Below are 83,249 nucleotides of genomic sequence, written 5' to 3'. Positions count from 1 at the left end.
CCCGGCACGCCCATGCCAAGGTGGACGTGGTATCGATCGTCCTTATCGCATATCATATGCGGATCGAGCCGTGAGGGCCGGGGACGATGGGGCGGTGGATCGGGGGTGGGGTCTTGATGGGGGCGCTGGCGGCGGTCATGGCGTCGGCCACGGCGGGCGGCCCGACCGGGGTGGCATGCTGCGACGATGCCAACGGCCGGCGCGTGTGCGGCAACCCGTTGCCCGCCGAGTGTTATGGGCGCAAATACTGGCTGGTCGACGACAGCGGCATGATCCGCAAGGTGATCGATCCGGCGGCCGAGCGGGCGCAGCGTCAGGAGGCAAGCGGGGCCGGGGCGCTCTCGCCGCAGGAACAGGGCCTGCGCCGCAAGCAGGAGCGTCTGCTGCAGGCTTTTCCGACGTTGCAGGCGTTCGATGCCTGGCGCGACGCGCAGTTGGCCGACTACGACCGGCAGATCGCCCAGATCCGCGCCCTGCTCGCCGAGGGGACGGACCCCGATGCGCTCGTGCCGACCCTGCAGCGCCTCTTGGACGAGCGGCGCACGGCGGCGGAGCGCCTCGCTGCCGAGCGCCGTGAGCTCGAAGAAGCCTTGCGCGCACAGCAGCAGGGGCGATGATCCCGGCGCGGCCCGTCCCACAGACGGGCCGCGCCAAGCTCACAGGAGCACGCGCTCGATCCCGCCGCGGTTGGCGGCCTCGACGTAGCGCTCGAGCCACTCAGGGCCGAGCAGGTGCTTCGCCAGTTCCACCACCACGTAATCGGCATCCAGCCCTCCCGCGTCGTGCTCGAAGCGGCTCAGCCCCTGCAGGCAGCTGGGGCAGGAGGTGAGCACCTTCACCGGCGTGCCCGGCGCGGCGTCGGCGCGAAGCCGCGCGGCGTCCTTCTCCAGTTCTTCCTGCTTGCGGAAACGCACCTGCGTCGACACGTCCGGCCGCGTGACGGCGAGCGTTCCCGATTCGCCGCAGCAGCGGTCGTTGAGCACGACCTCGGTGCCCAGCAGTTTCTTCGTCACCTCGATGCCGGCGTACTGCTTCATCGGCGTGTGGCAGGGCTCGTGGTACATGTAGCGCACGCCGGGAATGCCATCGAGCGCGATGCCTTTCTCCATCAGGTATTCGTGGATGTCGAGCAGGCGGCAGCCAGGGAAGATCTGCTCGAAGTGGTAGTCGAGCAGCTGGTCCATGCAGGTGCCGCAGGAGACGACCACGGTCTTGATGTCGAGATAGTTGAGCGTGTTGGCCACGCGATGGAAGAGCACGCGGTTCTCGGTGGTGATGCGCTGCCCCTTGTCGTCGTTACCGGCGGCCGTTTGCGGATAGCCGCAGCAGAGGTAGCCCGGCGGTAGCACCGTGGTGGCGCCCACGTGGTAGAGCATGGCCTGGGTGGCCAGACCCACCTGGCTGAAGAGGCGCTCGGAGCCGCAGCCGGGGAAGTAGAACACGGCTTCCGACTCGCCCGCCGGCACCTGCGGGTTGCGGATCACCGGGATCACCGTCTGGTCCTCGATGTCGAGGAGTTGCCGTGCCGTGCGCTTGGGCAGATTGCCCGGCATGGGCTTGTTCACGAAGTGGATCACCTGCTCGCGGATCGGCGGCTTGCCCACGGTGAGCGGCGGGCGGCGCGTCTGCTCCTGGATGAGCCCGAGGCGCTTGGCCCAATGATGCGCCAGGCGCTGCGCCTTGTAGCCCCACTCGACCATGGTCTTGCGCACGAGCTTGACCGTGGTCGGGTCCTTGATCGTGAGCAGCAGCATCGCCGCCTTCGTGCCCGGGTTGAAGGAATTCTTCCCCTGCTTGCGCAGCAGGTTCCTCATCTTGATCGAGACGTCGCCGAAGTCGATGTCCACCGGGCAGGGTTTCTCGCACTTGTGGCAGACGGTGCAGTGATCGCCGATGTCTTCGAACTCGGCCCAGTGCGCCAGCGACACGCCGCGGCGCGTCTGCTCCTCGTAGAGCAGCGCCTCGATGAGCTGCGAGGTGGAGAGGATCTTGTCGCGCGGGCTGTAGAGGAGATTGGCGCGCGGCACGTGCGTCGAGCACACGGGTTTGCATTTGCCGCAGCGCAGGCAGGATTTGATGTCGTCGGCGATCGCCCCGATCTCGGTCTGCTCCATGATGAGCGACTCGTGCCCGAGCAGGTTGAACGAGGGCGTGTAGGCGCGGGAGAGGTTGCCGCCAGGCATGAGCTTGCCGCGGTTGAACGCCCCCTTGGGGTCGATGCGGCGTTTGTAGTCCCAGAAGGGGCGAAGCTGCTCCTCGTCGAGATAGTCGATCTTGGTGATGCCGATGCCGTGCTCGCCGGAGATGACCCCGCCCAGCGACTTCGCCACCGCCATGATGCGGTCGACCACGCGGTTGGCGGTCTGCAGCATTTCATAGTCGTCGGAATTGACCGGGATGTTGGTATGCACGTTGCCGTCGCCGGCGTGCATGTGCAGCGCCACGAAGAGCCGACCGCGCTTGACCTGCTCGTGGAGCTCGAGGATGCGCTCGCGCGTGGGGCGGAAGACGTCGCCGTCGAAAATGCGCATGAGCCCCGGGCGCAGTTCGCGTTTCCAGGAGACGCGGATGGAGTAGTCCTGCAGGCGGTGGAAGAGCGTGAGCGCCTCGGCCTGGTTGGTGAGTTCGCCCGCTTCGATGCCGTATGCGGCGAAGTGCGGCTCGGCTTCGGCGAGCGGCAGGTCGAGGTGGTCGCGCAGCCAGCGCCAGCGCCGGCGCACCGCGTCGACGAGCTCGAGCGCGTGCTCGCGCTTCTCGCCGATGAGCGTCTCCGGCGGCAGGTCGGCGTCGCCCGGATCGAGCGGCAGCTTGGGTTCGCGCAGGAAGGCTTCGAGCCGGTCGCACAGGGCGAGCTTGTTGTCGAGCGACAGCTCGATGTTGATGCGCTCGACGGCGTCGCAGTACTCGCCCATCTTGGGCAGGGGAATGACGACGTCTTCGTTGATCTTGAAGGCGTTGGTATGCCGGGAAATGGCCGCGGTGCGGGAGCGTTCGAGCCAGAAGCGCTTGCGCTGCTCGGGGGTGACGGCGATGAAACCTTCGGCGTCGCGCCTGTTGCACATCCGCACCACGTCGGAGGCGGCGCGCATCACCGCCTCTTCGTCGTGGCCGACGATGTCGCCCACCAGCACCATCTTGGGCCGACCGCGGCGCTTGGCCTTGGTGGTATAGCCCACGGCCTTGACGTAGCGCTCGTCGAGGTGCTCGAGGCCGGCCAGTTGCACTCCGGCTGCGTGCCCTTCGCCGCCGGGCTTGAAGTAGTCGGTGATCTCGACGATGGCCGGCACCGCGTCGCGCACCTGGCCGAAGAATTCGAGGCAGACGGTGCGCGTGACCGGCGGCATCTTGTGCAGCACCCAGCGCGCGGCCACGATGAGGCCGTCGGTGCCTTCCTTCTGGATGCCGGGGATGCCGTGCAGGTATTTGTCGGTGACGTCCTTGCCCAGGCCCGGTTTGCGCATCGTCGCGCCCGGCGCGCTGATGATCTCCTCGCCCAAAGGCGCGTAGGTGAGCCCGTCGAAGCGGCGCAGGCGGAAGTAGACCGTCTCCTGCTCGTGGATCTTGCCGAGGTTGTGCTCGAGCCGCTCGACTTCGAGCCAGTTGCCGTCGGGCGTGACCATTTTCCACCACAGCAGGTTGTCGAGCGCCGTGCCCCACAGCACCGCCTTCTTGCCGCCGGCGTTCATGGCGATGTTGCCGCCGATGCAGCAGGCTTCGGCCGAGGTGGGGTCGACGGCGAAGACGCGCCCCGCGGCGGTCGCGGCATCGGCCACGCGCTGGGTGACGACGCCCGCGCCGGTGCGGATGGTGGGGTAGCGCTGCGGCAATGGCCCTTCGCGCCCGGGCAGATCCACCTCCTCGACCGGGCCGAGCGAGGTGAGCTTCTCCGTGTTGATGACGGCCGAGCGCGAATCGAGTGGCACGGCGCCGCCGGTGTAGCCGGTGCCGCCGCCGCGCGGGATGATGGTCAGCCCTAGCTCGATGCAGCCGCGCACCAGCGGAGCGATTTCCTCTTCGGTGTCCGGCGTGAGCACGACGAAGGGCAGCTCCACGCGCCAGTCGGTGGCGTCGGTGACGTGCGAGACGCGCGCGTGCCCGTCGAAGCGGATGTTGTCGCGGCGCGTGTGGCGCGACAGCACGCGCAGCACGTCCTTGCGCAGCCGTTCGGTTTCGCCGAAGGAGCGCTCGAAGGCGTCGATCGCGGCCGCCGTGAGCTCGACCAGACGCGCCACGCGCGCGGCGCGCTCGGGATCGGCGGCGGCGCTTGCCACGCGCCGTTTCTCCACCTCGTCGAGCCGGTGGCGTAGGGCTTCGACGAGTGCCTGGCGCCGCTTGCGGTTGGCGAGCAGATCGTCTTCGAGAAAGGGGTTGCGCCGCACCACCCAGATGTCGCCGAGAATCTCGAAGAGCATGCGGGCCGAGCGGCCGGTGACGCGCTCGGCGCGCAGGGCCTCCAGGATCGCCCAGGCTTCCTCGCCCAGCAGCCGGATCACGATCTCACGGTCGGACAAGGAGGTGTAGTTGTAGGGGATTTCGCGCAGACGCGGGTCCATCATCCTCTCCGGGCACGGTTCGAGGGGCAATTCTAGCGCATGTCCCGAAAGGCGTCGCCCACGACGGAAGTGTGGATCATTGAGAACGCTTTAAATCATGTGTTTTTTTGATAGTTTTTAACTATCATGACGTTTGCCAGGAACGATTGGATTTTGCCCGGAGCCTGACCTAGAATGGTTCGCGTGGTGACCGGCAGCAGCGCCGGGCCTCCGCCGGTCGACCGACCGGCGCCATGTGCAAACCCAGACAGGAGGAACCGTTATGAGCTTGATCAACACCCAAGTCGTTCCGTTCAAAGTGCAGGCTTATCACAACGGCAAGTTCGTCGAAGTGACCGACGCCGATCTGCGCGGCCATTGGTCGGTGTTCGTGTTCTATCCGGCCGACTTTACCTTCGTGTGCCCGACCGAACTCGAAGATCTCGCCGATCTGTACGACGAGTTCAAGAAGATCAACTGCGAGATCTATTCCGTGTCGACCGACACCCACTTCACGCACAAGGCCTGGGCCGAGGCTTCTCCCGCCATCAAGAAAGTGCGTTATCCCATGCTCGGCGACCCGGCGCAGAAACTCGCCCGCGCCTTCGACGTGCTGATCGAGGAAGAAGGCCTGGCGCTGCGCGGCACCTTCATCATCGACCCCAACGGCGTCATCAAGGGGATGGAGGTCAACGACAACAGCATCGGCCGCAATGCCGCCGAGCTGCTGCGCAAAGTGAAAGCTGCCAAGTACGTGGCCGAGCATCCGGGTGAAGTCTGCCCGGCCAAGTGGAACGAAGGCGCCGAGACGCTCAAGCCTTCCATCGATCTGGTCGGCAAGATCTGATCGCCTGGATTCCAACCGCGGTCACTCCCGGTTGGAGCCAGATTCCGGGCGCCGACCGTCCGCACGAGGCGGCGGCGCCTTTTCCTTGCATCACGGAGACGTCGGCCGAAAGAGGCCGAGGGGCTTTTTTCATCCGAAGTTTCGACGAAGGGGGGATTTACCATGGCATTGCTCGATCAAGAAACGAAGAACGCCTTGACGCAATATCTGACCCGGCTCGCCGGGCCGATCGAGCTCGTCACGGCGCTCGACGACAGCGAGCGCGGTCGGCAGCTGGCCGAGCTGGTGCAGGAGATCGTCGCTGCCGGCGGCGGCAAGGTGACGGTGCGCGAAGCGGTGGGTGAGGAAGTCGCCGGCGGTCGGCGCCCGGCGTTCGCGGTGACGCGCCCCGGCGAAGCCCCGCGGGTGCATTTCGCCGGCTTGCCGCTGGGGCACGAGTTCGCCTCGCTCATTCTCGCGCTGCTGCAGGTGAGCGGCTACCCGCCCAAGCTCGAGCCGGAGGTGATCGAGCAGGTCAAGAGCCTGGAGTCGCCGCTCTCTTTCGAAGTGTACGTGTCGCTGTCGTGCCACAACTGCCCGGAGGTGGTGCAGTCGGTCAACACCATGGCCGCCTTGAATCCGAAGGTGCAGGCGGTGATGATCGACGGGGCGAGCTTCCCCGCCGAGGTCGAGGCCAAGCAGATCATGGCCGTGCCCACCGTCTATCTCAACGGCGAGCTCTTCGGCCAAGGACGCATGGAGCTGCCGGAGATCCTCGCCAAGGTCGACACGCAGGCCGAAGCGCGCGAGCGGGCGCGGCTCTCCCAGAAAGGCGAGTTCGACATCCTCATCGTCGGCGGTGGACCGGCCGGGGCGGCGGCGGCGATCTATGCCGCGCGCAAGGGCCTGCGCACCGGCATCGTGGCCGAGCGCTTCGGCGGTCAGGTGATGGATACGCTCGCCATCGAGAACTTCATCTCGGTGAAGGAGACCGAGGGGCCCAAGCTCGTCGCGGGGCTCGAAGAGCACGTCAAGGCCTATGATGTAGATATCATGAATCATCAGCGCGCGGTACGCCTCGACGTTCCCGCCGAGCCGGGCAAGACGGCGAAGGTGGCGCTCGCCAACGGCGCCGAGCTCGGGGCCAAGGCGGTGATCCTCGCCACCGGCGCGCGCTGGCGCGAGCTGGGCGTGCCCGGCGAGAAGGAATACCGCGGCCGGGGCGTGGCCTACTGCCCGCACTGCGACGGACCGCTCTTCAAGGGCAAGAAAGTGGCGGTGATCGGCGGCGGCAATTCCGGCGTGGAGGCGGCGATCGATCTGGCCGGCATCGTCGCGCACGTCACGCTCATCGAATTCGCCGATGCCCTGCGCGCCGACGCCGTGCTGCAGCGCAAACTCAAGAGCCTGCCCAACGTGACCATCGTCACCAATGCCCAGACCATGGAAATCCTCGGCGATGGGGCGAAGGTCAATGCCCTGCGCTACCGCGATCGTGCCACGGGCGAAGAACACACGGTGGAATTGGCCGGCGTGTTCGTGCAGATCGGCCTGGTGCCCAACACCGACTGGCTCGAAGGGGCGGTGGCGCGTAACCGCTTCGGCGAGATCGAGATCGACGCGCGCTGCAGCACGTCTGCCCCCGGAGTGTTCGCCGCCGGCGACTGCACCACCGTGCCCTACAAGCAGATCATCATCGCCATGGGCGAGGGGGCGAAGGCGGCGCTGTCGGCCTTCGACTATCTCATCCGGCTCGCGCCGGCGCAGTAAGGCAACCCAGGCGGTACGACGTACCTCCCGTCCTTCCCGGCGGGAGGTTTTTTTGTCTACAGTAGCACCTGGGTGCCGAGCTCGACGACGCGGTTGGGCGGAATCTTGAAGAAGGCGGTGACGCTGCCGGCGTTGCGATGCAGGGCGACGAAGATCCGCTTGCGCCACTGCCGCATCTCGGGACTGGGGCGGGGAATGACCGTTTCGCGACCCAGAAACCACGAAGTGGCGAGCGGCTCGCACTCCAACCCTCTGGGGGCGGCGCCGACGAGCGCGGCTGGCAGATCGGGCTCGTCCATGAAACCATAGCGCACGATCACCTGCCAGAAGTTCTCCGGCAGCTCCCGGATTTCCAGCCGTTCCTCAGGTGGCACGTAGGGAACGTCCTCGAAGTGCACGCTGGCCACCACTACGCGCTCGTGCAGGATCTTGTTGTGCATGAGGTTGTGCAGCAAGGCGTGCGGCACGCGGTCGGGGTGGGCGTTGAGAAAGACCGCCGTGCCCGGCACGCGCAGCGGCATGCCGCCGCGCAGCGACTCGATGAAGCCGACAAGGCTCATGCGTCCGCCCTCGAGCCGCTCGATGAGCAGTTCCCGCCCCTGCTTCCAGGTGAGCATCACCACGAAGACCACCAGCCCCACGCACAGCGGGAACCAGCCGCCATCGGGAATCTTCAGCACGTTGGCGGTGAGGAAGGTCAATTCCACCGCGAGGAAGCAGGCGAAGAGCGCCACGGCGCGGGCCCAGCCCCAGCCCCAGACGCGGGCGGCCACCACGGTGGCCAAAAGCGAGGTGATCACCATGTCACCGGTCACCGCCAGGCCGTAGGCCGCCGCGAGGTTGTTCGAGGAGCGGAACCCGAGCACCAGCAGCATCACCGCGGCCATCAGCGCCCAGTTGAGCACGGGTATGTAGATTTGCCCCTGCTCGCGCTCCGAGGTGTGGCGTACTTCCATGCGCGGCAGGAACCCCAGCTGGATCGCTTGCCGGGTGATGGAGAAGGCGCCCGAGATGACGGACTGGGAGGCGATGACGGTCGCCAGCGTCGCCAGGCCCAGCATGGGGTAGAGCGCCCATTCGGGGGCCATGAAATAGAAGGGGTTCTGCATTGCGGAAGGGTCGCGCAGCAGCAGCGCACCTTGGCCGAAGTAGTTGAGCACCAGCGCGGGCAAGACCAGCAGGAACCAGCTGCGCCGGATGGGCTTGCGTCCGAAGTGCCCCATGTCGGCGTAGAGCGCCTCCGCCCCGGTGATCGCCAGCACGACGTTGCCCATCGCCACCAGGGCCATCGCGTGATGGTGCACGAGAAAGGAGATTGCGTACGCCGGGCTGAGGGCGGCGAGCACTTCCGGCGCATCGAGGATCTGGTTGAGGCCAAGGAGCGCCAGCACCACGAACCAGACCAACATCACCGGCCCGAAGGCATGCCCGACGAGCGTCGTGCCGTGGTGCTGCAGGTAGAACAGGATGAGGAGCACCGTCAGCGACACCGGCAGCACCACGTGATGCAGCGCCGGTGCGGCGATCTGCAGCCCTTCCACGGCCGAGAGCACCGAGATGGCCGGCGTGACCATGCCGTCGCCGTAGAACATGGCCGCGCCCAGGATGCCGACGCCGAGTACGACCGCCTGCGAGCGGCTGCCGGGGCGCGTGTCGCGCAGCGCGAGCGCGATGAGCGCCATGATGCCGCCCTCGCCGCGGTTGTCGGCGCGCATGATGAAAATAACGTATTTTACGGCGACGATGATGATGAGCGCCCAGAAGAAGAGCGAGAGGCTGCCGAGCACGTTGGCCCGCTCCAGGGCGATGGGATGGTTGCCGGCGAAGACTTCCTTCATCGCATAGAGCGGGCTCGTGCCGATGTCGCCGTAGACGACCCCCAGCGCTCCCAGGCACAAGAGCGCCAGTTCCTTGCCGCGGGCTTCACTCGACGGTCGATGTTCCATGGCTTTTCCTCGTTTTTTTGCGGCGCAGCCCCTGGCGCGCCGGGAGATCTTTGCCAATCTTAGGTCATCGGCGGGGGTTTGGGAACGACATAGGGCGATTCTGGAATTTTCCCTGATTCCGTCGATAGGCAGGAACGATTGGCCGCGGGGCAGTCCTCTTCTATGATGAAGTCGATGGCGCGGCGCGAAGGCGCTGCACCTTCATGAGTTCCGCAGCCCGTGGTGTGCCTGTTTTCAAACCGTCAGACCGCGCGGTTCGGCCATTCGACCCTGCAAGGAGAACGCGCCATGAGCGAGCAGAAGTGCCCCTATCATCTCACCACCACGGCCGGTGCGCCGGTGGCCGACAACCAGAATTCGCTCACCGTCGGGCCACGCGGCCCCACGCTGCTGCAAGACTACGTCCTGCTCGAAAAGCTCGCGCACCAGAACCGTGAGCGCATCCCCGAGCGCGTGGTGCACGCCAAGGGCTGGGGCGCGTTCGGCACGCTCACCATCACCGGTGACATCCGCAAGTATTCCCGTGCCAAGGTATTTTCCCAGATCGGGGCGAAAATCCCCATGCTGGCGCGCTTCTCCACGGTGGCCGGCGAGATGGGCGCGGCCGATGCCGAGCGCGACGTGCGCGGCTTCGCGCTCAAGTTCTACACCGAAGAAGGCAACTGGGATCTCGTGGGCAACAACACGCCGGTCTTCTTCATCCGCGACGCCTACAAGTTCCCCGATTTCATCCACACGCAGAAGCGCCATCCGCGCACCAACCTGCGCTCGCCCACGGCGATGTGGGACTTCTGGTCGCTCTCGCCCGAGAGCCTGCACCAGCTCACCATCCTCTTCTCCGATCGGGGCATCCCGCGCTCGCCCATGCACATGAACGGCTATGGCAGCCACACCTACAGCTTCTGGAACGAGGCCGGTGAGCGCTTCTGGGTGAAGTTCCATTTCAAGACGCGGCAGGGGCACGAGACGCTCACCGACGAAGAGGCCGAAGCGATCATCGGCAAGACGCGGGAGAGCTACCAGGAGGCGCTCTTCGGCGCGATCGAGCGCGGCGAATACCCTCGCTGGACGATGTACGTGCAGGTGATGAGCGAGAAAGAGGCCGACGCCTGGAGCGAGCGCACCGGCTGGAATCCGTTCGATCTCACCAAGGTTTGGCCGCATCGCGACGCCCCGCTCATCGAAGTGGGCGTGATGGAACTCGATCGCAACCCGGACAACTACTTTGCCGAGATCGAGCAGGCGGCCTTCTCGCCCTCGAACGTGGTGCCGGGCATCGGGTTCTCGCCCGACAAGATGCTGCAGGCGCGCATCTTCTCCTACGCCGACGCCCACCGCTACCGCCTGGGGACGCACTACGAGGCGCTGCCGGTCAACCGCCCGCGCTGTCCGGTGCACCATTACCACAAGGACGGGTCGATGCGCTTCTTCGACAACTTCCACGAAAACCCGGACGCCTACTATGAGCCCAACTCCTTCGGTGGTCCGGTCGAGCGGCCCGAGGTCAAGGAGCCGCCCCTGTCGGCCATCGGCATGATCGACCGCTACAGCCATCGCGACGGCAACGACGACTTCTCGCAGCCGCGCGCGCTGTGGGCGCTCTTCGACGAGGCGCACAAGGAGCGGCTCTATGGCAACCTCGCGCGTTCGATGAAAGGAGTGCCGGATTTCATCGTCGAGCGCCAGCTCGCCCTCTTTGCCCAGATCGATCCAGCCTACGCCGAAGGTGTGCGTCGCGCGCTCGATCGTCTATGATGAAACGAGGCGGGGCCGAAGGGCTCCGCCTTCCGTTCCATCCTGGAGGGGTATATGCCGACACTACAACAGCAAGGCTTGGTCGAAGAACGGCCGAGGCCGGCGAGGAGACCGGCGCACGGCGCCGACCGGCTGCGGGCCCTGGTGCAGTCCTGGCTCGACGAGGCCGACGTGAAACTGGACGGCGATCGGCCGTGGGATTTCCAGATCAAACACCCCAAGGTGCTCGAACGCGTGCTTGCCGAGGGCAGTCTCGGCTTGGGCGAGGCCTACATGGACGGCTGGTGGGAGTGCGAGCGGCTCGACGAGTTCTTCGCCCGGGTGCTGCGCGCGCGGCTCGACGAGCGGGTGAAAAATCCTTCGCTCGTGTGGCGGGCGCTGAAAGCGCGGCTCATCAACCTGCAATCCGTGCGCCGCGCCTGGCACGTGGGCGAGGTGCACTACGACCTGGGCAGCGACTTCTTCGAAACGATGCTCGATCCTTACATGGCCTATTCCTGCGGCTACTGGGCGAACGCCAAGACGCTGGAAGAGGCGCAGGTGGCCAAGCTCGACCTCATCTGCCGCAAGCTGGGGCTGGAACCGGGGATGCGGCTGCTCGACATCGGCTGCGGCTGGGGCAGCCTCATGCGCTACGCCGCCGAGCACTACGGCGTCGAGTGCGTGGGGCTGACGATCTCCAAGGACCAGGCCGCCTGGGGGCAGAAGCGCTGCACGGGGCTGCCGGTGCGTTTCATCCTGGCCGACTACCGCACCTTCAACGTCGATGGCAAGGAGCGGTTCGACCGCATCGCCTCGGTGGGGATGTTCGAACACGTAGGGGTGCGCAACTACAAGGCGTATTTTGCCATGGCGCGCCGCAGCCTGCGCGACGACGGGCTCTTCCTGCTGCACACCATCGGCAAGAACCGCCGCGGTGGGGGCACCGATCCGTGGATCGAGAAATACATCTTCCCCAACGGGGAGCTGCCCTCGATCGGCGAAGTGGCGGATGCGAGCGAGCACTGGTTCGTGATGGAAGACCTGCACAACTTCGGCGCCGACTACGACAAGACCCTGATGGCCTGGTACGAGCGCTTCGAAGCCGCCTGGCCGCGCTTTCGCGAGCGCTACGGCGAGCGCTTCTACCGCATGTGGCGCTACTACCTGCTTGCCTGCGCCGGCACGTTCCGTGCGCGTACCAACCAGCTGTGGCAGTTCGTATTTTCGCCGGATGGCGTGCCCGGAGGCTACCGGCGTCTCAGCTGAGGCCGCCGGCTTCCATCGCCTTGAGCGTGCGCGACACGGTCTCGATGCGCAGCCCCGTGATCGCGGCGATGTCGCGCAGGCGCAGGCGCAGCGGCTCGGCTCCGACCGACTGGGCAAGCTCGAAGAGGCGGGCGATGCGCTCGGGCGCCTTGCCCGCGCGCAGGCGCAGCACCTCGCCCATGCGGTGCTCGAAGCGGGCATAGAGCAGGGCCGCCGGTTCCTTGGCGGCCACTTGGCTCCAGCCTTCGAGCACCACCGGCGTGACGGCGGTGGCGGTGTAGCCATAGCGGCCGAACATCAGCGCTTCCGCCCCGATCAGGTCGCCGCCCCAGGCGATGCCGACGAAATGCTCCTCGCCGAAGGGGACCGGCAGGTCGAGCCGCACGATCCCCTCCACGACCCGCCAGGCCGGGCCGCTCTCTCCTGCCACGACCAGCGCCTGGCCGCGTTTGCCCAGACGCCGCTCGGTGAGAGGCGTTTCACATGCCATGGCTGGATTTCTGGCCGTGATCGCGTTTGAGCGGACGCGCCGGCGCTTCCACGGCAACCTCGAATTCCTTGCCCTGCGCGTCGGTGAAGATGAGGGTGAGCGGCACTTTCTGGCCGACTTCCACGGGCTTGGGTAGGTCAATGAGCATCACGTGGTAGCCGCCGGGCTTGAGCTCCATCGTCTTGCCGGCTTCGAGCGGCAGACCGCCGGGGATGGCGCGCATCTTCATGACGTCGCCGTCCATCACCATTTCATGGATCTCCACCACGGGAGCGACCGGCGTCTTGCCGCCGGTGAGCTTGACCGGCGCGTCGGCGGTGAGCTTCATGAAGGCGGCCGTGGCTTTCTGCCCCGCTACCGTGGCCTGGACCCAGGGGTCTTCGACCTTGACCGTCTGCGCCCAGGCGGGCAGCGCGAAGGCGCCGAACATCAGCGCGAGACCGAGAGAACGGCGGGTTTGGGTGGTCGGCATCATCGACTCCTTGCGTGGGAAAAGCGGGCGATCAACGTCCTGGAGCAGCGGGCGCTTCGGCGAGCAGCCGCCGAACGTCGGCGGCGAATGCTTCGGCCGGAAGCGCATGGGGTACGGCCAGTCGAAGCTTGCCGTCGGCATTATAGACGAAAGTGGTGGCGGTGTGATCCATCGTGTAGGAGCTGCCGGTGGGTACCTTGCGGTAATAGACGCGGAATTCCTTGGCCGTGCGGGCCACCTCTTCCGGGCTTCCTACCAGGCCAACGAACGAAGGATCGAAGGCGTCGAGATAGGCTCGAACGACCTCGGGCGTATCCCGCTCGGGGTCCACCGTGACGAAGACGATGCGAAAGCGTTTCCCCTCTTCGCCCAGCAGCCGCTTCACCTCCACCGCGCGCGACAGGGCCGTGGGGCACACGTCGGGGCATTGCAGGAAACCGAAGTAGACGCCCACCACTTCGCCGCGGAAGTCGGCGAGCGTGCGCACGCGCCCTTCCGTGTCGGGCAGGCGCAGCTCGCGGCCGAAGCTGGCTTCGCGGATCTCGGTGGCGTGAAAGGCGGGCGGCGATGAGACCTTCTCGCAGGCCGACAGCAGCAGCGCGGCGGGAAGCAGCATGAGCGCAAAGGTACGGTGCAAATCCGGGCATGTCATCGTGTCTCGACCTTTGTGCGGCACATCTGCCGATGAGGCAATCTTAGGCGTGCGCAACCGAGTTGACAATGCGTGCGCGCAGGGAGTTTGCGCGACGTCAAAACCGCCCCCGGGAAAATTGACAATCCTCAATTGAGCCGCAGGAAACGAAACGTTACGATGACGCCGCCCGTCGTCGCCTGCGTCGGCGACCCCTTTTCGTCTCTCCCGAAAGGAGCCGCGTACCATGACCGTCTCTCCCGTTTCTTCGTCTCCGCCGCGGCGCAGCCCCTTGCCGCTCGCCCTGGCGCTCGCGTTTGCCGGTATGCCTGCCGCCTGGGCACAAAGCGAAGCGGTGCCGCCAGGCGGCGCGGTGCTCGCGCCGGTGATCGTCTTGGATACGAAGGAACAGGCCGCCCCGCCGGCTACGACGCTCGGCCCGCAGGAACTCGCCCCGCTGCGCGCCGCCACTGCCGACACGGCAAGCCTCTTGCGCAAGGTGCCGGGCGTGACCCTCTACGGCGCGGGCGGCGCTTCCAGCCTTCCGGCCATCCATGGCCTGGCCGACGACCGGCTGCGCCTGCAGGTCGACGGCATGGATCTGCTCTCGGCCTGCCCCAATCACATGAACCCGGCCTTCTCCTATCTCGACCCGAGCCAGGTCGAGACCGTCCAGGTGTGGACCGGCGTCACGCCGGTGAGCGTGGGGGGCGACGCGATTGGCGGGGCGATCGTGGTCGAGACGCCCAAACCGCGCTTCGCCGCGCCCGGTCAGGGCACGCTCGTCACCGGCGAGGCTGGCACCTATTACCGCAGCAATGGCGATGGCTTCGGAGTGCACGGCTCCGCCACGCTTGCCGGCGAGCAGGTGAGCGTGCGCTATCTCGGGGCGTACGCCAAGGCGAACGACTACACCGCCGGCGGAGACTTCAAAGATTTCACCGCCACCGGGCGCGCTGGCCATACGCTGGATCGCGACGAAGTCGGCTCCACCAGCTATGAGCTGAGCAACCACCTCGTCGGCTTCGCGCTCAAGAGCGGCGCGCATCTCCTCGATGCCTCGGTCGCCGTGCAAAACGTGGCCGACCAGCTCTATCCCAACCAGCGCATGGACATGCTGGACAACGATTCCACCCTCTTCAATCTGCGCTATCTCGGCCAGTTCGACTGGGGCTCGCTCGATGCCCGGGCCTATCACCAGAGCGTCGATCACTTCATGGATTTCGGCGAAGACAAGCGCTACTGGTACGGAACGGCCTCGGGTGGCCCGACGGCGCCAAACGGCAAGCCCTGCTCGCCGATCGGATCGAGCTGCGCCGCCGGCATGCCGATGAACACCGAGAGCAGGACCACGGGGGCGAAACTCACCGCCAACATCGCCCTGAGCGAGCGCGACGTGCTGCGCCTGGGCGGCGAGTACCAGCACTACACGCTGGACGACTGGTGGCCGCCTTCTGGCGCCAACATGTGGCCCGGCACCTTCTGGAACATCAAGAACGGCGAGCGCGACCGCGCCGGTCTCTTCGGCGAGTGGGAGACGAAATTGAGCGACCGCTGGATGGCGCTCGCCGGCGTGCGCTACGAGCACGTCACCACCGATGCCGATCCGGTGCAGGGCTATGCCGACACGAACGGCATGGGAACGATGCTGAACTATCAGAAAAGGGACGCGGCCGCCTTCAACGCGCGCGAGCGCAAGCGCACCGACGACAACCTCGACTTCACCGCGCTCACGCGCTACACCCTGGACGAGATGCGCGAATTCGAGCTCGGCTTTGCGCGCAAGGTTCGCTCGCCCAGCCTCTACGAGCGCTATCCGTGGTCGACCTGGACGATGGCGGCGGTGATGAACAACTTCGTCGGCGACGGCAACGGCTACATCGGCAACCCCGACCTCGAACCGGAGAAAGCCTATACGCTGTCGGCCACGATCGACTGGCACGCCGCCGACCGCCAATGGGGCCTGCGCTTCACGCCCTATCTCACCTACGTCGATGACTACATCGACGCGCTGCAGTGGGATGCGGCGAAGAACGCCCCGGCGGCCAGGCTCACGCGCAACCAGTTCGTCGTCTTACGTTACGAGAACCAGTCGGCGCGCCTCTACGGGTTCGACCTCTCGGGCAAGGCGCCGCTTGCGCGCACCGGCCTGGGCGCCTTCGGCTTCGAGGGGGTGCTGAGCTACACCAAAGGCGAGAACCGCGACACCGACGACGACCTCTACAACATCGTGCCTTGGCGCGCCACGCTCACCCTCACGCACCAGCTCGCCGGCTGGAACAATGCCGTGGACTGGGAACTGAGTGCGCGCAAGGACGACGTGTCGGATGCGCGCAACGAGATCGAGACGCCGGGCTACGGCCTCGTGCACCTGCGTGCGAGTCACGATTGGAAAGACGTGCGGCTCGACCTTGGCGTGGAGAACCTCTTCGACAAGCTCTACTACCTGCCCACCGGCGGAGCCTACGTCGGCCAGGGCACGACGATGAGCATCAACGCCGTACCCTGGGGCATCGCCGTGCCGGGCATGGGGCGATCGGTCTACGCCGCGATCAACGTCAAGTTCTGAGCGGCGAGGGAGCAAAGAAATGCACGGGGGCGGCACCGACGGCCTCGTCGAGCGCCGCTTCCGCTCCCCCGGCTCCCGCGGCGAGCGAGGCGAAATCGAAGAGCGCGCGGTCGAGCAGGTGCGAGGGCACGGCGTGGCCGAGCGCGGTGAAGATGGAGGCGATGCGGCGCGGATCCTCCCGTTCCCAGGCACGCAGCATGGCTTTCACCTGCTGGCGCTGGGCGTTTTCCTGTGAGCCGCACAGCGAGCAGGGGATGATGGGGAAATTCATGCCGCGGGCGTAGCGCGCCAGATCCTCTTCCGCACAGTAGGCGAGCGGCCGGATCACCACCAGGTCGCCCTCGTCGTTGCGCAGTTTGGGCGGCATCGCCTTCAGACGCCCGCCGAAGAAGAGGTTGAGGAAGAACGTCTCGAGGATGTCGTCGCGGTGGTGCCCCAACGCCACCTTGTTCGCCCCCAGCTCGCGCGCCGTGCGGTAGATGATGCCGCGGCGCAGGCGCGAGCACAGCGAGCAGGTGGTCTTCCCTTCGGGGATCTTCTCCTTGACGATGGAGTAGGTGTCCTCGCGTACGATGCGGTACTCCACCCCCACCTGAGCGAAATGGCGCGGCAGCACGTCCTCGGGAAAACCCGGCTGGCGCTGGTCGAGGTTCATCGCGATCAGCCGGAAGCGTACCGGTGCGCGCGCCTGGAGCTTTTGCAGCAGCGCGAGCAGCCCGAGCGAATCCTTGCCGCCGGAGACGCACACCAGCACCGTGTCGCCTTCCTCGATCATGCCGAAGTCGCCGATCGCCTGGCCCACCTGGCGCAGCAGGCGCTTTTCCAGCTTGAGCAGTTTTTGCGAGGGAGAATCGGAGGGTTCGGGGATCATCGGCAAGGGGGGCGAAAAACGACAGGGCTTGCGAGGATAGCACGAGCCGGGGCCCGCTTCAGCGCCCGACTTCCCACCCGGCCACCGGCCCGGGCACCACGCGCATCAGCGGATGCGGCGAGCAGCGCCTGCGCGAGGTTCAGGCCGGGATTTCGACGAATTCGCCGTAGGAGCGAGGAGCGGGAATTTCTTTCCCTTCTTCCTTGAGCCCTTCGAGGTGGAATTCGATGGCTTCTTGGATGAGGCGGCGCACTTCTTCTTCTGTGTCAGCAACGGCAATGCAGCCTGGCAGATCGGGAACGTAGGCGCCGTATCCCTGGGGGCTGCGTTCGATGATGACCATGTAGCGCATCTCATTCTCCTAGGGTGAGGCCGGCTTGTTTGAGCGCACTGGCAAGCGTCCCGGGAGGGATGTCGGCGCTTGGCTTGCCGGCGACGGTAACCGTACCCGGCTTGGTCGGGTGGCGAAACTGGCGGTGACTACCTTTTTGCCGTACCTGAATCCAGCCGTCGCGTTCGAGCAGCGAGATGAATTCTTTGACTTTCATGTCGGGCATTGTATCCCAGCGATACGGGCAGGTGTCTTCGTGGGGCAGCCGCATCCCATCTCCGTAAGGCCGAGAGGCGCCTGGCAATCGGTGTCGACGGAGACGGCAAGGGCACGGTCGACCCTTGCCTTGTTTCGAGTATTCCACTCGAAACCGCGCGGACGCACCTGTGCCTTCTTGCGAGCGCATGGCGAGAGGTTCAGCGCCCGACTTCCCACTCGGCCACCGGCCCGGGCACCACGCGCATCAGCGGATGCGGCAGCGGTGCCGTGCCGGAGAGCCGCGCCGCCCGCGCTGGGTCGCGTTGCTCCAGCTTGCGCAGTAGATGGGCGAATTCGTGGGCGAGTTGTCCCTCGCTGACTTCGATGGGCGTGACGTCCTCGCGGGGCGGAAGTTTCGCGCGATCGAAGCGGTAGCTGCGCGCTTCGGCTTCGTCGGCCACCGCGTGCAGATAGGCGGCGATCGCCGTGAGCGGCATCGGATGCGCGCGGAAGCGCACGAGCTGCGGATGGTGGCGGTAGCCGCGCGTGGCCCCGGCGAGCACCGCCTGGGCGAGCAGCCCCTCGCGCCACAGGGCGACGAGCCCTTTGGCATCGAGCAGCGCGGGGTGGAGTGACCAGAGTCGCACCGAAAGACCCCGGCTCGATTCATCGAGCAGGCGAATGGAAAAGAAAGGCAGGCATGTATTGGCTCCCCGAGCAGGGCTCGAACCTGCGACCCACGGATTAACAGTCCGTTGCTCTACCGACTGAGCTATCGGGGAAGAGAGGCTCGAATTATAGCGGACGGCCCATCCGTGTCAAGACGATCGGGCGTAGTCGGCTTATGTCCGAATCGTCATGAGCTTCGAGCGGCGGGTTGTAGGGCGACAGTGCGGCGCAGGGTATCATGCGACCATCGCTTGATCGAGGAGAGAGACGATGGCCAACTGGTTTGCCGATAACCCTGCCTCCATCGGGCGCACGCCGCTCGTGCGCTTGAATCGCCTCACTGCCGGGGCCAAGGCGACGGTACTCGCCAAGATCGAGGCGCGCAATCCTGCTTTTTCGGTGAAGTGCCGCATCGGGGCGTCCATGGTGGCCGATGCCGAGCGCCGCGGCCTGCTCGGTCCGGGCAAGGAGCTCATCGAGCCGACGAGCGGCAACACGGGGATCGCGCTCGCATTCGTGGCTGCGGCCAAGGGGATTCCCCTCACGCTCACCATGCCCGAGACGATGAGCCTGGAGCGCCGGAAGCTTTTGGCCGTCTTCGGGGCGAAGCTCGTGCTCACCGAAGGGGCCAAGGGGATGAAGGGCGCGATCGAGCGGGCCGAGGCGATCGCCGCTTCCGACCCTCGGCGCTACGTGATGCTGCAGCAGTTCCGCAATCCGGCCAATCCGGCCATCCACGAGCAGACCACGGGGCCGGAGATCTGGCACGATACCGACGGACAGGTGGATGTCTTCGTCGCTGGCGTGGGCACTGGCGGGACCATCACCGGCGTGAGCCGTTACCTCAAAAAAACCCGCGGCAAGCCCGTCGTGTCGGTGGCGGTGGAGCCGGCGGGTAGCCCTGTGCTCACGCAGACGCGCGAAGGGCTACCGGTCAAGCCCGGGCCGCACAAGATCCAGGGCATCGGCGCGGGGTTCGTGCCGGAGGTGCTCGATCTGTCGCTCATCGACTTGATCGAGCAGGTGGGCGACGAGGAGGCGATGGAGACCGCCCGGCGGCTCGCCCGTGAGGAGGGAATCCTTGCCGGGATTTCGAGCGGCGCGGCGGTGGCGGCGGCGCTGCGCCTTGCCAAACGCGAGGAATACGCCGGAAAGACGATCGTCGTCATTCTGCCCGATTCGGGCGAACGCTACCTGAGCACGGCGCTTTTCGAAGGCATGTTCGACGCCTCCGGCCTGCCGGTTCGATGAAGCGCGAAAGGAAAGGGCAGTGCTGAGCTATCGTCATGGTTTCCACGCCGGCAACCATGCCGACGTGCTCAAGCACTGGGTGCTGGCCGAGGTGCTGGCCTACTTCAACGAAAAGCCTGCGCCCTGGACCTACGTCGACACCCATGCCGGTGCCGGCCTCTATCGACTGGGGGCTGGGGTAGGTGGTGCCCAGGCGAGCCACGAATTCCGTGAAGGGATCGCGCGCCTGTGGGCGGCGCGCGCCAAGGCGCCGGCGGTGTTTTCCGCGTATCTGGAGGCCGTGGCGGCGTTCAATCCCGCTGGGCGCCTGGAGCTCTATCCCGGGTCGCCGGCGATCGCACGGCAGTTTGCCCGCAGTGGCGCCCGCGGCAAGGGGGGCGATCGGCTGGTGTGTTTCGAGCGCCATCCGCGCGATTTCGCCGCGCTCGAGCGGCTCTTTGCCGGAGACGCACAGGTGCGCTGCCTGTCGAGCGACGGTTTTGCCGGCGCACTGCAGGTGCTGCCGCCGCCCTCGCGCCGCGGCGTGATCCTCATCGATCCGCCCTATGAAGTGCGCGGCGACTACGTGCGGCTCATCCCGGCCGTGCGGGCGATGCTGGAAAAGTTTCCGCAGGCGACGGTGCTCGTGTGGTACCCGCGCCTGCGTCGGGTGGAGGCGGAGGAGCTGCGCCGGCGTCTGGTGAACCTCGCGCCGGAGGATCATCTGCGGGTGGAGCTGCAGGTGGCGCCGCCCCCCGTGGGCGGCCGCGGCATGACGGCGAGCGGCCTGGTGGTGCTGCATCCGCCCTATGTGTTGGCACGGCGGCTGCAGGAAGGCTTGCCCTGGCTCGCCGGACAGCTGGAGGAAGCGCCGGGGCAGGGCGGGTGGGTGCTGGAGGCGAAGATCGCCTGAGCCTCAGTCCTTGCCGGGACGGATGGGGTCGGAGAAGACCAGCGTGCCGTCCTTGCGCATCATGAGGTTGTCGCGGCTAAGCAGATCTGGAATCACGCGATAGGTTTCGGCGAAGCGCGCCAGCGTCTCGACGGCCTGTTTCATGCCGGCATCGAACGGCGGCGGCTTGAGCTCGGTGAGCTGCTGCAGCGCGATGCGGCCCATCATCTGGCCCAGCTGCTGCCACTGCTGGCACAGATCCCACCAGGCGTGGATCAGCCGACGGGCGGCGTCGGCGGCGGGGCTGGTTTCGGGGATGGGATAGAGCTTTTCCACCTCGAAAAGGTGCATGGGAAAACCGTTGCTGGCGCGTCCGATGATGCCGTGGTAGGCGTAGACGGTGGGGAAATGCGGTCCCTGGGGGCGGTCGTCGGCAGCGTAGAGCAGGTATTCGTCCGGATGGGTGATGATCTTATAGACGCGCTCGCCGTCTCCCTTCTCGAGCACGATGCTGTAGCGTCCCCGTGCGATCTCGGGTTTTCCCTCGAGCAGCGGGTGTTGGGGCACCGGGTCGGGGATTTTGTCGGTCATGGTCTCGCTCCCTCTGGGGTATGTTCAATGATAGCGTAAATCCGGCGCGGCGAAGGGAAGCGCGCTCCGGCGAGGTGCCAGTGCGATAATCCCTCTTTGCCTTTCATTGAAATGCTTCGATGCAAGAAGATTCGTTCGGGGGGACGGCGCGGCGTGGGGGCCGGCAATGGCGGCCGGCGCTGGCGGCGTGGGCCTTGGCGCTCGCGGTCCATGCGCTCGCCTTCGGCCTGCTGGCGGCGGGACTCTCGTCCGCCTGGCCGCCGCGCGAGCCGCCGCCTTTTGCCGTGACCTTGATCGGGCCGGTGGAGGAGACGCCGGATTCGGCCGCTGCGGGCGAGGCGGGAGGGGGGGATGGTGGGTTCGCGGCACCTGTGTCCGAGCCGCCGACCGAGGTTTCGCCGCACGCGCCCCCCTCTCGGCCCTCGATGCCTGCTCCTATCCGGACGACGGCTGCGCCGCGAGCCGTGGCGGTGAAGCCGGTGCACATGCCCTTGCCCGAGAAGCGGATTCCCCCTGCGGAAGCGCTACCCGAGGTCAAAGCGGCCGTGCCGGCCAGCGAGGAGGGAAATGCTCCATCGCAGGGGGCTTCGCAGGAAGCGGGCGAGGGGCGCGGCGGCGCCGAGCCTGCCGTTGCGACGGGCGAAGGGGCGGGCGCGGGCGGACGCGGGAACGGGGCGTCCGGGCCGTCTTCCGGAAAGGAGGGAGAAGGGGGCGGGGGTGCTGGTTCCAAGGGCGGGGCGCCCTGGTCCGAGCGGCTGCGCGCCTGGCTCGAGGCGCACAAGGTCTATCCGCCGAAGGCGCGGCGCCTCGGTGTGGAGGGGACCGTGTGGGTGCGGCTCCATTGCTCGGGAGGGAAGGCGGTCGTGCAGCTCGAGCGATCCTCCGGTGCCCCCTGGCTCGACGAGGCGGCGCTCGCGCTCGTGCGCGAGGCAGTGGCGGCGCTCGAGGGGGACGCGGCCGTGTGCGCCCTAGGGGGTTTCACGGTGCCGATTGGCTACCGGCTGGTCGGCTGAGCGTTTTCTTCGGCGCTGACGCGCGCCGCTTCTTCGTGCGCAGCGATCATGGCGGCGCGCGAGGCGGGCGTCTCCAGGGTGAGGGGGCCGAGCTTGCCCTCGCGAAAATCCTGCAGGAGGATATTGGCCGCCTTTTCCCGGTCGAGCTCGCCGCCCTTGCGCCGGCAGCCGCGCCGCTCGCCGACGGCCTCGACGATCTCTTCGCCGTTCATGCCTGTGGGATCGAAGCGGTAGCGTGCGGTGAGCCGATCGGCGTATCCTTGGGCGAGCAGGGTCTCGGCAAGGAAGGCCGCCACTTCCTCTTCGGCCACGGCGTTGCGCCCGATGGCGTGGCAGGCAGCGAGCAGATAGCCGTCGGCCTCGAATTCGATCTTGGGCCACATCAGGCCGGGGGTGTCGGTGATGCTGCGCAGCCCCGGAAGATCGTAGCGCTGCACGCTCTTCGTCACGGCCGGCTCGTCCCCGACCTTGGCGGCCTTGCGGCCGATGAGGGCGTTGAGGAGCGTGGATTTGCCGACGTTGGGGATGCCGGCGATCATCAGCCGCAGCGGTTTGGTCGGCTCGCTGCGGTGTGGCGCGAGTCGCTCGCAGGCGGGCAGGATACGGCGCACGTCGGCCGGATTCTTGGCGCAGACGGCGAGCGCGCGCACGCCCTCTTCGCGCTCGAAGGCGGCGATCCATTCGGTGGTACGGGCCGGATCGGCGAGGTCGGCCTTGTTGAGCAGCTTCAGGCAGGGACGCTGCCGGCTGCGGCGCAGCGTCTCGAGCAGAGGATTTCGGCTCGCTGCGGGAATGCGCGCGTCGAGCACTTCGATGAGCACGTCGACGTCGGCAAGCGTCTCTTCGAGCTTGCGCCGCGCCGCGTGCATGTGGCCGGGAAACCATTGTATGGGCATGGGGCGATCATACTATGGAGCGTCGCGAATGACCTACGGTGCGGCCGTATGGCGGCGTTGCGCGGTGCTCGGATGCCCGCCTATCTTGGTGCGATGGTTCTGCGAGCTACCCTACGCATGAGGGCGTTGACGAATGAAAGCATTGTCACTAGCATTTATTTTATTCAAACGTTTGTTGGAGTTTTGTATGAATACCTTGCGCCGCTGGATGCTCATCTTGTGCGGTTTGTCGTGCTTTGGGTCGTTGGCTTGGGGCGGAGAGGGGCAGGGGGAATTCGCACCAACCCTCGAACGTGAAGGACAGGTGCTCGTGCGCAACGGTTCGGGGGTGCGTACGAGACTCGTCTTCGACGTCTATGCCATCGCTTTGTATCTGCCGCAGCGGGCGGAAACGGCCGAGGCGGCATTGTCGTCTCCACCGCCGCGGGTGATTGCGATTCGCTTGCTGCGACGCTTGGACGGACGCACCTTTGTCGAAGCGCTGTGGGAGGGACTCGAGAAGAATCATGCGCCGGATGCGCTCGCCCCGTTTCGTGATCCTTTGGCCAGACTCAGGGCGGCGATGGCAGCGGCAGGCGAGATGAAAGCAGGGACCGCCGTGGAAATCACCGAGAACCTTCATGGAGAAACTTCCATTCTCGTCGATGGACAGGCGTTGATGGAGCCGGTGCGTGAGCCGGGTTTCTTCCCGGTGCTGCTGGCGATCTGGCTGGGTCCTTCGCCTGCGCAGGAGTCCCTGAAGGGGGCTTTGGTCGGTCGGTGATTTCGTTCGTGACGCTCAGGCGGACGCGCTCGGCCGTGCCCGTACCGTTTCGTACCAGCGTCGAGCGTTGATGTGCGTTTCTGGCAGCGTGAGCTTGATCCAGCCGGCGAAGTCCACCGTGACGAAGGCGGTGATGTCGGCCACTGAAAAGAAATCGCCCGCCAGAAAAGTCGAGTGCGCGAGCCGTTCTTCCAGGACGTCGAAAAAGCGTTTCGTGCGGCGCTGTCCGCGTTCGACGAGGGCGGGGATCTGCTCGTAGTCATCGTGCCCGGGCAGTGCGCGGTTCTTGAAAGCCGGTGCGGAATTGCGCAATGCGTCGGCGACGGCGAGCAGTCCCTCGAACTCGGCGCGCCGACTCCACATTTCGACCAGGGCCTGCTCGAGCGGGGTCTTGCCGAAGAGCGGCGGGTCGGGTTGCAGCGCCTCGAAATAGCGGCAGATGGCGATCGATTCGCTGATGCCGGTGCCGTCGTCGAGCACGAGGTAGGGGACCACGCACTGCGGGTTGATTCGGCGGAACGCTTCGCTGAGTTGCGCACCCTGGCGTAGATCTACGGCTTCGGTCGGCACTTCGATGCCTTTCTCCGCGAGAAAGATGCGAACGCGTCGGGGGTTCGGCGCGGGCGGATAGTCATAGAGTTTCATCGTCGTCTCCTCATGCTTTCGAGCAGAAGATGATCGCACACTCCCGGGTCTCGTGAAAAACCACTACGAGCGGGGTCGGTTGCGAAGCCCTCCGATCGGGGGGCGTTCGAGCACCGCACGACGCCGTCCTGTAGCCGTGTCGGCGATCGCTCGGGCGCCCATAGGCTGCTTCGCCGGTCTTATAATGCTCTTTTCGGTAAAGTCTGAGGCGCGCGATGGGCGAAGTGTGGCGGCCGCACGTGACGGTGGCGGCGGTGATCGAGCGCGAGGGGCGCTTTTTGTTCGTCGAGGAAGAGACGGAGTTCGGTGTGCGCCTGAACCAGCCGGCGGGGCATTGGGAGCCGGGGGAATCGCTCGTCGACGCGGTGGTGCGCGAGACGCTGGAAGAGTCGCGTCTGCGCTTCGCACCCAATGCCGTGGTGGGGGTCTATCACTGGACCCGGCCCGATGGGGCGCTCACTTACCTGCGCTTTGCCTTTTCCGGCAAGGTGACGGGCGAGGAGCCCGATCGTGCGCTCGATGAGGGGATTCTGCGCACGCTGTGGCTTGCGCCCGAGGAGGTGGAGGCGGCGGGGCGCGAAGGGCGCCTGCGCAGCCCCATGGTGCTTGCCTGTGTGCGCGACTGGCGCGAGGGGCGGCGTTACAGTCTGGATTTGATCCGCTATCTGGCGGGCTGAGGAGCCGTGAGGGTGGAATTCGATTGGGATGCGATCGGCGTCGAGCCGGGCGAGGGGCGCCACGTGGTGGTAGGGCTCTCGGGCGGGGTGGATTCGTCGGTGGCGGCCTGGCTTCTGAAGGAGCGGGGCTGGCGCGTGACGGGCGTGTTCATGAAGAACTGGGAGGACGATGACGACGAGGAGTATTGCTCCACGCGCCAGGACCTGATCGACGTGGTGAGTGTGTGCGATCTGCTGGGCATCGAGCTGGAAGTCGTCAATTTCGCCAAGGAGTACAAGGAGCGGGTCTTCTCCGAATTCCTCGCCGAATACGCCGCCGGCCGCACGCCGAACCCGGACGTGCTGTGCAACGCCGAGATCAAGTTCGCCTGTTTCCTCGATCATGCCATGGCGCTGGGGGCCGAGCGCATCGCCACCGGCCATTACGCTCAGGTGCGACGCTGGGAGGACGAGGAGGGGGCGACGTATCAGCTTTTGAAGGCCGAGGACGGCACGAAGGATCAGAGCTATTTCCTCTACCGGCTCGACCAGGCGCAGCTTTCGCGCTCGATGTTTCCGCTGGGGCGGCTCTACAAGCGCGAGGTGCGCAGAATCGCGCGCGCCCTGGAGCTGCCGGTGGCGGAGAAGAAGGATTCGACCGGGATCTGTTTCATCGGCGAGCGGCCGTTTCGCGAATTCCTGCAGCGCTATCTGCCGGCGCGCCCCGGCGAGATCCGCTCGCTCGACGACGGGCGCGTGCTGGGCACGCACCAGGGAGTGATGTATTACACCTTGGGGCAGCGCAAGGGACTGGGCATCGGCGGGGTGAAGGGCGGCGAGGATCCTGCCGAGCACGAGGCGTGGTACGTGGCGGCCAAGGACGTGGCGGCCAACGTGCTCTACGTGGTGCAGGGGCGCGAGCATCCGGCGCTGTGGCACGACCGGCTCACGGCGGTGCGCTGCCACTGGATCTCGGGCCGGGCGCCACACACGCATTGGGTGTATACGGCCAAACCTCGCTATCGTTCCCCCGATGCGCCCTGCGAGATCGAGCGGGTGGAAGGGGAGCGCGCCGAGCTCGTGTTCGCGCAGCCGCAGTGGGCACTCACGCCGGGCCAGAGCGTGGTGGTGTATGAGTCCCGAGTGTGCCTGGGCGGGGGGATCATCGAAATGGTGGGGCAGCCGAACGGTCTCGGAGGGCCGCTATCTGCCGGCGGTGCAGCGAGTCGCTGAGCGGCAGGATCGACACGGCGACGAAGAGCGCGTTCGCGCGTTTCAGGCAACCAGCCGGTGCCGGGTGATGGCGAGCGCCCCCGTGGCGAAGTGTTCGCAGCGGGCGATGTAGTTCTGCGTGCTCTTGGGCATGGGGGTGCGGGCGCGGGTGATGTGTCCGATGAGTTCCTTGCCGTCGAGGATGAGGCGCTCGCCATCGGTGATGAGCAGCAGCTCGTCGCGCGATGGGGGGGTGGAGAGCCTGGGTTTGTAGTTGGCGAGATTTTCTCCGGCCACGACGAAGTCGGCCCAGACGTCGAAGATTTCCTTGTCGGTGCGCAGCGTCTCGGTCTTGACCTTGGCGGCGCGGGCGTAGGCTTCGACGTAGGGGTTGATGCCCTGGAAGAAGGGGTGGGCGCCGATGGTGCGGCACATGACCTGAGCGATCCGGTCGATGTCGCGCATGGTCCAGGCGATCTTGAGGTAGCGGCTCTCGTAGAAGTCTTCGATGGGGATGGAGAAGGCGCGGAAGGGCTCGCCCCAGAGCTCGTCGATGCCTTCTTCGCCGCTGCGATGCAGCACGAGCCGCCCCAGGGAGAGAGCTTCCTGCAGGCAGCGGCCGCATTCGCGCATCAGTTCGTTGTCCGGCGTGATTTTGACGCCGAGCTCTTCGAGCTCGGTGAGCTTGGTGAAGATGTCGGTGGCGCGGTTGAAGAGCGCGCCGGCGAGCATCGCGCCCTTGACGCGCTTCTTCTGCGGGTCGGTTTCCGCCTGATAGGCCGCGCGGGCTTCATCGAGCCGTTTGCCAGGGATGTTGAGGCCGTGCTCGACGTGGTTGAAGAGGCGCCGGGTGAGGGCGGCGATGAGGGTGCGCTTGGCCTGGATCGTATCTTTGGGGATAGGGTACGTCTTGATCCAGTAGCCGTCGTAATAGACCCGTTCGACGCCGTCGATGACGCGCCGCGTGCCGTTGGGCGGAGAAGTGGTGCTGTCGTGGGCCATCGTTGCAAATTGTTTCTGGAAAAGAAGAAGTGTAATGCTGCGATTGATGCGTCGCAATAGGGGCGGATGGAAGGAGGGCATTCGCACCGGCTGGGGTGCGGTGCGGAGAAGGGGAAGAGCCGGTCGATGAGCGATTGGATGGCGCTTCAGTCGAGCAGTTCCGGATCGAGCACGACGCGCAGCACCGTCTCGACGTGGCCGTGGCGCTGGCGGCGTTTGAACCACCACAGGGCGCTGCGCCGGATGGACCAGGTGCTGTGCTGGCCGGCGAGTACGAGCGCGGCGATGCCGCCGAGGGTGGGTTGGTGGCCGACGATGAGGGTGGGGCGTTCGAGCTCGGGCCAGCCGATGGCGGCGAGCACGGCAAGGGGCGCGGCGCCGGGGGCGGCCTCGGGCAGGAGCTCGTAGTCCTGGGTCCAGGCTTCGAGCGTCTCACGGGCGCGGCGCGCGGGGCTGCAGCAGCGGCGCAGGTCTTCGGGGGCGTGCCGTTCCAGCCAGCGGGCGATGCGCTTGGCCTGACGGTGTCCGTGTTCGGTGAGGGGGCGGGCGAGGTCGTCTTGCCCGTCCTGGGCTTCGGCGTGGCGCCAGAGAAGAAGATCCATGTGCGTCATCCGGTGAGGTCGTCTTCGAGCCAGTCTTCGAGGCTGCCGAGGATCTCGGCGGTGTCGCGGGCGATGCGTTCGTGGTGCCAGGCAAGCAGCACGGCGGCGGCGAGCTGTTCTTCAGGATAGCGCTTTTGCCGCTGGACGAGTGCCTCTTGCGCCGCCTGCCAGTCCTGGGCGCGGCCGAGTACGTCGAGGGCCCGCTTGAGCCGGGCGAGCGCGCGGGCGGTGGCCTTGCCCTGCCACAGGGAACGGAAGAATTCCAGCCCATAGCGCAGTTTCTTGAGGGCGATGCGCAGCCGATGGCGCACGGCGGGGGAAGGGTCGCCGAGGTGGGCGGCCAGCCGTCGGCGGGCTTTCTTGCGCAGCGCTTCGAGCCGGTCACGGGCGAAGTGGCGCAGGTCGCTCGCGCGGATGAGGGCGTTGCCGGGCAGGGCTTCGAGCGCGGCGAGGAAGTCGAGCAGCACCCGGCCGTGGCGGCCGGGGTCGAGGCGGCCGCTGCGGCGGCGCAGGCGCTCGCGTTCGCTGGAGAGCCGAGCGGCGAGCTCGCCGAGGGCCTCGCGCTCGACGGGGCAACGTTCGAGGGCGGGGGTGAGCAGCTCGTCGAGGAGCACGTCGAGGTCGCGCAGCTGGCCGAGTTCGGCAGCGAGCTCGCCGAGGCGTTCGCGCCAGTGGCTGGCGAATTCGGGGCCGGTGACCGGTTCGAAGATCTGCAGCAGCGCCCGCAGCCGGCGCAGGGCGACGCGGATCTGGTGCAGGTATTCGGGGTCGTGGCGGTAAGGCAGCAGCGCCAGGTTGCCGCTCCAGTGGGCGAGCACTTCGTCGGCAAGGGCGCGCAGCGCCGCGAGGGGGTCGCCCTTGGCGTCGAGTTCGACTGCGACGGCCTTGACCGGCGCGGCCCAGGTGCCGGCGGCGAGCTGCATGGCGCGCTCGGCCTTGCTGCGGTTTTCGGGCCACAGGGAGAGATCTTGCGCCAGCGCCCGGGCGAGCGTCAGGAGTTCGGCGGCGGGGACTGCGTAGGCCTCGAGTTCGAGCTCATGGATCGGCAATTTCGCTGCGCCGGCTTCCAGTCGGCCGAGGTCGAGCGCGATCTCGATGTGCCCCTCGCCGCAGGGGAGTTCCCAGATCTCGCGGCGAAACCGGGTGCGAAAGCGCGGTTCGAGGCGCTCGCGGACTTTTTCCAGGCGCTCGCGCACAGCGTCGTCTTCGACGAAGGTGAAGTCGAACGTACCGGGCCAGGGAGCTTCCCATTCCTGGCGCGAGGAGAGCCCGCTGCGGCTGGGAGCGGCAGTTTTGACGGTGAGGAGTTTGCGTCCCGCCATCTGGCGCAGGCGCAGGGCGATGCCGTGGCGTGCGAGCGCTTCGTCTTCGGTGTCGTAGTAGGTGTTGTCCACACGCACCGGGGGATGGTGACGCGCCGTGGCGAGCAGAGGGTGCGCCCGCAGACGGGGGAGGTCGCCGCGGCGGATGCCGAGCTTGAGTTCGGTTTCGATGGTCATGACCGTTCTTGGTACCTCAGGTGAAGATTTGCCGCCACAGGGCGAGGACGGGTTCGCGCAGCGCCGCGGCTTCCCCTTCGGGGACGACGGCCGGAAGTTCGTCGAGGCGCTGGCGGTGCTGCAGACGGCGCAGTTCGCGGTAGGCGTCGGCGACCTGCCGGGCGAGCGCGGCGTCGATGAGGCCCATCTGCGCCGCACAGCGTAGCAGGGCGATGTTACCGGTGTTCGCGGTGAGTTCGGGGTGTTGGTGGGCGTGCGCGAGCACGAGGTATTGCACCAGGAATTCGACGTCGACGAGGCCGCCCGGGTCGTGTTTGAGGTGGAAGAGCCCCGGGCGGGAGGGGTGGGCGTCGCGCATCTTCTGCCGCATGGCGAGCACTTCTTCCCTGAGCTTGGCGGGCTCGCGCGGCAGGCAGAGGATCTCGCGGCGGATGGCTTCGAAGCGCGCGCCGAGCTCCGGGTCGCCGGCGCAGAAGCGGGCGCGGGTGAGCGCCTGGTGTTCCCAGGTCCAGGCTTTCTCGCGCTGATAGCGGTGGAAGCCTTCGAGAGGAGTGACCGGCAGCCCCGCTTCGCCGTCGGGGCGCAGGCGCAGGTCGACTTCGTAGAGGATGCCGGCGGCGGTGCGCGTGGAGAGCCAGGTGTTGAGGCGCTGGGCGGTGCGGGTGTAGGTTTCGAGTGCGTCGGGGTGGGGGTCGTCGAAGAGGTAGACGAGGTCGAGATCGGAGACGTAGCCCAGTTCCTTGCTGCCGAGCTTGCCATAGGCGATCACGGCGAAGCGCGGGGTGTCGGTGTGGCGGCGGCGCAGCTTGCGCCAGACGTAGCGCAGGCTGAGCTCGAGCAGGGTGTCGGCGAGCGCCGAGAGGTGATCCGAGAGGCGCTCCACCGTCAGCCGGCCGGCGAGGTCGCGCATGAGCAGGCGAAAGGCTTGGGCGTGGTGATGCTCGCGCATCAGGTCCATCTGGCGCTCGGCGTCGGGTTCGAGGGCGTCGAGCAGACGCTCGAGCTCGCGCGCGAAAGCGGGCCAGTCGGGTTCTTCGTCGAGGTGGCGCTCGTCGAGGAGTTCGTCGAGCAGAATGGGGTGGCGCGAGAGGTAGGTGGCGGCCTGACGCGCCGCGCCGACGAGTTCGGCCACGCGGCGCAGCGCCTGCGGGTATTCCTGCAGCAGCGAGAGGTAGGCGCTGCGCCGGCCGATGGCTTCGAAGAGATCGAGGAGGCGTTCGAGCACGTCGTCGTGTTTGGGATGTGCGGCGGCGATGTCGATGGCGCGCGGCAGCAGGGCTTCGAGCCGGTTGCGGTCGGCTGCGGTGAGCGCGCGGGTGCGCGGCGAGGCGCGGAAGGCGTCGAGGCGTCGGGCGAGTTCGGCGGACCGCGTGAAACCGCGTTCTTGCAGGCAGTGTTCGAGTTCGTCGACGGCGGCACTGAGTACCGGTACGGCCACGGTGGTGCTTTGCTCTTCGTGCCCGAAGACGTGGGTGAATTCGGCGGCGACGCGCTCGCGGTGGCGCTCGAGTTCGCGCGCGAAGGCGCTCCAGTCGGGGTAGCCCATCGCCTGGGCGAGCAGCGTGCGTTGGTTTTCGTCGCGCGGCAGGCGGTGGGTCTGGGCGTCTTCCCAGTATTGCAGGCGGTGTTCGACACGGCGCAGGAAAACGTAGGCTTCGTCGAGCGCCGCGGCGGTTTCTGCGGGCAGGATGCCGCGCTCGGCGAGCCGGCGCAGTACCTGGCGCGTGGGGCGAATCTGCAGTTCGGGGTCGCGGCCACCGCGGATGAGCTGATGCACCTGGGCGATGAACTCGATCTCGCGGATGCCGCCGGGGCCGAGCTTGACGTCGTCGAGCCGATCCTGGCGCATCACTTCGTGACGGATCTGGGCATGCAGCGCCCGCATGGCTTCGATCGCGCCGTAGTCGAGGTATTTGCGAAAGACGAAAGGGCGCACCAGGGCTTCGAGTTCCTGCCAGCGCTCGCCGCGCAGCACGCGCCCCTTGATCCAGGCATAGCGCTCCCATTCCCGCCCCTGAGTGAGGAGGTAGTCTTCGAGCATGTCGAAGGAACATACGAGCGGCCCCGAGTCGCCGTGCGGACGCAGGCGCATGTCGACGCGGAAGACGAAGCCGTCGGCGGTGGGGGCGCTGAGGAGGTGGATGAGGCGCCGGCCGAGCCGCTCGAAGAATTCGAAGTTGCTGAGGATCTTGGGACCGGCGGTGTCGCCGTCTTCGGGGTAGAGGAAGACGAGGTCGATGTCGGAGGAGACGTTGAGCTCGCGCCCGCCGAGCTTGCCCATGCCGACGACGAGCAGTTCCTGTTCCCAGCCGGAGGAGGAGAGCGGGCGGCCGTGGCGCTCGATGAGATGCTCGAAGGCGTGGTCGTGGGCCGCTTCCAGGGCGACTTCGGCCAGCGTGGTCATGGTGCCGGTGACTTCGTCGAGGTTGGCTCGCCCGGCGAGGTCGCGCAGCGCCACGTGCGCGAGCACCCGGGCGCGCAGTCGGCGCAGGGAGGCTTCCAGCCGTTCGTCGGGGTCGAACGGCAGCGGACCGGGCGGGTCGGTAAGGAACGCCTGCATCGCCTCGCGGTCGATGGGGGAGTCGAGCGTGGCGGCCAGATGCTCCGCGAGCCAGGGACGGGAATCGAGCAGCCGCGCGAGAAAGGGGCTGTAACGGAGGGTTTCGGCGTAGGGGGCGGGCAGGGTCTGCATGACAGGCTCGGGTGGGCGTCCGTTACAATGCGGGCTGTATCCATTGTAGTGTATTGCGATAGCGGAGGGTTCGGGGTTTGAGGATCGCAACGGGAGTGCGCAGGCTAGGGATCGCGGCGGCGATGCTCGTAGGCGTCGCGGCGGTGCTGATGGTGATGCTGCTTGCGGCGTTGCGGTTCTGGCTGTGGCCGGAGCTCGACCGCTGGCGCGAGGCGCTGGTGCGCGAGCTTTCGGCGCGTAGCGGGATGCAGGTCTCGGTCGGCCGTCTGGAAGGGCAATGGAACGGCTGGTGGCCGGTAGCGGTGGCGAACGACGTGCAGGTTCATACCGACGGGGCCGAGGCCTCGCTGCCGCTCGTGCAGGTGACCCTGGGCGGAGGGTGGGAGGCGTGGCGCAGCGGCAAGGGGGTGGTGCAGATCCTCGTGCCGGCGGCGCAGGTGCGGGTGGACGATGCGGCGGCGCTGAAGCAGCGGCTGCAGGCTGGGGGCGCTGCGCCAGCGTCGGGTTTGCCGACGGGGGTGAGCGTCGAAGTGGGCGAAGCGCGGCTCGCGTGGCGGCGCGACGGCCAGGAGGCGCACGCCCGTGGGTCGCTGGCGCTGGCGCTAGGGGTGTGGGGCTGGCAGGCGGGGTTCGAGGGCGAGGCGCCTGGGGCGGTGCGGCATGCGTCGGTGCTGCTTTCCGGTTCACGCCTGGGGCGGGTGGAGGCGCATTTCGACCTGAAGGAGATCGGCGGCGAGTCGCTTGCGCTGTGGTGGCCGCAGGCGGCGGGCCTGCGCCCCGAAGGATCGGCCTCCGGCGTCGTGGTCTTGGGTGGCCAGAACCTGCAGTCGTTCGACCTCACCCTGGAAAAAGTGGGCTGGGCGGCGGTGGGAGATTCCTTTGGCGTGCGCGGCGTGAGCGGGCGCATCGCAGGGGATCGCGCGGGGGGCGAATTCGCGCTGTCGGTCGCGCAAGGGGCGATGAGCTGGCCGGCGGTGTGGCCGCGGCTCGAGACGGTGGCGGTACCCGAGGGCGTGATCCAGGGGCGTTGGGCGTACGACGGCAACGGCTACGACCTGACGCTGGAGGAAGGGCGGCTGCGCACCGAGGATTTCACCGCGCGGGTATCGGGGCGTTACCGCCTGGCGCGTGCGGGCGACGTGGCCGATCTGCAAGGTTCGCTCGACGAGGTGGCGCTCGATCGCTTGGTGCGCTATCTGCCGGGCGGCGCGGTGGGACCGCGGCTGCAGGGATGGCTGCGCGATGCCTTGGTGGCCGGCAAGCTCTCGGCGGTGGAGTTTCGCCTGCGCGGGCCGCTCGCCGAGTTTCCCTTCCGCGGCAACGGCGGGGAGTTCTGGCTGCGCCTGCCGCTCGAAGGGGTGACGCTGCGCTTTGCGCCGCAGTGGCCGGAATTCGAGCAGGTGAAGGGGGTGGTGACCTTCGATCGGGGAGCGGTGGCGATCGAGGTGGCCCAGGCGCACGCCCAAGGGGTGCGGTTCGGGCCGATCCACGCCTTCATTCCTGCGTTCGACGCCGAGATTCCGGTGCTGACGCTGACGGGCGAAGCCGAGGGGCCGTGGTCGGCGTTTCTGCGCTATGCCGCCGCCAGTCCTTTGCGCCAAGATTTGCCGCTCTCGGCTCTGCAGGCGGTGCAGCTGGAGGCGAAGACGGCGCTGCGCCTGGGGCTGACGATGCCATTCGCTGGCGATCTCGCTTCGGGGGTGAGCGGGTCGCTGACGTTCTCCGAGGGACGGATCCCGGCGCAGGTGACGGGCTGGCCGATCGAGCAGATTCGCGGCGAGGTAGTGTTCGACGGGCAGGGCGTGCGCTCGGCGCAGGCCGCGGGCAAATGGTGGGATGCGCCGGTGACGGCGAAATGGCTGGGGGGCGATCCGCCGAAGCTCGCCTTGCAGGGATCGTTCTCGGCAGCGCAGCTCTCGGCCGTATTCGGGAAACTGCCCCTGTCCGGTTCGACGGCGGTGAGCGGGACGATGAGCTTCGCCAGGGATGGGCCGGCGCTGGTGCTCACCTCCGATCTCACGGGCATGGGCTCGGACCTGCCGCCGCCCCTGGACAAACCTGCCGGGGTGCGCTGGCCGAGCCGGGCGGAGTTCAAGTTTTTGCCTGTAGGCATGGAAGTAAAAGCGCAGCTCGACGATCGCCTGCGTTTCGTGCGCGCGCGCGACGGCGCCTGGGCGGCGGCGGTGGGAGCGGTGGATGCGCCGCCGGCACCGCGCAAGGGCGGCATGCTGCAACTTGCCGCCTCCGAGCTCGACCTGGATCGTTGGCTGGCCGTGACCGATGACATCGGCGATGGGGGAGGGGGAACGGCGTTTGCCGCACTGCAGGTGGATGCGGCGGCGGCCCGTTTCCTTGGGCGGCATTGGCATCGCGTGCACGTGCAGGGCGAGAGCAAGGGGCCCGTCTGGTCGCTGGCACTGACCGCCGACGAAGCCCAGGGGAACGTGCGCGTGACCTTGGGCAGGGAGGGGGCCGAGCGCGTCGAAGGGCGGTTCGCGAAGCTGATGATGCCGGAGGCGGAAGAGGGGGGGCAAGCCCCGCAGGAAGGGCGCCTGCCGGCCTTCGATCTCACGGTCGATCGCTTCGGCTTGGGCGAACGCTGGCTGGGGGCATTGGCGCTGCGCGCGAGCCTCGCGCCGGGGCAATGGTCGCTCGATGCGCTCACGCTGGAGGTGCCGGCGGTGTTTCGCATCGATGCGAACGGCGTGTGGCGCGATGGCGAGCGGCCGCAGACCGAGTTTGCCACGAAGATGACGATCGAGGATGCGGGCAAGACGGTGCGGCATTGGTTCGATACCGCCGGGCTCAAGGGAGGAAAGGGGCAGGTGACGGCCCAGTGGCGCTGGCCGGGTTCGCCGCTCGGTTTCGATCTCTACAAGGTGGCCGGACGAGGGGAGATCGAGATCGTCAACGGGCGGTTCGAGGAGATCGAGCCTGGGGTGGGGCGCTTGTTGGGGATCTTGAGCCTGCAGAGCCTGCCGCGGCGTTTGTTGCTCGATTTTGGTGACGTGTTTGCCAAGGGGATGGCCTTCGATCGCCTGTACGGGGGCTTTGCCCTCAACGATGGCTACCTGACGACGGGAAACCTGCGCATCTCGGCGCCGAGCGCGACGGTGGAGATGGTCGGCATGGTGGATTTGCGCAAGCAGACGCAAGAGCTGGACGTGACGGTGGTGCCCCAGTTGTCGGACAGCACGGCGGTGGCCGTGGGCATCGCCAATCCGCTCGCCGGGGCGGTGGCGTTCATCGGGCAGAAGCTTCTGGGCGATCCTTTCGGGCGGATCTTGGGGCGGCGGTTTCATGTGACGGGCCCATGGTCGGAGCCCGAGGTCAAACCCCTGGAACCCGTTCCGGTGGAAGGAGAGGGAGGGAAGTGATGGACAAGGAGAAGGAACGCCCGTCCTTGCGCGCCGCGGCGCTGCAGATGGTGTCGACGCCGCGCGTGGCGGACAATCTGGCCACTGCCGAACGGCTGCTGGAGCTGGCCGTAGACAGCGGTGCGAGGCTCGCGGTGCTGCCAGAGTATTTCGCCATCATTTCAGCCGATGCGCGTGAGAAAGTACGCCTGCGCGAGCGCTTCGGCGCCGGGCCGATCCAGGATTGGCTGGCGCGGCAGGCGGCGCGCCTGGGGCTATGGATCGTGGGCGGAACGGTGCCGCTGGAAGCGGACGTGCCCGACAGGGTGCGCAATGCCTGCCTCGTCCATGCTCCGGACGGGCGCTGCGTGGCGCGCTACGACAAGATCCATCTCTTCGGCCTGCGCCACGGTGAGGAAGTCTACGACGAGGGAGAGACGATCGAGCCGGGCGAGGCGGTGGTCACCGTCGACATCGAAGGCTGGACGGTGGGGCTGTCCATCTGCTACGACCTGCGTTTTCCGGAACTCTATCGCGCCATGGGGCTCGTGGACCTCATCGTGCTGCCGGCGGCCTTCACCTGGACCACGGGCCGGGCGCACTGGGAGGTGCTGCTGCGCGCCCGGGCGATCGAGAATCAATGCTATGTGCTCGCCGCGGCGCAAGGGGGACGGCACGAGGCGGGACGGCGCACCTGGGGGGATTCGCTCTTCGTCGATCCATGGGGCGAGGTGCTCGCCAGTCTGCCCGAAGGGGAAGGCGTGGTGCAGGGAACGCTGCGGCGCGAGCGACTCGACGAGGTCCGCGCGAGGCTGCCGGCGTGGCAGCACCGGCGTGAAGGATCATTCATCAGGAGAGTGTACGCATGAAGGAAATGGCGGAGGTGAAGGAAGCAAAGGTCGACGCGCTGGCGCTGGCCGAAGAGCGGCTGCTCGAGGCCAATGGATTGAGGCTGGAGGACGTGTCTTCGACCTTGTCACAGGTGCAGACCCACGCCGTGGATGAGGCGGACGTGTATTTCCAGCTGCGCCACGTGGAGAGTTGGTCCCTCGAAGAGGGGATCGTGAAGTCCGGCGCCTTCTCCATCGAGCAGGGCGTGGGGGTGCGGGCGATCGCCGGGGAGAAACAGGCGCTCGCTTATACCGACGACCTGCGACCGGCCTCGCTCCTGGAGGCGGCGCGCACGGTGCGCGCGGTCGCCGCACTCGGACAGGCGCGGCGGGTGGACCTGCGCCGCGACGCGTTGCCGCCGGCGCGCTACCCGGCCGTCGATCCGGTGGGAACCCTGCCCGCGCCAGAGAAGGTGCGGCTGTTGGAGCGGCTGGAAGCGAAGGCGCGCGCCTTGGATGCCCGCGTCGAGCAGGTGATGGCGGGGCTCGCCGCTTCGTGGGAGACGGTGCTTGTTGCCCGCAGCGACGGAACGCTTGCCGCCGACTTGCGCCCGCTCGTGCGTCTGTCGCTCACCGTCATCATGTCGCAGGACGGGCGGCGCGAGAGCGGCTCGAGCGGCATGGGCGGGCGCTATGGCCTTACCGCCTTCGACGAGGCGGCGCTCGAGCGCCTTGCCCGCGAGGCGGTGCATCAGGCACGGGTGAACCTGGAGGCGCGGCCGGCTCCGGCTGGCGTCTTCACGGTGGTGCTCGGACCCGGCTGGCCGGGCGTGCTGCTGCACGAGGCGGTGGGGCACGGCCTGGAAGGGGATTTCAACCGCAAGGGGACTTCGGCCTATAGCGGGCGGATCGGCGAGCGGGTGGCCGCCCCGGGTGTGACGGTGGTCGACGATGGGACCTTGCCGCTGCGCCGCGGCTCGCTCACCCTCGACGACGAGGGCACGCCCACCCAGCCGACCGTGCTCATCGAGGATGGCATCCTCGTGGGCTACATGCAGGATCGCCTCAACGCCCGGTTGATGGGCATGAAGCCCACCGGCAACGGGCGGCGTGAGTCCTACGCCTACGGGCCGATGCCTAGAATGACGAACACCTACATGCTCGCGGGGGCGCACGACCCCGAGGAGATCCTCGCCTCGGTCGAGCGCGGCATCTACGCGGTCAATTTCGGCGGCGGACAGGTCGACATCACTTCCGGTAAGTTCGTCTTTTCCATGTCGGAAGCCTACTGGGTGGAAGACGGGAAAGTGTGCTACCCCATCAAGGGCGCGACCTTGATCGGCAGCGGCCCCGAGGTGATGCAGCGCGTCTCGATGATCGGCACCGATCTCGCGCTGGATCCGGGCATCGGCACCTGCGGCAAGGACGGGCAGAGCGTGCCGGTGGGGGTGGGTCAGCCGACGCTGCGCGTGGAGGGCATCACCGTCGGAGGGACGCAGGGCTGAGCTCGGGCTGGCGGTACTTGCGCCAGGTCGCCAGCACCGCGTTGGGGTACTCGGGCCGCCCCAGACTGCCGTTGTAGCGCCCCAGCGCGCGGTAGAGGTCGCCTTTTTCGAGGTCGAGATAGTGGCGCAGGATGGTGCAGCCATAGCGCAGGTTGGTGCGCAGGTGAAAGAGGTTGTGCTGCGGGGTGCCGATGAGCCCGACCCAGAAGGGCATCACCTGCATGTAGCCGCGCGCCCCGGCCGTGGAGACGGCGTATTTGCGAAAACCGCTCTCCACCTCGATGAGGCCGAGCACCAGTTCCGGGTCGAGCCCGGCGCGGGCGGATTCGTAGTAGACGGTGGCGAGCAGCTCCTCGCGCTCGGCCGGGTCGGGAACGCGGCGGGCGAGCCGCTCGCTTTGCGCATCGATCCAGCGCGCGGCAAGCGGATCGCGGCGGATGCGCTCGGGGGCGACGGGAGCGTCGGCGACGATGGCCGAGAGCGCCTCGCGCACGCTGTCGGCGAGCGGTTCGTAGATCTGGGCGCCTGCCTGCGTCGTGACGGGGGCGAGCGCGGCGAGCAGGAGCGCCGCCGCGAGCAGGAATCTGGCCGCGGACCGGGAGAAAAAGCGCGGGTGAGACGGCGGCTGCATCATGGGCACCGGATTCTTGCCAAATACTTTCACCCAATGGCTCGGGCCTTGGCGCGACCCATTCGGCGTAACCGAACTCGTCCCGAAATCACCCCAGCGGTCTTTTCTCGGCGCTGATCGCGGCGGCGAGTTCGGCCACGACGTCGCCGATGGGGAGCGTGCGTGCCTCGCGTTCGCGGCGGTGCTGTACTTCGTAGCGACCCGCGGCGAGCCCTCGCTCGCTCACCACCACCCGCCAGGGCACGCCGACGAGTTCCCAGTCGGCGAACATGGCGCCGGGACGTTCGTTGCGATCGTCGAGCACGACGTCGAGGCCGGCAGCGAGACAGTCGCGGTAGATCGCTTCGGCCGCTTCCGCCACCATGGGGGATTTGGCCGCGCCGATGGGGCAGATGACGACTTCGAAGGGGGCGATGGCCGCAGGCCAGAGGATGCCGCGCTCGTCGTGGTTCTGTTCGATCGCCGCGCCCAGGATGCGGGAGACGCCGATGCCGTAGCAGCCCATCTCCATCGGGCGCTCACGCCCTTCGGCGTCGAGGAAGGTACAGTGCATCGCCTCGGAGTACTTCGTGCGCAGCTGGAAGATGTGCCCCACTTCGATGCCGCGGCAGATCTCGAGCGTGCCTTTGCCGTCGGGCGAGGGGTCACCGGCGACGACGTTGCGCAGATCGGCCACTTCCGGTTGGGGGAAGTCGCGGCCGAGGTTGGCGCCGGTGTAGTGGTGCTCGTCCTCGTTGGCTCCGATCACGAAGTCGGCCATCTTGGCCACGGTGCGGTCGGCGATGATTCGGCCGGTGAAGCCGACGGGCCCGAGAGATCCCGGCCCGGCGCCGAACGCGGCGCGGATGGCCGCCTCGTCGGCGAAAGTGAGCGGGTTCTTGATGCCCGGAAGTTTCTGCGCCTTGATCTCGTTGAGTTCGTGGTCGCCGCGCAGGAGCAAGAGCACCGGGGCGCCGTCTTCCCCTTCGACGACGATCGCCTTGACGGTGCGCTCGATGGGGATTTTGAGGAAATCGACCAGATCGGCGATGGTCTTCACCCCCGGGGTATGCACCTTGACGAGCGGCTCGCCCGGTGCGGGGCGCGGCCCGGCCGGAGGCAACGCTTCGGCTAGTTCGACGTTGGCCGCATAGTCGGAGGCGGGGCAATAGGCGATGTCGTCCTCGCCGGTGTCGGCGATGACGTGGAATTCGTGCGACCCGGTGCCGCCGATGGAACCCGTGTCGGCCGCCACGGCGCGAAACTTCAGCCCCAGCCGGGTGAAGATCCGCGTATAGGTGTCGTACATGTTGCGGTATTCGCGCTCGAGATCGGCGAAATCGGCATGAAACGAGTAACCGTCTTTCATGATGAATTCGCGCGCGCGCATCACGCCGAAGCGCGGGCGGATCTCGTCGCGGAATTTGGTCTGGATCTGGTAGAAGTGCCGTGGCAGCTGGCGGTAGCTCTTGACGTCGCGGCGCACGAGGTCGGTGATCACCTCTTCGTGCGTGGGGCCGAGCACGAAGTCGCGCTGGTGCCGATCCTTGAAGCGCAGCAGCTCCGGGCCGTAATGTTCCCAGCGCCCCGACTCCTGCCATAGCTCCGCCGGTTGGACCACCGGCAGGAGCACTTCGACGGCGCCGGCGCGGTTCATTTCTTCGCGCACGATGGCTTCGACCTTGCGCAGGCTGCGCAAGCCCAAGGGGAGCCAGGCATAGATGCCGGCGGCGATGCGCCGGATCATGCCGGCGCGGATCATGAGTTTCTGGCTGACGATCTCGGCATCGGCCGGGGCTTCCTTGAGCGTGACGAGGTGGGCGTGGCTGGCTTTCATCGGTTCGCATCGGCGGCTGGAGGATTGGCGGCGATTGTAGCAGAGCCTTCCCGCCGCAGGACTTCCAGGGTATAGCGCGCGATCATCGCTTCTTCGTTGGTGGGTACCACGGCAAGGGCCACGCGGCTATCCGGCGCGTCGATGCGCCCGGCGATGCCGGCGATACGCTCGTTCGCCTGGGGATCGAGCACGGCGCCGAGCCAGTCGAGCCGTTCGATCACGCGCGCGCGCACCGGCGCGGCATGCTCGCCGATGCCGGCAGTGAAGACGAGCGCGTCGAGCCCGCCGAGGGCGGCCGCGAGCGACCCGATCTCGCGTACCAGGCGGTAGCAGAAGAGCTCGACCGCTTCCCTGGCGTGCGGATCGTCGCTCGCGAGCAGCTCCCGCATGTCCTGGCTGATGCCGGATACGCCCAGCAGCCCCGATTCCTTGTAGAGCATGTGATCGACCTGGGTGACGCTCATGCCGCCGTATTCGATGAGGTGCAGCACGAGGCCGGGATCGATGCTGCCGCTGCGCGTGCCCATCATCAGCCCGTCGATGGTGGTGAATCCCATGGTGGTGGCCACGCTCTTGCCTTCGCGCAGGGCGCACAGCGAGGCGCCGTTGCCCAGGTGGGCAATGATCACCCGTCCCTTGGCACGCTCGGGGCCCAGGACTTCGGGCAGGCGACGGCTGACGTAATCGTAGGACAGGCCGTGAAAGCCGTAGCGCCGTATGCCCTCGTCGAAGAGCTTTCGCGGTAGAGGAAACATCTGGGCGAGTTTTGGCTGGGTGGTGTGGAAGGCCGTGTCGAAGCAGCCGACCTGGACCCAATCGGCGCGTCGTTCGAGCATGCGTTTGATCGGGCGCAGGTTGTGCGGCTGGTGCAGCGGGGCGAGCGGTACGAGTTGCTCCAGCTCCGTGACCATTTCGGGCGTGAGCCGCACGGGTTCGTGGAAGCGCGCTCCGCCGTGGACGATGCGATGCCCCGTGGCGAGGATCTTCACGTCGTCGACGTGGGTGCTTAGCCAGTCGACGAGGTGGGTGAACGCGTCTTCATGTTGCTGGTCGAGCGAGCCTGTCAGAGAAAGCGCGACCGTTTCGCTGGGGTTTTTGCCGCGGCGCACCCGCCAGCGGGGATGGGCCGTGCCGATGCCGTCGATCTGACCCCATACGTGGGGCGTTTCGACGATGGTGTCATCCTCGACGAGAAAGAGAGAGAATTTGACGCTGCTCGATCCGGCGTTGAGTGTGAGAAGGGCAGGACGTCGCATGGAATACCTCGGAGTCGGTCAGGAGGGAAGGCCGGTGGTGCGCTTGGCATGGGCGAGCACCTGGGCCACGGCGCAGGAAGCGGCGCGCGTCTCGGGCGTGTCGGCGCGGCTGGTGAGCACGATGGGGACCTTGGCTCCCAGCACGATGCCAGCCATCAGGGCATTGGCGAGGTATTCGAGCTGCTTGGCCACCATGTTGCCGGCTTCCAGGTCGGGCACGACGAGGATGTCTGCATTGCCCGCTACCGCCGAGCGGATGCCCTTGATGCGGGCGGCGACCTGCGAGACGGCGTTGTCGAAGGCGAGCGGCCCGTCGAGCAGCCCCCCCTTGATCTGCCCACGGTCGGCCATCTTGCACAGGGCGGCGGCGTCGATCGTCGAGCGGATCTTCGAGGTGACGGTCTCCACCGCCGAGAGGATGGCGACTTTCGGCTCGGCGATACCCAGCGCATGGGCGAGGTCGATGGCGTTCTGCACGATGTCGACTTTTTCTTCCAGCGTGGGCTCGATGTTGACTGCGGCGTCGGTGATCATCAGCGGCCGGGGATAGGTGGGCACGTCGGCGAGGAAGACGTGGCTGATGCGCCGCGCGGTGCGTAGCCCCTTCTCCTTGTCCACGACGGCCGACATGAGCTCGTCGGTGTGCAGCGATCCTTTCATGAGGGCTTCGGCCTTGCCCTCGCGGCACAGCTGCACGGCGACTTCGGCCGAGGCGTGCGAGTGCGGCGTGTCGACGATCTGCAACCCGGAGAGATCGGCGCCCAGCGCCTGCGCCGCGGCGAGGATCTTCGCCTTGGGCCCGACGAGGATGGGGCGGATGATGCCGGCCTGCATCGCCTCGAGCGCGCCGCCCAGCGAGGGTTCGTCGCAGGGGTGCGCCACGGCCACGGTAATCGGTTCGAGACCTTTCACCCGAGACATGATCTGGCGGTAGCGCAATTCCTTGTCGGTGACCGAAATCTCGGGCAGATGCAGCTTGGCGCAGCGGATCTTCTCCGTGGGGGCGATGACCTCGGCGATGCCATCGATTACCTTGAGACCGTCTTGATTGACGGCCAGACATTCGAAGACGACGTGGTGGTTCTGCGGATTCTTTTCCTTGACGGTGACGCTGGCGGTGAGCGTATCCCCCACGGTGATGGGGCGATGGAAACGCAGATCCTGGCGCACGTAGACGGTGCCCGGGCCCGGGAGTTGGTTACCGAGGAGCGCAGAGAAGAGCGCTCCGCCCCACATGGAATGGCCGACCACCTCGTGCATGGGCCCCTTTTTGGCAAACTCGGGATCGAGGTGGGTCGGGTTGACGTCGCCGGAGATGGCCGCGAAAAGCGGGATGTCCTGGGGGCGCAGCGTGCGCGTCATCTGCGCCGTCTGGCCGATCTGGATTTCGTCGAACGGATGATTCTCGATGGTTTCCGTGGCAAGCGAGGTCATTTACGTGGCTCCGTTTTTTGCTCTGCACCATTATAGGTGGTATAGGCAGAATGAACAGGCTGGTGCGTAACGTTCGTAAACGTTCATCCCGTCCGCTCGCAGCGGGGTCTACGCGATAATTCCTTTTTTCGGTGCGGAAGGAAGACGATGGACGTGGTGATCCTGGCCGCCGGCAAGGGCACGCGCATGCGCTCGCGCCTGCCCAAGGTGCTGCAACCGCTCGCCGGCCGTCCCTTGCTCGCCCACGTGCTCGACACGGCCCGAAGCCTCGATCCGCGGCGTCTGCTCGTCGTCGTCGGGCACGAGGCGGGACAGGTTCGCGAGGCGTTTGCGGCGCAGGGCGATCTCGTGTGGGTGGAACAGCACCCCCAATTGGGCACGGGGCACGCGCTGCGCATGGCGCTGCCTTGCCTTAGCCAAGAAGACGTGGTGCTCGTGCTCTACGGCGACGTGCCGCTGTTGCGGCCGCAGACGCTCGCGCGGCTGCTGGAGGCGGCCGAAGGGGGCAAGGCGCTGGCGATCCTCACCGCGCGGCTACCCGATCCTCGCGGCTACGGGCGCATCGTGCGCGACGCGGGCGGGCGCATCCGCGCCATCGTCGAGGAAAAGGATGCCGATGCGAACGTGCGCGCGATCACCGAGATCAATACCGGCGTGATGGCGCTGCCGGCCGCGCGTCTTCCCGCCTGGCTCGAGGCGCTCACCAACGCCAACGCCCAGGGCGAATACTATCTCACCGACGTCGTCGCCGCCGCGGTGCGCGAGGCCGTGTCGGTGATCGGCGTAGAAGCGGAGGATGCGACGGAAGTGGCCGGCGTAAACGACAAGGCGCAGCTGGCCGAGCTCGAACGCCTCTATCAGCGGCGCGAGGCCGAGCGGCTCCTGCGCGCCGGGGTGACGCTGCTCGATCCGGCGCGACTCGAGGTGCGCGGCACGCTCGAGTGCGGCCTGGACGTGACGATCGACGTCGGCTGCGTCTTCTCCGGCCGCGTGGTGCTCGCCGACGGGGTGCGGGTGGGGCCGTACTGCGTGCTTTCCGACTGCACGGTGCTCGAGGGGGCCGAGATCCGGGCCTTCTCCCATCTTGAAGGCGCCGAAATCGGGCCGCAGGCGGTGGTCGGCCCCTACGCCCGTCTGCGTCCCGGCACGAGGCTGGCGCACGGCGTGCATATAGGCAACTTCGTCGAAGTGAAGAATTCCTCCCTCGGACCGGAGACGAAGGCGAACCACCTCGCCTATCTGGGGGACGCCGAAATCGGCGCGCGCGTCAATATCGGCGCGGGCACCATCACCTGCAACTACGACGGGGCGAACAAGCACCGCACGGTGATCGAAGACGAGGCCTTCATCGGCAGCGACACCCAGCTCGTCGCTCCCGTGCGGGTGGGGCGCGGGGCGACGCTCGGCGCGGGCACGACGCTCACGCGCGATGCGCCGCCCGAGGCGCTCACCGTCTCCCGGGCGCCGCAGCGTACCCTTTCCGGCTGGCAACGGCCGACCAAGAAAAAGGAGTAGCACGATGTGTGGAATCGTCGCGGCCATCGGCCGCGCTTCGGTGGTGGATGTACTGCTCGAGGGCTTGGCGCACCTGGAATATCGCGGCTACGACTCGGCGGGTCTGGCGGTAATCGATGGAGAAGGGCGCATCGCCCGTGCCCGGGTGCAGGGGCGGGTGGCGCAGCTGCGGCACTTGGTGGCCGAGGAAGGGTTGGACGGGCTAGTGGGCATCGCCCATACGCGCTGGGCCACGCACGGGGCGCCGTCCGAGCGCAATGCGCATCCGCACGTCTCGGGAACGGTGGCGGTGGTGCACAACGGCATCATCGAGAATTTCGCCGCCCTGCGCGCGCGGCTCGAGGCCGAAGGCTACGTTTTCACCTCCGAGACCGATACCGAGGTGATCGCGCACCTCGTGGCGAGCAAGCGTCGGGCTGGTGCCCCGCTCTTTCCCGCCGTTCAGGCAGCGATGCGCGAACTCGAAGGAGCGTTTGCTATCGCGGTGATCGACGCCACTGCGCCGGGCGAGGTGGTCGTAGCGCGACGCGGCGCCCCGCTGGTGCTGGGGCTGGCCGAGGACGGTGTCTATGCCGCCTCCGACGTTTCGGCGCTGGTGGCGCAGACGCGCCGCGTGGTCTATCTGGAAGAGGGCGACTGCGCCCGGCTCACGCTCGAGGGGGTGCAGATCGTCGACGAATCGGGCGAAACGGTGGAGCGGCCGGTGCGGCTCACCCACGTCACGGCCGACGCGGTGCAGCTCGCAGGCTACCGGCACTACATGCAAAAAGAGATCTTCGAGCAGCCCGAGGCGATCTGGGACACGCTCGAATCCGTGGCTGGTGGCGCGCACCTCACCCCGGCGCTCTTCGGCCCCGACGCCGAGGAGACGTTCGCCGCCATCGACCGGGTGCTGATCCTCGGCTGCGGCACGAGTTTCCACGCCGGCATGGTCGGGCGCTACTGGCTGGAAGAATATGCGGGCCTGCCCACCACGGTGGAGATCGCCAGCGAATACCGCTACCGCGTCTCGGTGCCGGATGCGAAGACGCTAGTGGTGGCGATCTCCCAATCCGGCGAGACCGCCGACACGCTCGCCGCCCTGCGCCACGCCCAAGGCCAGGGAATGACGCAGACGCTGGCGATCTGCAACGTCCCCGAATCGGCCATCGTGCGCACGGCCAGGCTCGCCTTTCTCACCCGCGCCGGCCCCGAGATCGGCGTGGCCTCGACCAAGGCATTCACCACCCAGCTCACGGCGCTCGCGCTCCTTGCGCTCACCCTCGCCAAGCAACGCGGACGGCTGCCCGATGCGGTGGAAGCGAACCGGTTGGATGCGCTGCGGCGCCTGCCGGCGGCGCTCGGGCGCGTGCTGCAACTCGAACCCCAGATCGAGCAATGGGCGCAGCGCTTCGCCGACCGCCAACACGCGCTCTTTCTCGGGCGCGGCACGCACTGGCCCATCGCCCTCGAAGGCGCCCTCAAGCTCAAGGAGATCAGCTACATCCATGCCGAGGGCTACCCGGCCGGCGAGCTCAAGCACGGGCCGCTCGCGCTCGTAGACCGCGAGATGCCCGTGGTGGCGGTGGCTCCGCGCGACGACCTGCTGGAGAAGCTCAAGTCCAACCTGCAGGAAGTGCGCGCCCGCGGCGCCGAACTCTTCGTCTTTGCCGAAGATGGCAGCGGCGTGGGCGGAGAAGAGGGCGTACACGCCATCGTCGTGCCCTCGCACGACGCCATGCTCGCCCCCATCCTCCACGTGGTGCCGCTGCAGCTTCTGGCCTACCACGTGGCGCTCGTCAAAGGGACCGACGTGGACAAGCCGCGCAATCTCGCCAAGAGCGTGACGGTGGAGTGAGGGTCGATCTCACGTCCTGCCGTAGCGCTCCAGCCAATGGGCGTAGGGCGCCGGCAGGACCCAGGACGGCCGCTCCTCGCCCAGTTCCAGCGCCGCCTTGTAGGGCCAGTGCGGATTGGCGAGATGGGCGCGCGCCACCATGACGAGGTCGAGCCGTTGGCTCGCCTCCGCCTCGTTGGCCGTGGCCGGCACGTCGATGCCCCAGGAAGAAGCCACCGGTAGGCCCGTGGCCTCGCGCACCCGCGCCGCGATCGGCACCATGAAGGCCGGCGCCCAGGGAATCTTCGCCGTCGGCGTCGAAAAGCCGATGCTCACGTCGAGCAGGTCGAGCCCGAGCCGACGGAAGGCACGCGCCAGTTCGATGGATTCGGCGAGCGTTTCCTCGTCGCGGCCGTCGAACTCGATCACGCCGAAACGCGCCGTGAGCGGCAGCCGCTCGGGCCAGACCTCGCGCACCGCCGCCAGCGTCTCGCGCAGAAAACGGCCGCGCCGCTCCGCGTCTCCACCGTAGGCATCGGTGCGCCGGTTGGCATGCACCGAAAAGAAACTCTGCGCCAGATACCCGTGGGCGAAGTGCAGCTCCAGCCATTCGAACCCGGCTTCCAGCGCACGCCGGGCCGCTGCCACGAAGTCGCCCTGTACCCGGGTGATGTCTTCCAGCGTCATCTCGCGGGGCACGCGCGGCAGGTTCGCGCCGAAGGGAATGGCCGAAGGCGAGATCGGCGTCCAGGCGCGGGGATCGTCCTCCGGAAGATGGTCGTCCCCCTCCCAGGGGCGATTGGCGCTCGCCTTGCGGCCGGCGTGGCCGATCTGGATGCCAGACACCGCGCCGGCTTTCTTGATGCCGGCGGCCACCTGCGCGAGCGCTTCGGCCTGGGCGTCGTTCCACAGCCCCAGGCAATGGGGCGTGATGCGCCCCTCGGGCGAGACGGCCGTCGCCTCGACCACCACCAAACCGGCCCCGCCCCGGGCGAGGCTCGCATAATGCACCGTGTGCCAATCGTTGGCCACGCCCTCCTCGGCGCTGTACTGGCACATCGGCGAGACGGCGATGCGGTTGCGCAGCCGCACTTCCTTGAGCGTGAACGGTGAAAACAGAGCGGACATGGCGGAAGACTCCTCTTGGGAAAGAATATGGCGAAGGAACTGGGTGGGATCAGTGTAGGCAAGGGAGGGGGATTTGGCAAAAGAGATGGGCGAACCATGGAGCGATGCGTTTCGAGAAAATCAGGCCTTACTGCAATTTTGGTCAAAAAACTAATGGAATAAATGGCATTTTTATTTCTGCCTGGGCAGACGAGGTTCCGGGGGAAGGGCGGTCAAGGGAATGCGCGCCAGTCGATCGCACAGCCAGCCAAAGCCCACGCGTTCCTGTTCCAGCCGCAACCGGGGCTGGTGGCGATCGAAGCGGAGGTCGTCATACACGGCCGCCTCGTCGGGCGTGAGACGCGGCAAGTCGTGGCGTGCCGGGTCGGCTTCCTCGCCCCAGTGCATACGGTGGGCGAGCAGCGTCTGTCGGTCCATGAGGAAGGACGCCGCGCTCGGGAAGTGGGCGCGCAACTGGTCGAGGATGGCGAAGCCGTGGGTGTCGAGGTCGCCCCAATAGAACAACTGGCATCGGTGCAGCCAATCGGTGCGCGCCAGTGCGTCCCAGCCGTAGCCGGCGCCGAAGATCACGATGGCTCCGGTCACCGGCGGAAAGGCCAGGAAGTTGGTCTCGTTCTCGGTGATGAAGACGCGAGCGACGGGCAGGTGAAGCGCCGAAAAACTAGCGGCGTCGAGCGTGAGGTCGGGTAGCTGCTGCGGCACGTCCTGACAGCCTGGCAGGCTGGGCAGCGCCGGGTCGAGCAGACGAAACCGGATTCGCACCGGCTTGTCGAGGAAGCCGAATCGACGGGCGAACCGGGCGGTGCCGGTCGCGGCGGCGTCGATGGCCTCGGGTGGCAGGGCCAGGTCCAACAACTCGGCGAGCACGCCGCGGTGGGTCTCGATGAACTTGCTGTCCACCCTAGGTGCGTCCACCTGGCGCAAATACACGCCCGGGCGCGGATGGGCCTGCAGCCAGGCCACCACCGCCAGCAGGCGTTCCCAACGGTCGGCGAGCTCCAGTGCCTGGATCGGCCGCCGGGACAGCCATGCCATAAGCATGGGCTGCGCGGCAGCCGTCTGCTGCCAGAGCGCCTCGAACCGCTGCGCCTGACGCGCCTTGCCAATCAAGGCCAAAGCATTCTGCACGGTATCGAGCCAGACGGCGGCAGGGAGACGCTGCATTCCTTGCACACGGTGGTTCCACTCGCGCCATTCGATTCGAACCTGCGGGATCTCGGCAATGGCGCGCACCCAGTCGCGCACGGCATCGAAGCGATCGGAGAGGTCCGAAGCGCTGGGCGTCTTCAAACTCAGACGCAAGGGCCACGCCATGGCGTCCGTGACCGTCGCACGCAGCAACTCGCCCCGTTCCCACAGGCGTTGCACCTGGGCGCGTAGGTCTGCCGGCGTGGTCCAGCTCATGGGATAGCGCGGGTATTGTTCCAAATCCTTGCCAATTTATTGAAAATTCAGAGTCTTTCGTAGTAAGCCCGGATTTTCGCTGCCATCGACTGTCGACGCTGCTTGAGAAATTCCTCATACTGAGCGACATCCATGTCCATGATGGATTCCGGCACGCAATTGGTCGCAAGATTGGCTTTGAGTGTTGCCTCGTCGTCGATCGCGCCGTATTTGAGTGCACCGCCCCGACACTGCTGCAGTATTTCAGCGAAATAGTCACGCGGCGGCTTGTTGCCGATTTTGATATTGATCTCTTGCTGGGTGTAAGCGAAGTTGGCGATCTGATTGTACTGGCTTGGGCCTAGCCCGGCTTTTTTCAGTAAATCGCGCGGGAAGATGTGATGGATGTCGCCCATGTGGCTGACCAGTTCGCGTACCGTGATGTCCTTGGATAATAAGCCGGTGTCGTTCGCACGAACCTGCGCAGCAATGAACACCCAGAAATAGGGGCTGCTGGTGCCGGAAGTTTCCAGCTGCTGCACTAGACCCACATCCCAAAATGCCGGCGACAGGTCGGCTTGTTCCACCTTGGCTAGGATGTCGCCGAAATCGCCCGCCGCGATCCGACGAATGTCTTGGTCGAACTGTGTCTCGGAGGAACCAGTGTAGCGGTTTGTCAGTATCGACATGACGAACCAGCGTCGCACGAAGGATTCTATCTTTCCGTCATGGATGCCCTGTGCGCGCAGCCGCAGGTAAACGATGTAGGCAAAGTTCAGGGCGCCTCGGGTGCGAATCATCTCGCGGGTGATGAAGCCCGCCGACTTGATGATCATCACGAAGCGCTTGAAGTGGGACTCATTGATGAAGTTGAGCACCCCCTCGTTTAGCTTGGCGAAAGACGCTTCGGCGATGGTCTCTTCGTAGTTTTTGGTTTCGAAATTGCGGCCCGAGAGCAGGCTGACCAGATCAGCGAGCTTGCCGCGCCCAAACTGGCTGGTGAATGCCACCCTCAGCAGATCATTGTAGTTGGGGTCGTAGAGATCATCGTTCTCGTGGCGCAGCCAAGCCATTTTCTGTAAGTAAGACGACGCCGAGAATTCGGCATCGTTGTTCTTGATGTGGTCGTAAAAGTCGGGCGCTACCGCTAAATGACAGAAGTAGTCGATGCACTTTCTGAGCATCTGGCCGCCATAGCGCGTGTCGGCGGCGATTTTGGACATGGCGAAGTCCGCTTGGGACAGCACCGCGCCTTTTGAATTGATGCGGATGAAGATTTCCGTAACGGTCTCGATGTCCAGGTCGTGGGATAACTCGATGAGGCCGATCTGCTTCTTGGCGATGTCGGTGAGGTTGGCGAGCGCCTCCTCCACCTTGTCCTCGTCGGCCTGCGGGTTGGCCTTGAGATAACTGCGAACCGCTTTGGTCAGCTTGATTTCGCCGCATACCATGGGCGCAATGTCAACGATCCACGCCGTGTTTCTGGCGATGGCGGCGTTGCTAACCTCGAAGCGCTCCTCGATGGGGTGGAAGGCAATCGAGATGCGTACCTTTCGATAATCTTTGTTGATGACCGCCTGCCCGAGCATTGCGGCCGTGAGCGCCGTGACGCGCTGCTGGCCGTCGATCAGGATCATCCTGCCCGCAGCCGTGCTGCCATCTTTGAGTTTCACGTCCGGATTGCGCCAGGCGATCAGATAACCCACCGGGAATCCCTGATAGAGCGAATCCATGAGGTCACGCACTTGGGAGGCATCCCAGACGAAAGGCCGCTGGATTTCCGGGATGGCGATCTCGCCCTCACGCACATTGGCGAGCAGGCTTTCGATCATGTATTGGTTGACAGCGTATTTCTGGGTTTTCTTCATAGGCCACCTCCGTGTGGGCTTGATTCGGTTGGCATGGTATATGCATTTCCGCTCTTTTACGTCATGTTTCGGATTTTTTACTTCTTTCTGCGCTGCCTTTATCGGCCTTCTGCGCCCGGTACTCTTCGATCGTCAGGCAACGCAGCCGTGAGTCGCGCCCGCCCTCGTTGTGCACGAAGCCGACGCTGGCCACGAAGGGCTCGATGATGTGGATTTTCTGCAGCGGTGTGACGATCAGCAGTTGCAGGTTGAGCTGCTGGAAGAGGCGCAGCCCGTACTGCGCAGATTCGTCCGAGCCGCGCCCGAAGGCCTCGTCGATCACCACGAAGCGGAAACTGCGCGAACGCACCGCCCCCCATTCCAACCCGAACTGGTAGGCCAGGCTTGCCGCGAGCACGGTGTAGGCGAGCTTTTCTTTCTGTCCGCCCGATTTTCCGCCCGAGTCGGTGTAGTGCTCGTACTCGGCACCGTCGGCGCGCCAGCGCTCGCTGGCCGAAAACAAAAACCAGTTGCGCACGTCGGTGACCTTGGCGGTCCAGCGCCGGTCGGCGTCGGTCAGGCCCTCGCGGCCCCGGAAGCGGTCGATGATGGCCTTGACCTGCAGGAATTTGGCCTCCGAATACTGCTCGTCGGCCGAGCCGGTGAGCGCGCCGGAGGTGGCCGCGCGCAAGTCCTGCTGAAAGTCGCGCACTTCGGCGTCCGGACTGGGCTGCGCGATGAGCTTGATGAAGCGGCCGGGGTTGTAGTCGATGGCGGCGAGCGACTGGTTGATGAAGTCCACCCGCTCCTTGATCGTCTCTCGTTCGCGGGCGAGCTGGGCGTTGAAGTTGGCGATCTCGTTGATGGTGTTGACGTTCAAGAGCTCCTTGAAGCGCGCCTCGAAGCGCGGCAGGTCGTCGCTCTGCAAGCTGGCGAGCAGGCGTTCATACTCCGGCAATGCCGCGAGTGCAACGTCCATTTCGGCCGTCTCGGCCTTGAACTCCTCCTTGAAACCGCGCATGGCATTGACGATGCGCTCGGTAAGGCGCGCCAGGCGCTTGTCCTCCATGTCGATGCGAGCCTGCAGCCAGTCGCGCAGCTCCTGCTCGCGGTTGTCGCATGATTCGACCGTGAGTTGATGCTCGCCCAGCGCCTGCGCACGCCAGGCGTCCAGACGCGCGATCTGCGTTTCGGTCAGCGGTGCGTCAGCCCAAATGGTGCGGGCCTGATCACACAGTGTTTGCGCCGCCTCTTTCCTGGTGGCGACCGCCGAGCGCTTGTCGCGGGCCGCGTCGCGCTGGCGCTCTACCTCCGTAAGCCGCCCTTGCACCGCCTCGAGCTGGCGCGCCAATTCTTGCAGCGCGTCGGAGGCGGCTTCCAGCCTCGCCCGTTCCTCGGTGAGATCGCCGATTCTCCGAACCAGGCTCATCCAGTCGATGTCGGCAAAGCGCGTGAATTCTTCCAGTTTGCTGAGGGCATCCAGCCGGCCCCGCAGTTCGTTGCGCGCCGCTTGGATTTCGCCGATGCGCTGCCCGAGCATGGCGAGCTTCTCCTCCAGACGCTGCCGCCGGTCGTGCAAGGCGCGCAGCTTGTCGGCATTGCTCCAGCCGAGCACGTAGCGGCTGCGATCGGAGATGGCGCTGCGGTCGTCCTTCTCGTGGCGCCCGCTCGGGTCCTTGATTTGTCCTGCACGCGTGATGGCGCGTGCCTCGCGGCGAAACTGCTCGCCGGTGTCGCAGCAGGCCACGTCGAAGCGCTGGCGCAGTTCCTGTCCCAGCCACTCGGAGTGCGGCGAATCCGGCTTGATGGCGAGCTTCTTCACCAGTGACTGCGGATGCAGCGCCACGCCCGGCGCCGCCTTTCGCGGACGCACATGGAAGTACACCAGCCGGGCACCCAGATGCTGGCGGTCCACCCAGTCCACAACGGCCTTGTAGTGCGCCTCCGGCACCAAGAGCGAAAGGCCGAAGCCATGGAGCAGCCGTTCGGCGGCACCTTCCCAGTCGCGTTCGTCCTCGCGCACCTGGATGAGCTCGCCCGCGAAAGGCAGTTCGTCTTCGGTGATGCCCAGCGTCGCGCACAGCGCATCGCGGATGCGAATCTGGGCGGCGCTGATGTTGCTCTTGCGCCGCTGCAGACTGTCGATCTCATCGGACAAGACGGCGTGCTCTTCACGACCCTTGCGGAAAGCAAAGTCCTCCTCGCGCTCGCGGTTGTCCAGGTCGGCAATGCGCTCGCGCAAGCCTTCGGCGCGCTGGGCGATGTTCTGCTGCTGGGCGAGAAAGCCGGCTTCATCGGCCGGCGCTGCCTCGTCGATGCGCGCCAGCAGCGTCTGAAAGCGATCCGATTTCTGCTGGCGCTGGATCTTTTCCTGCTCCAGACGGCGCATCTCCGCCGCCAGCTCCTCCAGGCGGTCGCCGCCGTTGTCGCGCAGGGCCCGCTCCAGGCGGCCAAGCTCGATGCGCTCGGTTTCGCGCTGAATGTCCAGGCGCTCGATCTGCGCGTCGAGCCGGGCTGCATCCTGCGCCAGCAGACCGAGGCGGCGTTCCAGCAGCTCGCCCTTCTGCCGGGCGAAGTACGGCCGAAGCTGGTCGCGCGCCTCCCGCCAGCCCTGGATCTCGGCCGAAAGCCGCTGGTGACGCTTGCCGTCCTCGGCCAGGGGTGTGAGCAAATCCACCTGCCGCTTGGCCTTGAGCACCGCCTGATGCGCCCGGTCCAGGTCATCGAAGTGGCGGATCAACGCCTCGATGCGGCTGCCCACATCGAAGGGCTCCAGCATGTGGCTGCGTACGAAGTCGGTGAGGTTGCCCACCGACTTCATCGAGACGGTCTGGTGGAAGAGCTCCAGCGCCTGCTCGTGCTCGATGCCGAATCGACGGCGGAACCAGGCGCCGTAGGGCGGAAAGCTGTCGAACAGTTCGCAGCCCGCACCGCGCAGCTTCTTGCGCAGCGCCGTGATGTCACTGCCAAAGCCGCTGAAGTCGTCGGCGAGGGTAAGTTCGCGCTCCGCGGCTACGAACAGGCGCGCAGGCTGGCCCTGCGGATCCTTCAGCCAGAACACCTGCGCGAGCGTCACTGCCTGGTCGTAGCCCTCGTTGCGGAACATGCCGAGGATGACCGAGTAGCTCGACGCATCGCGCAGCGCCACAGGGCGGGCAGTGCCGGTGACCTCGTTGCGCTCGCTCTTGTAGTGGCCCAGCACGTAGGAGCGCAGCGAGCGCTCGCGTGCGTCCGCCCCGGCCGCCTTGTTGTAGGCCACGCGCTGCGCCGGCACCAGCAAGGTGGTGATGGCATCGACCAGCGTGGACTTGCCCGAGCCGATGTCGCCGGTGAGCAGGCCGTTGCGCCCGTCGAGCTCCAGGCGCCACACCCGCTTGTCGAAGGTGCCCCAGTTCAGCACCTCCAGCCGCTGCAGCCGAAAACCCACGCGGCTGTCGTCGCCCACGAAGTCGAGGTCGAGCGTTGACACTTCAAGCATCGCCTGCCTCCTTGGCGGCACCGGACGACAGCGCCGTGCGGTAACCCTCCATGCGCGCGTCGAACTCGGCCAGCCATTGCGCATCCACGAAGGCTTTCAGGATGCGCCGCACCTCGTAGTGCCCCCGGTCCTGCACACTGCCGGCAGCAGGCTTGAGTCGGCGCAGAAAGCCCAGATCGACCACCTTGGCGAGAGTCGCGTCCACCTGGTCGATCAGCCGGGCCTCGTTGGTGCCATCGGGCAGGAACACTCGCATCAGCTCGGCAATCTCGTCGCGCGAGAGCACCAGCCGCGTGTCGCCGCCACCAGCGTCGAACTCGGCCAGGCGCTTTCTGAGCAGCGCCAGCATCAGGCTTACCGGGTAGGACAGAGGCCGGCGCGCAATGAGCCGAGGCAGGCGCGGTGCGCCGTCGGCTTCGTCCGGGTCTGGGCGGCTTTTGAGGAACGCGAAGCCCTCGGCTTCGTCCAGCACCAGCTCGAGCAGCAGCACGGCGGCCTGTTCCCTGACGCGCGCCTGCAGGCGCAAGAGGCTCTCCCACAGCCGCTCGTCGTCGTCGCGGTAAAGGACGCCCTTGAGGAGGTGCACCATTAGCCGCGACAGCTCGGGCACGGCCGGCGGTGCGCTGGACGGCACGTCCATCGTGCTGTCGTCGTTCAGGGCATCGCTCATCATATCCATTTTTCCCCCAGCGGATTTCAGCGCGTGAAAATCACCCGCGGCAGGTGTGCCGTGCGCATCACGGTCTCGCCCGCGGCATCGCTGCCCTGCCAACGAATCGTCTCGGGGTGAGCATCATCCACCACGACCCGCCAGCCGTTCGGCGCATCACCGGCATCAGCGGCGTGGGCTAGCTCCAGATAAGCCACCAGCTCGGCCAGACCCTGGCGCAAGGGCTCGGCCTCCAGCAACTCGCGCAGTGTGATCTGCGGTTGGCAGCGCAGCGCTCGCTGCACGGCTGACCGCAGGCGTGCTTTGTCTACCACGATCTGGTCGAACAGACGCGCGGTATCGATATCATCCTTGCCGGCGACGAGTGCCAGATCGGCCAGACGTTGCTTCTCGCTCGGCGTATACAGGGGACGCTCGAACGGTAGTTCTACGTCCGCGCCCATGGCGTCGATGTGCATGACCGTGCCGGCGGGCATGGCCTTGCGCAGTGCCAGCGCCTTGCTCTCGATGCCGTGCAGCAGGTCGAGGATGCGGCGGTGCTCAAGGAATGCTCGGTCGTCCAGAAAACGGCGCAGCTGCTGCGAGAGCATCGCCACGGTGCGCTGGGTGTGTTCGCCGGCCTCCATCCAGTCGTAGTGCACTCGGCGCGTGCGCGGATCCGGTGCAAGCTGCGCGACCGCGGGCAGTGCCAGCACCCGATCGAGCCGTTCGGAAAGCTCCTCCTGCCGCCGGCTGGACATGAGGAAGTCCCAGAACGCGCGAAAGCTGCGCCCCTGGTCGGAGTTGCCGATGGCGTCGCGCTCGCCCATGATCTCGTCGAGCAGCTCGCCCTTGGCGCCTTCCCACAGCGCGATCTTCTCGCGCACCTTGCGGTCGAGCTGGCGGAAGTTGTGCTCCACTTCGCGAAAATCGGCGAGCAGCTCGCGTGCCAGATGCTGGAACTGCAAGAAGCGATCCTTGACCGCCGTGTCGTCCAAGAGCGGTACCTCGCCTGCCAGCACGCGGGCGATCTCGGCGTCGAGCGCATCGCGCTTTTTGCGCAGTTCCTTCACGCGCTTGGCCGGGTCGGCTTCGGTTCCGGCGCTGATCTGCTCCAGCAACGCGAAGAGCGTCAGCAAGCGCGATTCGGTGCCGACGAACGGCCGCTCGGTGAGCGTCTGCAGCCATGCGATCGCTTTCTCGGCGGCCGGCGTCAGGTCGAACTGCGCCTCGTCCGTGCCGGGCTTGTAGAACTTGCGCAGCCACCCCTTGTCGGGTGCAGCCCAGTCGTTGAGGTAGTCCAGGGCGCTCTTGGGGTAGGCGTCAGGCCCGAGCTGTTCGCGCAGCGCATAGAGATCATCCTCCAGCGCTTCGACGAGGTCGACCTCCGGCATTACCCGCACGTTAGGTGCTACGAACACCCGGTGCAGAAAACTCGCCACGAGCGGCGCGTACGGCGAAGCCAGCAGCCGCCAGGCGGGATGGCGCTCGCGCAGGAGGGAGAGGGTGGCGTGGTCCATGGTGACGTCACGGACTCAGCGCTGCGGAACCGGCAAACGGTTCAGCTGCGCCTCAATCCAATCCCATCGCCTATCCGTGACCATCACGAATCGGCAGCGCCCTTCAGAAAGATTCGCCCACAGGCCGCCGATCAGGCGGTCATTCTCGGCCCCGTTCCAACGATCCGCACCCTTGTATTCAACCGCGAGAATCGGCCCGGGCTGACCTGCCACATCTGGTAACTGGCACAGGAAATCCGGGTAGAAGCGGCCGTCGGCTTTCTGCAGGAAGAAGGAGCAGCCTTCGCGGCGCACGAGATTGCGCACCCAGAACTTGATGCGGCCCTGCTGTGCCCATATGTCCAATTGGCAGGCACATTCGAACTCCTCTTTGCTGTCGAAGTCGCCGATGCGGCCGTAGAAGTGCTTGCGGAAGTCGAAATGCCCGAATCGTCCGTCGTAGTCGCGACTGGGCGCATAAGCCAGGGCGTGAAACTCGAAGACGTATTGGTCGCTCACTGCCACGCGCGAGGCCGCATCGTCACCGAATAAGGTCTGCTGGTACGCCTTGCCGACAGCCTGTTTGCGCAGTTCCCGAATACGCGCTTCGATCAGATTGCGGATCAGGAACTTCTGCAGGTTGACGCGCGCCAGCGTGAAGCCGTCCCGGCGCAGCAAGGCCGTGAGCCACGCGGCGACGAACGCCTGCTTGTTCTCATGGGTCAGCGACGGTTCGGGCAGGTTGCGGCACAACCAGGTGGCGAGGCGTACTTCGTCCCAGTGTTCGGGTGGATACACGAGACCCAAGTCGCGCTGCAATTCGGGCAGGAAACGCGACACCACGTGACCACCCGCGTCGACGTCGATTTCGCCGCCCTCGGCCACCTTGAGCGCCGCACCCAAGGCTGCGAGTTCGCCGGCCGTCGGTTCGGCGTCGTAGAGCGAGAGGTTCCACGGATATTCGAGCACTTCCGGATCGTCGAAGAGCTGCAACTTGCCCTGCACGCGCAAGGCCAGCTGCGGCACGCGAAAGCGCTCACCCTGTTCGGCCGGTGTCTGAAAAAACTCGATCGCCGTCGTGCGGCTCTTTTCGGCAGCTTCCTCAATGGCCGCGGCTGCCGTTGCGGAAGTGACCGATGCCTTGAGCGCTTCGGTTTCATCTTCCGAGAGCGGCGCGTGCAGGGTCAGGGTGTTGAGCGCACTGTCCCAGCTCAGTTTGTCGCGCACCGGTTTCGGCACGCTTTTGAGGTCGGGCTTTTCCGGCAGCGTCACCGCCACCGGCCGCACCACCACACGCCCGGCGTGAGCTTCCAGGTCGAGACGCGCCTGCTCCGGCAAAGCCGCAGCCACGAATTCGGCCACCTCGCGCCGCTCGAAGCCGGCCCCGGCCACCAGCCGGTCGCGCAGCGCGGCCGCTGTTTCGGCAAAGTTGCGCGACACCACGAATGCGTAGGATTGATTGAGGCGCTGGTCGGCAAAGTGGCGCGCGTTCGGCTGGCGCAGGATGCGCCCCAGCAGCTGTTCCACCGCCGTGGCCGATTTCAGCTCGGCCATGCTCACCAGAATGTAGGCAAACGGGCAATCCCAACCCTCGGCGAGCGCCTTCTGGGTGATGACGAATTTCACCGGACAGGCGGGGTCGGCAATCCCTTTGGGGTACGAGGCGTCGATGCTTTCCAACCCCTTTTCCTCACCCGTGGCCACGACGATCTCCTCGGACGGAATGCCGTGGTTGGTGATCAGCTCGTTTTTTACGCGCGCCACATCGAGCGTTTCCACCCCGGCGCGGCGAGCTTCGGCCTGAATCAGCACCACCGGGCGCAGGTAGGGCGCGCCAGCGCGGCGGGCTTCCTCCGCCAGCCGGTGCAGCGTCTCGCGCCGGGTGAGCGCATCGGCGAGGCACTGCTGCCAGTTCGGCTCGGTTTCGAGCAACACCGGCAACTTGATCATTTCCTCCGCTTTCAATTCCGCCGCCGAGACGCTGTGCAACACGTTGCTCGGCGTGCGCGTGAGATCGGGCGTGGCGGTGAGCTCCAGCACGCCGCTCGGGCGAAAGCGCGCCAGCATGTCGAAGGCGAGCTCCGTGCGGCTGTTGTGCGCTTCGTCCACGATCACGAAGGGCCGGCGCAGGCGCAGCACGTTGGCGAGCGAATAGGGCACGGTGCGCTCGCTGCCCTCGCCTTCGGTCAGCAAGGCATCGCGCTGGTGGGGCGAGAGGTTGTCGAAGTGGTGCATCAGCGCGCCGCTCGACTGATACACCTTGCGGCATTCCTCATCCTCCACCTGAAACGCCTGGCGCGTGGCGACGATCACGGTGGTGGACGTGTCCAGCGTGGCGCGCGTCACGCTCTTGGCTTCTTCCAGATCGAGCACCGTCACCGGCCCTGCCTCGCGCAGCGCGGCGTGATAGGGGTGGCTGCGATCCTTCAGCGCCTTGATCGTCTGCTCGCGGATCGACTTGCTGGGCACCAGCCACAAAATTACGCTGTACTCGCAACGCAGCAGGTGCGTGTTCACCAGCGCCACGCTTTTCGCTGCGAGCCAGGTCTTGCCGCCTCCGGTCGGCACGCGCAGGCAGAAGTACGGCATGTCGGCCGGAAAGCCCGTGAGCGGGTGGTACGGATTGCCGCGGCCCCACAGGCGTTCGGTCGTGGCGGTGAAGGCAAGCGCGGGCGAGGGGAGTTCGTGGCAAGCCTTGAAATAGGCCTCCACGCTGTCCAGCACCTGCTGCTGGTAGGTTTTGGGGGTGAAGGGGGTCATGGCTTTCCTGCGTCGGGCGCGTGCGGTGCCTGCTGGCGCTGCAGCGGATCGAGCTCCGCCGGCCGTACCGCCTCGATCACGCCAGCACGGCGGATGATGATGGCCGTACCGGTGCGGGCCGCGATTTCCCAGGCACGCGCGGCAGCGCGTTGCATGGCCTGACGTGATAGGCGCAAGTCCTCATCCTGCGCGGTTTCGATCGGTCGTGGATTCATGGCTTCTCGCTCCAGTCCAGCAATACCGGCGTGGCGCCGGCGTTGTCATACAGCGCCCAAGCGTCCACCAGCGGGGCATACAGGCGTTGGAAATTTTCCAGGCCGGCCGCAAAGCGGCGGCGGATCGTCGCTTCAGGAATGGCGTGTCCGCCCTGACGGACGCGCTGCGCGACACGGGCAATGGCTTCCTCGGGGCTGTCGAGTTGCAGAAAAATCAGCTTGACCCGGTAGCCGGCTGCCTGCCAGGCACGGATGTGGTGTACATAGCCACGCCCGGCTAGCGTGGTCTCGAACGCGAAATTCTCGCGGGCCGCGAAGTGCCGCGAGAGTTCTTGCAACATCAGGCGACCAGCCTGTACGGCCGCCTTCTCCGGCGCAAATGGTGCTAGCCCCGCGGCGATCAGGTCGGCGTTCACAAACACCGGGCAACCGGCCTCGTTGGGCAAAAATTCGCGCGCAAACGTGGTTTTGCCCGCGCCGTTTGGCCCGGCAATGATGATGACCTTGCGCGCCTGCATGGCTCACATCTCCAGCGCGTAGGGCGTTTGCTTGAAGATGATGCCCTCGCGCGCGAGGCGGGCGCTGCCCAGGCGGCAGGCGGCGGCGTAGATCACTTTTGGGCCGGCGAAGGGCGGCAGCGCCTCGAACACGGCGCTGGTGAGCACGTTGCCGCCGTCCGCCGATTTGTCCTTGAGAATGCCGTTGTAGAGGAGATAAATGGCCCGGCCCTCAAAGATGCCCAGGAGCGGCGAGTCGGCTGTGCCGCTAAAGCCCGTGCCGGTTTCCACGAACCAGACGAATTCGGCGAGCTGGGCAAAGGTCACGTCGCCGCGGATTTGGCCGTCGGCGTCGAACAAGGGCTCGGGGCAGAGGCGGCAGAACTGGAATCCGCCGCCCAACCCTGCCACCGCCTGCCCCTTGGCATTGGTGTAGCCCTGCGCCACCCGGCGCACGCGCTCGGCGGTGACGTTTTGCGCGATGCCCGGGTCCATCTCGACAAGGATGAAACGGCGCTTGCCGCCGTCCTCGGCGTTTTGTTTCAGGACCGCGTGGGCGGTGGTGCCGGAGCCGGCGAAACTGTCGAGGACGAGTGAACCCTTGTCGGTGGCGATTTGCAGGATGCGCTGAATTAGGCGGGTGGGTTTGGGGGTAATGAACACGTCGTCGCTGGAGGCGAAATCGACCAGTTCGAGCAATTCTTTCTTGGCTTCCTGTGTGTGGCCTACGTCTTTGTAATACCAAATACTCATGGGAACAACGCCTTGAGTGACCTCTGAAAGAAAAATTTTAGGCGCTGGTATATTGTTCCCATCTATCCCCCACCAAATTCGCCCATCGGCATCTAATTCTTTGAACTTTTCTTCAGAAATACGCCAGTACGATCCTTTTGGAGGGCCAGAAATGACTCTTCCTGATGGACAAGTAATGGAATATGTTCCTTTGCTATAAAAATTTCGAGCAGCAAGATTATTTGGGCGCCATGGACCACGAGGATCATTATCAGGATTTTTGTACATTTTATTCTGTTTTTCAGAGCGAGGAATCAGGTTTCGAGTCCAACGATCTGAATTCATAGCATATACGACTATGTAGTCATGTGATTCTGAAAAATGACGAGATGAGGCTTTGGGGGCATAGTTTTTTTCCCAAATTATTGTTTCGATGAAGTTTCTTTTCCCGAACACCTCATCCATCAACAACCGCAGCGTCGCCACCTCGTTGTCGTCGATCGACACGAAAATCGCCCCATCCTCGCGCAGGAACTGCCTCAAGAGCACGAGGCGCGGGTACATCATGCACAGCCAGCGGTCGTGGCGGTCGAGGGTCTCGCCTTCCTTGCCGACCACCTCGCCCAGCCACTTGCGAATCTCCGGGCTGTTGACGTTGTCGTTGTACACCCAGCCCTCGTTGCCGGTGTTGTAGGGCGGGTCGATGTAGATGCATTTCACCTGGCCGGCGTAGCGCGGCAGCAGCGCCTTCAAGGCGTGCAGGTTGTCGCCCTGCACGATCAGGTTGCCCGAATCGGCCGGGCCGCAGGAGAGATCGGCGACCGGCTCGAGCAGGCGAAAAGGAACTTCCCGGTGGTGTTTGACGACGGCTTCTTTGCCGATCCAGTTCAATGTTGGCATGGGCGCTCATTTCGTGGAGGGGGGAAACCCGGCAGGCGTCGCGTTTCCGTTGAAATTTTTTTCGGCGAACTGCGCGTCGACGTCCATGGCCCCGTGCAGCACCCGCACGATCCGCACGAGACCAGGCTCTTCAAAAAACAGCACGAGGTAGTTGCCATAGGGGCATGAGCGCAGGCCCGGGCCGAGCTCTGGCCGGGGACGATAGGCTTTTGGCGCCTTCGCGATCTTGCGGCACTGCGCGCGCAATTCGCGCACGAAGCTCAGCGCCCGTCGGGGATTGTCCCGGGCGATGTAGTCACCGATGGCTTCGAGATCCGTCTCGGCCTGCGGCAGGAAGATAAGCCGCATCAGGTTCTTTCGGTCGCTTCAGCCATGGCGAGATACTTCGCCTCCAGTCGATCGAACACCTCGTCCGCCGGGATATCCGCTCCGCTGGCCAGCCCCACCGCAACGGCTTCGCGCAGGGCCTGCAGCTTGGCCGCTCGTTCGGCTTCGTACTCTTCGAGTAGGCGCAGTCCGGCGCGCACCACTTCGCTGGCGTTGTTGAAACGGCCCGACTCCACCAGCTGGCGGATGAAGGCTTCGAAATGGGGGCTGAGTGCCACACTGGTCGGCATTGCGGTGTCTCCTGATGGCTAATAACAGTTATTAAAGTCGGGCTCCTGCCCCTTGTCAAGGGCCGGCCCAGCCTTGGCACAGCGCTCACTTCTGAACAGACAGGCTTCTGATGGTTGGGCCGCCTTTGTCTCGTCGTTTGCCGCAAGAGCTTAGGACGCAAGGAAATCTTCCGGTCCGTGCCGCTCGGGCAGGCGCAGCGATTCCGGTCCGCGGATGCGGTTGACGCGGCGGCCGCGCTGGACGGCGGGGCGCTCGGCGAGTTCGTTGGCCCAGCGCACCACGTTCTTGTAGCTGTGGACCTGCAGGAACTCGGCGGCGTCGTAGAGGTTTTCCAGGATCAGGCCGCCGTACCAGGGCCAGATGGCCATGTCGGCGATGGTGTATTCGTCGCCGATCATGAAGCGGCGTTGGGCGAGGTTGCGGTCGAGCACGTCGAGCTGGCGCTTGACTTCCATGGCGAAGCGGTCGATGGGGTATTGCAGCTTGATGGGCGCGTAGGCGTAGAAGTGCCCGAAGCCTCCGCCCAGGTAGGGGGCGGAACCCACTTGCCAGAAGAGCCAGGAGAGGCACTCGGCCCGCGGAGCACCCGAGGCGGGGAGGAATTGGCCGAATTTTTCCGCCAGATAGACCAGGATGGCGCCGGATTCGAACACCCGCGTCGGAGGATTGGTGCTGCGGTCGAGCAGGGCCGGAATCTTGGAGTTGGGGTTGATGGCGACGAACCCGGTCGAGAATTGCTCGCCTTTCATGATGTCGATGGGCCAGGCGTCGTATTCGGCATCGGCGTGGCCGGCTTCGAGCAGCTCTTCGAAGAGGATGGTGACTTTTTGGCCGTTGGGCGTGCCGAGCGAGTAGAGCTGGTGGGGGTGCTTGCCCACGGGCAGCTCGGCTTCGTGCGTGGGCCCGGCCACGGGGCGGTTGATGCTGGCGAAGCGCCCGCCGCTGGGTTGTTCCCATTGCCAGACGCGCGGCGGAGTGTAGGGTTGGTCGGTCATCGAAGTCTCCAAGGGGTACGCCGATCGGGTCGGTGGGCGATTCCGCAGTTTTTTTGTCATCTGAGCCTGGTGAAAAAATTCTTCAGTTGACTCCATGAATCACCACCACATGCACCCGTCTCGGTCCATGCGCGCCGAGCTGGATCGTCTGTTCGACGTCGCCCGTGCGGGAGGGACCGGCGACGAAGTTGATGGTGCGCGGCAGCCGCTCGCGCCAGTCGCCGCCGGCGGGGGCGAGGTGGTGGCGCAGGCGCTGCCACAGGTCTTCGAAGTGGCGCACGATGGTGGCAGCGTCGAGCAGGATGAAGTGGTTGTCGGGCACGAAGAGGTGGGTGACGGGGCTCTCGGGGCCGGAGAGGAAGGCGAGGGTTCCGACTTCGGCGATGCCGGCGAAGGCGAGGCTCACGGCGCTCTGGGTGTCGATGCCGGCGGGGCCGGGGTCGAGGTGCCAGTCGGCGGGCCAGGGGAGTTCGAGCAGGGGCCGGGCGGCGTGGGTGGGGGCGGGAAGGCCGTGTTCGCGGCACCAGGCGACGAGGTGCTCGACCGCGGCGGCTTTCGTGGGGACGAGGGCGCTGGTGCCGCCGCGGGCTTCCCAGCGCTTGCGCCAGCGTTCGACCAGGTCTTCTTCGGGCACGGCAAGGCGCGGGTGCGCCGGCGTCATGGGGAATTCGGGGGCGGGCGGGGCGGCGTCGCGGCCGAGGTTGCGGCGAATGGCGCCGAGCACGGTGTCGCGGCGTCGGGCGGCGAGGGCGGGGTCGAGGGGGTCGGATTCGCTCATTCGTCGTGGCCTTTGGCGTGCCAGAGTTCGAGGAAGGTGCGCCCGGCGGGGGCGGGGAGGTCGCGCGCGTCCGTCCAGCCGGAGAGCCCCGGCAGGCGGCGGATGTGTCCTTTGTGGCCGAGGGTGGCGAGGAGCCGTACGGCGAGGCGCTCGAGCCCGTGGTAGAGGGCGGGGCGTTCGGCGACGCGCCGCCACAGGGCCTTGACGCGCTGCTCGGCCGGGGGGTGCAGGCCGTCGCGCTGCTGGGCGTGGCGCACTTCGCGGATGAGATCGGGCAGGGGGATCTTGACCGGGCAGACTTCGCCGCAGCGGCCGTTGAGGGTGCAGGCGTTGGGAAGGTCGTAGGCGGTGTCGAGTCCCACGAAGAGGGGGGTGAGGACCGAGCCCATGGGGCCGGGGTAGACCCAGCCGTAGGCATGCCCGCCGATGGCGCCGTATACAGGGCAGTGGTTCATGCAGGCGCCGCAGCGGATGCAGCGCAGCATCTCGCGCCAAGGGCCGCCAAGCATGCGGCTGCGGCCGTTGTCGACGAGCACGACGTGGTATTCCTGCGGACCGTCGGGATCGCCGGCGCGGCGCGGGCCCATGGAATAGGTGGTGTAGGTTTCGCTGTCCTGGCCGGTGGCGCTGCGCGCGAGCAGGCGCAGGAAGAGGGTGGCGTCTTCGAGCGCGGGGACGACTTTCTCGATGCCGGCGGTGACGATGTGCACGCGGGCGAGCGTCTGGGTGAGGTCGCCATTGCCTTCGTTGGTGACGATGACCGAGGCGCCGGTTTCGGCGATGAGGAAATTCGCGCCGGTGATGCCCACGTCGGCACGGAAGAAGGCGCGCCGCAGCTGCTGGCGCGCTTCGGTGACGAGGCCCGAGACCGTGGGCTCGGGGGTGGTGCCGTGGTGCTCGGCGAAGAGTTCGGCGACTTGCTCCTTGGTCTTGTGTACGGCCGGGGCGATGATGTGCGAGGGCGGTTCCTTGGCCAGCTGCACGATGTATTCGCCCAGATCGGTTTCGATCACTTCGAGCCCGTCGGCGGCGAGCGCCTCGTTGAGCCCGATTTCTTCCGAGACCATGGATTTGCCCTTGGCCACGGTCTTGGCGCCGGCGCGGGCGCACAGGGCGCGGATGATGGCGCGGGCGTCTTCGGCGTCGCGTGCCCAGTGGACCTGGCCGCCCACGGCGCGTACCTGCGCTTCGTAGCGTTCGAGCCAGAGGTCGAGCTCGGCGAGGATCTCGTCCTTGCGCTGTCGGGCGGCTTCGCGCAGGGCCTCGAACTCGGGCACTTCGGCGACGGCCTTGGCGCGTTTGCCGATGAATCCGCCGGCGGCGTTGGCGAGGGCGCGCTGCAGCAGTGGGTCGTGCAGGGCGAAGGTGGCGCGGGGGACGAACTCGCGGGTGCGGATCTGCATGGGGTCGCTCCGTTCAGGCCTGGCCGATGCCGGGGCCGTCGGCCAGGCCGGCGAGCACTTCGACCGTGTGATAGACGCGCACCGGGGCGCAGATGCGGGAAAGCCGCCCGGCGAGGTGCAGCAGACAGCCGAGGTCGCCCCCGAGCACGACCTCGGCGCGGGTGGCGAGCAGCCGCTGCACCTTGTTTTCAGCGAGGCGCTCGGAGAGGGCGGGATACTTGACGCTGAAAGTGCCGCCGAAGCCGCAGCAGACTTCGCGTTCTTCGGCTTCGACGAGTCTTAGCCCTTCGACGCGGGCAAGCAATGCCCGGGGCGCCTCGTGGATGCCGAGCTGGCGCAGCCCCGAGCAGCTGTCGTGGTAGGTGACACGATGGGGGAATCGGCTGCGGATGTGCTCGGGGCCGACTCGTTCGTGGAGAAACGTGAGGAGTTCCCAGGATTTGTCGGCGAGCGCCTGGGCACGGCCAGCCCAGAGGGGGTCGTCGCGCAGCAGGCGGGGGTAGTCGTGCTTGAGGGTGGCCAGGCATGAGCCGGAGGGGGCCACGAGGGCATCGAAGGCTTCGAACTGGGCGATGGTGCGGCGGGCGAGCGCGCGGGCGGCGTCTTCGTCGCCGCCGTTGTAGGCGGGCTGGCCGCAGCAGGTCTGCTCGCGCGGAACTTCGACGCGCCAGCCGGCGTCTTCGAGGAGCCGCGCCGCGGCAAAGCCGATGTTGGGCCGCATCGCGTTCATGAGGCAGGTGGCGAACAGGCCGACGGTGCCGGTGCGATCGGGGGGCATGGGATTCGCTCCAGAAGCGTTCTTTGCGTAGGATAATGAGAATCGATGAGCCCGGCAAGGCGGGCGAAGGGCGAGAGACGATGCAGCAGACGGAAGACAGGGGGGAGGATACGATCATCGCGCCGGCGAGCGGCCGGGCGCCGGTGCCGTTCTTCCCGATGACGCGCGCGGAAATGGCACGGCTGGGGTGGGAGGCGTGCGACGTGATCCTGGTGACGGGGGACGCGTACATCGACCATCCGAGTTTCGGCATGGCGCTGCTCGCGCGTTTCCTGGAAGCGCACGGCTATCGCGTGGGCATCCTCAGCCAACCGGATTGGCACAGCGCCGAGCCGTTCAAGGCCTTGGGGCGCCCGCGGCTGTATTTCGGCATCACCGCCGGCAACATGGATTCCATGGTCAACCGCTATACCTCCGAGCGGCGCATCCGTTCGGACGACGCTTATACGCCGGGCGGAGTGGCGGGCAAGCGCCCGGACCGGGCGGTGATCGTCTATGCGCAGCGGGTGCGCGAGGCCTTTCCTGGCGTGCCGGTGGTGCTGGGGGGAATCGAGGCGAGCCTGCGGCGGCTGGCGCACTACGATTACTGGTCGGAGAAAGTGCGCCGCTCGGTGCTGCTCGACGCGAAGGCCGATATTTTGCTCTACGGCAACGCGGAGCGGGCTCTGCTCGCGCTCACGCGCCGGCTGGATGAGGGCGAGCCCATCGGTTCGATCCGCGATCTGCGCGGCACGGTGTTCGCGGTGCCGCCGGGCTGGAAACCGCAGGCGGACTGGCGTGAGATCGACGCAAGCGAGATCGAGGCGCCCGGACGTCCCATGCCTCCGCCCGATCCCTACGCCGTGCGTCCCATGCCCTCCGCGCCGCAGCCCGCCGAGGGTCGAGAGCCCGTGGGCGCCAAGCGCGACCGCAGCCGCGAGGTGGTGCGCCTGCCTTCGTTCGAGGCGGTGCGCGACGATCCCCTGCACTATGCGCATGCCTCGCGCGTGATGCATCTGGAATCGAACCCGGGCAACGCCCGTGCCCTGGTGCAGCGCCACGGCGAAGGGCCGGGGGCGCGCGAGGTGTGGGTCAATCCCCCGCCGCTGCCGCTGTCTACCGCCGAGATGGATTTCATCTACGGCTTGCCCTACGCGCGTCGTCCCCATCCGAGCTATGGGCAGGCGCACATTCCGGCCTGGGAGATGATCAAGTTCTCGGTGAGCATCATGCGCGGCTGTTTCGGCGGCTGCACGTTCTGCTCCATCACCGAGCACGAGGGGCGCATCATCCAGAGCCGTTCGGAAGACTCCATCCTGCGCGAGATCGAGGCGATCCGCGACCGCACGCCGGGCTTTGCCGGGCACGTGACCGACCTGGGCGGACCGACGGCGAACATGTACCGGATGCGCTGCAAGGATCCGGCGATCGAGCGCCATTGCCGGCGCCTGTCCTGCGTCTATCCCGGCATTTGCCCGAACCTGGATACCGACCATGCGCCGCTCATCCGGCTCTATCGCCGTGCGCGGCAGGTGCCGGGGGTGAAGCGCATCACCATCGGTTCGGGCGTGCGCTACGATCTGGCGGTGCGCTCGCCCGAGTATGTGCGCGAGCTCGTCACCCATCACGTGAGCGGGCGGCTGAAGATCGCGCCGGAGCACACCGAGCCGGGGCCACTCTCCAAGATGATGAAACCGGGGGTGGAGACCTTCGAGCAGTTCCGCGCCCTCTTCGAACGCTTCTCGCGCGAGGCGGGCAAGAACCAGCAGCTGATCCCGTACTTCATCGCCGCGCATCCGGGCACCTCCGACGAAGACATGGTGGCGCTGGCGCTGTGGCTGAAGAAGAACGGCTTTCGCCCCGACCAGGTGCAGACCTTTCTGCCCACGCCGATGGCGCTCGCCACGGCGATGTATCACAGCAGGCGCAATCCGCTGCGACCGCTCGCGCGCGGCGAGGCGGTCGAGGTGGTGCGCGAGGGGCGGCGCCGGCGGCTGCACAAAGCGCTGCTGCGCTGGCACGATCCGGCCAACTGGCCGCTCATCCGAGAGGCGCTGCTGAAGATGGGGCGGCGCGATCTCATCGGCAACCGGCCGGATCAGCTGGTGCCGTGGCAGGATGCGCCCGTTGGGAAGGTGAAGGAGGAGAGGCCGCGGCGTCGGTTTCGCGGAGGAAAGGATGCCTGAACTGCCCGAAGTGGAGGCGGTGCGCCGCGGCTTGGAGGATCGCCTCGTCGGGAAAAGTCTGACGGAAGTGCGGGTGCGCGAGCCGCGCCTGCGCCGGCCGGTGCCGCCCCTTTCGCCTTGGGTGGGGCGGCGGTTGCTGCGGGTGGAGCGGCGGGGGAAGTATCTGCTGTGGCGCTTCGACGAAGGCGCCTTGCTCGTGCATCTGGGGATGAGCGGCCATTTCGCGTTCGCAGCGCCGGAGGTGCCGCCGGGGCGGCACGATCACGTGGATTTCCTCTTCGAAGAGAATCTGCTGCGTTATACCGACCCGCGGCGTTTCGGCCTCATCCTGCCGCTGGATGCGGCCGCCGAGCGGGCGCTGGAGGCGCGTCTGGGGCTGGAGCCGTGGGATGCGCGGCTCACGCCGGCCTTGGCGCGCGAACGGGTGCAGGAGCGGCGGCGGGCGATCAAGGAGGTGCTGCTCGCGGGCGACGTGGTGGTGGGCGCCGGCAACATCTATGCCTGCGAGGCGCTCTTTCATGCCGGTATCCATCCGGACCGGCCAGCGGGTACGCTCGGCGAAGAGGATTGGGCGCGGCTGCTCGCAGCGCTGCGGGCGGTGTTCGAGGCGGCGATCGCCGCCGGCGGCACGACCCTGCGCGATCACCGCACGGTGGAAGGAAAGGGGGGTGAATACCGCGACCGGCTCGCGGTGTATGGACGCGAAGGCGAACCCTGTCCGCGTTGCGCTGCGCCGGTGCGGCGGGTGCTCCAAGGGGGGCGAAGCACGTTCTTTTGCCCGGTTTGCCAATCTCCGGGGCGAGCGGCATGGTAAGCTTATGCGATGTTCCCATGCGCGGGGATTGGCGGTGAGTCTCGAACGGTATTTCACGGCTTATGACGAATGGCGCCACGGGGCGCTCGATGCGCTGGAGTCGCTCGCCCGCACGCTGGAATCCCTGGGCGTGGCGAACGAGGTGTTCAGGAGCCGGCTCGATGCCGCCCGCGAGCGGCTGCGCGAGGAGTGCCTGCGTCTGGCCTTCGTGGCGGAGTTTTCGCGCGGCAAGTCGGAGCTCATCAACGCGCTCGTCTTCTCTTCGCTCGGTGCGCGGGCGCTGCCTTCGCGCAGCGGACGCACCACCATGTGCCCTACCGAGATCGAATGGTTCGAGGGGGCGCGCCCGGAGGTGCTGTTGCTGCCGATCGACACGCGCCGCGAGATCGTCTCGTTGCACGAGGCGCGGCGTCGGCGCGAGTGCTGGAGCGTGCAGTCCTACAACCCGGAGAATCTGGCCTCGGTGCAGCAGGCGCTTGAGCGCGTGGGCGAAACCCGGCGTATTCCCGTCGACGAGGCCGAGTCCCTGGGCTTTCACATCGACCCGAGCGGGGAAGAGGGGCTGGTGCCCGGTGAGGACGGCCTCGTGGAAGTGCCTGCCTGGCGCCATGCCATCGTGCGCTATCCGCATCCGCTGCTCGCCCGCGGGCTGGTGATCCTCGACACGCCGGGGCTCAACGCCATCGGCGCCGAGACGGAGCTCACCCTCTCGCTGCTGCCGCAGGCCCACGCCGTGGTCTTCGTGCTGGCTGCCGACACGGGCGTCACCCAGAGCGACATGAAGATCTGGCGCCATTACGTGCTCGAGTCGCGCGTCGATCCCGACGAGGGTTGCCTCGTCGCGCTCAACAAGATCGACTCGCTGTGGGACGGCATCCGCACCGAAGCCGAGATCGAGCGCGAGATCGCCGCCCAGGTCCAGTCCGTGGCCCGCATGCTGGAGGTGCGCCCGGAGCACGTCTTCCCGCTGTCGGCGCAGAAGGCGCTGGCTGCGCGCATCCATGGGGACGAGGCGCTCTTGCGCCGCAGCCGCATCGAGCCTTTCGAACAGGCCTTGTCGCAGGATCTGCTCGGCAAGCGACAGGCGCTCACGCGCGAGGCGGTGGCGGCTGCCTTTCGCGAGATCGGCGCGCTGGCGGCGGGGATGGTGCGTGAGCGTCTGTCGGCGGTGGCGGCGCAAGAATCCGAGCTGGCCGCCCTGCGGGGCCAGAACCGCAGCCGCGTGGCCTATCTGCTGCGCAAGGCCCAGGCGGAGAAGGAAGAGTTCGACGCAGCCCTGCGCCGCTATCAGGCTACCCGGGCCGTCTACGCCAAACAGTGCCGGGAGCTGCTCGACGCGGTGGCGGTGTCGCGGTTCCGCTTCGAGCTCACCGACGTGCGCCATCAGATGGAAATGGCGGCCTTTTCCTCGGATCTCAAGGAACGCATCGAGCAGTTCTTCGAGCGGGTGTTTGCGCTCGTCGACCGGGCGCAGGCCAAGGCAAAGGAAATCCACGAAATGCTCACGGCCATGATGCGCCAGCTCGAGGTGGAGCATGGCATCGACTGCCGACCGCCGGCTCCGCTCGATTTCGCCGCCGCGCGCGCTTCGCTCGAGACGGCGCGAACCCTGGCCCTGCGCCAGCTCGCCAGCTGGGGTACCATGCTCGTGCATACCAAGTCGGGTGTCATCGAGCGATTCCTTTCCCTGGTCGCGAGCGAAGTCCAGCATCGCTGGGAGGCGATGCACCGCGAGGCGGCCACCTGGGTGCGGCAGGCGCTGCTGCCGCTCGAGGCGGCCCTGAAAGAGAAGAAGACCGAACTCGAGCTGCGCATGAACGGCATCGTGCGGGTGCATCAGGCAGCCGAGTCGCTGGAATCCCAGCTGGCCGAACTGCGCGCCGAGCGCGAGCGGCTCGAGCAGCAGCTGCAGCGGCTCGAAACCGCGCTGCAGCAGGGCCTGGAGACCATCGCCCGCCCCTTGCTCGAACGCGCCGCTTGATCCTTGCCCGGCTTGCGTGTAAATTCCTCGTGAGCTCATTCACGCAGCCAAGGCCATGGACACACGAAAAAAAGCGACGCGGGAATGTGAGCGGGTGGTCCAATCGCTGGTGGCAGCCATCCTTGCCGGCCATCATCCCCGGGGCGCCCGCTTGCCCTCGGAGCATGCTTTGTGTGCGAAGTTCGGGGTGAGCCGGACGGTAGTGCGCGAGGCCATTGCCCATCTGAAGGCCGAGGGGGTGGTGGCGGCGCGTCAGGGCTCGGGCACGTACGTCATCGATCGTCCAGGCCGCAAGGGGTTCCATCTCAAGAACGTCGAGGAAGTCGACGTGCTCGAAGAGCTGCGCCATATTCTCGAATTGCGCAAGGTGTTCGAGACCGGCGTGGCCGAACTGGCGGCGCTGCGGCGCAGCGAGGCCGATCTGCACCATCTCGAAGCGGTGGTGGCTGCCATGGACCGCTGGGCCCGTCAGGCGGCGCACTCGCCTGCCAAGGGGACGACCGGGGCGCAGTGGGACGACGAATTCCACCTGGCGCTCGCCCGCGCCACGCACAACCCCGAGATCGAGCGTTTCCAGGAATACCTGGGCACGAAGAATGCCGCCGTGCACCGCGTCCTCTGGGGCGAGGAGGGGCAGGTGCGGGATTGGCCGCTCGTAGCCAACGCCGAGCACCGCGAGATCCTCGAAGCGGTGCGTGCGGGCGATCCGGCGGCGGCACGGCGCGCGGCCGAACGTCATTTGGAAGGAACGGCCGATCGTGTGGCCGAAGTGCTGTGCCCGGCGGAGAATCCCGTCGAAGAATCCTCTACCCCGCTGGAGCGCGTCGATGGCTGAGACCCCGTCCGATTCCCTCTCCCCGACCGTTTCTCGCGAGGCGTTCGTCGCCGAGCTGCGCCGGCTGCTGCCCGAAGACGCCCTGATCCACGACGAGGCCGAACTTCGCGCCTACGAGTGCGACGGCCTTTCGGCCTTTCGCGAGCTGCCCTGGGCCGTGGCGCTGCCGCGCAGCGAGGAAGAGGTGGTGGCACTGCTCCAGACCTGTCACCGTCTGCGGGTGCCGGTCGTGCCGCGCGGAGCCGGCACGGGGCTCTCTGGCGGGGCGCTGCCGCACCCGCAGGGGCTGGTGCTGTCGCTCGCGCGCTTGAACCGCATCCTCGCCCTCGACCCCTTCGCACGTACCGCCACGGTGCAGCCGGGAGTGCGTAACCTCGCCATTTCGGAAGCAGCCGCGCCGTACGGGCTCTATTACGCGCCCGATCCGTCCTCGCAGATCGCCTGTACCCTGGGGGGCAACGTGGCCGAGAATTCCGGGGGCGTGCATTGCCTGAAGTACGGCCTCACGGTGCACAACGTGCTGCGCGTGCGCGGCTACACCGCCGCAGGGGAGCCCGTCGTTTTTGGCAGCCTCGCCCCCGATGCGCCGGGCTACGACCTGCTCGCGCTGGCGATCGGCTCGGAGGGAATGCTGGCGGTGGTCACCGAGATCACGGTGAAACTGCTGCCCCGGCCGCAGACGGCGCGTTGCATCCTCGCTGCCTTCGACTCGGTGCGCGCCGCCGGCGAGGCGGTGGCCGCGATCATCGCCGAAGGCATCATCCCCGCGGGGCTGGAGATGATGGACCAGGGGGCGACGATCGCCGCGGAGGATTTCGTCCACGCCGGCTATCCGCTTCAGGCCGCGGCGGTGCTGCTGTGCGAGTCCGACGGCACGCCCGAGGAGGTGGAAGAAGAGATCGCGCGCATGGGAGCGGTGCTCGAGCGCTGCGGCGCCACCGAGTGGCGCGTCTCGCGCGACGAGGAGGAGCGGCTGCGCTTCTGGGCTGGACGCAAGGCGGCGTTTCCGGCCGCCGGGCGCGTCTCGCCCGACTACTACTGCATGGACGGAACGATTCCGCGCAAGGCCCTGGGCGAGATGCTGGAGGCGATCGCCGAGATGGAGCGCGAATACGGCCTGCGCTGCCTCAACGTCTTTCACGCCGGCGACGGCAACCTGCATCCCCTGATCCTGTTCGACGCGAACCAGCCTGGAGAATGGGAGCGGGCCGAGGCGTTCGGCGCCGACATCCTCGAGCTCTCGGTGCGGCTCGGCGGCACGGTCACCGGCGAGCACGGCGTGGGGATGGAGAAGATCAACCAGATGTGCGTGCAGTTCTCGCCCGTGGAGCTCGAAGCCTTCTTCCAGGTGAAGGCGGCTTTCGACCCGGCGGGGATTCTGAACCCCGGCAAGGCGATTCCCACGCTGCACCGCTGCGCCGAATACGGCCGCATGCGCGTGTCGCGCGGCAAGCTGCCTTTTGCCGAGTTGCCGCGCTTTTGAACGGCGTGAGCGAGCGGGCCTGGGTGCAGCTGTTATTGGTCGGCATTCCCGTGCTGGGGCTGATCGGTTCCTTGCTGTGGCTGCGCGACGAGGCGCGGCTTGCCGAGCGACACCGAAAAAAACGACAGGAGGGGCAATGAACGCGATCGTCGATCGCCTGCGCGATCAGGTGTTGGAGGCGCGCGGGCGCAGGCGGCTGGAGATCCGCGGCGGGGGCAGCAAATCCTGGTACGGCGCGCCGGATCCGGATGCCGAGCCGCTGGAAGTGGGGGCGCTCTCCGGCATCATCCGCTACGAGCCCTCGGAATTGGTGCTCACCGCCTATGGCGGCACGCCGTTGGCGGAAGTGGAGGCGCTGCTCGCGCAGCACCGGCAATGGTTGCCCTTCTCGCCGCCGCACTTCGCCGACTCGGCCACGATCGGGGGGGCGGTGGCCTCCGGCCTCTCCGGCCCGACCCGCTGGGGGCACGGGGCGCTGCGTGACTACGTGCTGGGGGTTCGGGTGCTCGATGGTCAGGGACGGGTGCTGCGCTTCGGCGGCGAGGTGATGAAGAACGTCGCCGGCTATGACGTCTCCCGGCTCTTTGCCGGCTCGCTCGGCACGCTAGGGGTGATCCTGGAAGTGTCGCTGAAAGTGCTGCCGCTGCCCCCGGCCACCCGTACTCTGCGCTTTGCCTGCAGCCAGGACGAGGCGATCGAGCGGTTCAACCGTTTGGCGGGGCAGCCGCTGCCGCTGTCGGCGAGCGTGTGGTGGCAGGGGGAATCGACCCTGCGCCTTGCCGGCGCCCGGGCGGCGGTGGAAGCGGCCGCGACGCGCCTGGGCGGCGAGGTGCTGCCCGAGGAGGCGGCTCGCGTTTTCTGGGAGGACGTGCGCGAGCAGCGGCTGCCCGCCTGGAAGCTGCAGGAGGGCGAGGTGCTGTGGCGCCTGGCGCTGCCGCCGACCACGCCCGCCTGGGCGGATGCGGAGGATGCGCTCGTCGAATGGGGAGGCGGGTTGCGCTGGCTACGCCGGCCGGCGGCCGACGATTCCTGGTTCGAGCGCGCCCGCGCCGTGGGCGGACATGCCATGCGCTGGCGCGGTGCCCGGACCGGTGAGCGCGTGTTCGCGCCGCGTGGCGCCGCCGAGCGCGCCATCGAAGCGCGGCTCAAGGTTGCATTCGACCCCGACGGCGTGTTCGCGCGCCGCTTGCCCTTGGAGTGAGCGATGCAGACGAATCTGGCCGATTTCATCCGTGACACCCCCGCCGGCCGGGTGGCCGACGCCATCCTGCGCAAGTGCGTGCACTGCGGCTTCTGCACCGCCACCTGCCCTACCTACCAGCTGCTCGGCGACGAACTCGACGGGCCGCGCGGGCGTATCTACCAGATCAAGGAGGTGCTCGAAGGGGTGCCGCCTACGCGCGCCATCCAGCAGCACCTCGACCGCTGCCTCACCTGCCGCGCCTGCGAGACGACCTGTCCCTCGGGCGTGGAGTACGCCCATCTGCTCGACATCGGCCGGCACGAAGTCGATGCGCGCGTGCCACGGCCGCTCGCCGAGCGGGCCAAGCGCTGGGCGCTCGCGCGCGTGCTGCCCGAGCGAAAACGCTTCGCCGCGGCGCTGCGGCTCGCCCGTATGGGCAAGGGGGTGCTGCCAGATTCCCTGGCCGGGAAGATTCCGGCCCCTCAGGAAGCCGGGCCCCGGCCGGCGGCACAGCACGCGCGCCGCTGGTGGCGGCTGGAAGGCTGCGTTCAGCCCGAGCTCAAGCCGGCGATCGACGCGGCGGCCGAGCGCGTGTTCGACCGCCTGGGCATCTCGCTCGAGGCGGCGCCGGGGGCGGGCTGCTGCGGGGCGATCGAATGGCACCTCGACGAGCAGGAGCGGGCGCGCGCGCGGGCGCGGCGCAACATCGATGCCTGGTGGCCGGCGATCGAGTCGGGCGACATCGAGGGCATCCTCATCACCGCCTCCGGCTGTGCGGCGCAGGTGCGCGATTACGGCTTCTGGCTCGCCGAGGATCCGGTCTATGCCGACAGGGCGGCGCAGGTGGCGCAACGGGCGCGCGACGTGAGCGAGGTGCTCGCCGCCGAATTCGCCGCGCTCGAAGCGCAGCTGCCGGCGCAGCCGATTCCGCGCGGAGCCGTGGCCTTTCACGCCCCCTGTTCGCTGCAGCACGGCCTGAAAGTGCGCGGGGTGGTGGAACGGCTGCTCGCGCGCGCGGGCTACACGCTCGTTCCGGTGCGCGATGCGCACCTGTGCTGCGGCTCGGCCGGAACCTACTCCCTGCTGCAGGCGGAATTGGCCGAGGCGCTCAAGCGCAACAAGCTCGCCGCGCTCACCGAGCACGCCCCGGCCCGGATCGCCTCGGCCAACATCGGCTGCATCACCCACCTGGAACAGGGCGCGAACGTGCCGGTGCAGCACTGGATCGAACTCCTCGACGAGGCGCTGAGGACATGAACCTCCTCCATTTCACCAAGATGCACGGTCTGGGCAACGATTTCGTCGTCATCGACGCGATCCGCCAGCGCTTCACCCCTTCGCCTGAACTGGTGCGCTGGCTCGCCGACCGGCATTTCGGCATCGGCTGCGACCAGCTCCTGCTGGTGGAGCCGCCTACCCGTCCCGACGCCGATTTCCGCTACCGCATCTTCAACGCCGACGGCGGCGAGGTGGCGCAGTGCGGCAACGGCGCGCGCTGCTTTGCCCGTTTCGTGGTGGAGAAAGGGCTCACCAGCAAGCGGCGCCTGCGCGTGGAGACGGCGAGCGGCGTGATCGAACCCGAGCTGCGCGAAGCAGATGAGGTGGCCGTCGACATGGGGGTGCCGGTACTCGAGCCCGCACGCATCCCCTTCGTGAGCGACACGGACGCGGTGGTGCAGACGCTCGAAGTCGATGGCGCGCGGGTGGAACTCACGGCGGTCTCCATGGGCAATCCCCACGCGGTGCTGGTGGTGGAGGACGTCGATCGGGCGCCGGTGGCCGAGCTCGGCGCGCAGATCGAGCGCCATCCCCGTTTTCCCGAGCGCGTCAACGTCGGCTTCATGCAGGTGCTCGCGCCCGATGCGATCCGGCTGCGGGTGTTCGAGCGCGGGGCGGGCGAGACGCTTGCCTGCGGCACGGGCGCCTGCGCCGCGGTGGTGGCCGGCACCCTGCGCGGGGTGCTGCGCCCGCCGGTGACGGTGCACACGCGCGGCGGGCGGCTGCGCATCGAGTGGGCCGGTCCCGGCCAGCCCGTGATCATGATCGGGCCGGCGCGCACGGTGTTCGAGGGGGTGATCGACCTCGACCAACCTTGGGAACTGCCGCGATGAGCTGCTCGCACGACGACGTTCGCCATTATCTGCAGGAACATCCGGACTTCTTCCTGCGCGAGCCGGCGCTGGCGGCCTCCTTGGCCCTGCCGTCCGAAGGGCCGGGGGGGACGGTGTCTCTCGCCCAGCATCAGGCGAGCCTGCTGCGCGGCCAACTCCAGGCGCTGGAAGAGAAATTCGCCCAGCTCTTGCAGATCGGGCGGCAGAACGACCAGCTCGCCGAGCGGATGCATCGCCTCGCGCTCGCCCTGATGGAGGCGGAGACGCGCCCTCAGGTGCGCCACATCCTCACGCGCGCGCTCAGCGAAGAATTCGCCGTGCCGACGGTGCGCCTGGGGCTGCCCGGTTGGCTCGCGGCGGAATTGCCCGAGGCGCTGGCCGAATTCGCCCGCACGCTCGCCGAGGTGCACGTGGGCTCGCCGCCGCATCCGGCGCTGGCCGCCTGGCTCGGTGCCGACGTCGCCTCCTGCGCCGTGTTGCCGCTGCCGGTGCCCGAGGAGGGCGTGGGGTTGCTGGCGCTCGGCAGTCCCGAGCCGCAGCGCTTCTACCCGGCGATGGGAACCGTCTTTCTGCGGCGTATCGGCGAGCTCGCGGCAGCGGCGCTTGCCCGCTGCCGCGAGGCGGCGTGAGCCTCATGGACGAAGCCAAGCTGCCCGACGCGATCGAGCGCTACCTCGCCGCGCTCGAGGCCGAGCGCCGCAGCGCCACGGCGACCGTGCGTGCCTACCGGCTGGAACTCGCAGCCCTGGCCGAGGCCACGGGCGGCGAGCCGCTGCGCGCCGATGCGGCTGCCTTACGCGCGGCGCTCGCCCGGGCGCACGGGCAGGGTCTGGCGCCGCGTTCGCTCGCGCGCCGCCTGTCGTCCTGGCGCGGGTTCTACCGCTGGGCGCTGCGCCAGGGTTGGGTGGCGGCCAACCCCGCCGACGGGCTGCGCGCGCCGCGTGCGCCGCGCCTCTTGCCCAAGGCGCTGGGGGTGGACGAGACGCAGCGCGTGCTCGACGCCGCGCCCGAGGCGGGGCTGGAGGTGCGCGACCGCGCCATGGCCGAACTCCTCTACGCCACGGGGCTGCGGGTGGCCGAGCTCGTCTCGCTCGACCTCGATCCCGCCTGCCTCGATCTCGACCAGGGTTGGGTGAGCGTGACCGGCAAACGCGGCAAACGCCGCACCGTGCCGCTGGGGCGCACGGCCATCGCGGCGCTGCACCAGTGGCTCGCGCTGCGCGCCGAGCTCGTGGCGCCGGGCGAGAAGGCGCTCTTCGTGAGCCGCGAGGGCACGCGCCTCTCCCCTCAGGGGGTGGGAAGCCGCCTGGTGCGCTGGGGACGCAAGCATGGCGTGGAAGGGAGCCTCCATCCGCACCGGCTGCGCCACAGCTTCGCCAGTCACCTACTGCAATCCTCGGGCGACCTGCGGGCGGTACAGGAACTCCTGGGACACGCCTCGATCGCCAGCACCCAAGTCTATACCCGGCTCGATTTCCAGCATCTGGCGCGCATCTACGACGCGGCCCATCCGCGGGCCAAACGCAAATAAGGACCGGAATCTTTCCATGGCGACCTTGATCCTCAAACCGGGGCGGGAGCGCTCGCTCATGCGGCGTCACCCCTGGATTTTCGACACCAGCGTCGAGCGCATCGACGGACCGGTGAGAAACGGCGACACCGTGCTCGTGGCGCGCCACGACGGCACGCCGCTCGCGCGCGCCGGGGTGTCGCTCGCTTCGCGCATCCGCGCGCGGGTGTGGCACTTCACGCCGGATTCGCCCGTCGATCACGCCTTCTTCCGGCGGCGCATCGCCCAGGCGATCGCCCGGCGTCTGGCGCATCCCCTCTTGCGCGGGCAGCAGGGTCTGAGGCTGGTGCACGGCGAGGCCGACGGCCTGCCCGGCGTGATCCTCGATCGCTTCGGCGCGGTGGCGGTGTTGCAGATGACCTTTGCCGGGGCCGAGCGCTGGCGCGAGGCCATCGTCGATGCCATCCGGCGCGCCTTGCCGGAGCTGGAGGCGCTCTACGAGCGGTCGGATTCCGGCGCGCGCCGGCTCGAAGGGCTGGAACCGCGCAGCGGGCTTCTTTTCGGAACCTTGCCCGAGACGGTGGTGATCGAGGAGTACGGCGTGCGTCTGCTCGTCGACGTGGTGCAGGGGCACAAGACCGGCTTTTATCTCGATCAGCGCGAGAACCGGCGGCTCGCCGGGCAGCTCGCCGAGGGGGCGCGGGTGCTCAATGCGTTTTGCTACAGCGGCGGGTTTTCGCTGCACGCGCTCGCGGGCGGCGCGCGCGAGGTCTGCTCGATCGATTCGAGCGGTCCGGCGCTGGAACTCGCGCGGCGCAACCTCGCCCTCGATGCCGAATTGCCGGCGGATCGGGCGCGCTGGTTCGAGGCCGACGTCTTCACTCTGCTGCGCGAGTGGGAGCGCGACGGCGAGCGCTTCGACCTCGTCATCCTCGATCCGCCCAAGTTCGCTCCCTCGGCGGCCCACGTGCCCCAGGCGCGGCGGGCGTATCGCGACGTCAACCTGCACGGCATGCGCCTGGTCGCCCCCGGCGGGCTTTTGATGACGTTTTCCTGCTCCGGCGGCATCGGCGCGGAGGAATTCCGCGAGATCGTCGCCGAGTGCGCCGCCAAGAACGGGCGCGACGCGCAGGTGCTCGCCCGCCTGCAGGCCGGACCGGATCATCCGGTGGGTCTGGCGGTGCCCGAGAGCGAATATCTCAAAGGGCTGCTCGTGCGGCTGGAATGAATCCGATCGGGGCGAGGCGGAAGATTTTTCGCTCGATCAACCCCTTGCATTCGTTTCGTGGTACCATCCCGCGCTCTTTCGGCGACCTCGGCGTCGAGGTCGGGTCCTTTCGTCCATGGAGGGTTCGATCATGTCGGAGATGGGTTCTGGGGTCCGTCTGCAGCCGGCGGCGTTGCAATTTCCGGTGTCGTGGTATTTCGACGAGGCGCTGTTTCGCCGCGAGCTGGAGGTTTTTTTCCGTCAGGGGCCGGGCTATGTCGGGCACGAGGCCATGGTGCCCGAGCCGGGTTCCTACCGCTCGCTCGAGTGGCTCGACCACGCCAAGGCGCTGGTGCGCGATGCCCAGGGGCCGGCGCTGCTGTCCAACGTCTGCCGCCATCGGCAGGCCATCATGCTGCAGGGGGAAGGGAAGACCGAGCACGTCGTCTGCCCTCTGCACCGCTGGACCTACGATCTCACGGGGCGGCTGGTGGGTGCGCCGCATTTCTCCGAGACGCCTTGCCTGAACCTGCAGCGCGAGGCGCTGGAATCGTGGAACGGGCTCCTCTTCCGCGGGCCGCGCTCGGCGGCGGCCGATCTCGCTGGCATGGAGCTTGCCCGCTGGTTCGACTTCTCCGGCTACAAGCTCGACCGGGTCGTGCGCCACGACTGCCACTACAACTGGAAGACTTTCGTCGAGGTGTATCTCGAGGATTACCACGTCGTGCCCTTCCATCCGGGGCTGGGCAATTTCGTCGATTGCAGCGCGCTCGAGTGGCAGTTCGGCGAATGGTACTCCGTGCAGCGCGTGGGCATTACGGCGCTCGACAAGCCGGGCACGCCGGTCTATGCGCGCTGGCACAAGGCGGTACTCGATTATCATCAAGGGGGGCTCCCCGAGCACGGCGCGATCTGGATGCTGTACTACCCCAACGTTATGGTGGAGTGGTATCCCAATACCCTGGTGGTGAGCACCCTGTGGCCGGTGTCGGTGAGCGAGACGATCAACGTGGTGGAATTCTATTATCCCGAAGAGATCGTCGAGTTCGAGCGCGAGTACGTCGAAGCGCAGCAGGCGGCTTATATGGAAACGGCGGTCGAGGACGATGAAATCGCCGAGCGCATGGACCGCGGCCGCAAGGCGCTCCTGGCCGAGGGCAGGGACGAGGTCGGGCCCTATCAGGAGCCGTTCGAAGTGGGGATGCCGCATTTCCACGCGTTCTACCGCCGGATGATGGGGCTGGAAGGCGGCTGCTGAAGTAGCCGCTTGTCCCGTGTTCCTCGAGGCGCCTGCGGGCGCCTTTTTCATCGGCTCGCCGCAGGCGGATCGGCATCGGCCGGCCACAGCAGCCACAGGGCGACTTCGTCGCGCCTGCGCCCGGCCCGCTCGCCCGCTTCCTTGCCGCTGCCTTCATAGACGTCGACGCGCAGCGGCCCCTGGATGGCCCCACCCGTATCCTGCGCCAGCATCAGCCGGGCGAACGGCTGCGTGCCCGAAACGGCGGCGTAGAGCGGCGCGCCCAGCGGCAGATGGGCCGGATCGACCGCGAGGCTGCGCTGCGGCGTGAGCGGCACGCCCAGGGTGCCGAGGGGACCGGGGCCGTCGGCGGGCAATTCACGGAAGAAGACATAGGCCGGGTTGGCGTCGAGCACTTCCTGACGCCGTTCGGGGTGGCGTTCGAGCCAGCGCCGGATTCCCTGTGCCGAGGCTTCCTGCAAGGTGAGCTCGCCGGAGTCGATGAGCAGGCGCCCGATGGAGCGGTACGGGTGGCCGTTGTGATCGGCGTAGCCGATGCGCAAGGTGGCGCCATCGGGCAGACGCAGCAGGCCGGAGCCCTGGATCTGCAGGAAGAAGAAATCGAGCTCGTCGGCCGCCCAGAAGAGCACCGGCGCAGGGAGCCGCTCGCCCAGGGCGCGGATCTCGGCGCGGCTGTGATAGGGCACGAGCCGATGGCCCTCCAGCCGGCCCTTGAGGCGCAGATTCTTCGTCGCCGGCGCGACCTCGCCCAGATCCACGGTGACGAGGTCGGCGGGCGGTCCGAGGATGGGGGTGCGGTGGCGGGCATCCGGCGTACGGCTCGCGGCGATCAGCGGTTCGTAATAACCGGTGGCGAGCCCCGTGTCGCGGGCGCTGCCGTCGGGCTGCACCGCGACGAGCCGCCAGGGCCGCAGGCGTTGCTCCAGAAAATGGCGCAGTACCGCGTCCTCGCGCGGCTGCTCGCGCGCCTCGCGGCACAGCGTTTGCCACGCGGGGTCGATCGTTTCGAGCCACGGGCAGCCCGCCAAGAAAGCATCCCACGCCTGCGAAGGGCGATCGGCGCGCCAGCCGGGAAGCGCTTCCCATGAGGCGGGTTCGGCGCGCAAAGCAGGCGTGGCTTGCGGCGTGCGCGGAGGTTCGGTGGGCGGGCAGACGCAGAGCGGCGTTTGCGGCACCTCGCCGCGGCAGGCAGCGAGGGCGAGGAGGAATACGGCAAGCAGAGTGCGGCGCGGCGCAATGAAACGTCTCATGAGCGGTCGAGGGCGATGGAATCCGGCCCCAAGTATATCCGCCAAGAGCATAATGGCACGGGGGACGATCGCGCAGGGAGGGGGCGATGCGGCAGGGGCGGAAACGAATGGCATGGTGGGCGGGTCTGGGTCTGGTGTGGACGCTGACAGCGGCAGGGGAGCCGTCGGTGGTGAGCGGCGGCGAGGCGGTTTGGCCGGAGTTTGGGCAGGAGCGAAGCGCCGGGGCCGAGCGCGTCGATTTTTCTCGTTTACCCCTCGAACGGGCGATCGCCATGGTCCATGGCGCAGGGGCGCGGAAGATCGTTTCGTTCGAAGATCCGAATTGCGCATACTGCAAGAAACTGATGCGCGAACTCGAGGCAGTCGACGACGTGACCGTCTATGTCTTCCTCTATCCCATTCTGGAGGGGGATTCGTGGGAAAAATCTCGGCAGATCTGGTGCGCTCCGGATCGGGCGCGGGCATGGCGGGCGTGGATGCTCGAAGGGAAAGAGCCGGCATCGGCGTCGCCGGGCTGTGACGCGAGCGCGCTCGAACACAACCTTGCGCTGGGCCGGCGGTTGGGAATCTCGGTGGTGCCGACGATCGTTCTGCCGTCGGGAAGGCGCATTCCTGGGCTGATCCGCGCGCCCGACCTCATGGATTTCTTGTCCCGGGAACGGTGAGGGTACCGCGAGCAGACGGCTGCACGGCCGGATGGCGGCCTCGCCCCGTGCCCGGATGCTCACCGAGTGGGTATCCTTTTGAGCGAGCGGGCAGAGATTGACAACTGTATCGATACGAGATACAGTTTCGCCCCTGCCGAGGGGAGATTCCATGGATGAGAGTCAGTTCGCTCACAAGGGCCTGTATTGGTTCTACGCGAGTGGTTCCCTCAAGGGGATACAGCCGGGTCACGAAGCAAAATTGCGGCGCATCTTGTCAGCGCTCGATGCGGCTCATGAGCCACGGGATTTGGCATTGCCCGGCTTCAAGCTCCATCGTTTGCAGGGAGACATGGTGGGCTTTTGGGCAATGACCGTCAATAAGAACTGGAGGGTCATTTTTCGCTTCAAAGATGGAAACATATGTGACATAAATTATATCGATTATAATTAAAGCCGTGTTTAAATGTAAATATCATATGGAAAAATGCCATGTACAATCCATCGCATCCGGGAGAAATCTTGAGGGAAGAAGTGATCGACGCTTTGGGCTTGTCGGTGACGGAGGCGGCTCGGCGGTTAGGGATGTCGCGGGTAGCGTTATCGCGCGTGCTCAACGGAAAAGCGGGCATCAGTCCTGATTTGGCGATACGGCTGGAACGGGCGGGGGTCGCAACGGCGCGGGCCTGGCTGCAGATGCAGGCGAATTACGATTTATGGCAAGCCATGCAGCATGAGCAACCCCCTGTGCGTCCGCTGGCCGAACATGTACCTGCGTGAGTGATCGGAGTGCCCTCGAACCCAACCTTGCGCTGGGCTGGCGCTGGGGGATCTCGGCGGTGCCGAGGTTCATTCTGCCGTCGGGAAGGCGCATTTCCGGGCAGGACGCGGGTATACTCATCCTCCTCATGGGCGAGGGGTGCGATGCCCGGTTCGGACGGAGAGACGATGGAAGCGAAGGACGTGCAGGGGTTGGTCGCGGCGCTCG

Annotated in this window: 70 protein-coding genes and 1 tRNA gene; 33 read left to right on the top strand and 38 right to left on the bottom strand. The window is 67.0% G+C overall.

The window, feature by feature from the left end; translation table 11 throughout:
- Positions 1-86: 86 nt before the first annotated feature.
- Positions 87-617 (top strand): hypothetical protein, encoded by a 531-nt coding sequence (locus OA56_RS07110; RefSeq protein WP_141054708.1) that lies wholly within the window; start codon positions 87-89, stop codon positions 615-617.
- A gap of 39 nt (positions 618-656) precedes the next feature.
- Here the strand turns inward: OA56_RS07110 and OA56_RS07105 are convergent, their stop codons facing one another.
- Positions 657-4,553 carry a DUF3683 domain-containing protein gene (locus tag OA56_RS07105; RefSeq protein WP_461584313.1) on the bottom strand — a complete coding sequence of 1,299 codons (3,897 nt, stop codon included), beginning with the start codon at positions 4,551-4,553 and terminating at the stop codon, positions 657-659.
- A gap of 262 nt (positions 4,554-4,815) precedes the next feature.
- Between OA56_RS07105 and ahpC the strand changes: the two genes are divergently transcribed.
- Positions 4,816-5,379 (top strand): alkyl hydroperoxide reductase subunit C, encoded by a 564-nt coding sequence (gene ahpC, locus OA56_RS07100; RefSeq protein ID WP_055422459.1) that lies wholly within the window; start codon positions 4,816-4,818, stop codon positions 5,377-5,379.
- 168 nt (positions 5,380-5,547) lie between these two features.
- Entirely contained in the window at positions 5,548-7,128 is a 1,581-nt protein-coding gene (ahpF, locus tag OA56_RS07095) for an alkyl hydroperoxide reductase subunit F (protein WP_461584311.1), read from the top strand.
- A gap of 56 nt (positions 7,129-7,184) precedes the next feature.
- On the opposite strand, the gene OA56_RS07090 is transcribed toward ahpF, so the two are convergent.
- Positions 7,185-9,074, bottom strand: a complete 1,890-nt coding sequence (locus tag OA56_RS07090; protein ID WP_055422460.1) for a potassium transporter Kup — start codon at positions 9,072-9,074, stop codon at positions 7,185-7,187.
- Positions 9,075-9,362: 288 nt separating this feature from the next.
- Between OA56_RS07090 and OA56_RS07085 the strand changes: the two genes are divergently transcribed.
- Positions 9,363-10,829, top strand: a complete 1,467-nt coding sequence (locus OA56_RS07085; protein ID WP_055422461.1) for a catalase — start codon at positions 9,363-9,365, stop codon at positions 10,827-10,829.
- Positions 10,830-10,883: 54 nt separating this feature from the next.
- On the top strand, positions 10,884-12,077 hold the full coding sequence (gene cfa, locus OA56_RS07080; RefSeq protein ID WP_141054701.1) for a cyclopropane fatty acyl phospholipid synthase: 1,194 nt from the start codon (positions 10,884-10,886) through the stop codon (positions 12,075-12,077).
- Here the strand turns inward: cfa and OA56_RS07075 are convergent.
- Genes OA56_RS07075 through OA56_RS07065 form a run of 3 tightly spaced genes read right to left on the bottom strand, consistent with a single transcriptional unit; the run spans position 12,070 to position 13,691 of the window.
- On the bottom strand, positions 12,070-12,567 hold the full coding sequence (locus OA56_RS07075) for a Crp/Fnr family transcriptional regulator (RefSeq protein WP_461584299.1): 498 nt from the start codon (positions 12,565-12,567) through the stop codon (positions 12,070-12,072). The genes cfa and OA56_RS07075 overlap by 8 nt on opposite strands.
- Positions 12,557-13,042, bottom strand: coding sequence for a copper chaperone PCu(A)C (locus OA56_RS07070; protein WP_461584297.1), 486 nt, complete (start codon positions 13,040-13,042; stop codon positions 12,557-12,559). Before OA56_RS07070 ends, OA56_RS07075 begins: the two co-directional genes overlap by 11 nt.
- Positions 13,043-13,070: 28 nt before the next feature.
- Positions 13,071-13,691 (bottom strand): SCO family protein, encoded by a 621-nt coding sequence (locus tag OA56_RS07065; protein ID WP_055422464.1) that lies wholly within the window; start codon positions 13,689-13,691, stop codon positions 13,071-13,073.
- Positions 13,692-13,917: 226 nt separating this feature from the next.
- Between OA56_RS07065 and OA56_RS07060 the strand changes: the two genes are divergently transcribed.
- Entirely contained in the window at positions 13,918-16,239 is a 2,322-nt protein-coding gene (locus OA56_RS07060) for a TonB-dependent receptor plug domain-containing protein (protein WP_461584295.1), read from the top strand.
- On the opposite strand, the gene ttcA is transcribed toward OA56_RS07060, so the two are convergent.
- The 5 genes from ttcA to OA56_RS07035 form a co-directional block, all read right to left on the bottom strand.
- A complete protein-coding gene (gene ttcA / locus OA56_RS07055; RefSeq protein ID WP_082438314.1) occupies positions 16,229-17,110 on the bottom strand; it encodes a tRNA 2-thiocytidine(32) synthetase TtcA in 882 nt (293 codons plus the stop codon). The two genes, OA56_RS07060 and ttcA, sit on opposite strands and share 11 nt — an antisense overlap.
- A 139-nt stretch (positions 17,111-17,249) precedes the next feature.
- Positions 17,250-17,462, bottom strand: a complete 213-nt coding sequence (locus OA56_RS07050; RefSeq protein ID WP_055422466.1) for a type II toxin-antitoxin system HicB family antitoxin — start codon at positions 17,460-17,462, stop codon at positions 17,250-17,252.
- 1 nt (position 17,463) lies between these two features.
- On the bottom strand, positions 17,464-17,658 hold the full coding sequence (locus tag OA56_RS07045) for a type II toxin-antitoxin system HicA family toxin (protein WP_055422719.1): 195 nt from the start codon (positions 17,656-17,658) through the stop codon (positions 17,464-17,466).
- 199 nt (positions 17,659-17,857) lie between these two features.
- Positions 17,858-18,286, bottom strand: a complete 429-nt coding sequence (locus OA56_RS07040; RefSeq protein WP_055422467.1) for a pyrimidine dimer DNA glycosylase/endonuclease V — start codon at positions 18,284-18,286, stop codon at positions 17,858-17,860.
- Between the two features lie 59 nt (positions 18,287-18,345).
- Positions 18,346-18,421, bottom strand: a tRNA-Asn gene (locus tag OA56_RS07035).
- Between the two features lie 157 nt (positions 18,422-18,578).
- On the opposite strand from OA56_RS07035, the gene cysK reads away from it, so the two are divergent.
- Positions 18,579-19,559, top strand: coding sequence for a cysteine synthase A (cysK, locus tag OA56_RS07030; protein WP_055422468.1), 981 nt, complete (start codon positions 18,579-18,581; stop codon positions 19,557-19,559).
- Between the two features lie 19 nt (positions 19,560-19,578).
- A complete protein-coding gene (locus tag OA56_RS07025; protein WP_461584291.1) occupies positions 19,579-20,451 on the top strand; it encodes a 23S rRNA (adenine(2030)-N(6))-methyltransferase RlmJ in 873 nt (290 codons plus the stop codon).
- A gap of 3 nt (positions 20,452-20,454) precedes the next feature.
- On the opposite strand, the gene OA56_RS07020 is transcribed toward OA56_RS07025, so the two are convergent.
- The gene (locus tag OA56_RS07020) at positions 20,455-21,021 is read right to left on the bottom strand and encodes a hypothetical protein (RefSeq protein WP_141054679.1); all 567 of its coding nucleotides are present in this window, start codon (positions 21,019-21,021) and stop codon (positions 20,455-20,457) included.
- Positions 21,022-21,140: 119 nt separating this feature from the next.
- On the opposite strand from OA56_RS07020, the gene OA56_RS07015 reads away from it, so the two are divergent.
- Positions 21,141-22,034, top strand: a complete 894-nt coding sequence (locus OA56_RS07015; RefSeq protein WP_461584289.1) for a TonB family protein — start codon at positions 21,141-21,143, stop codon at positions 22,032-22,034.
- Here OA56_RS07015 and ylqF read toward each other — a convergent pair.
- On the bottom strand, positions 22,016-22,930 hold the full coding sequence (gene ylqF / locus OA56_RS07010) for a ribosome biogenesis GTPase YlqF (RefSeq protein WP_141054673.1): 915 nt from the start codon (positions 22,928-22,930) through the stop codon (positions 22,016-22,018). The genes OA56_RS07015 and ylqF overlap by 19 nt on opposite strands.
- A gap of 187 nt (positions 22,931-23,117) precedes the next feature.
- Between ylqF and OA56_RS07005 the strand changes: the two genes are divergently transcribed.
- Complete coding sequence (locus OA56_RS07005) at positions 23,118-23,693, top strand: chalcone isomerase family protein (RefSeq protein ID WP_055422473.1); 576 nt, start codon at positions 23,118-23,120, stop codon at positions 23,691-23,693.
- A 15-nt stretch (positions 23,694-23,708) separates the two neighbouring features.
- Here the strand turns inward: OA56_RS07005 and OA56_RS07000 are convergent, their stop codons facing one another.
- Positions 23,709-24,338 carry a glutathione S-transferase family protein gene (locus OA56_RS07000; RefSeq protein ID WP_055422474.1) on the bottom strand — a complete coding sequence of 210 codons (630 nt, stop codon included), beginning with the start codon at positions 24,336-24,338 and terminating at the stop codon, positions 23,709-23,711.
- A 215-nt stretch (positions 24,339-24,553) separates the two neighbouring features.
- On the opposite strand from OA56_RS07000, the gene OA56_RS06995 reads away from it, so the two are divergent.
- Together OA56_RS06995 and mnmA are read left to right on the top strand one after the other, a co-directional pair.
- Positions 24,554-25,015, top strand: coding sequence for an NUDIX hydrolase (locus tag OA56_RS06995; RefSeq protein ID WP_461584286.1), 462 nt, complete (start codon positions 24,554-24,556; stop codon positions 25,013-25,015).
- A gap of 12 nt (positions 25,016-25,027) precedes the next feature.
- Positions 25,028-26,227: a tRNA 2-thiouridine(34) synthase MnmA gene (mnmA, locus tag OA56_RS06990; protein WP_461584285.1), complete on the top strand. Its 1,200-nt coding sequence runs from the start codon at positions 25,028-25,030 to the stop codon at positions 26,225-26,227.
- A 42-nt stretch (positions 26,228-26,269) separates the two neighbouring features.
- Here the strand turns inward: mnmA and OA56_RS06985 are convergent, their stop codons facing one another.
- The 4 genes from OA56_RS06985 to glnE form a co-directional block, all read right to left on the bottom strand.
- Complete coding sequence (locus OA56_RS06985) at positions 26,270-27,208, bottom strand: hypothetical protein (protein ID WP_055422477.1); 939 nt, start codon at positions 27,206-27,208, stop codon at positions 26,270-26,272.
- Between the two features lie 146 nt (positions 27,209-27,354).
- Positions 27,355-27,810, bottom strand: a complete 456-nt coding sequence (locus OA56_RS06980; RefSeq protein WP_055422478.1) for a SixA phosphatase family protein — start codon at positions 27,808-27,810, stop codon at positions 27,355-27,357.
- Between the two features lie 5 nt (positions 27,811-27,815).
- On the bottom strand, positions 27,816-29,309 hold the full coding sequence (locus tag OA56_RS06975; protein WP_461584282.1) for a CYTH and CHAD domain-containing protein: 1,494 nt from the start codon (positions 29,307-29,309) through the stop codon (positions 27,816-27,818).
- A gap of 16 nt (positions 29,310-29,325) precedes the next feature.
- On the bottom strand, positions 29,326-32,001 hold the full coding sequence (gene glnE / locus OA56_RS06970) for a bifunctional [glutamate--ammonia ligase]-adenylyl-L-tyrosine phosphorylase/[glutamate--ammonia-ligase] adenylyltransferase (protein WP_055422480.1): 2,676 nt from the start codon (positions 31,999-32,001) through the stop codon (positions 29,326-29,328).
- Between the two features lie 122 nt (positions 32,002-32,123).
- On the opposite strand from glnE, the gene OA56_RS06965 reads away from it, so the two are divergent.
- Genes OA56_RS06965 through tldD form a run of 3 tightly spaced genes read left to right on the top strand, consistent with a single transcriptional unit; the run spans position 32,124 to position 37,692 of the window.
- Positions 32,124-35,378, top strand: coding sequence for a YhdP family phospholipid transporter (locus OA56_RS06965; RefSeq protein ID WP_461584280.1), 3,255 nt, complete (start codon positions 32,124-32,126; stop codon positions 35,376-35,378).
- Positions 35,375-36,226, top strand: a complete 852-nt coding sequence (locus OA56_RS06960; RefSeq protein ID WP_461584278.1) for a carbon-nitrogen hydrolase family protein — start codon at positions 35,375-35,377, stop codon at positions 36,224-36,226. The genes OA56_RS06965 and OA56_RS06960 overlap by 4 nt, the downstream gene beginning before the upstream one ends.
- Before the next feature lie 5 nt (positions 36,227-36,231).
- A complete protein-coding gene (gene tldD, locus OA56_RS06955) occupies positions 36,232-37,692 on the top strand; it encodes a metalloprotease TldD (protein ID WP_461584309.1) in 1,461 nt (486 codons plus the stop codon).
- Here tldD and OA56_RS06950 read toward each other — a convergent pair.
- The 4 genes from OA56_RS06950 to OA56_RS06935 form a co-directional block, all read right to left on the bottom strand.
- Positions 37,667-38,323, bottom strand: a complete 657-nt coding sequence (locus OA56_RS06950) for a lytic transglycosylase domain-containing protein (protein WP_461584307.1) — start codon at positions 38,321-38,323, stop codon at positions 37,667-37,669. The two genes, tldD and OA56_RS06950, sit on opposite strands and share 26 nt — an antisense overlap.
- Before the next feature lie 88 nt (positions 38,324-38,411).
- A complete protein-coding gene (locus OA56_RS06945; RefSeq protein ID WP_461584276.1) occupies positions 38,412-40,139 on the bottom strand; it encodes a proline--tRNA ligase in 1,728 nt (575 codons plus the stop codon).
- Entirely contained in the window at positions 40,136-41,395 is a 1,260-nt protein-coding gene (locus OA56_RS06940) for an acetate/propionate family kinase (RefSeq protein ID WP_055422484.1), read from the bottom strand. The genes OA56_RS06945 and OA56_RS06940 overlap by 4 nt, the downstream gene beginning before the upstream one ends.
- Before the next feature lie 18 nt (positions 41,396-41,413).
- Positions 41,414-42,829, bottom strand: a complete 1,416-nt coding sequence (locus tag OA56_RS06935) for a bifunctional enoyl-CoA hydratase/phosphate acetyltransferase (protein WP_461584274.1) — start codon at positions 42,827-42,829, stop codon at positions 41,414-41,416.
- 147 nt (positions 42,830-42,976) lie between these two features.
- Here OA56_RS06935 and glmU point away from each other — a divergent pair, with 147 nt between their 5' ends.
- Together glmU and glmS are read left to right on the top strand one after the other, a co-directional pair.
- Positions 42,977-44,344, top strand: a complete 1,368-nt coding sequence (gene glmU, locus OA56_RS06930; protein WP_461584272.1) for a bifunctional UDP-N-acetylglucosamine diphosphorylase/glucosamine-1-phosphate N-acetyltransferase GlmU — start codon at positions 42,977-42,979, stop codon at positions 44,342-44,344.
- Between the two features lie 4 nt (positions 44,345-44,348).
- Positions 44,349-46,181: a glutamine--fructose-6-phosphate transaminase (isomerizing) gene (gene glmS, locus OA56_RS06925; RefSeq protein WP_461584270.1), complete on the top strand. Its 1,833-nt coding sequence runs from the start codon at positions 44,349-44,351 to the stop codon at positions 46,179-46,181.
- Positions 46,182-46,190: 9 nt separating this feature from the next.
- On the opposite strand, the gene OA56_RS06920 is transcribed toward glmS, so the two are convergent.
- The 16 genes from OA56_RS06920 to OA56_RS06845 all read right to left on the bottom strand — a co-directional run bounded on the left by OA56_RS06920 (position 46,191) and on the right by OA56_RS06845 (position 65,820).
- Positions 46,191-47,288: an NADH:flavin oxidoreductase/NADH oxidase gene (locus OA56_RS06920; protein WP_461584268.1), complete on the bottom strand. Its 1,098-nt coding sequence runs from the start codon at positions 47,286-47,288 to the stop codon at positions 46,191-46,193.
- Positions 47,289-47,459: 171 nt separating this feature from the next.
- Positions 47,460-48,692, bottom strand: a complete 1,233-nt coding sequence (locus tag OA56_RS06915; protein WP_169114657.1) for a DUF3322 domain-containing protein — start codon at positions 48,690-48,692, stop codon at positions 47,460-47,462.
- Positions 48,693-48,739: 47 nt separating this feature from the next.
- The gene (locus OA56_RS06910; RefSeq protein ID WP_169114659.1) at positions 48,740-50,539 is read right to left on the bottom strand and encodes a GmrSD restriction endonuclease domain-containing protein; all 1,800 of its coding nucleotides are present in this window, start codon (positions 50,537-50,539) and stop codon (positions 48,740-48,742) included.
- A gap of 61 nt (positions 50,540-50,600) precedes the next feature.
- Complete coding sequence (locus tag OA56_RS06905; RefSeq protein ID WP_461584265.1) at positions 50,601-53,996, bottom strand: ATP-binding protein; 3,396 nt, start codon at positions 53,994-53,996, stop codon at positions 50,601-50,603.
- A complete protein-coding gene (locus OA56_RS06900) occupies positions 53,989-54,666 on the bottom strand; it encodes a DUF4194 domain-containing protein (RefSeq protein WP_055422723.1) in 678 nt (225 codons plus the stop codon). Before OA56_RS06900 ends, OA56_RS06905 begins: the two co-directional genes overlap by 8 nt.
- A gap of 26 nt (positions 54,667-54,692) precedes the next feature.
- The gene (locus OA56_RS06895) at positions 54,693-56,165 is read right to left on the bottom strand and encodes a DUF3375 domain-containing protein (RefSeq protein ID WP_055422491.1); all 1,473 of its coding nucleotides are present in this window, start codon (positions 56,163-56,165) and stop codon (positions 54,693-54,695) included.
- 15 nt (positions 56,166-56,180) lie between these two features.
- Positions 56,181-58,904, bottom strand: a complete 2,724-nt coding sequence (locus tag OA56_RS06890) for a DEAD/DEAH box helicase (RefSeq protein WP_461584263.1) — start codon at positions 58,902-58,904, stop codon at positions 56,181-56,183.
- Positions 58,901-59,119 carry a hypothetical protein gene (locus OA56_RS06885; protein ID WP_461584261.1) on the bottom strand — a complete coding sequence of 73 codons (219 nt, stop codon included), beginning with the start codon at positions 59,117-59,119 and terminating at the stop codon, positions 58,901-58,903. Before OA56_RS06885 ends, OA56_RS06890 begins: the two co-directional genes overlap by 4 nt.
- Positions 59,116-59,637 (bottom strand): zeta toxin family protein, encoded by a 522-nt coding sequence (locus OA56_RS06880; protein WP_461584259.1) that lies wholly within the window; start codon positions 59,635-59,637, stop codon positions 59,116-59,118. Before OA56_RS06880 ends, OA56_RS06885 begins: the two co-directional genes overlap by 4 nt.
- A gap of 3 nt (positions 59,638-59,640) precedes the next feature.
- Entirely contained in the window at positions 59,641-61,248 is a 1,608-nt protein-coding gene (locus OA56_RS06875; RefSeq protein ID WP_461584257.1) for a site-specific DNA-methyltransferase, read from the bottom strand.
- Between the two features lie 6 nt (positions 61,249-61,254).
- A complete protein-coding gene (locus OA56_RS06870) occupies positions 61,255-61,596 on the bottom strand; it encodes a type II toxin-antitoxin system RelE/ParE family toxin (protein ID WP_141054470.1) in 342 nt (113 codons plus the stop codon).
- Positions 61,596-61,865: a type II toxin-antitoxin system ParD family antitoxin gene (locus tag OA56_RS06865; protein ID WP_461584254.1), complete on the bottom strand. Its 270-nt coding sequence runs from the start codon at positions 61,863-61,865 to the stop codon at positions 61,596-61,598. The genes OA56_RS06870 and OA56_RS06865 overlap by 1 nt, the downstream gene beginning before the upstream one ends.
- Positions 61,866-62,015: 150 nt before the next feature.
- A complete protein-coding gene (gene yghU, locus OA56_RS06860; RefSeq protein WP_141054461.1) occupies positions 62,016-62,861 on the bottom strand; it encodes a glutathione-dependent disulfide-bond oxidoreductase in 846 nt (281 codons plus the stop codon).
- An 82-nt stretch (positions 62,862-62,943) separates the two neighbouring features.
- Positions 62,944-63,639: a LutC/YkgG family protein gene (locus OA56_RS06855; protein ID WP_461584252.1), complete on the bottom strand. Its 696-nt coding sequence runs from the start codon at positions 63,637-63,639 to the stop codon at positions 62,944-62,946.
- Positions 63,636-65,042, bottom strand: a complete 1,407-nt coding sequence (locus OA56_RS06850; protein ID WP_461584250.1) for a LutB/LldF family L-lactate oxidation iron-sulfur protein — start codon at positions 65,040-65,042, stop codon at positions 63,636-63,638. The genes OA56_RS06855 and OA56_RS06850 overlap by 4 nt, the downstream gene beginning before the upstream one ends.
- Positions 65,043-65,055: 13 nt before the next feature.
- On the bottom strand, positions 65,056-65,820 hold the full coding sequence (locus tag OA56_RS06845; protein ID WP_461584248.1) for a (Fe-S)-binding protein: 765 nt from the start codon (positions 65,818-65,820) through the stop codon (positions 65,056-65,058).
- A gap of 158 nt (positions 65,821-65,978) precedes the next feature.
- On the opposite strand from OA56_RS06845, the gene OA56_RS06840 reads away from it, so the two are divergent.
- The 13 genes from OA56_RS06840 (at position 65,979) to OA56_RS06780 (ending at position 80,367) form a co-directional block, all read left to right on the top strand.
- Entirely contained in the window at positions 65,979-67,985 is a 2,007-nt protein-coding gene (locus OA56_RS06840; protein WP_461584304.1) for a YgiQ family radical SAM protein, read from the top strand.
- The gene (mutM, locus tag OA56_RS06835; protein ID WP_461584246.1) at positions 67,978-68,799 is read left to right on the top strand and encodes a bifunctional DNA-formamidopyrimidine glycosylase/DNA-(apurinic or apyrimidinic site) lyase; all 822 of its coding nucleotides are present in this window, start codon (positions 67,978-67,980) and stop codon (positions 68,797-68,799) included. Before OA56_RS06840 ends, mutM begins: the two co-directional genes overlap by 8 nt.
- Positions 68,800-68,833: 34 nt before the next feature.
- Positions 68,834-70,780, top strand: coding sequence for a dynamin family protein (locus tag OA56_RS06830; RefSeq protein ID WP_461584244.1), 1,947 nt, complete (start codon positions 68,834-68,836; stop codon positions 70,778-70,780).
- A 55-nt stretch (positions 70,781-70,835) separates the two neighbouring features.
- Positions 70,836-71,615 carry a FadR/GntR family transcriptional regulator gene (locus OA56_RS06825; RefSeq protein WP_461584242.1) on the top strand — a complete coding sequence of 260 codons (780 nt, stop codon included), beginning with the start codon at positions 70,836-70,838 and terminating at the stop codon, positions 71,613-71,615.
- Positions 71,608-73,098 (top strand): FAD-linked oxidase C-terminal domain-containing protein, encoded by a 1,491-nt coding sequence (locus OA56_RS06820; RefSeq protein WP_055422504.1) that lies wholly within the window; start codon positions 71,608-71,610, stop codon positions 73,096-73,098. The genes OA56_RS06825 and OA56_RS06820 overlap by 8 nt, the downstream gene beginning before the upstream one ends.
- A gap of 5 nt (positions 73,099-73,103) precedes the next feature.
- A complete protein-coding gene (locus OA56_RS06815; protein WP_461584240.1) occupies positions 73,104-73,238 on the top strand; it encodes a hypothetical protein in 135 nt (44 codons plus the stop codon).
- Positions 73,235-74,299, top strand: a complete 1,065-nt coding sequence (gene glcE, locus OA56_RS06810; protein WP_461584238.1) for a glycolate oxidase subunit GlcE — start codon at positions 73,235-73,237, stop codon at positions 74,297-74,299. Before OA56_RS06815 ends, glcE begins: the two co-directional genes overlap by 4 nt.
- A gap of 3 nt (positions 74,300-74,302) precedes the next feature.
- A complete protein-coding gene (gene glcF, locus OA56_RS06805; protein WP_461584236.1) occupies positions 74,303-75,538 on the top strand; it encodes a glycolate oxidase subunit GlcF in 1,236 nt (411 codons plus the stop codon).
- Positions 75,535-76,392, top strand: coding sequence for a diaminopimelate epimerase (gene dapF, locus OA56_RS06800; RefSeq protein WP_461584234.1), 858 nt, complete (start codon positions 75,535-75,537; stop codon positions 76,390-76,392). The genes glcF and dapF overlap by 4 nt, the downstream gene beginning before the upstream one ends.
- Positions 76,389-77,021, top strand: coding sequence for a DUF484 family protein (locus tag OA56_RS06795; RefSeq protein WP_461584232.1), 633 nt, complete (start codon positions 76,389-76,391; stop codon positions 77,019-77,021). Before dapF ends, OA56_RS06795 begins: the two co-directional genes overlap by 4 nt.
- 5 nt (positions 77,022-77,026) lie before the next feature.
- The gene (locus OA56_RS06790) at positions 77,027-77,923 is read left to right on the top strand and encodes a tyrosine recombinase XerC (protein WP_461584302.1); all 897 of its coding nucleotides are present in this window, start codon (positions 77,027-77,029) and stop codon (positions 77,921-77,923) included.
- Positions 77,924-77,939: 16 nt separating this feature from the next.
- Complete coding sequence (locus OA56_RS06785; protein WP_461584230.1) at positions 77,940-79,130, top strand: class I SAM-dependent rRNA methyltransferase; 1,191 nt, start codon at positions 77,940-77,942, stop codon at positions 79,128-79,130.
- Positions 79,131-79,260: 130 nt separating this feature from the next.
- Positions 79,261-80,367 carry an aromatic ring-hydroxylating oxygenase subunit alpha gene (locus OA56_RS06780; RefSeq protein ID WP_055422511.1) on the top strand — a complete coding sequence of 369 codons (1,107 nt, stop codon included), beginning with the start codon at positions 79,261-79,263 and terminating at the stop codon, positions 80,365-80,367.
- A gap of 47 nt (positions 80,368-80,414) precedes the next feature.
- Here the strand turns inward: OA56_RS06780 and mltA are convergent, their stop codons facing one another.
- Positions 80,415-81,617, bottom strand: coding sequence for a murein transglycosylase A (mltA, locus tag OA56_RS06775; RefSeq protein ID WP_461584227.1), 1,203 nt, complete (start codon positions 81,615-81,617; stop codon positions 80,415-80,417).
- Positions 81,618-81,724: 107 nt separating this feature from the next.
- Between mltA and OA56_RS06770 the strand changes: the two genes are divergently transcribed.
- The 3 genes from OA56_RS06770 (at position 81,725) to OA56_RS06760 (ending at position 83,041) form a co-directional block, all read left to right on the top strand.
- Positions 81,725-82,282: a DsbC family protein gene (locus OA56_RS06770; protein ID WP_206202128.1), complete on the top strand. Its 558-nt coding sequence runs from the start codon at positions 81,725-81,727 to the stop codon at positions 82,280-82,282.
- A 151-nt stretch (positions 82,283-82,433) separates the two neighbouring features.
- Positions 82,434-82,715 carry a type II toxin-antitoxin system RelE/ParE family toxin gene (locus tag OA56_RS06765; protein WP_055422513.1) on the top strand — a complete coding sequence of 94 codons (282 nt, stop codon included), beginning with the start codon at positions 82,434-82,436 and terminating at the stop codon, positions 82,713-82,715.
- Positions 82,716-82,753: 38 nt separating this feature from the next.
- Positions 82,754-83,041 carry a HigA family addiction module antitoxin gene (locus OA56_RS06760; RefSeq protein ID WP_055422514.1) on the top strand — a complete coding sequence of 96 codons (288 nt, stop codon included), beginning with the start codon at positions 82,754-82,756 and terminating at the stop codon, positions 83,039-83,041.
- Positions 83,042-83,249 lie beyond the last annotated feature (208 nt).

The organism is Tepidiphilus sp. HLB4 (assembly GCF_054823945.1).
The sequence above is the reverse complement of the archived record's forward strand: the minus strand, read 5'-3'. Positions and strand labels throughout refer to the sequence as shown.

Coding starts and splice junctions, on each gene's coding strand:
- OA56_RS07110 (WP_141054708.1), top strand. CDS start 87: ATGGGGCGGTGGATCGGGGGTGGGGTCTTGATGGGGGCGCTGGCGGCG.
- OA56_RS07105 (WP_461584313.1), bottom strand. CDS start 4,553: ATGGACCCGCGTCTGCGCGAAATCCCCTACAACTACACCTCCTTGTCC.
- ahpC (WP_055422459.1), top strand. CDS start 4,816: ATGAGCTTGATCAACACCCAAGTCGTTCCGTTCAAAGTGCAGGCTTAT.
- OA56_RS07090 (WP_055422460.1), bottom strand. CDS start 9,074: ATGGAACATCGACCGTCGAGTGAAGCCCGCGGCAAGGAACTGGCGCTC.
- OA56_RS07085 (WP_055422461.1), top strand. CDS start 9,363: ATGAGCGAGCAGAAGTGCCCCTATCATCTCACCACCACGGCCGGTGCG.
- cfa (WP_141054701.1), top strand. CDS start 10,884: ATGCCGACACTACAACAGCAAGGCTTGGTCGAAGAACGGCCGAGGCCG.
- OA56_RS07075 (WP_461584299.1), bottom strand. CDS start 12,567: ATGGCATGTGAAACGCCTCTCACCGAGCGGCGTCTGGGCAAACGCGGC.
- OA56_RS07070 (WP_461584297.1), bottom strand. CDS start 13,042: ATGATGCCGACCACCCAAACCCGCCGTTCTCTCGGTCTCGCGCTGATG.
- OA56_RS07065 (WP_055422464.1), bottom strand. CDS start 13,691: ATGACATGCCCGGATTTGCACCGTACCTTTGCGCTCATGCTGCTTCCC.
- OA56_RS07060 (WP_461584295.1), top strand. CDS start 13,918: ATGACCGTCTCTCCCGTTTCTTCGTCTCCGCCGCGGCGCAGCCCCTTG.
- ttcA (WP_082438314.1), bottom strand. CDS start 17,110: ATGATCCCCGAACCCTCCGATTCTCCCTCGCAAAAACTGCTCAAGCTG.
- OA56_RS07050 (WP_055422466.1), bottom strand. CDS start 17,462: ATGCGCTACATGGTCATCATCGAACGCAGCCCCCAGGGATACGGCGCC.
- OA56_RS07045 (WP_055422719.1), bottom strand. CDS start 17,658: ATGAAAGTCAAAGAATTCATCTCGCTGCTCGAACGCGACGGCTGGATT.
- cysK (WP_055422468.1), top strand. CDS start 18,579: ATGGCCAACTGGTTTGCCGATAACCCTGCCTCCATCGGGCGCACGCCG.
- OA56_RS07020 (WP_141054679.1), bottom strand. CDS start 21,021: ATGACCGACAAAATCCCCGACCCGGTGCCCCAACACCCGCTGCTCGAG.
- OA56_RS07015 (WP_461584289.1), top strand. CDS start 21,141: ATGCAAGAAGATTCGTTCGGGGGGACGGCGCGGCGTGGGGGCCGGCAA.
- ylqF (WP_141054673.1), bottom strand. CDS start 22,930: ATGCCCATACAATGGTTTCCCGGCCACATGCACGCGGCGCGGCGCAAG.
- OA56_RS07005 (WP_055422473.1), top strand. CDS start 23,118: ATGAATACCTTGCGCCGCTGGATGCTCATCTTGTGCGGTTTGTCGTGC.
- OA56_RS07000 (WP_055422474.1), bottom strand. CDS start 24,338: ATGAAACTCTATGACTATCCGCCCGCGCCGAACCCCCGACGCGTTCGC.
- OA56_RS06995 (WP_461584286.1), top strand. CDS start 24,554: ATGGGCGAAGTGTGGCGGCCGCACGTGACGGTGGCGGCGGTGATCGAG.
- OA56_RS06985 (WP_055422477.1), bottom strand. CDS start 27,208: ATGGCCCACGACAGCACCACTTCTCCGCCCAACGGCACGCGGCGCGTC.
- OA56_RS06980 (WP_055422478.1), bottom strand. CDS start 27,810: ATGGATCTTCTTCTCTGGCGCCACGCCGAAGCCCAGGACGGGCAAGAC.
- OA56_RS06975 (WP_461584282.1), bottom strand. CDS start 29,309: ATGACCATCGAAACCGAACTCAAGCTCGGCATCCGCCGCGGCGACCTC.
- glnE (WP_055422480.1), bottom strand. CDS start 32,001: ATGCAGACCCTGCCCGCCCCCTACGCCGAAACCCTCCGTTACAGCCCC.
- OA56_RS06965 (WP_461584280.1), top strand. CDS start 32,124: ATGCTCGTAGGCGTCGCGGCGGTGCTGATGGTGATGCTGCTTGCGGCG.
- tldD (WP_461584309.1), top strand. CDS start 36,232: ATGGCGGAGGTGAAGGAAGCAAAGGTCGACGCGCTGGCGCTGGCCGAA.
- OA56_RS06950 (WP_461584307.1), bottom strand. CDS start 38,323: ATGCAGCCGCCGTCTCACCCGCGCTTTTTCTCCCGGTCCGCGGCCAGA.
- OA56_RS06945 (WP_461584276.1), bottom strand. CDS start 40,139: ATGAAAGCCAGCCACGCCCACCTCGTCACGCTCAAGGAAGCCCCGGCC.
- OA56_RS06940 (WP_055422484.1), bottom strand. CDS start 41,395: ATGCGACGTCCTGCCCTTCTCACACTCAACGCCGGATCGAGCAGCGTC.
- OA56_RS06935 (WP_461584274.1), bottom strand. CDS start 42,829: ATGACCTCGCTTGCCACGGAAACCATCGAGAATCATCCGTTCGACGAA.
- glmU (WP_461584272.1), top strand. CDS start 42,977: ATGGACGTGGTGATCCTGGCCGCCGGCAAGGGCACGCGCATGCGCTCG.
- glmS (WP_461584270.1), top strand. CDS start 44,349: ATGTGTGGAATCGTCGCGGCCATCGGCCGCGCTTCGGTGGTGGATGTA.
- OA56_RS06920 (WP_461584268.1), bottom strand. CDS start 47,288: ATGTCCGCTCTGTTTTCACCGTTCACGCTCAAGGAAGTGCGGCTGCGC.
- OA56_RS06915 (WP_169114657.1), bottom strand. CDS start 48,692: ATGAGCTGGACCACGCCGGCAGACCTACGCGCCCAGGTGCAACGCCTG.
- OA56_RS06910 (WP_169114659.1), bottom strand. CDS start 50,539: ATGAAGAAAACCCAGAAATACGCTGTCAACCAATACATGATCGAAAGC.
- OA56_RS06905 (WP_461584265.1), bottom strand. CDS start 53,996: ATGCTTGAAGTGTCAACGCTCGACCTCGACTTCGTGGGCGACGACAGC.
- OA56_RS06900 (WP_055422723.1), bottom strand. CDS start 54,666: ATGAGCGATGCCCTGAACGACGACAGCACGATGGACGTGCCGTCCAGC.
- OA56_RS06895 (WP_055422491.1), bottom strand. CDS start 56,165: ATGGACCACGCCACCCTCTCCCTCCTGCGCGAGCGCCATCCCGCCTGG.
- OA56_RS06890 (WP_461584263.1), bottom strand. CDS start 58,904: ATGACCCCCTTCACCCCCAAAACCTACCAGCAGCAGGTGCTGGACAGC.
- OA56_RS06885 (WP_461584261.1), bottom strand. CDS start 59,119: ATGAATCCACGACCGATCGAAACCGCGCAGGATGAGGACTTGCGCCTA.
- OA56_RS06880 (WP_461584259.1), bottom strand. CDS start 59,637: ATGCAGGCGCGCAAGGTCATCATCATTGCCGGGCCAAACGGCGCGGGC.
- OA56_RS06875 (WP_461584257.1), bottom strand. CDS start 61,248: ATGCCAACATTGAACTGGATCGGCAAAGAAGCCGTCGTCAAACACCAC.
- OA56_RS06870 (WP_141054470.1), bottom strand. CDS start 61,596: ATGCGGCTTATCTTCCTGCCGCAGGCCGAGACGGATCTCGAAGCCATC.
- OA56_RS06865 (WP_461584254.1), bottom strand. CDS start 61,865: ATGCCGACCAGTGTGGCACTCAGCCCCCATTTCGAAGCCTTCATCCGC.
- yghU (WP_141054461.1), bottom strand. CDS start 62,861: ATGACCGACCAACCCTACACTCCGCCGCGCGTCTGGCAATGGGAACAA.
- OA56_RS06855 (WP_461584252.1), bottom strand. CDS start 63,639: ATGAGCGAATCCGACCCCCTCGACCCCGCCCTCGCCGCCCGACGCCGC.
- OA56_RS06850 (WP_461584250.1), bottom strand. CDS start 65,042: ATGCAGATCCGCACCCGCGAGTTCGTCCCCCGCGCCACCTTCGCCCTG.
- OA56_RS06845 (WP_461584248.1), bottom strand. CDS start 65,820: ATGCCCCCCGATCGCACCGGCACCGTCGGCCTGTTCGCCACCTGCCTC.
- OA56_RS06840 (WP_461584304.1), top strand. CDS start 65,979: ATGACGCGCGCGGAAATGGCACGGCTGGGGTGGGAGGCGTGCGACGTG.
- mutM (WP_461584246.1), top strand. CDS start 67,978: ATGCCTGAACTGCCCGAAGTGGAGGCGGTGCGCCGCGGCTTGGAGGAT.
- OA56_RS06825 (WP_461584242.1), top strand. CDS start 70,836: ATGGACACACGAAAAAAAGCGACGCGGGAATGTGAGCGGGTGGTCCAA.
- OA56_RS06820 (WP_055422504.1), top strand. CDS start 71,608: ATGGCTGAGACCCCGTCCGATTCCCTCTCCCCGACCGTTTCTCGCGAG.
- glcE (WP_461584238.1), top strand. CDS start 73,235: ATGAACGCGATCGTCGATCGCCTGCGCGATCAGGTGTTGGAGGCGCGC.
- glcF (WP_461584236.1), top strand. CDS start 74,303: ATGCAGACGAATCTGGCCGATTTCATCCGTGACACCCCCGCCGGCCGG.
- dapF (WP_461584234.1), top strand. CDS start 75,535: ATGAACCTCCTCCATTTCACCAAGATGCACGGTCTGGGCAACGATTTC.
- OA56_RS06795 (WP_461584232.1), top strand. CDS start 76,389: ATGAGCTGCTCGCACGACGACGTTCGCCATTATCTGCAGGAACATCCG.
- OA56_RS06790 (WP_461584302.1), top strand. CDS start 77,027: ATGGACGAAGCCAAGCTGCCCGACGCGATCGAGCGCTACCTCGCCGCG.
- OA56_RS06785 (WP_461584230.1), top strand. CDS start 77,940: ATGGCGACCTTGATCCTCAAACCGGGGCGGGAGCGCTCGCTCATGCGG.
- OA56_RS06780 (WP_055422511.1), top strand. CDS start 79,261: ATGTCGGAGATGGGTTCTGGGGTCCGTCTGCAGCCGGCGGCGTTGCAA.
- mltA (WP_461584227.1), bottom strand. CDS start 81,617: ATGAGACGTTTCATTGCGCCGCGCCGCACTCTGCTTGCCGTATTCCTC.
- OA56_RS06770 (WP_206202128.1), top strand. CDS start 81,725: ATGGCATGGTGGGCGGGTCTGGGTCTGGTGTGGACGCTGACAGCGGCA.
- OA56_RS06765 (WP_055422513.1), top strand. CDS start 82,434: ATGGATGAGAGTCAGTTCGCTCACAAGGGCCTGTATTGGTTCTACGCG.
- OA56_RS06760 (WP_055422514.1), top strand. CDS start 82,754: ATGTACAATCCATCGCATCCGGGAGAAATCTTGAGGGAAGAAGTGATC.